The 114,387-nt window shown below is 55.7% G+C and carries 106 protein-coding genes and 1 tRNA gene (2 of these 107 cut by a window edge); 58 read left to right on the top strand and 49 right to left on the bottom strand.

Annotation, left to right across the window (positions count from 1 at the left end; all coding sequences use genetic code 11):
- Nucleotides 1-2,198, bottom strand: the 5' portion of a protein-coding gene (uvrA, locus tag ACR8BN_RS17785) for an excinuclease ABC subunit UvrA (RefSeq protein WP_031591782.1). The gene continues 631 nt to the left of window position 1, outside the view; only the first 2,198 of its 2,829 coding nucleotides appear in the window; its start codon is at nt 2,196-2,198; its stop codon lies beyond the left edge, outside the window.
- 224 nt (nt 2,199-2,422) lie between these two features.
- Here uvrA and ssb1 point away from each other — a divergent pair, with 224 nt between their 5' ends.
- Nucleotides 2,423-2,986, top strand: coding sequence for a single-stranded DNA-binding protein SSB1 (gene ssb1 / locus ACR8BN_RS17780; RefSeq protein ID WP_010252180.1), 564 nt, complete (start codon nt 2,423-2,425; stop codon nt 2,984-2,986).
- Between the two features lie 69 nt (nt 2,987-3,055).
- Here ssb1 and ACR8BN_RS17775 read toward each other — a convergent pair whose 3' ends face one another.
- Nucleotides 3,056-3,577 (bottom strand): isochorismatase family protein, encoded by a 522-nt coding sequence (locus ACR8BN_RS17775; RefSeq protein ID WP_115764054.1) that lies wholly within the window; start codon nt 3,575-3,577, stop codon nt 3,056-3,058.
- A 120-nt stretch (nt 3,578-3,697) separates the two neighbouring features.
- On the opposite strand from ACR8BN_RS17775, the gene ACR8BN_RS17770 reads away from it, so the two are divergent.
- Both ACR8BN_RS17770 and ACR8BN_RS17765 read left to right on the top strand, forming a co-directional pair.
- Nucleotides 3,698-4,525: an AraC family transcriptional regulator gene (locus tag ACR8BN_RS17770; protein WP_031591778.1), complete on the top strand. Its 828-nt coding sequence runs from the start codon at nt 3,698-3,700 to the stop codon at nt 4,523-4,525.
- 77 nt (nt 4,526-4,602) lie between these two features.
- Nucleotides 4,603-5,562 carry a DMT family transporter gene (locus tag ACR8BN_RS17765; RefSeq protein ID WP_434747189.1) on the top strand — a complete coding sequence of 320 codons (960 nt, stop codon included), beginning with the start codon at nt 4,603-4,605 and terminating at the stop codon, nt 5,560-5,562.
- Nucleotides 5,563-6,485: 923 nt separating this feature from the next.
- Here the strand turns inward: ACR8BN_RS17765 and ACR8BN_RS17760 are convergent.
- The gene (locus ACR8BN_RS17760; RefSeq protein ID WP_003855733.1) at nt 6,486-6,881 is read right to left on the bottom strand and encodes a transposase; all 396 of its coding nucleotides are present in this window, start codon (nt 6,879-6,881) and stop codon (nt 6,486-6,488) included.
- Nucleotides 6,882-7,406: 525 nt separating this feature from the next.
- On the opposite strand from ACR8BN_RS17760, the gene ACR8BN_RS17755 reads away from it, so the two are divergent.
- On the top strand, nt 7,407-8,663 hold the full coding sequence (locus ACR8BN_RS17755) for an oligosaccharide flippase family protein (RefSeq protein WP_031591774.1): 1,257 nt from the start codon (nt 7,407-7,409) through the stop codon (nt 8,661-8,663).
- 8 nt (nt 8,664-8,671) lie between these two features.
- Nucleotides 8,672-9,622, top strand: coding sequence for an ATP-grasp fold amidoligase family protein (locus ACR8BN_RS17750; protein WP_031591771.1), 951 nt, complete (start codon nt 8,672-8,674; stop codon nt 9,620-9,622).
- 54 nt (nt 9,623-9,676) lie between these two features.
- On the opposite strand, the gene ACR8BN_RS17745 is transcribed toward ACR8BN_RS17750, so the two are convergent.
- Both ACR8BN_RS17745 and soxS read right to left on the bottom strand, forming a co-directional pair.
- On the bottom strand, nt 9,677-9,958 hold the full coding sequence (locus tag ACR8BN_RS17745) for a YjcB family protein (protein WP_031591768.1): 282 nt from the start codon (nt 9,956-9,958) through the stop codon (nt 9,677-9,679).
- Nucleotides 9,959-10,212: 254 nt separating this feature from the next.
- Complete coding sequence (soxS, locus tag ACR8BN_RS17740) at nt 10,213-10,638, bottom strand: superoxide response transcriptional regulator SoxS (protein ID WP_010252163.1); 426 nt, start codon at nt 10,636-10,638, stop codon at nt 10,213-10,215.
- A gap of 100 nt (nt 10,639-10,738) precedes the next feature.
- Here soxS and soxR point away from each other — a divergent pair, with 100 nt between their 5' ends.
- The 4 genes from soxR to ACR8BN_RS17720 all read left to right on the top strand — a co-directional run bounded on the left by soxR (nt 10,739) and on the right by ACR8BN_RS17720 (nt 15,433).
- Complete coding sequence (soxR, locus tag ACR8BN_RS17735) at nt 10,739-11,224, top strand: redox-sensitive transcriptional activator SoxR (RefSeq protein WP_031591766.1); 486 nt, start codon at nt 10,739-10,741, stop codon at nt 11,222-11,224.
- A gap of 39 nt (nt 11,225-11,263) precedes the next feature.
- Nucleotides 11,264-11,929, top strand: a complete 666-nt coding sequence (locus ACR8BN_RS17730) for a glutathione S-transferase family protein (protein ID WP_031591764.1) — start codon at nt 11,264-11,266, stop codon at nt 11,927-11,929.
- Nucleotides 11,930-12,288: 359 nt separating this feature from the next.
- A complete protein-coding gene (locus tag ACR8BN_RS17725; RefSeq protein WP_010672052.1) occupies nt 12,289-13,638 on the top strand; it encodes an NCS2 family permease in 1,350 nt (449 codons plus the stop codon).
- A gap of 145 nt (nt 13,639-13,783) precedes the next feature.
- Nucleotides 13,784-15,433 (top strand): Na+/H+ antiporter, encoded by a 1,650-nt coding sequence (locus ACR8BN_RS17720; protein WP_031591761.1) that lies wholly within the window; start codon nt 13,784-13,786, stop codon nt 15,431-15,433.
- Nucleotides 15,434-15,477: 44 nt separating this feature from the next.
- Here the strand turns inward: ACR8BN_RS17720 and ACR8BN_RS17715 are convergent, their stop codons facing one another.
- The gene (locus tag ACR8BN_RS17715; protein WP_010252153.1) at nt 15,478-16,380 is read right to left on the bottom strand and encodes a LysR family transcriptional regulator; all 903 of its coding nucleotides are present in this window, start codon (nt 16,378-16,380) and stop codon (nt 15,478-15,480) included.
- Nucleotides 16,381-16,483: 103 nt separating this feature from the next.
- Between ACR8BN_RS17715 and ACR8BN_RS17710 the strand changes: the two genes are divergently transcribed.
- From ACR8BN_RS17710 to ACR8BN_RS17700, 3 genes are all read left to right on the top strand, one after another.
- Complete coding sequence (locus ACR8BN_RS17710) at nt 16,484-16,909, top strand: CidA/LrgA family protein (protein WP_434747188.1); 426 nt, start codon at nt 16,484-16,486, stop codon at nt 16,907-16,909.
- Nucleotides 16,902-17,597 carry an LrgB family protein gene (locus tag ACR8BN_RS17705; protein ID WP_010252149.1) on the top strand — a complete coding sequence of 232 codons (696 nt, stop codon included), beginning with the start codon at nt 16,902-16,904 and terminating at the stop codon, nt 17,595-17,597. The genes ACR8BN_RS17710 and ACR8BN_RS17705 overlap by 8 nt, the downstream gene beginning before the upstream one ends.
- Nucleotides 17,598-17,733: 136 nt before the next feature.
- On the top strand, nt 17,734-18,279 hold the full coding sequence (locus ACR8BN_RS17700; protein ID WP_010252147.1) for a YfaZ family outer membrane protein: 546 nt from the start codon (nt 17,734-17,736) through the stop codon (nt 18,277-18,279).
- An 82-nt stretch (nt 18,280-18,361) separates the two neighbouring features.
- Here the strand turns inward: ACR8BN_RS17700 and ACR8BN_RS17695 are convergent, their stop codons facing one another.
- The 3 genes from ACR8BN_RS17695 to acs all read right to left on the bottom strand — a co-directional run bounded on the left by ACR8BN_RS17695 (nt 18,362) and on the right by acs (nt 22,439).
- Complete coding sequence (locus ACR8BN_RS17695) at nt 18,362-20,017, bottom strand: cation acetate symporter (RefSeq protein WP_022625224.1); 1,656 nt, start codon at nt 20,015-20,017, stop codon at nt 18,362-18,364.
- Nucleotides 20,014-20,343 carry a DUF485 domain-containing protein gene (locus tag ACR8BN_RS17690; RefSeq protein WP_031591760.1) on the bottom strand — a complete coding sequence of 110 codons (330 nt, stop codon included), beginning with the start codon at nt 20,341-20,343 and terminating at the stop codon, nt 20,014-20,016. The genes ACR8BN_RS17695 and ACR8BN_RS17690 overlap by 4 nt, the downstream gene beginning before the upstream one ends.
- Nucleotides 20,344-20,483: 140 nt before the next feature.
- Nucleotides 20,484-22,439, bottom strand: coding sequence for an acetate--CoA ligase (gene acs, locus ACR8BN_RS17685; RefSeq protein WP_434747187.1), 1,956 nt, complete (start codon nt 22,437-22,439; stop codon nt 20,484-20,486).
- 584 nt (nt 22,440-23,023) lie between these two features.
- Here acs and gltP point away from each other — a divergent pair.
- From gltP to ACR8BN_RS17655, 6 genes are all read left to right on the top strand, one after another.
- Nucleotides 23,024-24,325, top strand: a complete 1,302-nt coding sequence (gene gltP, locus ACR8BN_RS17680) for a glutamate/aspartate:proton symporter GltP (protein WP_010252141.1) — start codon at nt 23,024-23,026, stop codon at nt 24,323-24,325.
- Between the two features lie 217 nt (nt 24,326-24,542).
- Nucleotides 24,543-24,818, top strand: coding sequence for a type II toxin-antitoxin system RelE family toxin (locus tag ACR8BN_RS17675; protein ID WP_434747186.1), 276 nt, complete (start codon nt 24,543-24,545; stop codon nt 24,816-24,818).
- Between the two features lie 119 nt (nt 24,819-24,937).
- Nucleotides 24,938-25,312: a helix-turn-helix domain-containing protein gene (locus tag ACR8BN_RS17670; RefSeq protein ID WP_033780420.1), complete on the top strand. Its 375-nt coding sequence runs from the start codon at nt 24,938-24,940 to the stop codon at nt 25,310-25,312.
- 404 nt (nt 25,313-25,716) lie between these two features.
- Nucleotides 25,717-26,628: an N-acetylmuramic acid 6-phosphate etherase gene (gene murQ, locus ACR8BN_RS17665; RefSeq protein WP_031591757.1), complete on the top strand. Its 912-nt coding sequence runs from the start codon at nt 25,717-25,719 to the stop codon at nt 26,626-26,628.
- Nucleotides 26,628-28,082: a PTS N-acetylmuramic acid transporter subunit IIBC gene (murP, locus tag ACR8BN_RS17660; RefSeq protein ID WP_193585615.1), complete on the top strand. Its 1,455-nt coding sequence runs from the start codon at nt 26,628-26,630 to the stop codon at nt 28,080-28,082. The genes murQ and murP overlap by 1 nt, the downstream gene beginning before the upstream one ends.
- A 228-nt stretch (nt 28,083-28,310) precedes the next feature.
- Nucleotides 28,311-29,855 carry a methyl-accepting chemotaxis protein gene (locus ACR8BN_RS17655; RefSeq protein ID WP_193585616.1) on the top strand — a complete coding sequence of 515 codons (1,545 nt, stop codon included), beginning with the start codon at nt 28,311-28,313 and terminating at the stop codon, nt 29,853-29,855.
- 22 nt (nt 29,856-29,877) lie between these two features.
- Here the strand turns inward: ACR8BN_RS17655 and ACR8BN_RS17650 are convergent, their stop codons facing one another.
- Complete coding sequence (locus tag ACR8BN_RS17650; protein ID WP_064704971.1) at nt 29,878-30,843, bottom strand: AraC family transcriptional regulator; 966 nt, start codon at nt 30,841-30,843, stop codon at nt 29,878-29,880.
- Nucleotides 30,844-30,947: 104 nt separating this feature from the next.
- Between ACR8BN_RS17650 and ACR8BN_RS17645 the strand changes: the two genes are divergently transcribed.
- The 3 genes from ACR8BN_RS17645 to ACR8BN_RS17635 all read left to right on the top strand — a co-directional run bounded on the left by ACR8BN_RS17645 (nt 30,948) and on the right by ACR8BN_RS17635 (nt 33,812).
- Entirely contained in the window at nt 30,948-32,135 is a 1,188-nt protein-coding gene (locus ACR8BN_RS17645; protein WP_010252123.1) for an MFS transporter, read from the top strand.
- Between the two features lie 212 nt (nt 32,136-32,347).
- Entirely contained in the window at nt 32,348-32,557 is a 210-nt protein-coding gene (locus ACR8BN_RS17640; RefSeq protein ID WP_009092571.1) for a DUF1471 domain-containing protein, read from the top strand.
- 202 nt (nt 32,558-32,759) lie between these two features.
- Nucleotides 32,760-33,812: a YncE family protein gene (locus tag ACR8BN_RS17635; protein WP_434747185.1), complete on the top strand. Its 1,053-nt coding sequence runs from the start codon at nt 32,760-32,762 to the stop codon at nt 33,810-33,812.
- A gap of 122 nt (nt 33,813-33,934) precedes the next feature.
- Here ACR8BN_RS17635 and ACR8BN_RS17630 read toward each other — a convergent pair whose 3' ends face one another.
- From ACR8BN_RS17630 to sbmA, 3 genes are all read right to left on the bottom strand, one after another.
- The gene (locus tag ACR8BN_RS17630) at nt 33,935-34,234 is read right to left on the bottom strand and encodes a helix-turn-helix domain-containing protein (protein WP_010252120.1); all 300 of its coding nucleotides are present in this window, start codon (nt 34,232-34,234) and stop codon (nt 33,935-33,937) included.
- Nucleotides 34,234-34,587 (bottom strand): type II toxin-antitoxin system RelE/ParE family toxin, encoded by a 354-nt coding sequence (locus ACR8BN_RS17625; protein WP_143991134.1) that lies wholly within the window; start codon nt 34,585-34,587, stop codon nt 34,234-34,236. The genes ACR8BN_RS17630 and ACR8BN_RS17625 overlap by 1 nt, the downstream gene beginning before the upstream one ends.
- Before the next feature lie 234 nt (nt 34,588-34,821).
- Nucleotides 34,822-36,063, bottom strand: coding sequence for a peptide antibiotic transporter SbmA (sbmA, locus tag ACR8BN_RS17620; protein ID WP_010672044.1), 1,242 nt, complete (start codon nt 36,061-36,063; stop codon nt 34,822-34,824).
- A gap of 276 nt (nt 36,064-36,339) precedes the next feature.
- Between sbmA and ACR8BN_RS17615 the strand changes: the two genes are divergently transcribed.
- The 3 genes from ACR8BN_RS17615 to ACR8BN_RS17605 are packed head-to-tail and all read left to right on the top strand — an operon-like array spanning nt 36,340 to nt 40,182.
- Nucleotides 36,340-37,074 carry a gluconate 2-dehydrogenase subunit 3 family protein gene (locus tag ACR8BN_RS17615; protein WP_033787533.1) on the top strand — a complete coding sequence of 245 codons (735 nt, stop codon included), beginning with the start codon at nt 36,340-36,342 and terminating at the stop codon, nt 37,072-37,074.
- Between the two features lie 2 nt (nt 37,075-37,076).
- Nucleotides 37,077-38,861, top strand: a complete 1,785-nt coding sequence (locus tag ACR8BN_RS17610; protein ID WP_434747184.1) for a GMC family oxidoreductase — start codon at nt 37,077-37,079, stop codon at nt 38,859-38,861.
- Between the two features lie 10 nt (nt 38,862-38,871).
- Nucleotides 38,872-40,182, top strand: a complete 1,311-nt coding sequence (locus tag ACR8BN_RS17605; RefSeq protein ID WP_033780611.1) for a c-type cytochrome — start codon at nt 38,872-38,874, stop codon at nt 40,180-40,182.
- Between the two features lie 46 nt (nt 40,183-40,228).
- On the opposite strand, the gene ACR8BN_RS17600 is transcribed toward ACR8BN_RS17605, so the two are convergent.
- The 4 genes from ACR8BN_RS17600 to ACR8BN_RS17585 all read right to left on the bottom strand — a co-directional run bounded on the left by ACR8BN_RS17600 (nt 40,229) and on the right by ACR8BN_RS17585 (nt 46,251).
- Nucleotides 40,229-41,638: an MFS transporter gene (locus tag ACR8BN_RS17600; protein WP_039389392.1), complete on the bottom strand. Its 1,410-nt coding sequence runs from the start codon at nt 41,636-41,638 to the stop codon at nt 40,229-40,231.
- A 182-nt stretch (nt 41,639-41,820) separates the two neighbouring features.
- A complete protein-coding gene (gene abgT, locus ACR8BN_RS17595; RefSeq protein WP_010252101.1) occupies nt 41,821-43,338 on the bottom strand; it encodes a p-aminobenzoyl-glutamate transporter in 1,518 nt (505 codons plus the stop codon).
- A 160-nt stretch (nt 43,339-43,498) separates the two neighbouring features.
- On the bottom strand, nt 43,499-44,941 hold the full coding sequence (locus tag ACR8BN_RS17590; RefSeq protein ID WP_434747183.1) for a M20 family metallopeptidase: 1,443 nt from the start codon (nt 44,939-44,941) through the stop codon (nt 43,499-43,501).
- On the bottom strand, nt 44,938-46,251 hold the full coding sequence (locus tag ACR8BN_RS17585; RefSeq protein ID WP_434747182.1) for an amidohydrolase: 1,314 nt from the start codon (nt 46,249-46,251) through the stop codon (nt 44,938-44,940). The genes ACR8BN_RS17590 and ACR8BN_RS17585 overlap by 4 nt, the downstream gene beginning before the upstream one ends.
- A 114-nt stretch (nt 46,252-46,365) precedes the next feature.
- Here ACR8BN_RS17585 and ACR8BN_RS17580 point away from each other — a divergent pair, with 114 nt between their 5' ends.
- Both ACR8BN_RS17580 and yjdN read left to right on the top strand, forming a co-directional pair.
- Nucleotides 46,366-47,262 (top strand): LysR family transcriptional regulator, encoded by an 897-nt coding sequence (locus ACR8BN_RS17580; protein WP_031594163.1) that lies wholly within the window; start codon nt 46,366-46,368, stop codon nt 47,260-47,262.
- Between the two features lie 75 nt (nt 47,263-47,337).
- Complete coding sequence (gene yjdN, locus ACR8BN_RS17575) at nt 47,338-47,775, top strand: VOC family metalloprotein YjdN (RefSeq protein ID WP_010252091.1); 438 nt, start codon at nt 47,338-47,340, stop codon at nt 47,773-47,775.
- Nucleotides 47,776-47,871: 96 nt separating this feature from the next.
- Here the strand turns inward: yjdN and ACR8BN_RS17570 are convergent, their stop codons facing one another.
- From ACR8BN_RS17570 to ACR8BN_RS17560, 3 genes are all read right to left on the bottom strand, one after another.
- Nucleotides 47,872-48,738: a nucleoside-specific channel-forming protein Tsx gene (locus tag ACR8BN_RS17570; protein WP_434747181.1), complete on the bottom strand. Its 867-nt coding sequence runs from the start codon at nt 48,736-48,738 to the stop codon at nt 47,872-47,874.
- 279 nt (nt 48,739-49,017) lie between these two features.
- Nucleotides 49,018-50,373 carry a sensor histidine kinase gene (locus ACR8BN_RS17565; protein WP_010252088.1) on the bottom strand — a complete coding sequence of 452 codons (1,356 nt, stop codon included), beginning with the start codon at nt 50,371-50,373 and terminating at the stop codon, nt 49,018-49,020.
- The gene (locus ACR8BN_RS17560; RefSeq protein ID WP_010252086.1) at nt 50,370-51,029 is read right to left on the bottom strand and encodes a response regulator; all 660 of its coding nucleotides are present in this window, start codon (nt 51,027-51,029) and stop codon (nt 50,370-50,372) included. Before ACR8BN_RS17560 ends, ACR8BN_RS17565 begins: the two co-directional genes overlap by 4 nt.
- A 967-nt stretch (nt 51,030-51,996) precedes the next feature.
- Between ACR8BN_RS17560 and ACR8BN_RS17555 the strand changes: the two genes are divergently transcribed.
- From ACR8BN_RS17555 to ACR8BN_RS17535, 5 genes are all read left to right on the top strand, one after another.
- On the top strand, nt 51,997-52,338 hold the full coding sequence (locus ACR8BN_RS17555) for a hypothetical protein (RefSeq protein WP_083070356.1): 342 nt from the start codon (nt 51,997-51,999) through the stop codon (nt 52,336-52,338).
- A gap of 36 nt (nt 52,339-52,374) precedes the next feature.
- Nucleotides 52,375-52,593 (top strand): hypothetical protein, encoded by a 219-nt coding sequence (locus ACR8BN_RS17550; protein WP_134161768.1) that lies wholly within the window; start codon nt 52,375-52,377, stop codon nt 52,591-52,593.
- A 428-nt stretch (nt 52,594-53,021) separates the two neighbouring features.
- The gene (locus ACR8BN_RS17545) at nt 53,022-53,390 is read left to right on the top strand and encodes a helix-turn-helix domain-containing protein (protein WP_009092546.1); all 369 of its coding nucleotides are present in this window, start codon (nt 53,022-53,024) and stop codon (nt 53,388-53,390) included.
- Nucleotides 53,391-53,560: 170 nt separating this feature from the next.
- Nucleotides 53,561-54,457: a LysR family transcriptional regulator gene (locus ACR8BN_RS17540; RefSeq protein WP_010252069.1), complete on the top strand. Its 897-nt coding sequence runs from the start codon at nt 53,561-53,563 to the stop codon at nt 54,455-54,457.
- A 110-nt stretch (nt 54,458-54,567) separates the two neighbouring features.
- On the top strand, nt 54,568-55,773 hold the full coding sequence (locus ACR8BN_RS17535) for an MFS transporter (protein WP_434747180.1): 1,206 nt from the start codon (nt 54,568-54,570) through the stop codon (nt 55,771-55,773).
- A gap of 55 nt (nt 55,774-55,828) precedes the next feature.
- On the opposite strand, the gene ACR8BN_RS17530 is transcribed toward ACR8BN_RS17535, so the two are convergent.
- Both ACR8BN_RS17530 and ACR8BN_RS17525 read right to left on the bottom strand, forming a co-directional pair.
- Nucleotides 55,829-58,219: a glucose/quinate/shikimate family membrane-bound PQQ-dependent dehydrogenase gene (locus ACR8BN_RS17530; protein WP_033769465.1), complete on the bottom strand. Its 2,391-nt coding sequence runs from the start codon at nt 58,217-58,219 to the stop codon at nt 55,829-55,831.
- Nucleotides 58,220-58,494: 275 nt separating this feature from the next.
- Complete coding sequence (locus tag ACR8BN_RS17525; protein WP_434747179.1) at nt 58,495-59,094, bottom strand: hypothetical protein; 600 nt, start codon at nt 59,092-59,094, stop codon at nt 58,495-58,497.
- A 400-nt stretch (nt 59,095-59,494) separates the two neighbouring features.
- Here ACR8BN_RS17525 and ACR8BN_RS17520 point away from each other — a divergent pair, with 400 nt between their 5' ends.
- Both ACR8BN_RS17520 and ACR8BN_RS17515 read left to right on the top strand, forming a co-directional pair.
- Nucleotides 59,495-60,736 (top strand): MFS transporter, encoded by a 1,242-nt coding sequence (locus ACR8BN_RS17520; protein WP_010252060.1) that lies wholly within the window; start codon nt 59,495-59,497, stop codon nt 60,734-60,736.
- A 511-nt stretch (nt 60,737-61,247) separates the two neighbouring features.
- Nucleotides 61,248-61,889 (top strand): hypothetical protein, encoded by a 642-nt coding sequence (locus ACR8BN_RS17515; RefSeq protein WP_033769466.1) that lies wholly within the window; start codon nt 61,248-61,250, stop codon nt 61,887-61,889.
- 623 nt (nt 61,890-62,512) lie between these two features.
- Here ACR8BN_RS17515 and ACR8BN_RS17510 read toward each other — a convergent pair.
- Together ACR8BN_RS17510 and ACR8BN_RS17505 are read right to left on the bottom strand one after the other, a co-directional pair.
- Nucleotides 62,513-62,722 carry a hypothetical protein gene (locus ACR8BN_RS17510; protein ID WP_010252057.1) on the bottom strand — a complete coding sequence of 70 codons (210 nt, stop codon included), beginning with the start codon at nt 62,720-62,722 and terminating at the stop codon, nt 62,513-62,515.
- Nucleotides 62,723-62,927: 205 nt separating this feature from the next.
- A complete protein-coding gene (locus ACR8BN_RS17505; RefSeq protein ID WP_010252054.1) occupies nt 62,928-64,085 on the bottom strand; it encodes a Gfo/Idh/MocA family protein in 1,158 nt (385 codons plus the stop codon).
- Between the two features lie 270 nt (nt 64,086-64,355).
- Between ACR8BN_RS17505 and ACR8BN_RS17500 the strand changes: the two genes are divergently transcribed.
- Nucleotides 64,356-65,240 (top strand): BadF/BadG/BcrA/BcrD ATPase family protein, encoded by an 885-nt coding sequence (locus ACR8BN_RS17500; protein WP_083070350.1) that lies wholly within the window; start codon nt 64,356-64,358, stop codon nt 65,238-65,240.
- 40 nt (nt 65,241-65,280) lie between these two features.
- Nucleotides 65,281-66,399, top strand: a complete 1,119-nt coding sequence (locus tag ACR8BN_RS17495; RefSeq protein WP_010252050.1) for an ROK family transcriptional regulator — start codon at nt 65,281-65,283, stop codon at nt 66,397-66,399.
- Nucleotides 66,400-66,456: 57 nt separating this feature from the next.
- Here the strand turns inward: ACR8BN_RS17495 and ACR8BN_RS17490 are convergent, their stop codons facing one another.
- Nucleotides 66,457-67,548 (bottom strand): ABC transporter ATP-binding protein, encoded by a 1,092-nt coding sequence (locus tag ACR8BN_RS17490; protein WP_109652748.1) that lies wholly within the window; start codon nt 67,546-67,548, stop codon nt 66,457-66,459.
- 12 nt (nt 67,549-67,560) lie between these two features.
- Nucleotides 67,561-68,160 (bottom strand): GNAT family N-acetyltransferase, encoded by a 600-nt coding sequence (locus ACR8BN_RS17485; RefSeq protein ID WP_434747178.1) that lies wholly within the window; start codon nt 68,158-68,160, stop codon nt 67,561-67,563.
- Between the two features lie 550 nt (nt 68,161-68,710).
- On the opposite strand from ACR8BN_RS17485, the gene ACR8BN_RS17480 reads away from it, so the two are divergent.
- From ACR8BN_RS17480 to ACR8BN_RS17465, 4 genes are all read left to right on the top strand, one after another.
- The gene (locus ACR8BN_RS17480) at nt 68,711-70,042 is read left to right on the top strand and encodes an extracellular solute-binding protein (RefSeq protein ID WP_434747177.1); all 1,332 of its coding nucleotides are present in this window, start codon (nt 68,711-68,713) and stop codon (nt 70,040-70,042) included.
- Between the two features lie 57 nt (nt 70,043-70,099).
- The gene (locus ACR8BN_RS17475) at nt 70,100-70,972 is read left to right on the top strand and encodes a carbohydrate ABC transporter permease (RefSeq protein ID WP_434747176.1); all 873 of its coding nucleotides are present in this window, start codon (nt 70,100-70,102) and stop codon (nt 70,970-70,972) included.
- Nucleotides 70,972-71,787 carry a carbohydrate ABC transporter permease gene (locus ACR8BN_RS17470; RefSeq protein WP_010252038.1) on the top strand — a complete coding sequence of 272 codons (816 nt, stop codon included), beginning with the start codon at nt 70,972-70,974 and terminating at the stop codon, nt 71,785-71,787. The genes ACR8BN_RS17475 and ACR8BN_RS17470 overlap by 1 nt, the downstream gene beginning before the upstream one ends.
- A gap of 103 nt (nt 71,788-71,890) precedes the next feature.
- Nucleotides 71,891-73,222, top strand: a complete 1,332-nt coding sequence (locus tag ACR8BN_RS17465; RefSeq protein WP_033759728.1) for a glycoside hydrolase family 28 protein — start codon at nt 71,891-71,893, stop codon at nt 73,220-73,222.
- Nucleotide 73,223: 1 nt separating this feature from the next.
- On the opposite strand, the gene ACR8BN_RS17460 is transcribed toward ACR8BN_RS17465, so the two are convergent.
- Complete coding sequence (locus tag ACR8BN_RS17460) at nt 73,224-74,294, bottom strand: tartrate dehydrogenase (RefSeq protein WP_033787519.1); 1,071 nt, start codon at nt 74,292-74,294, stop codon at nt 73,224-73,226.
- Nucleotides 74,295-74,358: 64 nt separating this feature from the next.
- On the opposite strand from ACR8BN_RS17460, the gene ACR8BN_RS17455 reads away from it, so the two are divergent.
- A complete protein-coding gene (locus ACR8BN_RS17455; protein WP_109652742.1) occupies nt 74,359-75,297 on the top strand; it encodes a LysR family transcriptional regulator in 939 nt (312 codons plus the stop codon).
- Between the two features lie 201 nt (nt 75,298-75,498).
- Nucleotides 75,499-76,593, top strand: a complete 1,095-nt coding sequence (locus ACR8BN_RS17450) for a YncE family protein (protein ID WP_039386994.1) — start codon at nt 75,499-75,501, stop codon at nt 76,591-76,593.
- Nucleotides 76,594-76,623: 30 nt separating this feature from the next.
- Here ACR8BN_RS17450 and ACR8BN_RS17445 read toward each other — a convergent pair whose 3' ends face one another.
- The 4 genes from ACR8BN_RS17445 to ACR8BN_RS17430 form a co-directional block, all read right to left on the bottom strand.
- On the bottom strand, nt 76,624-76,917 hold the full coding sequence (locus ACR8BN_RS17445) for a DUF1330 domain-containing protein (protein WP_010252030.1): 294 nt from the start codon (nt 76,915-76,917) through the stop codon (nt 76,624-76,626).
- Between the two features lie 10 nt (nt 76,918-76,927).
- Nucleotides 76,928-77,791, bottom strand: a complete 864-nt coding sequence (gene yghU, locus ACR8BN_RS17440) for a glutathione-dependent disulfide-bond oxidoreductase (RefSeq protein ID WP_031593621.1) — start codon at nt 77,789-77,791, stop codon at nt 76,928-76,930.
- 217 nt (nt 77,792-78,008) lie between these two features.
- The gene (locus tag ACR8BN_RS17435) at nt 78,009-78,887 is read right to left on the bottom strand and encodes a sugar phosphate isomerase/epimerase family protein (protein WP_031593622.1); all 879 of its coding nucleotides are present in this window, start codon (nt 78,885-78,887) and stop codon (nt 78,009-78,011) included.
- An 18-nt stretch (nt 78,888-78,905) separates the two neighbouring features.
- Nucleotides 78,906-79,949, bottom strand: coding sequence for a Gfo/Idh/MocA family protein (locus ACR8BN_RS17430; RefSeq protein WP_434747175.1), 1,044 nt, complete (start codon nt 79,947-79,949; stop codon nt 78,906-78,908).
- A gap of 330 nt (nt 79,950-80,279) precedes the next feature.
- Here ACR8BN_RS17430 and ACR8BN_RS17425 point away from each other — a divergent pair, with 330 nt between their 5' ends.
- The 3 genes from ACR8BN_RS17425 (at nt 80,280) to ACR8BN_RS17415 (ending at nt 83,553) form a co-directional block, all read left to right on the top strand.
- Nucleotides 80,280-81,305 (top strand): LacI family DNA-binding transcriptional regulator, encoded by a 1,026-nt coding sequence (locus tag ACR8BN_RS17425; protein ID WP_039386989.1) that lies wholly within the window; start codon nt 80,280-80,282, stop codon nt 81,303-81,305.
- A 150-nt stretch (nt 81,306-81,455) separates the two neighbouring features.
- A complete protein-coding gene (locus tag ACR8BN_RS17420; RefSeq protein WP_434747174.1) occupies nt 81,456-82,373 on the top strand; it encodes a TIM barrel protein in 918 nt (305 codons plus the stop codon).
- 10 nt (nt 82,374-82,383) lie between these two features.
- A complete protein-coding gene (locus tag ACR8BN_RS17415; protein ID WP_434747173.1) occupies nt 82,384-83,553 on the top strand; it encodes a Gfo/Idh/MocA family protein in 1,170 nt (389 codons plus the stop codon).
- Nucleotides 83,554-83,693: 140 nt separating this feature from the next.
- On the opposite strand, the gene ACR8BN_RS17410 is transcribed toward ACR8BN_RS17415, so the two are convergent.
- From ACR8BN_RS17410 to aspA, 11 genes are all read right to left on the bottom strand, one after another.
- Complete coding sequence (locus ACR8BN_RS17410) at nt 83,694-84,710, bottom strand: fimbrial protein (RefSeq protein WP_434747172.1); 1,017 nt, start codon at nt 84,708-84,710, stop codon at nt 83,694-83,696.
- Nucleotides 84,707-85,225: a fimbrial protein gene (locus tag ACR8BN_RS17405; protein ID WP_083070338.1), complete on the bottom strand. Its 519-nt coding sequence runs from the start codon at nt 85,223-85,225 to the stop codon at nt 84,707-84,709. The genes ACR8BN_RS17410 and ACR8BN_RS17405 overlap by 4 nt, the downstream gene beginning before the upstream one ends.
- On the bottom strand, nt 85,216-87,744 hold the full coding sequence (locus ACR8BN_RS17400; protein WP_434747171.1) for a fimbria/pilus outer membrane usher protein: 2,529 nt from the start codon (nt 87,742-87,744) through the stop codon (nt 85,216-85,218). Before ACR8BN_RS17400 ends, ACR8BN_RS17405 begins: the two co-directional genes overlap by 10 nt.
- Nucleotides 87,745-87,764: 20 nt before the next feature.
- Nucleotides 87,765-88,445, bottom strand: a complete 681-nt coding sequence (locus ACR8BN_RS17395) for a fimbrial biogenesis chaperone (protein ID WP_434747170.1) — start codon at nt 88,443-88,445, stop codon at nt 87,765-87,767.
- A 53-nt stretch (nt 88,446-88,498) separates the two neighbouring features.
- Complete coding sequence (locus tag ACR8BN_RS17390) at nt 88,499-89,083, bottom strand: fimbrial protein (protein ID WP_031593634.1); 585 nt, start codon at nt 89,081-89,083, stop codon at nt 88,499-88,501.
- Nucleotides 89,084-90,035: 952 nt separating this feature from the next.
- Nucleotides 90,036-90,111 (bottom strand) — tRNA-Phe (locus ACR8BN_RS17385).
- A gap of 107 nt (nt 90,112-90,218) precedes the next feature.
- Nucleotides 90,219-90,794 (bottom strand): division control transcriptional repressor DicD, encoded by a 576-nt coding sequence (dicD, locus tag ACR8BN_RS17380; RefSeq protein ID WP_064704942.1) that lies wholly within the window; start codon nt 90,792-90,794, stop codon nt 90,219-90,221.
- 63 nt (nt 90,795-90,857) lie between these two features.
- Entirely contained in the window at nt 90,858-92,558 is a 1,701-nt protein-coding gene (locus ACR8BN_RS17375) for a protein-disulfide reductase DsbD (RefSeq protein WP_434747169.1), read from the bottom strand.
- On the bottom strand, nt 92,534-92,848 hold the full coding sequence (cutA, locus tag ACR8BN_RS17370; RefSeq protein WP_031591988.1) for a divalent cation tolerance protein CutA: 315 nt from the start codon (nt 92,846-92,848) through the stop codon (nt 92,534-92,536). The genes ACR8BN_RS17375 and cutA overlap by 25 nt, the downstream gene beginning before the upstream one ends.
- Before the next feature lie 64 nt (nt 92,849-92,912).
- Complete coding sequence (locus ACR8BN_RS17365) at nt 92,913-94,214, bottom strand: anaerobic C4-dicarboxylate transporter (RefSeq protein WP_031591989.1); 1,302 nt, start codon at nt 94,212-94,214, stop codon at nt 92,913-92,915.
- Nucleotides 94,215-94,324: 110 nt separating this feature from the next.
- Nucleotides 94,325-95,761, bottom strand: coding sequence for an aspartate ammonia-lyase (gene aspA, locus ACR8BN_RS17360; RefSeq protein WP_010251996.1), 1,437 nt, complete (start codon nt 95,759-95,761; stop codon nt 94,325-94,327).
- A 328-nt stretch (nt 95,762-96,089) separates the two neighbouring features.
- On the opposite strand from aspA, the gene ACR8BN_RS17355 reads away from it, so the two are divergent.
- The 5 genes from ACR8BN_RS17355 (at nt 96,090) to ACR8BN_RS17335 (ending at nt 100,028) form a co-directional block, all read left to right on the top strand.
- A complete protein-coding gene (locus ACR8BN_RS17355) occupies nt 96,090-96,551 on the top strand; it encodes an FxsA family protein (protein ID WP_010251992.1) in 462 nt (153 codons plus the stop codon).
- Nucleotides 96,552-97,011: 460 nt separating this feature from the next.
- Complete coding sequence (locus ACR8BN_RS17350) at nt 97,012-97,305, top strand: co-chaperone GroES (protein WP_010251990.1); 294 nt, start codon at nt 97,012-97,014, stop codon at nt 97,303-97,305.
- Nucleotides 97,306-97,354: 49 nt separating this feature from the next.
- Nucleotides 97,355-99,004 carry a chaperonin GroEL gene (gene groL, locus ACR8BN_RS17345; RefSeq protein WP_010251987.1) on the top strand — a complete coding sequence of 550 codons (1,650 nt, stop codon included), beginning with the start codon at nt 97,355-97,357 and terminating at the stop codon, nt 99,002-99,004.
- 217 nt (nt 99,005-99,221) lie between these two features.
- Entirely contained in the window at nt 99,222-99,377 is a 156-nt protein-coding gene (locus ACR8BN_RS17340; protein WP_010251985.1) for a YegP family protein, read from the top strand.
- A 303-nt stretch (nt 99,378-99,680) separates the two neighbouring features.
- Nucleotides 99,681-100,028: a DUF4156 domain-containing protein gene (locus ACR8BN_RS17335; protein WP_010251983.1), complete on the top strand. Its 348-nt coding sequence runs from the start codon at nt 99,681-99,683 to the stop codon at nt 100,026-100,028.
- Between the two features lie 53 nt (nt 100,029-100,081).
- On the opposite strand, the gene epmB is transcribed toward ACR8BN_RS17335, so the two are convergent.
- Nucleotides 100,082-101,110 (bottom strand): EF-P beta-lysylation protein EpmB, encoded by a 1,029-nt coding sequence (gene epmB / locus ACR8BN_RS17330; RefSeq protein WP_064704939.1) that lies wholly within the window; start codon nt 101,108-101,110, stop codon nt 100,082-100,084.
- A 43-nt stretch (nt 101,111-101,153) separates the two neighbouring features.
- On the opposite strand from epmB, the gene efp reads away from it, so the two are divergent.
- The 3 genes from efp (at nt 101,154) to ACR8BN_RS17315 (ending at nt 102,140) form a co-directional block, all read left to right on the top strand.
- Nucleotides 101,154-101,720 (top strand): elongation factor P, encoded by a 567-nt coding sequence (gene efp / locus ACR8BN_RS17325; RefSeq protein ID WP_008925396.1) that lies wholly within the window; start codon nt 101,154-101,156, stop codon nt 101,718-101,720.
- A gap of 51 nt (nt 101,721-101,771) precedes the next feature.
- A complete protein-coding gene (locus tag ACR8BN_RS17320; RefSeq protein WP_003848306.1) occupies nt 101,772-101,903 on the top strand; it encodes an entericidin A/B family lipoprotein in 132 nt (43 codons plus the stop codon).
- Nucleotides 101,904-102,005: 102 nt separating this feature from the next.
- Nucleotides 102,006-102,140, top strand: coding sequence for an entericidin A/B family lipoprotein (locus ACR8BN_RS17315; RefSeq protein WP_003848302.1), 135 nt, complete (start codon nt 102,006-102,008; stop codon nt 102,138-102,140).
- 55 nt (nt 102,141-102,195) lie between these two features.
- Here ACR8BN_RS17315 and ACR8BN_RS17310 read toward each other — a convergent pair whose 3' ends face one another.
- Nucleotides 102,196-102,720 (bottom strand): lipocalin family protein, encoded by a 525-nt coding sequence (locus ACR8BN_RS17310; protein ID WP_143991155.1) that lies wholly within the window; start codon nt 102,718-102,720, stop codon nt 102,196-102,198.
- A gap of 134 nt (nt 102,721-102,854) precedes the next feature.
- On the opposite strand from ACR8BN_RS17310, the gene epmA reads away from it, so the two are divergent.
- Entirely contained in the window at nt 102,855-103,832 is a 978-nt protein-coding gene (gene epmA / locus ACR8BN_RS17305; protein ID WP_003848297.1) for an elongation factor P--(R)-beta-lysine ligase, read from the top strand.
- A 151-nt stretch (nt 103,833-103,983) separates the two neighbouring features.
- Here the strand turns inward: epmA and degS are convergent, their stop codons facing one another.
- The 3 genes from degS to zapG all read right to left on the bottom strand — a co-directional run bounded on the left by degS (nt 103,984) and on the right by zapG (nt 107,020).
- Nucleotides 103,984-105,045, bottom strand: coding sequence for an outer membrane-stress sensor serine endopeptidase DegS (gene degS, locus ACR8BN_RS17300; RefSeq protein ID WP_010251964.1), 1,062 nt, complete (start codon nt 105,043-105,045; stop codon nt 103,984-103,986).
- Nucleotides 105,046-105,134: 89 nt separating this feature from the next.
- Nucleotides 105,135-106,508, bottom strand: a complete 1,374-nt coding sequence (gene degQ / locus ACR8BN_RS17295) for a serine endoprotease DegQ (protein WP_031591997.1) — start codon at nt 106,506-106,508, stop codon at nt 105,135-105,137.
- A gap of 110 nt (nt 106,509-106,618) precedes the next feature.
- The gene (gene zapG, locus ACR8BN_RS17290; RefSeq protein WP_003848291.1) at nt 106,619-107,020 is read right to left on the bottom strand and encodes a Z-ring associated protein ZapG; all 402 of its coding nucleotides are present in this window, start codon (nt 107,018-107,020) and stop codon (nt 106,619-106,621) included.
- Between the two features lie 178 nt (nt 107,021-107,198).
- On the opposite strand from zapG, the gene zapE reads away from it, so the two are divergent.
- The 5 genes from zapE (at nt 107,199) to sspB (ending at nt 110,852) form a co-directional block, all read left to right on the top strand.
- A complete protein-coding gene (zapE, locus tag ACR8BN_RS17285) occupies nt 107,199-108,326 on the top strand; it encodes a cell division protein ZapE (RefSeq protein WP_311967288.1) in 1,128 nt (375 codons plus the stop codon).
- A 227-nt stretch (nt 108,327-108,553) separates the two neighbouring features.
- A complete protein-coding gene (gene rplM / locus ACR8BN_RS17280) occupies nt 108,554-108,982 on the top strand; it encodes a 50S ribosomal protein L13 (RefSeq protein ID WP_008925400.1) in 429 nt (142 codons plus the stop codon).
- A gap of 15 nt (nt 108,983-108,997) precedes the next feature.
- Nucleotides 108,998-109,390 carry a 30S ribosomal protein S9 gene (rpsI, locus tag ACR8BN_RS17275; protein WP_008925401.1) on the top strand — a complete coding sequence of 131 codons (393 nt, stop codon included), beginning with the start codon at nt 108,998-109,000 and terminating at the stop codon, nt 109,388-109,390.
- A gap of 331 nt (nt 109,391-109,721) precedes the next feature.
- Complete coding sequence (gene sspA / locus ACR8BN_RS17270; protein ID WP_009092481.1) at nt 109,722-110,363, top strand: stringent starvation protein SspA; 642 nt, start codon at nt 109,722-109,724, stop codon at nt 110,361-110,363.
- Nucleotides 110,364-110,366: 3 nt separating this feature from the next.
- Nucleotides 110,367-110,852, top strand: a complete 486-nt coding sequence (gene sspB / locus ACR8BN_RS17265) for a ClpXP protease specificity-enhancing factor (protein ID WP_434747168.1) — start codon at nt 110,367-110,369, stop codon at nt 110,850-110,852.
- 111 nt (nt 110,853-110,963) lie between these two features.
- On the opposite strand, the gene ACR8BN_RS17260 is transcribed toward sspB, so the two are convergent.
- Both ACR8BN_RS17260 and ACR8BN_RS17255 read right to left on the bottom strand, forming a co-directional pair.
- Nucleotides 110,964-112,721 (bottom strand): sulfite reductase subunit alpha, encoded by a 1,758-nt coding sequence (locus ACR8BN_RS17260; RefSeq protein ID WP_031592002.1) that lies wholly within the window; start codon nt 112,719-112,721, stop codon nt 110,964-110,966.
- A gap of 185 nt (nt 112,722-112,906) precedes the next feature.
- Nucleotides 112,907-114,387: the end of a glutamate synthase-related protein gene (locus ACR8BN_RS17255; RefSeq protein WP_434747167.1), read on the bottom strand. 4,051 nt of this gene lie beyond the right edge of the window; only the last 1,481 of its 5,532 coding nucleotides appear in the window; the start codon falls outside the window, past its right edge — the gene reads right to left on this strand; its stop codon occupies nt 112,907-112,909.

Below are 114,387 nucleotides of genomic sequence, written 5' to 3'. Positions count from 1 at the left end.
AAGCTGAAGCGGCCCGGATTGTAGCCGCGTGAACGCGCTTCCGGCACGCCCGCAAACAGTTCACGCACCGGGGTGAAGATGCCGGTGTAGGTGGCCGGGTTAGAGCGCGGTGTACGACCAATCGGGCTCTGGTCGATGTCGATTACTTTGTCGAAGTGCTCCAGTCCCGCCACGTCACGGTAAGGTGCCGGTTCGGCGATGGTCGCGCCGTTCAGCGCCCGCTGGGCAATCGGGAAGAGCGTATCGTTGATCAGGGTCGATTTACCCGAGCCGGAAACACCGGTAATACAGGTGAACAGCCCGACCGGCAGCGTCAGCGTGACATCCTTGAGGTTGTTGCCGCGTGCGCCGGTAATCTTCAGGACTTTGGCCGGATCGCCTTTGACGCGCTCCTCTGGCACCACAATGCCACGCTTGCCGCTCAGGAACTGGCCGGTCAGAGAGGCCTCTTCCGCCATAATCTGATCAACGGTGCCTTCAGCCACCACCTGGCCGCCATGCACGCCCGCACCCGGACCGATATCGATCACATGGTCAGCGGCACGAATCGCATCTTCATCATGCTCAACTACGATCACCGTGTTACCGAGGTCGCGCAGATGAATCAGGGTGCCAAGCAGACGCTCGTTGTCGCGCTGGTGCAGGCCGATTGAAGGCTCATCCAGCACATACATCACGCCGACCAGACCGGCACCGATCTGGCTGGCCAGACGGATACGCTGCGCTTCACCACCGGACAGGGTCTCGGCGGAACGCGACATCGAAAGATAGTTCAGGCCGACGTTGACCAGGAAGCTCAGGCGATCGCCAATCTCTTTCAGGATTTTCTCGGCGATCTGCGCACGCTGGCCGCTGAGTTTCATGTTTTCAAAGAAGGACATCGCATGGCCGATGCTCATCTCAGAGATGGTCGGCAGCGTGGTGTTCTCCACGAAGACATGACGCGCTTCACGACGCAGACGGGTCCCTTCACAGCTGGCACAGGCGCGGTTGCTGATAAATTTCGCCAGCTCTTCGCGTACCGCTGAGGACTCGGTCTCTTTGTAGCGGCGCTCCATGTTATTGAGTACGCCTTCAAACGGATGACGGCGCACCGAGGTGTCGCCGCGATCGTTGATGTACTTGAATTCGATGCTCTCTTTGCCTGATCCGTACAGAATCACTTTCTGTACGTTTTCTGGCAGGCTGCCGAACGACGCTTCGATATCAAAATCGAGGTGTTCCGCCAGCGAACGCAGCATCTGGAAATAGTAGAAATTGCGGCGATCCCAGCCACGAATTGCACCGCCCGCCAGCGAGAGTTCAGGATTCTGCACCACGCGGTCAGGGTCAAAATATTGCTGTACGCCAAGGCCGTCACAGGTCGGACAGGCGCCCGCCGGGTTGTTAAACGAGAACAGGCGCGGCTCCAGCTCGCTCATGCTGTAACCACAGATCGGGCAGGCGAAGTTAGCCGAGAAGAGCAGCTCTTCTGCGGCGCTGTCATCCATGTCCGCCACGATGGCCGTCCCGCCGGAGAGCTCCAGCGTGGTCTCAAACGATTCCGCCAGGCGGGTCGCGAGATCTTCACGCACTTTAAAGCGGTCAATCACCACTTCAATGGTGTGCTTCTTCTGCAGCTCGAGTTTTGGCGGGTCGGAGAGGTCACACACTTCGCCATCAATACGCGCACGGATATAGCCCTGGGTCGCCAGATTCTCCAGCGTTTTGGTGTGCTCACCCTTACGATCTTTCACCACCGGCGCCAGCAGCATCAGGCGACGGCCTTCCGGCTGGGAGAGCACCTGATCGACCATCTGGCTGACGGTCTGCGCCGCCAGCGGCACATCATGATCCGGGCAGCGCGGTTCGCCAACGCGGGCAAACAGCAGACGCAGGTAATCATGGATCTCGGTGATGGTTCCCACGGTCGAGCGTGGGTTGTGCGAGGTGGATTTCTGTTCAATGGAAATGGCGGGCGACAAACCTTCGATATGATCGACGTCCGGCTTCTCCATTAACGAAAGAAACTGGCGCGCATACGCAGAGAGCGACTCCACATAGCGGCGCTGACCTTCCGCATACAGCGTATCAAACGCCAGTGAGGATTTACCGGAACCTGACAGGCCGGTTACCACAATGAGTTTGTCGCGTGGGATGGTCAGGTTGATGTTTTTCAAATTATGGGTGCGGGCACCACGAACTTCGATCTTATCCATTCACCTTTCCCGGATTAGCAGCACTCACCGCGCCTTGCCGACACGGCCAGAATAAACGTGTCATTATGGCACAAAAAATAGACTGAATAAATATCCAGTACTCTTAGCCTCCGGAGCGCAGAGGATTAAAACTGGAACCCCGCTCGAAAGTGGGAAACAGACCGCAGGACGTGTTAGAATTGATAGATTAGACTGTATGCATTAACTCATCGGGAGACAGCAACATGGCCAGTCGTGGCGTTAACAAAGTGATTCTTGTCGGGAATCTGGGTCAGGATCCGGAAGTACGTTATATGCCAAATGGTGGCGCTGTTGCCAACATTACGCTGGCTACGTCGGAAAGCTGGCGCGACAAGCAGACCGGTGAAAACAAAGAGATCACTGAGTGGCACCGTGTGGTGCTGTTTGGCAAACTGGCTGAAGTCGCGGGTGAATACCTGAAAAAAGGGTCGCAGGTCTATATCGAAGGCCAGCTGCGCACCCGTAAATGGCAGGATCAGGGTGGCCAGGAGCGTTACACCACAGAAGTCGTGGTTAACGTTGGCGGTACCATGCAGATGCTGGGTGGCCGTCAGCAGGGCGGTAACGCCGGTGCAGGCGCTCCAGCCGGTGGCGGCGCGCAGGGCGGTGGCAACAACAATGGCTGGGGTCAGCCGCAGCAGCCGCAGGGCAACAATAACCAGTTCAGTGGCGGCGCGCAGTCCCGTCCGCAGCCGCAGCCACAGAGCGCGCCGGCCAGCAACAACAACGAACCACCAATGGATTTCGACGACGATATTCCGTTCTGATTCCGTTGGCCAGAGAGTACAAAAAAAGCCCGCTTTGCGGGCTTTTTTATGCGCGGCTTTCGCTGGCGGTTACGACCATTCTGCCAGAATCGCCTCTGTGCTCAGCACACGCGGCACGTTGCCGGGGATCAGCAGTGAGGCCCACACATCATTGTGCTGGTTAATCAGTGCTTCGGCGCTGACCCAGCGGCGATCTGCCGTGGTGTGCGCATCAGCGGCAACGGTAATCGCATAGCCCGAACTGGCACCGACTTTTATCGTGGTATCCAGGCAGTAGTCAGTGGCACAACCGCACACCACAAATTCCTCTACCGCCAGCCTCTTTAACAGCGCGGCCAGGTCGGTGTGCCAGAAGCTGTCGCAGGCAGTTTTAGTCACATAGTGTGCGCCAGCAGGCTGAACAATTTCCGGCAGCAGATCGAAAGCCGCATTACCCTCGCACATCTCGCCTTCGCGGTGCTGGATAAATATTGTGATATCGGCGCGTTCGGTCAGCCGGTTAATCTGTGCAATCCTTCCCGCTGTGTCGAAGCGTGGCGTGCTGAAGACGCCATTCTGCATATCAATGACCACGACTACCCGCTGTGCCATGCTTAATCCCATCCGGTTTGAAAAAAGCAGTGTTACCTGAGGCATTGCGGAAAGCAATCTTTTGCATTTTCCCCCCTGTCACAGGCATGCTAAACCGACTGGTTAAATAAGGAGAGAGAAGTGGAAGGTGTTCCGGCGAGTTTCCCCTGTGAGAAAGACCGCGCCCGGTTTCAGCAACTCGCCGAACTGCCCGGTGTGGAACTCTATCAGGCCCACATCTCCCGCTACGCATTTGAACCCCATACCCATGAAGCCTTTGGTATCGGCACCATTGAAGCGGGCGCGCAACGCTTTCGCTACCGCGGCACCGAATATACTGCGCCGGAGAACTCGCTGGTCATGATGAATCCGGATGAGCTGCATACCGGTGAGTCAGCGTGTGAAGAGGGCTGGCGCTACCAGATGATCTACATTCAGCCGCAGCTGATGGATGAACTGACCGGCGATCGTGGCTGGTGGTTCAACGAGGCGCTGTTGACCGATCCGCGGGTGGCGCGGCCGCTCTCCCACACGCTGGCGACTCTCTGGCAGGCGGAATCACCACTGGCACGTCAGAGCCTGCTCGCTGAACTGCTGTTGCAGATTCGTCCGCTGGCACGCATGTCCTCACAGGGCAGACCGGATGCACGGCATCGTTTTGATCAGGTAAGAGATTTTCTGCGCGCGAACCTCGCAGAACCGGTGCGGCTGGATGAGCTGGCGGCGCTGGCATCGCTTTCGCCGTGGCACTTCTTACGCGCCTTTCGACAGCACTATCACGTTACGCCGCATCAGATGCTGATGGCTTTCCGGCTTTACGACGCCAAGCAAAGGCTGGCACAGGGTGAACCGGCTGCCAGCGTTGCGGCGGCGGTGGGATTAACCGATCAGGCCCATCTGACCCGCGCCTTTGCAAACCGTTATGGCATCACGCCGGGCCGCTATCAAAAGCAGGTGCGCCAGCCCTGATACCACCGCAATCTGCTACAAGCATTCCCCGCCCGAACCCGCCACACTGAACTAAAAAGCTATATAAGGAAGAAATTATGTTTGCTGGTGTCATGTTTGCCGTCACCGCCGGACTGCTGTGGGGGCTGATCTTTGTCGGGCCGCTGCTGGTGCCTGACTATCCTGGCGCGCTGCAATCGGCGGGACGTTATGTGGCGTTTGGGCTGATTGCGCTGCCGCTGGCCTGGCACGGTCGTCATCGCCTGCGCAAGCTGGCCCGGGCTGACTGGCGTGAGGCGGTAAAGCTCTCGCTGGTGGGAAACCTCCTCTACTATGCGTTTCTGGCGAACGCCATTCAGCGCACTGGCGGGCCGGTCTCCACCATGATTATCGGCACGCTGCCGGTGGTGATCGCTGTGACGGCCAATCTCTGTTACGGCCATCTTGAAGGACGCCTGCCGTGGCGGCGGCTGTTTCCGGCACTGGTCATGATGGCGGCCGGATTACTCTGCGTAAATGCGGCGGAGCTACAGAGTCAGGGCCACTCACTTGATCTCAGCCGTTATCTGACCGGTATCGCGCTGGCGCTGCTGGCTGTGGTCTGCTGGACCTGGTATCCGCTGCGCAATGCCCGCTGGCTGCGTACTCATCCCGAACTGCGGCCCTCAACCTGGGCAACAGCGCAGGGAGTCGTGACGCTGCCGATGGCGCTAATCATGTACGCGTTGGTCAGCGCACAGCTCGCCTGGCAACAGCCAGCTTTTTCGCTGCCGTTTGGGCCGCGTCCTGCGGTGTTTATCTACCTGATGCTGGCGATCGGTCTGCTCTGTTCCTGGCTGGGGACCTTATGCTGGAACGCAGCCAGCCAGCGTCTGCCCACCGTACTGATGGGTCCACTGATTGTTTTTGAGATCCTTTTCGGCCTGTTGTGGACTTTTCTCTGGTATCAAAGCTGGCCACCCCTGCTCACCGTGACGGGCATTGTTTGTCTGATGGCGGGTGTCCTGTGGGCAATGCGCATCAAACCGCAGCCTCTCGTCGTCGCGATTAAAGAGTAAACCGCGAAGATCGCCAAAAGACCTCTGCCGCGCGGATAACACGCCGCGCGGCTTTTTAAGATTAAACCCTACCCCGATTTGCTCGCTCTCCGGCAGATTTGTGCCGCGAAATCGATTTCATGCCCCTGCGTAATCGCACCTTAACCCCCGAAAGCCTCTCTGATCCTCCGTTTGTCAGTGAAAAAACGGGACTGATGGTCTCCTGAACATAGCGATGCTCAGCGCTGGCAGAGGGTAACTGTTCAGATATCGGTCATTAATCAGGAAAAATAGCGCAGCATTATGGACGTTATGCTTTTATCAGCGGCTTTTTATTGCGGTATGGTCCTGAGAAAGGGAGGCTGAAAACCACTATTAACTTCACTCATTGATGAATGAGTAAGAAAACTCCGCCGCTGCGTTAATAATTAAAGATTAATCTCTGGCATCAATGATGCGCAATGAAGAGAGCGAAAAGATAGACACATAACGTTAGTGATAAGGAGCAATAAACTATTTATCCTGGATTAATCCTGGAGAAAGTATATGCCATTAACCCATAGCCCGGAATTAAACGCAGCCGCAAAAATTTGAGTCAGGTCCAGCATTAACTCAAATGTATGGCGATTGTTTTTTGCGCGATGTTTAAATTGCCTTAATGATATTGAGACGATTTAGTTCCGACGATTAGCTGGGCTTACGTAAGATAGGGAGGGCCCAATCCCGCGTAAACGAGATTGGGAAGGGAAGAGTAGCCGTAGAATGCGAGACGTTTGCTGTTGTGAATCAATTTTACCGCAAAAAAAGAAGCTTAGCCGTGAAGCCATTCATTAGTTATAAATGGAGCGGAAAAGGGTGCCGCAATTGTCCTGTTAAATGATCTTCATCTCTTCTGGTAAGAACAAATCTCAGCGTTAAGTCTAAAAAGCGCGGTAGCATTGGGTTTAGCGGTTCTCCGTGCCTGACGGATAATGGTATACGCTGCGGCTGATATCTAATAAGCGGCAGCTGCGGCGGGTGCCGATGTCAAAGGTGGCCTGCAGGAAATCCACAGCCTGACGTTTTTCATTAGTGGTAAAGAAGTGCTTCAGAACGCTCTGCAGCATCTCTTTGTCCGAGTTGAGCGTCTGCAGTTCACGCGTGATGTTCTGCAGTTTTTCTTCCAGCTCTTTGATTTTTCTGCCTTCTTCCGAAGACAACCCAGAAAACTTCTTCTTCCAGCTGTAGAACGTGGCTTCAGAGATGCCTAACTCTTCACAAATCTCTCTGACTTTCACGCCCGATTCAGAAGCTTTAATGGCATTTGTGATTTGATCTTCGCTGTATCGTGACTTTCTCATAAATGCTCTTACCTTTCTTATCGATTAATGGATGAGAATGACTTTAATAATTTCTGGCACTGTAAGATTCTATTAAGGCAGTATTAAAGTGCGCGAATTGAATTGCGAAGCCTAAATTAAGATATTTAGAATAAATATCATCATGGGATAAATCTTATTTTATTCTTATCCGGTGGGCGTGCCTTCCTGGAGGGGGCTTTTTGTTATAAATTCATCGCATCCAAAATACGAAAAAATTCTACGTACATTGGATATTTAGCCTGACCGACTTGATTAATATGCCGGGAAGGACTCTTAAAGGTTGTTTTATTTTCAGCCTGAAATCGTTTCCATCTGAAGTGATTCGCGCCATTTATAATAAGAATTATCCTGAATTAACACTCCGGATCATGATTTACATCTCAATTTTCGGACCAGCATGGTCTGAAGTCTTACATTTTCGCCAGGCCCACTGAGCGCTTATTAATTCGTTACAGGGATGTTGTACCGAAGCGGTTGTAGTTGAGTAATACTAAGGAAGAGTCGATGAAATTGAGCGTAATGTCTAATGCCGCCTGGATGATGTCTGAGAAGATCATCTCCGTCTTTGGCGTCATTTTTGTGACGTCTTACGTGGCGAAATCCTTTGGCCCAACGGTGTTTGGCCAGATGGCGTTTTCTACTTCACTATTTGCGATGGTGCAAACCGTTGCAATCTTTGGCACCGAAACCATTCTGTTTAAACGCGTCAGCAAAAATGCGTCAAAAGGCCTGCGCCTGATGACCATCGCCCGTACGATGAGAATGGTGCTGTTGCTGGTCACTTCGGTGCCAGTCTTAATCTGGGTCTGGTACAACATGCAGGAAAATTTCCTGGCGTTTGCACTGGCCTCATTTGTTGCCTCGGTTTTTGTCACCCAGGATACCTTCAGCGTTTATAACAACGCGCGTCTTGCCTCGCGTCTTAACACCATCGCCAACGCCGTGGGCATGCTGCTGAGTTTCGGCATCAGCTTCACCGTCGCCTGGCTGCGTCTTAATCCGCTCTGGCTGACGCTGTCGATTGTCGCAGTGACCCTGGTGCCTTACCTGATTAAGCGTCACAACTTCTATCAGGACCATCAGGATCAGATGCCACCGCGTGAAAAGCGCACGGCCTATCTGCGTTATCTGATGTATGCCGGTCTGCCGCTGGCGATCTCCAGCATCTTTATCTCTGTGCAGGTAAAAGCAGCGCAGATGTTCCTGGCAGGCACGGCACCCGCGCGCGACCTCGGGCTGTTTGCGGCGGCGAATACCATTTCCGCCTCATGGATTTTTATCCCGGTGGCGCTCATCACCTCCTGCTTCACTGAAATCTTCAGGGAGCGGGGCGAGGTCGCCATTAAGCTGGCTGCGCGGCTCAATGGCTATGTTATGGCTGTTTCATTGCTGATGCTGCTGGTCATTTCGCTTTATGGCGAGCGGATCATCATTGCGTTGTACGGCCCGGAATTTACACAGTCAGGAAGTCTCATTACGTTGCTGTCGATAGCGACCAGCTTTTCGGCAATGGGGACCGTAGCGTATCGCTACATGGTCAAAGAGGGAGGATTTAACTACTTGCTGAGGAAAATCATCTGCCTGATGGTCATCAGTTTGCCGCTCTCCTGGTGGTTGATCCAGGGTCACGGCATCATGGGGGCCGCGTGGAGCGTTTTCCTTTCAGAACTTTTGTCCCTGACCGTAATGAATTACTTCTTTAAAAACGGCGTCATTCAAAAGATTCAGGTTTCCTCACTCAACTACAAAACATACAAATGAGGTCAGATATGCTCAAGTTGAAAGAAGAACTCAGAAGAAGTGTGCAGTATTTTATTAAGAAGATGCCCTGGGCTTATCAGGACCGCATCTACTACTTCCATAAGTTCAGAAAGCTGCCCAATCTGCGTCAGCCAAAAGTGTTCAACGAGAAGGTGTTGTACCGTAAGTTTATCTTCGGCGATTACCAGAACTATGGTCGTCTGTCAGATAAGTACTCGGTGCGCGAATTCATTGCTGAAAAAATCGGTAATGAATACCTGATCCCGCTGGTACACGAAACCACTGACCCGACCACGCTCAACAGCTTACCCTGCTGGAAGGGGACGGTGATCAAGCCGAACCACGCCTCCAACATGGTAGAGATTCTGCTGGAGGAGCCGGACGCACTGCGCAAGCAGCAGATCATTCATGACTGCTATCGCTGGCTGAAGACCGACTTCGCCAACGAAGCGCGTGAGATTCACTATCGCTATATCAAGCCACGTATCCTGGTTGAGAAGTACATTGGTGATGGCAAAAGCGCGCCGATTGATTACAAGTTTCATATGTTCAACAAGCGTGATGGCAAGTTCGAATATGTGCTGCAGGTGATCTACAACCGCTGCCAGCCGCTGCTGTCGATGAATTTCTACGTGAATAACCTCAATGAGGCCTATCACAAGATTCGCGATACCGGTCTGGATGTCTCACCGATTATGCCGTCACTGGAACATGCGCTCGAACTGAGCAAGAAGCTGGCCAGTGATTTCGACTACGTGCGTGTGGACTGGTATATCCATGACGAGCGGATCTACTTTGGCGAACTGACCTTCACCCCAGGTGCAGGACTGGTCACCGGATTAGATCGTGGTTTAAATCAGATGATGGGAGATATGTGGATTCAGGACCGCCGCGGAACGCAGAGCCCGGGCGTTACAGTGCAGGATGTTAATATCCCTGCCATGTTGAAGAAAATTTAAGTACACACAGCAATATAAAAAACCCCGCTAAGCGGGGTTTTTTATGCGCAAAAATCAGGGCATCGGCCAGTCAGCAGGCGCCTGGCTCATCACATCGATAAAGGCATGCTTTGAGATTTCCAGAAAGTTATGCACGTTATCCATGCTCAGGGTAATGCCCATCAGACCGGTAACAAACCAGCAGGTCATGCCTAAACCAATCCCGCCACACATAAATGCCATCACGTGACGGCTATCCTGACGAAGTTTGGTTTTCAGGGTGCTGGCAAAAAACATCATGACTGCGCTCAGCAATTCCCAACGCATAACAAGTAAACTGGCGGTTAACGTAGCCATCGGCCGGACCTCAATATCAGTAAGTATTCCTGACAATCTGCGGACATCACCGGCGGCGGAAAAGTGTGTCAGGGGGTGCTTTTTCGCCGTCAACCCAGGTTCAAAGTGTGACTTGGGTCACATTATATCACCCGATTTTAAATTTTGAACAAAATTTGACTCTGGTATGGTAGCGGCGTGAGGGAATAGTGAGAAGTAGAAGAAGAACGGCGGGGAAATCAGTCAGATGCGCCCGGGCGGGCGCATCTGAAGGGTCAACGAACCGGACAGCACTCGCCGGTCGTGCGCTGGGTGAAGCTACTGATACCGTCATTGCAGCCAAAACTCAGCAGGCGAGGGCGCTGAATCGCCTGGCGGCGCATGGTGTGGCGGTAAGCGGTAGGCGTCTGTGAAAACTGACGACGAAACACACGGGAGAAGGTCTGCTGCGAGTCATAGCCATACTGCATCGCAATATCAAACACCGGGCGCTGTGTCTGCGACAGGGCTTCTGCAGCCAGCGTCAGACGGCGCTCGCGAATATAGCCACCCAGCGTCTGTTTCGTTACCGAACGGAACATACGCTGCAGGTGCCATTTCGAATAGCCCGATTTTGCGGCAACCTCATCGATCGACAGGCTCTTATCCAGGTTCTGGTCAATCCAGTGCGTCAGGGAATGAATGATCTCTTCTTGCATCATGGCCTCATCCTTCTGGTGCTTAATAAGCGGTAATAGGAGTTTAGTGGTTTTGATGGAGAGCGAGTATAATTCCTCAAGTTAACTTGAGGTAAAGAGCCTGATGAAAAAAGAACGCAACTATCCCAAACCGGTTTTAACACCGGGTGAAGTGGCGCGCCGCAGCGGTGTGGCGGTCTCGGCGCTGCACTTCTATGAGACCAAAGGGCTGATCTCCAGCACCCGCAACAGCGGCAATCAGCGGCGATACAGCCGTGATGTGCTGCGACGCGTCGCTATTATTAAGATTGCGCAGCGCATCGGCATTCCGCTGGCGACGGTCAGTAACAGTCTTGATCACATTCCGGCGAACACGCGCATGTCAGCACCGGAGTGGGATGCGCTGACCCGGCACTGGCGCGAAGAGCTGGATAAGCGCATTGAAACCCTGACCCGCCTGCGTAATGACCTGGATGGCTGTATCGGCTGCGGCTGTTTGTCGATGCGCGACTGCCCGCTGCGCAATCCCGGCGACCGGCTGGGTCAGCAGGGCTCGGGTGCGGTGCTGCTTGATCCAGAACAGGATGATAAACATCCGGATGTGGAGTGACGTCTATACTAGGGGGAGGTCAAAACACAGGGAATCATGATGATCACCGTTCACCATCTTGAGCAATCGCGCTCGCATCGGGTGCTGTGGCTGCTGGAAGAGCTGGAAGTGCCGTACCAGATTAAACGCTATCAACGCGAACCGACCATGCTGGCCCCGGAGGCGCTGAAAAAAGTGCATCCACTGGGAAAATCACCGGTCATTACCGACGGGAACCAGGTAGTGGCAGAATCAGGTGCCATTCTCGAATACCTTGAAGAGAAATATGATCACGAGTTCCGGCTCAAAGTGAGTGATGAGGCGTCGCGGCTGCAGTGCCGCTACTGGCTGCACTATGCCGAAGGCTCGCTGATGCCGCTGCTGGTGATGAAGCTCATCTTCGGTCAGATGGGTAAAGCACCGGTGCCGTGGCTGCTGCGCCCGGTCGGGGCGGCATTCGGTAAAGGCGTGCAGAAGGCGTTCCTGGATAAACAGCTTAAGCCACACATGCAGATGATCGAACAACATCTGGCTGCAAATCCCTGGTTCGCCGGTCAGCGCTTCAGTATCGCTGATATCCAGATGAGCTTTCCGCTGCTGGCGCTTGCGCGACGTGCCGGACTGGAGCAGATGCCCGCCAGCCAGAAATGGCTGCAGACTGTGCAACAGCGTGCCGCCTGGCAGCGCGCGATCGATCAGGGCGGCGAGCTTTCGCTGCCAGGTTAATTCCCCTCCTCCACTGGCGGGTCGTGTCTCATCACGGCTGCGCCGGTGCGCATCCCCCCTGAAAATCGCGTTAACTTCAGGGCGTCAGCGTTTGACGTCGGCTTGTGCCGCGTGGCTGCTGGCGACTTAAGCCTGATCTTTATGCTGAAGAATCTCCCTCTGACAGTTGAAAATGTGCCGCTAAACGCCGGATAATCGCATGCCTTTTTATCTGGCCGCTTCTGGCGGCCAACTATCTGCGGCAAGGTAAACGTTTGCCTGCCGGGTAAAACCCGACAGTGACGCCGTCTACCCGCTTATTCCAGGGACAGCGATGGTCGCAGAGCGATCCACACAACAAAAATTTTTGAGGCTCAACTATGTCAACTGAATCACGCCCGGCCAGTGGAAAACTGGACGCCTGGTTCTCGATCTCGGCGCGCGGCAGCAGTGTGCGCCAGGAGATTCTGGCCGGACTCACCACCTTCCTGGCGATGGTCTACTCCGTCATCGTGGTGCCAGGAATGCTGGGCAAAGCCGGTTTTCCCCCCACTGCCGTGTTTGTCGCCACCTGTCTGGTTGCCAGCTTTGGTTCCATCATTATGGGCCTGTGGGCCAATCTGCCGATGGCGATTGGCTGTGCAATCTCCTTAACCGCCTTTACCGCTTTCAGCCTTGTGCTGGGCCAGCACATCAGCGTGCCGGTCGCGCTGGGCGCGGTGTTCCTGATGGGCCTGCTGTTTACCCTGATCTCGGTGACCGGCATTCGAGCCTGGATCCTGCGTAACCTGCCGATGGGCGTGGCGCACGGCACCGGCGTCGGAATTGGCCTGTTTTTGCTGCTGATTGCGGCTGACGGTGTAGGCCTGATAGTGAAAAACCCGGCACCGGGCCTGCCGGTGGCGCTGGGGCACTTCACCACCTTTCCGGTAATGATGACGCTGCTGGGACTGGCAGCGATTATTGGACTGGAGAAGCGTCGGATGCCCGGCGGTATTCTCATGACAATTATCGCCATTTCGCTGCTGGGGCTGATCTTCGATCCGGCGGTGAGCTACAAAGGATTATTTGCGCTGCCGAGCCTGCGTGATGCCAGCGGTGAGTCGCTGCTGTTCAGCCTCGACATTATGGGCGCGATGCAGCCGGTCGTGCTGCCAAGCGTGCTGGCACTGGTGATGACGGCGGTCTTTGACGCTACCGGCACCATTCGCGCGGTCGCGGGTCAGGCAAATCTGCTGGATAAACAGGGCCAGATTATCAATGGTGGCCGTGCGCTGACTAGCGACTCCGTCAGCAGCCTGTTCGCGGGACTGGTGGGCGCGTCACCGGCTGCGGTTTATATCGAATCGGCGGCAGGAACGGCGGCGGGCGGCAAAACCGGTCTTACCGCGATTGTGGTTGGCCTGCTGTTCCTTGCCATTCTGTTTATGTCACCGCTGGCGTATCTGGTGCCGGCTTACGCCACCGCCCCCGCGCTGATGTATGTGGGTCTGCTGATGCTGAGCAACGTGGCGAAAGTCGACTTCAATGATTTTGTCGATGCGATGTCGGGCCTGTTAACGGCGGTGATTATCGTGCTCACCTGTAACATCGTCACCGGCATTATGATCGGCTTCGCCAGTCTGGTGGTGGGGCGTCTCTTCGCGGGGGAATGGCGTAAGCTCAACGTCGGCACCGTCATTATTGCTATCGCGCTGGTAGCGTTTTACGCCGGTGGCTGGGCGATCTGACTGTACAACCGGGCGTGCGGCTGCACGTCCGGAATTTTCCACTATTTTCCCGCCCGGCGCACGCGTAGCTGACAATCTTCACCGCAGTTTGTTTTACACTTTAGCGCTTAACCAATGATTGAAAGAAACGACGCCTAAGGAAAGCATGGAAATCTTTTTTACAATTCTCATCATGACGCTGGTCGTGTCGCTCTCTGGCGTCGCGGCCCGCATTCTCCCTTTTCAGATCCCGTTGCCGCTGGTTCAGATCGCTGTTGGTGCGATGCTGGCCTGGCCGACTTTTGGTCTGCATGTCGACTTTGATCCGGAGCTGTTTCTGGTGCTGTTCATTCCGCCGCTGCTGTTCGCGGATGGCTGGAAGACGCCGATCAGTGAGTTCCTGCATCATGGTCGCGAGATAATTGGCTTAGCACTGGCACTGGTCCTGATTACCGTGATCGGCATCGGCTATCTGATCTACTGGCTGGTACCGGGTATCCCGCTGATCCCTGCCTTTGCGCTGGCGGCGGTGCTGTCACCGACCGATGCCGTGGCGCTTTCCGGCATTGTCGGCGAGGGCCGTATTCCCAAGAAGATTATGTCAATCGTGCAGGGCGAAGCCCTGATGAATGACGCATCGGGCCTGGTATCGCTGAAATTTGCCGTGGCAGTCGCTATGGGCACCATGGTGTTTACCTGGGGCGGTGCCAGCGTTGAGTTCCTGAAAGTGGCAGTGGGCGGTCTGATTGCGGGTGTCGCGATCTGCTGGCTCTACGGTAAGTCGTTGCGTTTGCTCAGCCGCTGGAGCGGTGACGATCCGGCTACCCAGACCGTGCTGCTGCTGTTGCTGCCATTTGCCTCTTACCTGATTGCTGAACATCTGGGTGTCTCAGGCATCCTGGCGGCCGTGGCGGCCGGTATGACCATCACCCGTTCCGGTATTATTCGTCAGGCACCGCTGGCGATGCGCCTGCGTGCCAACAGCGTCTGGCAGATGCTGGAATTCGTCTTTAACGGCATGGTCTTCCTGATGCTGGGCCTGCAGTTGCCGGATATTCTGCAGACCTCTGTCGATCAGGCGCAGGCCGATCCGAACGTCGAACTCTGGATGCTGTTTGCCGATATCGGGCTGGTCTATGCCGCGCTGATGATCGTGCGTTTTGGCTGGCTGTGGATTATGCAGCGCTTCAGCAAACGCCTGCTGAAGAAGAAGCCGCTGGAGTTCTCCAACTACTCGTTGCGTGAACTGCTGATCGCCTCCTTTGCGGGTGTGCGCGGCGCGATTACCCTGGCCGGTGTCCTGTCGATTCCGCTGTTCCTGACCAACGGCGAGCCTTTCCCGGCGCGTTATGAACTGGTCTTTATCGCCACCGGCGTGATTCTCTTCTCGCTATTGGTAGGGGTAGTGATTCTGCCGATTCTGCTGCGCGGCATTGATACCATTGATAAAGGCGCACACCGTCGCGAGCTGCAGAATGCGCGAGCGGTAATGGCAGGCGCAGCCATTGAGAGCCTGCACAAGATGGAAGAGCGGCTGGAGAATGAGTCGGAAGAGAACATCGATCCGGAGCTGCTTAAAGAGGTGAGTCTGCGGGTGATTGGCAACTTACGTCGTCGCGCCGAAGGGAAGAATGACCTTGAACACGCGCTGTTTGCTGAGAACCTGGAGCGTCGCTTCCGCCTGACCGGACTGCGTGCCGAACGCGCTGAGCTCTATCATCTGCGCGCCACCCAGCAAATCTCCAATGAGACGATGCAGAAGTTACTGCACGACCTGGATCTGCTGGAAGCGCTGCTGATCGAAAAAGAGGAGTAAGTCCTGACTGGCACGCCTGCGCGTTAATGCGGCGTGCCAGCCTTTCACACCGACAGGCGCGGCGGCTCATCCGGCCAATGCTCGCGACAGCAGGCTATCCATGCCTGCGCACTGCGCGACAGATAACTCCCTTCCCGCCAGATCAATCCCAGACTCCACTTCAGTTCCGATTCCAGCGGCAGCCACAGCAGCGACTGCTTATCCAGCCGCTGACAGATCGGCTCCGGCAGAATCGCCAGCCCCATCTCCGCCTGCACCATCGCCGCCAGAAAATCCCACTGACCGCTGCGAACCGCCACCGTTGGCGTCAGGTTTAGCCGCTGAAACGCCTGCATCAGCTGACGATTCAGCGAGAACTCCTCATTAAAAATCAGCAGTGGATGCTCTGCCAGTTCTGCCAGTCCAATCTGCTGGCGGCTGAGCCACTCCGGGCGACGCGGCAGCAGTACGCAGAGCGGATGATGCATCAGGGGCAGGGTGTTCAGTGGCAGCTCGGCATCGACCGGTAGCGCGGTCAGGGCGATATCCAGACTGCCCGCCAGCACCGCCTGCTGGACGGTCAGACCGCCGAATTCAGAGATTTTCAGCTTCACACCGGGATAGCGGCGGCGAAACGCGGAAATCGAACCGGCGATCTGCATACCGACCATCGGCGGAATACCCAGTCGCAGCTCACCGGTTTTGAGCTGGTTGATGTCACCAATCTCCGCTTCCAGCTGATGAAACTCCTGCAGGATCGCCAGGCCGCGCTGATAGACCGCCTGGCCGCTGTCGGTGAGGTGCAGACGACGACCATCGCGCAGGATCAGCGTGCAGCCCAGCTCCTCCTCCAGCTGGCGCAGCATTTTGCTGATGGTCGGTTGCGTCACAAACAGCTTCTGCGCCGCACGGGTAAAGCTCTGCTGGCGTACCACTTCAGTAAAATAACGCAGGGCGCGGACATCCATAACTATTCCTTTCAGGCATGATTTCGATAATTTTAATTCATTTTTTTCACCTTCTGTTGACGATTTATACTGGTGACATCAATTTAATCGGGGAGACAAGGTGATGGCGTTAGCGCTCACTTTACGCAGCAACCGCGCAGTGCAATGGCTCAGCCTGCCGCTGCAGCTGGGTTTCTATATCGGCCTGTTTATCGCCTGCGACCGGCTGGTGAGCTGGCTGCACCTGCCGCTGCCCGCCAATATTGTCGGGATGCTGCTGCTGCTGGTGTTAATCGTGACGCGGATTGTGCCGCTGAACTGGGTGAAAGCCGGGTCACGCTGGCTGCTGGCCGAGATGCTGCTGTTCTTTATTCCGGCGGTAGTGGCGGTGGTGAACTATGGCGATCTGCTGCGGGTCGATGGCTGGCGCATCTGTGTGGTGATCGGCGTCAGTACGCTGCTGGTGCTGGCTTCCACCGCCTGGGTGGTGGACCGGCTGTATCAGTATGAAGTCGCGCGCGCCGCGCGTAAGCAGGATCCGCATGCGTGATTTTCTGCTCAGCCTGCTGTGTGTAGCCGTTACGCTGCTGGTTTATGCGCTGAATAAACGGCTCTATCGGCGCTGGCGGACGCTGCTGCTGATGCCACTGGTGATGACGCCGCTGGTGCTGGTGGCATTGCTGCTGCTGACGCATATCAGCTGGCAGGATTACATCGCCGAAAACCACTGGCTGCTCTGGCTGCTGGGACCGGCGACGCTGGCGTTTGCCGTGCCGGTCTATGAGAATGTGGAAATTATAAAGCGCCACTGGCTGTCGCTGAGCGCGGGCGTAGTGACCGCGACGCTGGTCGCCGTCTGCAGTTCCGTCTGGCTGGCGCGGCTGTTAACCCTGCCGGAGTCGATTCAGCGCAGCCTGGCCGTGCGCTCTATCACCACGCCGTTTGCGCTGGCTGCGGCGGGTCCGATTGGCGGGCAGCCCGATCTGGTGGCGCTGTTCGTGGTGATCACGGGCGTGTTTGGCATGGCAATCGGCGACGTGCTGTTTCTGCGGCTCGCCATTAAGCAGGGCGTGGCGAAAGGCGCGGGATTCGGTGCGGCGTCCCACGGCGCCGGCACGGCACGCGCCTATCAGATTGGCGAGCAGGAGGGCGTGGTCGCCAGCCTGGTGATGATGCTCTCTGGCGTGGTGACCGTGGTGCTGGCCCCACTGATTGGGCACCTGATGTGGACAATATAGGCTACACTCCGTCGCACAGACGCTGGTCTGCGCTGAGACACGTATTTTTACGTAAAGTTTTCCAGATTTTGTTGTCTCCCCATTTCAGGCTGTTAACCTTGCGGCCGAATTAATTGTCCTTTCACGGAGTGGAATCATGTTTAAGCAACTTGTTGCCGGGAGCGCCCTCGGGCTGGTTTTAATGAGCGGTGCCGCTCAGGCGATTGAAGGCAGTGTTGATGTCAGCGAACACAACACCAACCTGAATGTGGGTCTGGGCACCACAACACCCGGTCTGTTTCTGAAAGGTAACTGGCTGCGTAGCGACCATGACGGCAGCACCTACGGCGCCGGTCTGGGTTACAACGTTGATTTCGGGCCGCTGCGTCTGGCGCCGACCGCAAAAGCGATCTTCACCCATCCTGAAGATGGAAAAGATGGATTTGCGGTGGCGCTGGGTGGTGCAGCACACTACAGCTTCAACAGCATGTGGGGCCTGTATGGCGAATATTATTACGCGCCGGAGTCTTTCACCGATCAGCTCGACAGCTATCAGGAAGCCGGTGGCGGCCTGAGCTTCACGCCGGTTTCACTGCTTAACCTGCGTGTGGGTTATCAGTACATCGAACTGAACAACAAAGATGGACGCAAAGATAACGTGCTGGTCGATGGCCCGTACGTGGGTGCATCGCTGCGCTTCTGATTCTGCTGCGCAAAAGAAGAGGGCGACTACTTCGGTAGCCGCCCTTTTTTATTGCCTGCTCGTTATGAACGAAAAGCCACGATCAGTGCGCTTTGCCCTGTTCGATGCCGGTGCCGGTCTGCGAGCGGATAAACTGTGCACGGAAGCGTGAACGTTCTTCTGCGCCCTGCTGCGAATGGTCGGTAATCGAGAAGAGCCAGATGCCCACGAAGGCCACCGCCATGGAGAACAGCGCCGGATACTCATAGGGGAAAATCGCCTTCGCGTTGCCCAGCACCTGTACCCACACCGTCGGGCCGAGGATCATCAGGATGACGGCGGTCAGCAGACCGAGCCAGCCGCCTACCATCGCGCCGCGCGTCGTGAGTTTTGACCAGTACATCGACAGCAGGATGATCGGGAAGTTACAGCTGGCCGCAATCGAGAAGGCCAGCCCGACCATAAAGGCAATGTTCTGTTTCTCAAACAGAATACCCAGCGCAATCGCCACCACGCCCAGCGCCAGCACGGTAATTTTTGAAACCCGCAGCTCATCTTTCTCGCTCGCCTGACCTTTACGATACACGCTGGCATAGAGGTCGTGAGACACCGCCGACGCACCCGCCAGGGTTAAGCCTGCGACAACGGCCAGAATCGTGGCGAAGGCAACCGCAGAGATAAAGCCCAGGAAGGTGCTGCCGCCTACGGCGTTCGCCAGGTGCACCGCCGCCATATTGGTGCCGCCAATCAGCGCGCCGCTGGCATCTTTAAAGGCCGGGTTAGCGCCCACCAGCAGGATGGCACCGAAGCCGATAATAAAGGTCAGGAAGTAGAAGTAGCCCATAAAACCGGTGGCCCAGAAGACGCTTTTACGTGCCTCTTTAGCATCCGCTACGGTAAAGAAACGCATCAGAATATGCGGCAATCCGGCCGTACCAAACATCAGCCCCAGCCCCAGAGACAGCGCCGAGATAGGATCTTTAACCAGTCCGCCAGGCTGCATAATCGCGATGCCTTTTGGATGGACCGCCATCGCTTCGGTGAACAGCGTATTAAAGCTGAAACCGGTCGCCTTCATTACCATGACTGCCATGAAGGTGGCGCCAAACAGCAGCAGCACGGCTTTAATGATCTGCACCCAGGTGGTGGCCAGCATGCCGCCAAACAGCACATACATCACCATCAGAATGCCGACCAGGACTACCGCAACGTGGTAGTTAAGGCCAAACAGCAGCTGGATCAGTTTACCGGCCCCGACCATCTGCGCGATCAGGTAGAGCGCCACGACCACCAGTGAGCCGCAGGCTGACAGGGTGCGGATCGGCATCTGCTTCAGACGATACGAGGCGACATCGGCAAACGTGTAGCGACCCAGGTTGCGCAGTCGCTCGGCGATTAAAAACAGAATCATCGGCCAGCCGACCAGGAAGCCGAGCGAGTAGATCAGCCCGTCATAACCGGAGGTGTAAACCAGCGCCGAAATGCCCAGGAACGAGGCGGCCGACATGAAGTCACCCGCCATCGCCAGGCCATTCTGGAAGCCGGTGATATTGCCGCCCGCGGTGTAGTAGTCATTACGTGATCGGGTGCGCTTTGAGGCCCAGTAAGTAATTCCCAGCGTGGCCCCGACGAAAATCGTAAACATGATGATCGCCTGGTAGTTGGTCGCCTGACGCTGCACGGCACCGGTTATCGCATCGGCAGCCAGCGCTGAAAACGGCAGCATTAAGGCCAGCAGCCATAAGGTGAGACGAGTCATGATTTCACCTCGCGGAGGATCGCTTTCGTTAAACGGTCAAACTCGCCGTTGGCACGCCAGACATAGACGCCGGTCAGCACAAACGACATCACAATCAGCCCGACCCCAATCGGGATACCGCGCGTGACGTTGGTGCCGGCATGCAGCGGCGTGCCGAGCCAGCCGGGTGCAAATGCGATCAGCAGGATAAAGCCGACATAGAGCACCAGCATGATCAGCGACAGCAGCGTCGCGAACGCCTGGCGCTTACGGACTAATTCATGAAAAAGGGGATTACGCTCAATCTGTTGATTGATGGCATCCTGATTCGAAAGGGCGTCATTCATCACATTTTCTCCAGAGGGCTTGCAGGCGAGAACCTCGCGACAGGGCGCGGATTCAGCTGGTTATAATATTTGTGACTACCGAAACAGACTGCGTAGGGCGGGTGTGGCGGGAAGCGATCTTCCCGCCGGACAGCGTGCGCTTAAGGCATTTTGATCGACTGTTTCTCCTCAAGCAGTTTTTCTACTACGCCAGGATCGGCGAGCGTAGAAGTATCACCAAGATTACTGGTATCCCCGGTGGCAATTTTGCGCAGAATACGCCGCATGATTTTGCCGGAGCGGGTTTTCGGCAGTGAGTCGGTCCAGTGCAGCACATCCGGTGTGGCTATCGGGCCAATCTCTTTACGGACCCACTGGCGCACTTCGGTGTACAACTCCGGCGACGGCTCTTCGCCATGATTCAGCGTGATATAGGCATAAATCGCCTGGCCTTTGATGCTGTGCGGAATCCCCACTACCGCCGCTTCGGCAATTTTAGGGTGCGAGACCAGCGCCGATTCAATTTCGGCGGTGCCGAGTCGGTGACCGGAAACATTGAGCACGTCATCGACGCGTCCGGTGATCCAGTAGTAGCCATCCTCATCACGACGGGCACCATCACCACTGAAGTAGACATTTTTAAAGGTAGAGAAGTAGGTCTGCTCGAAACGGTCGTGATCGCCATAGAGGGTACGCGCCTGACCCGGCCACGACTCGGTGATCACCAGATTGCCTTCACAGGCGCCTTCCTGTGGCTGACCTTCGTTATCCACCAGCGCGGGCTGCACGCCAAAGAACGGTCGGGTGGCGGAACCCGCTTTCAGTTCGGTCGCACCCGGCAGCGGCGTGATCATGAAGCCGCCGGTTTCGGTCTGCCACCAGGTATCAACAATCGGGCAGCGGCTGTTGCCGATTTTCTTGTAGTACCACTTCCAGGCTTCCGGGTTAATTGGCTCACCGACCGATCCCATAATGCGCAGGCTGCTGCGGTCGGTGCCGGCAATCGCCTTATCACCTTCCGCCATCAGCGCACGGATTGCAGTGGGCGCGGTGTAGAGCAGCGTGACTTTATGTTTATCGACCACTTCTGCCATACGGCTCGGCGTTGGCCAGTTCGGCACCCCTTCAAACATCAGTGTGGTAGCGCCACAGGCCAGCGGGCCATAAACCAGATAGCTGTGGCCCGTCACCCAGCCAACATCGGCGGTGCACCAGTAGATATCATCCTGATGGTAATCAAAGACGAACTTAAAGGTTGTGGCGGCATAGACCAGATACCCACCGGTGGAGTGCAACACGCCTTTGGGTTTGCCGGTTGAGCCGGAGGTATAAAGGATAAACAGCGGATCTTCCGCGCCGACTTCTGCGGCAGCGTGGTTGGTGCTCGCGTTCAGCATCAGGTCGTGCCACCACTGATCGCGGCCTTCAACCCAGCCCACATCTTTACCGGTGCGCTGGAACACCACCACGTTTTTCACGCTGGTGACATTAGGATTTTTTAACGCGTCATCGACATTTTTCTTCAGCGGAATGCTGCGACCGGCGCGGATCCCTTCATCGGCCGTGATTACCAGCGAGGCGCTGGAATCGACGATGCGGCCCGCGACCGCCTCCGGTGAGAAACCGCCAAAGATCACCGAGTGAACGGCACCGATACGCGCACAGGCCAGCATCGCTACTGCGGCTTCCGGCACCATCGGCATATAGATCGCCACCACGTCGCCTTTTTTCACTTCCAGCAGTTCCAGTACGTTGGCGAAGCGACAGACTTCGGCATGCAGCTGGCGGAAAGTCAGGGTTTTGCTTTCGCTGGCGTCGTCGCCTTCCCAGATAATCGCCGGGTGATCGCCGCGCGTGGCTAAATGACGGTCAAGGCAGTTTGCCGCCAGGTTGAGCGTGCCATCTTCGTACCAGCGAATGTTAATGTTACCTGGTGCAAACGAGCAGTTTTTCACTTTGCTGTAAGGCTTGATCCAGTCAAGGATTTTGCCCTGTTCGCCCCAGAAACTGTCTGGATCGTCGACAGATTGCTGATACATCGCCTGATACTGTTCTGCAGTAATCAGGGTGTTTGCTGCAATATTCTCTGGAACGGGATGTTTGTGTATTTGGCTCATGGCGGATCTCCTTGAAGATGTTAATGATATGTCAATCAATGGTTAATTAAAGCCCGCGCCAAAGCTTTGTTTCTTTTTTGCGCCACAGATCACGTGATACACATCCCCCCGAGAAGCGTTAAGCCATTCTGATCTATCAGGTTAACGCTCTGGCGGCGCTGGAGAAGTCAGGCATTGCTTTTACGTTTTCATCCTGAATAAAAAGCGAGCAAACGCGCCGGATCAGTTTTTAATCGTTTCTGCATAGCTATGCGTAAATTCATCGAAGTAATACTTTTCATAACAGCAGGTTAGGGTTTTTCAGCTCTGGCAGCACTTTATGCTGCTTAGATGGTGAACTTTTAATCGGATCCGCCAGGGGTTGCATTTACCACAGTGAAAATGGTACTTATCTCGCCCCTGTTCTGCAGGTATCAACTCAGACCGCGTCTGAAAATGGGTATGGGAATCATCAGATTCTCATACGAGGCGCTGTTTCAAGACACCCTCTAATTTACCGGGCTTTTTGCTCACTCCCTGTGTGTATTGTCTTCTGCACCTTCGCAGTAGAGAGAAACGGGTTTTGACTGAGGAAATTACACGTTATGAAAGGTTTTAAAATCAGCCTGGCCTGGCAGATTCTGACAGCCCTGGTGCTTGGCATCGTTGTGGGTGCTGTGTTGCATAATCAGCCAGACAATCGTGAATGGTTAGTCACCAACATTCTCAGCCCGGCAGGCGATATCTTTATTCATCTTATCAAGATGATTGTGGTACCGATTGTGATTTCATCCCTGATTGTCGGCATCGCTGGCGTGGGTGATGCAAAGAAGCTGGGACGCATCGGCGTCAAAACGATTCTCTACTTTGAAGTGATCACCACCATTGCCATTGTGGTCGGTATTACGCTGGCCAACGTATTTCAACCCGGCACCGGCATTGATATGTCAACGCTGGCAACGGTGGACATCTCTAAATATGAAGCGACAACGGCAGAGGTACAGGGCGGTCCGCACAGCCTGGTCACCACCATTCTGTCGCTGATCCCGCAGAATATTTTCGCCTCAATGGCGAAGGGCGACATGCTGCCGATTATCTTTTTCTCGGTGCTGTTTGGTTTAGGCCTGTCGTCACTGCCGTCAGAACAGCGCGATCCGCTGGTGAACCTGTTCCGTGGCATTTCTGAAGCGATGTTTAAAGTGACGCACATGATCATGCGCTATGCCCCGGTGGGTGTGTTTGCGCTGATTGCGGTGACGATTGCTAACTTCGGCTTTGCCTCGCTCTGGCCGCTGGCTAAGCTGGTGCTGCTGGTTTACGCGGCAATTCTGTTCTTCGCCTTTGTGGTGCTGGGCGGGGTGGCGCGCTTCTGTAAGCTGCGGATTACCACGCTGATGCGTATCCTGAAGGATGAGCTGATTCTCTCTTACTCCACTTCCAGTTCGGAAACGGTGCTGCCGCGTATCATGGAGAAGATGGAAGCCTACGGCGCGCCAAAAGCGATCACCAGCTTCGTGGTGCCGACCGGTTATTCGTTTAATCTGGATGGTTCAACGCTTTATCAGAGTATCGCGGCAATCTTTATCGCGCAGCTGTATGGCATTGACCTGTCGCTGACCGACGAGATTGTGCTGGTAATAACGCTGATGGTGACCTCGAAAGGTATCGCTGGCGTGCCAGGCGTCTCCTTCGTGGTGCTGCTGGCCACGCTGGGCAGCGTCGGCATTCCTCTGGAAGGTCTGGCGTTTATCGCCGGTGTTGACCGCATCATGGATATGGCGCGTACCGCGCTGAACGTGGTTGGTAATGCGCTGGCGGTGCTGGTGATTGCCCGCTGGGAAAACCAGTTCGACGTCGAAAAGGCGAAAGAGTATGAGCTGGAGCTGCGGACACAGACCGCAAGCTGAACACGGCATTAACGTAAAAATGGGCTCAACGAAAGTTGGGCCTTTTTTTATGAGATTTTTAATGGCAGATATACAGGTTGACCGAAAATTAAAAGGTTATAATTTTATAACTAAAAGCCACGGTTATACGACAATTATATTGTAATTATGATTGATTATGGTTATATTTCGCTGCGGTGAGTTGACTGTGTTCTTTGACAACATGGAGTGTTGACGGATGCCAGAAATTAACTGGACGAAGAAGGCATTAAAACAGCTTTATGGGCTGCCTCAGAAAGAGGGCAACGCTATTGAAGATGCTGTAGAGGCGCTGGCTAAATGGCCGGATATTCCTCATCTGAAAGTCGAAAAGCTGACTGATGATAAACAGAAGCGAATGAAGCTGGTAGTAGGTCACTACCGCGTACTCTGGAAGGTAGAGAAAGGTCAGCCAGTAGTGATAGATATACTTGAAGTCGTAAGAAGAACATCGACCACGTACAAAAAGCGCTAGCAGTGTGGTGGGAGCAATGTGCGTCATCAATAAGTTCTGTGCAGCCGGGTTTAGCGTTCCGCAGCACAGGCAGACGATCAGACAGTGTTGCCTGCCGTACCACTAAGGAGTGATTACCCATGAATGCTATACAGTTTCTGACGGACGAGCGCGGGAACCGCACTGGTGCTGTCATCCCTATAGAGCTGTTTAATAAGCTCATGGCTGAACGTCATTTAGATGATGTGTTTGAGTCTGTCCCTTATGAAGTGGGTCCAGACGATGATGAAACGATTCCTCACGATGTAATGAAAATCAGCCGACGGCAATCCGTTCCTTTGCATGTTGCCTGGCGTTTGCATCGTCACCTGTCACAGGAAGAGGTGGCGAATAAACTGGGCATCACGCAGGCTGGCGTGTCGAAGTTAGAGTCGAGAAAGAAACCTCAAAAACAAACGCTTGAGAAGCTGGCTGCTTTATATGGCTGCAGAACGTCACAACTCTATATTGATTAAATGGATGCGCTTTTAACCCGTGATTCGTGGTTTTTTATTGTCTTTTGGATGAGTGACATAGGATGCGAGGCGCGGTCTTTGCAGGGAAAACAGTGCTCCGTTCAGTCGGATACCAGCAGTGACTGCGTAAAGTCGTCGTAAACCCATCGCGTGGGCCGAGCGTCATGGATGACGAATGCGTCTTTACGATCAGGTGAACCTTTTCTGACCTGCACCGGTCTCTCAGCGATTCCTCTCACATGCACCGCACCCAGGCCGTAATGCTTATACTCATCACTCAACCAATCTGATCCCCCGCAACATGACTCACCCCACATCCATCGAAAAAAGATCTCACCCAATGAATTAATCATTCGTTATGATAGTTAGTAATTTGAATAATTTATTCCTTTGCGGAGCCCGCCATGAAACTCGACCTCAGCCAGATGATCACCGAAGGCCGCAACCCGGCCAGCCAGAATATTGACGAACTCTCCACCGAAGCGATGCTGCACGTCATCAATGATGAAGATAAAAAGGTGGCGCTGGCGGTAGAGGCCATCGTGCCGCAGATTGCCGCCGCCGTTGACGCCATCTGCGCCGCATTCCAGGCCGGTGGACGACTGATCTATTGCGGCGCAGGCACCTCCGGTCGGCTGGGCATACTGGATGCCAGCGAATGCCCACCTACCTTTGGCACACCCCGCGAGCAGGTGATCGGCCTGATTGCAGGAGGTCATACCGCCATACTCCAGGCGGTAGAAAACGCGGAAGACAACCGGGAGCAGGGCGCGCAGGATCTGAAAGATATCCACTTCAGCCGCCACGATGTGCTGGTTGGCATCGCCGCCAGCGGTCGCACACCCTACGTACTGGGCGCGCTGGCATACGCGAACGAACTTGGCGCAACCACTGTATCGCTCACCTGTAATCCAGGCAGCGCCATGTCGCAGGTTGCCGCGATTGCGCTCACGCCGGTGGTCGGCCCCGAAGTGGTCACCGGGTCTTCCCGTATGAAAGCGGGCACGGCGCAAAAACTGGTACTCAACATGCTCACTACCGGGTCGATGATCCGCAGCGGAAAAGTGTACGGCAACCTGATGGTCGATGTGGAAGCCACCAATCAAAAACTGGTGCAGCGTCAGGTTAACATCGTCATGCAGGCCACTGACTGTGATGACGCGACCGCCAGCGCCGCGCTCACCGCCTGTGGCGGACACTGCAAAACCGCCATCCTGATGGTACTGGCTGACCTGGCTGCCGATGAGGCGAAAGCGCTGCTCAGTCAGCATCAGGGCTTTATCCGTCAGGCTTTACAGGCAGCGGGAGCACGCTAATGGCCAGAATCACCGAGGCACTGTTGCGCGACATCCTGCAGGCGGTCGGTGGCGCGCAAAATATCGCGGCCTGTGGTCACTGCATGACGCGGCTCCGCCTGACGCTCAATCAGCCTGGAGAGAGTGATCTGGCAAGGTTAAAAAGCCTGCCGGGTGTCTTAGGCGTTATCGACAGCGAGGCACAGTTACAGATTGTGCTGGGACCTGGCAAGGCGCAAACCGCCGCCGAAGGGATGCAGAACCTGCTGGCTCAGGGTGATACCGCGCTGGCACCGCAGGGCCAAGCAGCGGAACTAAGCCTGCTTGCGGCGCAGCAGAAGCAGCAGCTAAAGGCGAAACAGACCAGCGGCGTGCATCAGTTCCTGTCGCGCTTCGCCACCATCTTCACTCCGCTGATTCCGGGCTTTATCGGCGCGGGGCTGCTGCTGGGATTTGCCACGCTGATTGAACAGAGTCTCCACCTCAATGCACCCGGTGACCACGCGCCCTGGCTGCTGCATACCGTGGCGTACATGAAAGTCTTCGGTAAAGGGTTGTTCACCTTTCTCAGCATCCTGATTGGCTACAACGCGCAGAAAGCGTTTGGCGGCAGCGGCGTCAATGGCGCAATCCTCGCCTCGCTGTTTGTGCTCGGCTATGTGCCCACGGCCACCACCGGCTACTACAGCGGCATGGAAAACTTCTTTGGCCTGGCGATCGACCCGCGCGGCAACATTATTGGCGTGCTGATGGCGGCGATTATCGGGGCGTGGATTGAAAAACAGCTGCGCAAAATCATTCCCGATAATCTCGATATGATCCTCACCTCGCTGTTTACGCTGGTGATCACCGGCGCCATCACCTATCTGTTGATCATGCCGCTGGGCGGCGAACTGTTTAAAGGGATGTCGTGGCTGTTTATCCATCTCAATAACAATCCCTTTGGCTGTGCGCTGCTGGCCGGGCTGTTCCTGATCGCGGTGATGTTCGGCATCCATCAGGGCTTTATTCCGGTCTACTTTGCGCTGATGGAAACCCAGGGTTTTAACTCGCTCTTCCCGATTCTGGCGATGGCGGGAGCAGGCCAGGTCGGCGCATCACTGGCATTGTGGTGCAAAGCAGAAAAAGGGGCGCTGCTGCGGGCGCAGATCAAAGGCGCTATCGTGCCGGGGCTGCTTGGCGTCGGTGAACCACTGATCTACGGCGTCACACTGCCGCGCCTCAAGCCCTTTATCACCGCCTGTGGCGGCGGTGCGCTGGGCGGGTTCTTTATCGGGCTGGTGGCGTGGCTGGGTTTGCCGGTCGGGATGAACACGGTATTCGGACCCTCCGGCCTGGTCACGCTGCCACTGATGACCTCCAGCCAGGGGATCTTCGCTGGCATGGCGGTCTATCTGGCTGGGCTGATGGTGGCCTGGATCGGCGGATTCCTGCTCACCTGGTGGTTTGGCACCCGTAATGTCGACCTCAGCTGACCCGCTGCCGGAATTCTCCAGTCCGGCTAACGGATGGATAATCAACCAAAAATGTGAAAGCCGCTACAAAGCGGCTTTATTATTGCCATTAATTTAACTTAAACGCTAAAGAGTAGGCAGAAGCATGCCGAAAACATAAAAAAAGGTAATCGTTATCTCTCAGCCCACAGTTTTCATGCCGACACTCAGACCGTCGCGTGCAGGACGTCGGGTCTCCAAGGACTTTTGATGCGTAACAACCAGCCTGTCTCTCAGCGTGAATATCTGTTCGACGATAATGCGACACTGATGTCGACCACCGATCTTAACAGCCACATCACCTACGCTAACGACGCGTTTATCGAGGCGAGCGGCTTCACCGCCGACGAGATCAACGGCCAGCCGCATAACATGGTGCGTCATCCCGATATGCCATCAGAAGCGTTTGCCGACATGTGGGCGACGCTGAAACAGGGTGAGCCCTGGACGGCACTTGTCAAGAATCGCCGTAAAAATGGCGATCACTACTGGGTACGGGCCAACGCCATTCCGGTAGTCCGCGACGGTAAAGTGCAGGGCTACATGTCGGTGCGCACCAAACCCACGGCAGAGGAAGTGCGTCAGACTGAGGTGCTCTATCAGGATTTTCGTGAAGGCCGCGCCAGAGGGCGACGTTTTCACAAAGGCCTGCTGGTTCGCAGCGGCTGGCGTCGTCCCGCCTCAATCCTGAAGACGCTGCCCCTTCGCTGGCGGATCCGCACAACGCTGCTGACGTTACTGCCCCTCTCGGTGGCGGGCGTCTGGGCGCTGGGCATGACGCCCGCGGCACTGGCAGGCTTTACCGCGGGAATGGCTGCGCTGCTTCTGCTCTGCAGCCTGTGGCTGGAGCAGCAGATTTCACGCCCTATTGAGCGGATGTGCAAACAGGCGCTGAGCGTGGCAACCGGTGCCAGCCATAAAGTGGAGCAGATGGACCGCGTTGATGAGGTGGGTATCACGCTGCGCGCCATCGGTCAGCTCGGATTGATGTTCCGCTGGCTGGTGGATGATGTCAGCGGCCAGGCGATCAACGTGCTGAGCGCCAGCGACGCCATCGCCCGCAGCAACAACGAACTCAGCCGCCGTACCGAACAGGCGGCTGCCAACGTGCAGCAGACTGCGGCCACCATGAACGAAATGACCGCTACGGTGAAGAGCAACACTGAAACTGCGCATGAGGCGAATACCCTTTCAGCCGGCACCAGCCACGCTGCCAGTAAAGGCGGCGAGGTGATGACCGAAATGATGGGCATGATGGGCGAAATTGCCGACAGTTCAAAGCGGATTGCCAATATTACCAGCGTTATCGACGGGATTGCCTTCCAGACCAATATACTGGCTCTGAACGCCGCCGTGGAAGCGGCACGGGCCGGAGAGCAGGGCAAAGGCTTTGCGGTAGTGGCGGGAGAAGTGCGTAGCCTGGCGCAGCGCAGCGCCAAAGCCGCGAGCGAAATCAAAATGCTGGTTGAAACCAGCGCCAGCCGGGTCAACTCGGGCAATGAGCACGCCAGCGCGGCAGGCCGCACGATGCAGGATATCGTGTCGCAGGTGCAGAATGTCACCGCACTGATCGCTCAGATCAGCGCCGCCACGGCCGAACAGGCGACTGCGCTCAGCGAAGTCAGTTCAGCGGTGGAAGATCTTGATGATATCACCCACCAGAACGCCGCCCGCGTGACAGAAAGCGCCGAGGCTTCAGGTCGTATGACTCATCAGGCTAACCGTCTGGTCGAAGCGATCAGCGTCTTTCGTTAAGAGAAGAGATTAAGCGGCCCGGTTAAGAGGCCAGCGCCTGCGTGCCGTCGCGTCCGGCACGCAGTGCGCCTGGTGACTGACCGACAATCCGTTTAAAGGCACGACTGAATGCTGCAATCGAGCCGTAGCCGAGATGATAAGCCACGGCTTCCACCGCTTCACCGTTGTTCACAATCCGCTGCACCGCCAGCCGCATCCGCAACTCCGTCAGATAGCGCAGCGGCGTCATGCCGGTGGCATTGAGAAACCGTCCGGCAAACACTGAGCGCGAACAGCCTGCCACGCTGGCCAGCCGCGCCACCGTCCAGTTTTCGCCTGGCTCCCGATGCATCGCAGCAATCGCCTGACTCAGACGTGGATCGCGCATCGCCTGCACCAGCCCACTGCGCTCGCCGCAGCCGTTCTCTACCCAGCCGCGCACAATCAGCGCGGCAACCACGTCTGCCAGACGCGACAGAATTCCGGCGAATCCCGCCTGGCGGGTACGCGACTCCCGCTCCATCGCCGCCAGAATCGGCTGAATCTCCGGGTATTGCGACAGCAGGGTACTTACCAGCATCACATCGGGCATGGTGTTGATCAGCGGCTGCATGCCGCCGAGCTCAAACGCCATGCAGGCGCTGAACAGCAGCACGCTGTGCTCGTCATCACAGGCATCTTCCGGGGCTGCAATGGCGCAGACGCTGTCGCAGAGCGGCTTGCTCGCCATGTTCTTAATACACTGGCAGCTCGCCTCCTCACTGGAGATCAGGCTGTGGGGTTTACCGTGCGGCACCAGCAGCGCATCGCCGCTGTTGAGCTGAAACACCTCGCCGGAGGCGCTGCGCACCATCAGTGAGCCGCGACCGACAAAGTGGAACTGCGCCCGGCCCGGCGCGTGCTCATAACGCAGCCCGAACGGCGCGCTCACTGCGATACGCTGATAGTTCACGCCATAGAGGCGCATCCCCATCAGCAGCTCACTGGTCAGATCTCCATAGTGGCTCATGTGATTCCAGACGAATTATCAAAAATGAAGGTGTAAGCATCATAGATCGTCCTGACACGGCGTTCTATGCTCACACTCAATTTTTTATCTTCCGGAGAAGCAGCATGAGTCTGACAACCGAAGTGGCTGATGAGGTTTCCTCGCCGACCCGTCCCGCGTGGGGCGCGGTATTTGCTATGGCATTTGGGGTGTTCAGCCTCATCACCGCCGAATTTTTACCCGTGAGTCTGTTGACGCCGATGGCCCACAGCCTGGGCGTATCAGAAGGTCAGGCGGGACAGACCGTCACCATCACCGCGCTGGTGGCGCTGTTTACCAGCCTGGTCACCGGCAGCGTCACGCGGCGCATCGACCGCCGCATCGTCATGCTGGTCTTTTCGCTGTTGCTGATCGCTTCGGCACTGATGGTGGCGTTTGCGGCTGACCTGACGGTGATCCTGCTGGCGCGGGTGCTGCTGGGTATGGCCATTGGCGGCTTCTGGACACTCTCAACCGCCATCACCATGCGTCTGGTTCCCACCGATCAGGTGCCGCGTGCGCTCTCTATCGTCTTCAGCGGTATCTCGCTGGCGACGATTATCGCTACGCCACTGGGCAGCTATCTAGGCGGACTGGTGGGCTGGCGCAATATCTTTATGCTGACCGCCGGACTGGGTGCGGTGGCGCTGCTGTGGCAGTTCTTTACCCTGCCCGCCATGCCAGCAGAGAACAAAGCCCGCAACGGCGGGGTGCTGGCACTGCTGCGAATTGGTGTGATGCGCTGGGGAATGCTGGCGGTAATCATGATGTTTACCGGTCACTTCGCCTTCTTTACCTATCTGCGTCCATTTCTGGAAAGTGTTGCGCAGCTCAACCTCAATCAGCTGTCGCTGGTGCTGCTGGCCTTTGGTGTGGCGAACTTCTTTGGCACCTCGCTGGCCGGTTTCCTGGTCACCCGCAGCGTATCACTGACCCTGAGTGGCATGGCGCTGTTGATGAGTGTCACCGCGCTGCTGCTGGTGAGCTTTGGCGATGTCAGCTGGATGGTAGGCGCAGGCGTGGCGATCTGGGGTATGGCGTTTGGTTCGATGCCAACCGGCTGGTCAACCTGGATTTCGCGCGCGGTGCCGGATGATGCGGAGTCGGGCGGGGGGTTACTGGTTGCCACCATCCAGCTGGCGATTACTGTCGGCGCGGCGGCGGGCGGCTGGATGTTTGACCTGCGCGGCGCAGGCGGTGTGTTCGTTGCCAGCGGAGTGCTGATGCTGCTGGCCGCGCTGACCATCTTCACCCGGGTACGACATCACGGTTAAATTCCCAAGGGCAGCAATATATGCTGCCTTTTTTGATGAGGGTAGATTATTAACCTTTTGAGTGATAACTGTGCGAAATGTGCTTTTTATCATCAATTTTACTGAACGAGTTAAGCAAAACCCTCCGCTTTTTACTGATCAACTTTCGGACTAATATATCTATCAACAAGGCAGTACGCCTTACCTGATAAAAATTAACCGAGGAATTGACCATGAAATCTATCAAAACTTTTGCAGCTGTTATCGCGCTTTCTGTTCTGCCATTCGCCAGCTTCGCCCAATCTGTGACCGCCATCGACTCTACGCTGGATGGTGCTGAAGCGAAAATCGCTGCGCAGGCTCAGGAAGCTGGTGCTTCATATAAAATCACTGAAGCTTACACCAACAACGGCGTTCACATGACCGCTGAGCTGCTGAAATAAGTTAAGTTTTACCCTCTTGTGCTGACAGGACGCCTTTGGGCGTCCTGGCGGCGTTTATCCGCTAATAATCCTGTCCCTTTCCCCCCGAAATAATTATTATTCTCAAAAACAATTCTGCATCTGACCGCTGGTCAGCTGTTTCTGGTTGCAATGTCGGGCTTTCTTTTCACTGCGTTTGCAGTGGATTAACTATGGAGAAGTTATGAAAGCGATTACCAATACGTGCCGGACCCTGCGTCCGCTGTTACTGGCTACGGCCCTGTTCTCTGCCTCAGGATGGCTGGCGGTGCAGGCTGAAGACCTCAATCAGGCCGTGGGTAAAGGCGTCTATGAACTGGCAGTCAGCCCGAAAGATAACGCGCTGTTCGTGGCGACAGCGCAGAACAGCAGCGGTAACGGCGGCACCGTTTTCCGTCTCGACCCGGCTACGCTGGCAGTACAGCAGTCGATCAACACGGCGCTGAAATCGTTCGGCGCGGCGATCAACCCGCAAACTAACGTGCTCTATATCGGTAACACGGTTAACGGCTCGGTCACCGCCATTGATGCCAGCAGCGGCAAAGTACTCAACACGCTGGTGCTGGATAGCCGTAAGCGCAGTGAGACAGTGCGCCCATTGCAGCCGCGTCAGGTGGCGGTTGATGCTAAAACTAACCGGGTTTATATCACCGGGCTGGGACCGCAAAGCGTGGTCTGGGTGGTGGATGGCAGCACGCTGAAGCTTGTCAGCACCATTCCGAATACCGGTAAAATGGGCACCGGCCTGGCGGTAGATTCAGACGCGCAAAAGGTCTACGTCACCAACGGTGATGGTGAACTGGTGACGATCAATGCGCGCACCAATGCCATTGAGAAAAAGCAGAAGATTGACGGAGATAAAGAGCACTTCTTCCTGAACATCGCGCTGGATACGCGCGGTCAGCGCGCCTTCCTGACGGATTCAAAGCAGGCGCAGGTGCTGGTGGTTGATCTGCGTAATCAGCAGGTGATTCAGCGGATTGATGTGCCGGAATCGCTGGCGGTGCTGTTTAATGGTGATCGCGATGAGCTTTATGTTACTCATCGTAAAGCGGGTGAAGTCAGCATCATCGACGCCAGCAGCTATAAGGTGAAGCGCACGGTAAAAACCCCGGCGTTGCCTAACAGTCTGGCGCTCTCGGCAGACGGCAAGGTGCTTTATGTCAGCGTGAAGCAGCCTGGCTCGCGCAAGGCGCCGCCAAAAAATCCTGACAGCGTGATGCGTATTGCACTGTAAGGCGTGACGTCCCGGACGCTGCTGTGTTGAAGCTGTTTTACATCCGGTCTTTGTAAACGAGAAAGCCACTCTGACGAGTGGCTTTTTTATTTAAACAAAATCGCTTTCGCCGTTTTGAGGGTTCAGATGCGAAAGGCCACTCTTTTTCCGGTCGGAAGTTCCACATCAAGACTGAGTTTTCCGCCCATTGCTTCGACATAGCGTTTCAGCGTGGCAACCTTAATCTCATTTCCGCGTTGCTCAATCTGAGCAACGGCAGGCTGACGCACGCCCATGGCCTCGGCGAGCGTCTTTTGTGATAACTGAAGCTCTTCGCGAATCATCTGAAGCCCGACTTCCAGAATCATTTCATCAGACATTTTTTTGATTCGCGCCTGACTCTCAGGGGAGAAGTCGGCGATAACATCATCCAGGGTTCTCATTAATTATTTCCCTTCTCCTGTTCAGCCAGCCAGGCTGAAAATTCATCGTCAGCGATGCGTATCATTCGGATATAAAAACGTTTGTCATGACTCTTATCTCCGGCACATAACACAATAGCCTGGCGGACAGGGTCAAATGCATAAAATGCCCGAATTGGCTTTCCTGAAAACTGTACGCGGAGTTCTTTCATATTCCTGTACTGCGAGCCCTTGAGAGTATCAGCATAAGGGCGAGGCAAATCAGGGCCGTATACTTTTAACTTTCCCGGATCCGCTAACATTTTTTCCTGCAGGGCTTCTTCCTGCTCACTTAGCCAGCTTTCAAAGCGCGGGCTCAGGAGTACGGTCCACATGACATACTTCCTTGTATATATTCCGTCATACAGGGTACAAATTATAAGCTACAGCTTATAAATTCAAGCCAGAGAACATGCATGACGGCTGATTTAAGCATTAAAAAAGCCCGCTTTCGCGGGCCAGGAGCAGCACATCTCTGCTGTTACAGGAGTCCTGCAGGTTCTTTGCGGGATGATCCGTGGCTGAGGAGAGTGGGGCGGCAATCGACCCGTGCCACCATCCTTAAGTAGTTACACCTCTTCCGACGCTTCGCGCATCATCTCATCGTGCGGAACATCATCCAGAATCTGTTCAAAGCTGCGCAGACGCTTATAGATCGACATCAGTTCGATCAGCGTCGACCAGGAGGCGATCAGATACTGGAACGAGCCGCGCACCTGATCAAACACGTTGGTGATCTGGTTGAGTAAGCCCAGCGTGATGGTGCCCGCCACAATAGATGGAAACAGCAGAAACAGACCAAACACGTTATCGACCTGCAGATAGAGAATGCGGGTGATGTTGAAGTAGAGATAGTGAAAGTAGAGACGGAAGTAGTTGACCCGCACCCGACTGAACAACTCCTGAACCGTCTGCGGTGTGGCGCGATCGGCATTGTCTTCGCCGTAGACCAGTTCTTTACGGTAGGCGGCTTCAACCCGCTGATTGCGGAACTCCAGCCCCGGCAGCTTGATCCCTACCAGCGCCAGCAAACCGGTACCAAACACTGACCAGAGCACAGCGGCAATCACCAGTGCGTAAGGAATATTACCGAGGATGGGAATATCTTTCACGTGATGGGAGAGCGCGACCAGCACCGGTAAAAACGCCACCAGCGTCATAATCGCCTGAATAAAACTGACACCCCAGTTTTCCAGCGTGGTCGCAAACCGCATGGTGTCTTCCTGCACACGCTGTGCGGCACCTTCGACATGACGCAGACGCTGCCAGTTGTGCATGTAGTAGTTATTCATGGCGCTACGCCAGCGGAAAACCCAGTGGCTGATAAAGAAGGAGTTAAGTACGCCAATCACCACTGCGATTAATGCGATGCCGAGAAAAGAGAAAACCTCATGGTAAAACTCCGCAATCTGCACCGATCCCGCTTTGGTTAACGCTTTCTGAATCAGATCATAAAACGGTCCATACCAGGCGTTAATGGCCACTCCGACCTGCACGCCAAACCAGGTAACAAAGATGATCAGCGCGGAGCCCCAGACTGACCAGCGTTGCCATGGATGCGCATCAATCAACCGCCAGGCCCCGGCAAAAATGGCTACCATGATCCAGTAATAGAGGTAGAACCAGAGCTGACTCACGGCGATAAAACGCGCTGCCGTCGTCGGCAGGGGCTGTTTCATTGCTGTTTCAAAGGTGGGCCAGATGCCGGGCAGATGCGCGGCAAAGCCGAACCAGGCAAAAATCGCTACTAAGCTCCAGACAGCCGCAGAGCTGAAAAACAGCGCTGGCCGCGGAAAAAAAGACTTAAACATAGGCACTCCGCTGTTGTGTGTTGCCTGTTATAACGTTTTTGACGGGTCGCTGTCTGTAGTCTGTTGTTTCTGCTAATGACAGGAAGGGGGCAGATGTTAATGAAATTGTGCGGTTTTGTTTCCTGGAACTAAATCTTTGTGAATGGCAGTGTTACAATAGGTTGTTTGTTACCGGTAACAAACAGGCTCCTGGCCTGTATCTGCTGATAAAAACCATTACAACGCAACCACCTATTTTTTTCATACCGCCGGTCAGCGCGGGAATGAGGCAATGTCATGTCAGAACAAAAAAAGGGTCATTCACGCAGGGATTTTTTGCTGAAGACAATCACCCTGGCGCCTGCAATGGCGGTAGGTTCCACAGCGATGGGTGCACTCTCCCTGCCGCTGGCCACACAGGCGGCTGAAACCCCGGCCACGCCACAGCAGGCGCGCGACTACCAGCCGAACTGGTTCACCGCCGAAGAGTTTGCTTTTATTACCGCCGCCGTGGCACGGCTTATCCCCAGCGATGAACGCGGGCCTGGTGCGCTGGAAGCAGGCGTGCCTGAGTTTATCGATCGTCAGATGAATACGCCGTATGCCACAGGGTCGAACTGGTATATGCAGGGGCCGTTTAACCCCGACCTGCCGAAAGAGCTGGGCTATCAGCTGCCGCTGGTGCCACAGCAGATCTACCGCCTCGGTCTGGCCGATGCCGATAATTACAGCAAAAAGCAGCACGGCAAGGTGTTCGCCCAGCTCAGTGGCGAGCAGCAGGATGCCTTACTGCAGGCGATGGAAAGTGGCAGTGCTGAATTCAGCCAGTTGCCGGCAAAAGTCTTTTTTAGTTTCCTGTTGCAGAATACCCGTGAAGGCTTCTTCAGCGATCCTATACACGGCGGGAATCAGGGCATGGTCGGCTGGAAGCTGATTAACTTCCCTGGCGCACGCGCCGACTTTATGGACTGGGTAGAGCGCGGCGAACGTTATCCGTTCCCGTCAGTGTCGATTCGCGGGGAGAGAAGCTAAGCATGGCAAACGAAATGAAAAAAGTGGATGCGGTGATTGTCGGCTTCGGCTGGGCGGGTGCCATTATGGCAAAAGAGCTGACCGAAGCGGGCCTGAATGTGCTGGCGCTGGAGCGCGGACCGCATCGCGATACCTATCCTGATGGCTCCTATCCGCAGTCCATTGATGAGCTGACCTATAACGTCCGCAAAAAGCTTTTCCAGGATCTCTCCAAAAGCACCGTGACCATTCGTCATGATGCGTCGCAGACCGCAGTGCCCTATCGTCAGCTGGCGGCGTTTCTGCCCGGCACCGGTACCGGTGGCGCGGGTCTTCACTGGTCCGGCGTCCATTTCCGTGTCGATCCGGTTGAGTTGCGGTTGCGCAGCCATTACGAAGAGCGCTACGGCAAGAACTTCATTCCGGAAGGCATGACGATTCAGGATTTTGGCGTCAGCTACGATGAGCTGGAGCCGTTCTTCGACAAAGCGGAAAAGGTTTTTGGCACCTCAGGCAGCGCCTGGAGTATCAAAGGCAAAGTGGTCGGCAAAGATACAGGCGGCAACCCGTTTGCGCCCGATCGCTCAGATAACTTCCCGCTGCCCGCGCAGAAGCGCACCTACTCGGCGCAGCTGTTTGCTCAGGCGGCAGAGTCGGTCGGTTATCACCCTTACGATCTGCCATCCGCCAATACCTCGGGTCCGTATACCAACACCTACGGCGCACAGATGGGGCCGTGCAACTTCTGCGGTTATTGCAGCGGCTACGCCTGCTACATGTATTCCAAGGCGTCGCCTAACGTCAATATCCTGCCTGCGCTGCGTCAGGAGCCGAAGTTTGAGCTGCGCAATAACTCTTATGTGCTGCGGGTCAATCTCAGCGATGACAAAACGCGTGCGACCGGCGTGACCTATGTGGATGGGCAGGGCCGCGAGCAGATTCAGCCCGCTGACCTGGTGATCCTCTCCGCCTTCCAGTTCCACAATGTTCACCTGATGCTACTGTCGGGCATCGGCAAACCCTACAACCCGATTACCAACGAAGGGACCGTGGGCCGCAACTTCGCCTATCAGAACCTCTCTACGCTGAAGGCGCTGTTTGATAAGAACACCACCACTAATCCGTTTATCGGTGCGGGTGGCGCAGGTGTTGCGGTTGATGATTTCAACGCGGATAACTTCGACCATGGGCCGCTGGGCTTTGTTGGTGGTTCGCCATTCTGGGTTAACCAGGCGGGCACCAAACCGATCTCCGGCCTGCCGGTGCCGGCGGGTTCGCCCAACTGGGGCAGCAAATGGAAAGCGGCGGTGGCGGATACCTACACCCATCATCTGTCGATGGATGCGCACGGCGCCCATCAGTCTTATCGCGCCAACTATCTTGATCTCGATCCCAACTACAAAGATGCCTATGGACAGCCGCTGCTGCGCATGACCTTTGACTGGCAGGAGAACGACATCAAAATGGCGCAGTTCATGGTCGGTAAGATGCGCAATATCGCGGAAGCGATGAATCCGAAGATGATCATCGGCGGCGCGAAAAAGCCGGGCACCCATTTCGACTCCACGGTTTATCAGACTACCCATATCAGTGGCGGGGCGATCATGGGCGACGATCCAAAAACCAGTGCGGTTAACCGTTATCTGCAAAGCTGGGACGTGCCGAATGTGTTTGTACCGGGCGCATCAGCTTTCCCGCAGGGACTGGGCTACAACCCGACCGGCATGGTGGCGGCGCTGACCTACTGGTCAGCTAAAGCGATTCGCGAACACTACCTGAAAAACCCAGGCCCACTGGTGCAGGCATAAGGACATGGCGATGAAAAATGGCATTCTGGCTCTGATTCTTGGCTCCCTGACGTTCGCCGCCCTGGCGGAGAGCAGCCAGGACGATCTGGTTAAACGGGGTGAGTATCTGGCGCGAGCCGGTGACTGTGTGGCCTGCCACACCAGCAAAGGCGGCGCGGCTTTTGCCGGTGGTCTGCCGATGGCAACACCGATTGGCACCATCTACTCCACCAACATTACGCCCGATCCCGCGACTGGCATTGGCGAATACAGCTACGACGACTTCCAGAAAGCGGTGCGCCAGGGCGTGGCGAAAAATGGCGACACGCTCTATCCGGCGATGCCATATCCCTCTTACGCCGTGGTCAGCGATGAAGACATGAAGGCGCTTTACGCCTACTTCATGCATGGCGTCGCGCCGGTCGGGCAGCCAAACCGGGAGAGCGACATTCCCTGGCCGCTATCGATGCGCTGGCCGCTGGCGATCTGGCGCGGTATTTTTGCGCCCGACGTGAAAGCGTTCCAGCCTGCAGCCCAGGAAGATCCGGTGCTGGCACGTGGTCGCTATCTGGTTGAAGGACTGGGTCACTGCGGGGCCTGTCACACGCCGCGCAGCATCACGATGCAGGAGAAGGCGCTGACCAACAATGAGGGCAGCGACTATCTGGCGGGCAGCAGCGCACCGATTGATGGCTGGACCGCCAGCAATCTGCGTGGCGACAACCGCGATGGACTGGGTCGCTGGAGCGAAGAGGACCTGCGTCAGTTCCTGCGTTATGGCCGCAACGATCAGACCGCCGCTTTTGGTGGCATGACCGACGTGGTGGAACACAGCCTGCAGCACCTGAGCGAGTCCGATATCACGGCGATTGCGCGCTATCTGAAGTCGCTGGGCGCGAAAGATCCCCATCAGGCAGCCTTCAGCGTCGATGACGCCACCGCCAAAGCGTTGTGGAAAGGTGACGACAGTGCGACGGGTGCAGCCACCTACGTCGACAGCTGTGCGGCGTGCCATAAAACCGATGGCAGCGGCTACAAACGTTTCTATCCGGCGCTGCGCGGTAATCCGGTGGTGCTGGCGGACGATCCGACCTCACTGATCCATATCGTGCTGGTGGGCGGACAGTTGCCTGGCGTTAATGGCGCGCCGTCGACGATTACCATGCCAGCATTTGGCTGGCGTCTTGACGATCAGCAAGTGGCAGACGTGGTGAATTTCGTGCGTAACAGCTGGGGCAACAAGGCGTCGGAGCCGGTCAGCGCGAAACAGGTCGCTGAGCTGCGTAAAGATGAGAAAGATCGGCTGGGCAGTGCAGATATCCGGGTACTGGAAGGCAAATAATCGGCAGTAAAAAAGGCCGTCATCATCAGGATGACGGCCTTTTCTTTTAGATATTCTCCAGATCGATACCGCGCGTTTTCGGCCCGTAAATCCCTACCGACAGCATCACCATCACCATGCTCAGCACGATAAAGGTAATCACGCCTGGCGTACCGGCGTACTGCAGGATCACCCCAATCAAAATACTGCTGAATACCGTAGAGAGGCGGCTGAATGAGTAGCAGAAGCCGACCGCCCGCGCCCGAATATGGGTCGGGAAAATCTCGGTCTGATAGGCGTGGAAGCTGAAGGTCAGCCAGGCGTTGGACCAGGTGATCAGGAAGCCGCAGAGAATCAGCAACACCGGCTGCGTCTGGAAGGCGAACAGCGTACCGAACACCACCGTCATCAACGACGACAGGACGATCTGCCACTTATTTTCCAGCTTATCGGCGTAGCGGCTACAGATCAGCGATCCCAGCGGATAGGCCAGCGTGATGAAGAAGGCATAAAGCAAACTGTGCGTCACCGTGGCACCGTTTCCTGACAGCAGCGCAGGCAGCCAGTTACCAAAGCCGAAAAAGCCGATCGCCTGGAAAAAGTTCATCACCACCAGCATCAGGGTGCGCTTGCGGTAAGCGGGTGACCAGATCTCGCTGAAACGCCCCCGTTTTGGCAGCTGCGCCGCGGCGTCATCTGCTGAAAAAGCGGGTCCGGCCGGGATGCCGCAGCGTTGCTCCATCGTGGACAGCACCTGATGCGCCTCCTGATGACGACCCTGCTGCGCCAGCCAGCGCGCCGACTCCGGCAGGTTTCTGCGCACCAGCCAGATCACCAGCGAGCAGATCGCGCCCGCAATGACCACCCAGCGCCAGCCTTCAAGGCTGAACAGCGTTTGCGGAATCAGCCACCACGACATCAGCGCCACGGCCGGCACCGATAAAAACTGCACGAAAAAGGAGAAGGCAAAGGCGCGGCTGCGCAGATGGGTCGGCACCCATTCCGACAGATAGGTGTCGATGGTCACCAGCTCGACGCCCAGCCCGATCCCTACCAGAAAGCGGAACAGAATAATCATCTCCGCGCTCTGCTGGAACGCCATCAGCAGCGAAAACAGCCCGTACCACAGCAGCGCACACATAAAGGTGAGACGGCGACCAAAGCGGTCAGCGTAGGGCGCCAGCAGGCTGGCACCGAAAAACAGACCGAGAAAAGTGGCCGAGGCGAAGGCCGCCTGATCGGAGAAGCCCAGCACGCCTGCCGCACCCGTGTGAAATACGCCCGCCGACAGCAGGCCGGTACTGATGTAGCCGGTTTCAAACAGGTCATAAAGCTCAAAAAAGCCGCCCAGCGCCAGCAGCGTAATAAAGCGCCACAATCCGGCGGAGGAGGGCAGCGCATCAACACGAGCGGCTAAGCTGTTACGGGCCGCCGATGAAGCGTGCATCGGCGGCAGGCTGGTGGAGGAGGTGGTCATGTCAGCGTGAACCTCAGGCAGTGTGGAGACGACTCGCAGCCGGTCGGAGGCTTATTAAAATAGTTAACCGTTAGCAAGCGAAGAAATAGCAGAATAGTCAATTCATCCGCCGTTGCCGAGAGGGTCGTTGCTGACTATTTAGCAACGTACGTTGCAGGTTTTGCCATCCGTGGCACTGTGCTTTAAGGCAGTTTTGGCCAGACGCCTGGCCCGATCGGCAGACCCAGCAGATACCACACCAGCAGCAGCGCTATCCAGCTGATAAAGAACACCAGCGGATAGGGGAAGATCAGCACGTAATAGGTGCCGAGCTGCGCATCTTTCTGGTAACGCTGCAAAAAGGCGAGAAACAGCGGCAGAAACGGCGACATCGGTGCCAGTGGCAGCACGGCGGAGTCGGCGATGCGGAAAATCATCTGGGCAAAGGCGGGGTGGAAGCCGAGCAGCATAAACATCGGCACAAAGACCGGCGCCAGAATCGACCAGATGGCTGAGCCGCTGGCGATAAACATGCAGAGAAACGCCGACAGGAACATCAGGCCAAGAAAAGCGGGCGCGCCGCTGACGCCTGCGCTCTCCAGCACATCAGTCAGCCCGATCGCCATGAATTTGCCCATGTTGCTCCAGTTGAAGAACGCCACGAACTGCGACAGCGGAAACACCATCACGATAAAACCCGCCATGCCCTTCATCGGATCGACCAGCAGCTGCGGGATATCATCCGGACGGCGGATCTGTCGGGTGACCACGCCATAAGCAATCGCCACCACAAAGAAAAACAGAATGATGATCGGCACGATGCCCTGAATAAATGGCGAGGGAATAATGGCGCCGGTGGCGGGATTGCGCAGCGGTGCATTTTCCGGCACCACCAGCAGCGCCATCAGGGCGATAAACAGCAGCGCGGCGATCCCGGCAGCCCGCAGACCGCGGTTCTCAAGCGGCGTCAGCGCCGCCAGCTTCTCGCCGTTGCCCTGCCACTTTGGCAGTCGCGGCTCGACAAATTTATCGGTCAGCAGCGCGCCCACAATTGTCAGCACAATCACCGACGTGGCCATAAAGAACCAGTTATCGATGACGCTGACATGCACCGTATCGCTGACCGCTTTAGCCGCTTCAGTGCTGATGCCCGAGAGCAGCACATCGGTGGTGACAATCAGCAGGTTGGCGGTAAAGCCGGAGGCCACACCGGCAATGGCGGCCAGCAGGCCCGCCACCGGATGACGACCCACCGCCAGAAAGATCAGTGCGCCCAGCGGCGGCATCACTACCAGCGCGGCATCCGAGGAGATATGGCTGAAAAAGGCGATAAACAGCACCATGTAGCTGGCATAACGGCGGCTGACGCGTGACGCCATCTTCACCATCAGAGACTGCAATAAGCCGACCTTTTCCGCCAGTCCGGCACCAATCACCAGCGCAAGAATCGATCCCAGCGGGGTAAAGCTGCTGAAGTTTTTGATGATATTTGGCAGGATCCACTGAATGCCTGCGACGCTCAGCAGGTTATTCACCCGCACGATTTCGCCGTTGCTGGGGTTCTTCACCGCCAGATCCAGCGCGCTGATAATGGCGGTCGCCACCATCAGCACCACGATCAGATAGACAAACAGTAAAAACGGGTTGGGGACTTTATTCCCCACGCGCTCGATCCAGCTGAAGAGCCGGCCAGGACTGCGGTTCTCGGATGTTGCTTCCATGGTATTGGTTCTCGTCTTGTGTCCCTTTTATCGGCGGTAGCTAGGCCTGACGCCGGTCGCGTTGTGCGACAGGCGGTGAGTTCAGTTCCGGTACCGCTGAGTCAGGGAAGTGTTTGCAATATTTTTTATAGTGGTCCGTGTCAGAGACACGGCCGTTGGCTCATTCGGCCAGTTTTGTTGGTGTGATCCCCGCCGGGATCGGGCAGTGATAGGGCTGCGCAGCGCGTACCCGGTCAAACTCGGTCCGGCAGCCAGCCAGCGCCTGCCGATCCGTTAACAGCGTTAGCACCGTGGCCGCCATCACTTTGCCCGCCAGAAACATCCCCTTATGCCCGATACTGGTGCGTCCCTGCGCCACCAGTTGCCAGGTGTGCAGCGGCGTGCCGAACGTAAAGCAGGGCGCAAAACACTGTGCAGTCGGCGTCACCCAGCTGACATCGCCGACGTCGGTGGAGCCATAAAGCAGCTCACGCGTGACCGCATAGGGCGCGACCTCATCCATAAACAGCTTGTCGCCCAGTTGTTCAGCCCAGGCGTGACCGGCTTCACCACCGGTTCGGGCGGCATTGAGCCGGGCATTGCGCAGATCGTCATCAGTGAGCGTGGCGCGCAGTTCAGCCGCAAACGCGCGCTCTTCGTCGCTGTAGTCGGGCAAACCAAACTGATGCAAATAACGCTCCATGACCGCTTCCAGCGCGCGATTCGGCACGTAATCTGAGCAGGCTTTGTCAAAACGTACGGTCAGCGTGGTGTCGGTCATCAGTGCTGCGCCCCTGGCGATATTGATCACCCGTTCATAAATCGCCTGCGCCTGTGGCAGTTCCGGGGCGCGGATCAGGTAGAGCACCTCTGCATCGGCCTGCACCACGTTTGGCGAAACACCGCCGCTGTTGGTGATGGCGTAGTGCAGACGCGCCTCCTGGACGATATGCTCGCGCAGAAAGTTGGCCCCGGTATTCATCAGCGTGACGGCATCCAGGGCGCTTCGGCCCAGATGGGGAGAATTGGCCGCGTGCGCCGCAACCCCTTTGAAGCTGAACGCCGCCTGAATATTGGCGAGGGTGCGCAGATTGAACATGCCGCTGAACCCCTCCGGATGCCAGGTCACGGCGGCATCAACGTCGTCAAACAGCCCTTCGCGTACCATAAAAGTCTTGCCCGAACCGCCTTCTTCGCCAGGGCAGCCATAAAAGCGAACCGTGCCGCCCGTGTGATACTGTTCCATCCAGGCTTTCACTGCGCAGGCCGCCGCAACGCCCGCCGTGCCGAGCAGGTTGTGGCCGCAGCCGTGTCCGTTGCCGTTGGCTTCCAGCGGTTGCGGCCGGGCGCAGCCCGCCTGCTGACTCAGACCCGCCAGCGCATCGAACTCGCCAAGGATGGCAATCACCGGCTTGCCGCTGCCCGCACTGGCGATAAACGCCGTATCGATGCCACCCACGCCGCGTTCCACTCTGAATCCCTCTTCTGCCAGCGCATCAGAAAGCAGGGCTGACGAGCGGGTTTCGGCAAAGCGGGTCTCCGGCGTGTCCCAGATGGCATCGCTGAGCATGCTGAAACGAAGCTGATGGCGATCGATATAGTCGGTAATAAAGTCTTCCATCATCGTGAGCCCCCATACTGCGCCTGATTCAGCGCCAGCGTCGCCAGCAGCGTGATGGCGTCCGGCATCACCCGCTCATCGAAGTCGAATTTCGCATTGTGGTGACCCGCCGCCAGCTCACAGCCAAAAATGACGTAAGAGGCCTGACCGCCGCGCTGCTTTACCCGTTCCATCATGTAGGTCGCATCTTCCGAACCTGCCGCCTGCGCTTTACGATCGACCACGGAGTCGAAGATACCGAGCGCGTCCGCCTGCTGATGGATGAAATCAACCCATGGCTGCGTCGGGGTGCAGCTGCGCGCGGCCCCCATCAGCAAGACCTGCTGCTCAACGCCATACATCGCCGCCGCACCGGCAATCACCCGCAGCGCCTGCTGATAAATATCGTCATTAACCTGATTGGTCACGCCACGGGTTTCGACTTTCAGCAGGGCGCAGTCGGCTACCACGTTGCGGCCGGTTCCCGCCTGCAGCACGCCCACGTTGACCCGTGCCACGCCGCCGCTGTGCTGGGTTAAACCATGCAGCGCCAGCGTTGCCTGTGCGGCGGCCAGCAGAGCATTGCGCCCCTCTTCCGGGCGACCGCCCGCATGGGCACCGACGCCGGTAAAGTGAACATCCAGCTTGGTAGTGGCGAGGAAGCTGTCGCTGCCGCACACCACTTCGCCTGCCGGCACGCCGGTGCCGATATGAATCGCGGTGAAGCGCTCAACGTCATCGACTACGCCCGCCGCCACCATCGCTTTTGCGCCGCGCACACCCTCTTCGGCGGGCTGGAAGATCAGTTTAATCGTACCGCTGAGCTGTTCTTTCATCGCCATCAGCACCGAGGCGAGACCCAGCCCGATGGTGGTGTGGCCGTCATGTCCGCAGGCGTGCATCATGCCTGCGTTGCAGGAGGCGAACCCTTCACGCTGCGGCAGATGATCGTCAGCCTGGCTCTCGTTGAGATCCAGGGCATCCATATCGACGCGGAAGCCCATCACCGGGCCTGGACGGTCGGTCTCGAGCGTTGCCACGATGCCGCAGAATCCCCCAGAGAAGTGGCTGATCCACTGCGGCAGCGCGCCCTGTTGCAGCGCGCGTGCTTCCTGCTGCTTCAGCACCGCCTCGTCGGGCAAGCCCATCCGCGCGTCGGCGTCGATGACCTCACGGCCCAGCTTCAGTTGATAACCGAGCTTATGCAGCTCTTCAGCGACTAAGGTGGCGGTGCGGAACTCCAGCCAGCCCGATTCGGCATAGTGATGGAAGTCGCGACGCCACTGTTGCAGCTGTGGCAGCCGGGCGCTGACGTGGTCTGAAAGGGGGTTCATCGGCTTTCTCCTCGTTGTTGGTTTTTTATGCACTGTTCCGAATCTACACAATGGTATTGACCGGCATAAGATGCGAATATCTTGTGACTGATAAACAACGGTTATCGCAAAATTATGTCTGCCAATCTCAAGCTCCATCAGCTGCGCGCCTTCGTTGACGTGGCGCGGCAGGGCAGTATCCGGGCGGCAAGCCGTCTTTCCGGGCTGTCACAACCGGCGTTAACCAAAGCGATTCAGGAACTGGAGCGCGAGCTGGGGGCAAAGCTGTTTATCCGCCGTCAGCAGGGCGTAGTGTTAACCGATATCGGTGATAACTTTTTTCGGCATGCCAGCCTGGTGCTGGCAGAGCTGCGGGTCGCCGAAGAGGATATTCAGCAGCGGCTGGGACTGGGTGGTGGTCAGGTGAATATCGGCGTCGGTGGCAGCGTGGCGCGCACCATTATGCCGCAGGTGATTAACCAGTTTCATCGCGAATACCCGCTGGTGAAGGTGCGCATCGTCGAAGGCCAGCTGGTGTCGATGGTGCATGAACTGCGCCAGGGGGCGCTCGATTTCACCATTAATACCTACGATCAGAGCCATCTCGATCAGGAGCTGATGTATGAGCGGATGATGGAGCGCGAGTACAAGGTGGTGGTGCGCAAAGGCCATCCGCTGGAAAAGGCGCGTTCTCTGGCGGAGTTACAGCAGGCGGACTGGACGATGCCAACGCCCAAAGGCAGTTACTACCGCTTGTTGCACGATCTGTTTGGCGAGCGCGGCATGGCCCCGAAAATCGTGGTGACCTGTGAAACCTTTATGGCCTGCACCAGCCTGGTGGCGCAAAGCGATTTCATCAGTATTCTGTCGGTCGACGTCATTGACGACCCGATTCTGGGTCGGTCGCTGGTGGCGCTGATGCTCGACGAACCCCTGCCGAAAGCGATTTTCTATCTGATCCAGCGCAAAGACACGACGCTGACCCCAATGAGCAGTTATATGGCACAACTCTTTCGCCGTTATTGCCAGTAAAATCAGTGAGTAAAGTCGATCGTCTACACTGTTAAGGTACTGAAAAAAATCCACCCGACAAATATAGAGGTTACGATGCAAGTCAGTCCTTATCTGTTTCTCTATGGCCGTTGCGAAGAGGCTATCGACTTTTACCTGCAGGCGACCGGGGGAGAGTTGCTCTCTAAAATGAAATTCGGTGATATGCCGGATCAGGGTGAGCAGGTCGGCGATCAGTCTGCCGCGCCGCAGCCGCCAGAAAAAATCATGCATGCCCAGCTGCGTATTGGTGATGGTGAGCTGATGCTGAGCGATGGCAACACCGATCAGCCGCCAGCGTCTGAGCATGCCGGTTACGCGGTCAGTCTCTCAACTACCGATGTTGAAAAGGGTAAAGCCTGGTTTGAGAAACTGTCGGCAGGCGGCAAGGTGACAACTGAGTGGCAGGAGACGTTCTGGTCGAACGGATTCGCGATGTTCATCGATAAGTTCAACATTCCGTGGCGCATCAATGTCGAGAAGCCGCAGGAATAATCGGGCCAGCCGGCGTCGCAATTTGCGGCGCCGTATTAATTAATGGCAACTGCCCGGATTAATGCGCGGCGGCGCTATTCAGGCCGCCGCATGTAATCAGAAGTTATAACCCGCCACCAGGTAGTAACCCCAGCCAGTCGATTTCACTTCAAACGGCCCATTGCCGAAATTCTGTTCCTGTCCATCCGCCCACTGTCCGCCGTTGTGGAAGTAACGCGCCACCGCAGAGAAGTGCCAGTGATCGTAACCCAGTGACAGAATATGGCTGGAGGCGATGGAGTTGCTGGTGCGTGCTGAACCGCCTTTATCGCGGAGATCGGAACCCCAGTCGAAGTTGGTGAAGCCCACATAGCCCAGATTACCGCCCCACAGCGTGGTGATTGGCACGAAGTATTTCACCTTGAAGCGATAGCCATCCCAGCTGTTTTCATTCGCCGCACCGTAGTTTTCCCACTGATATTTGGCGTAGACGTTCAGCGACAGGCCGACATCGCTGTGCGTATCGATATCGGTGCCCAGACCCATATACCAGGTGTTCTGGCGGCTATCGCTGTTGCGGCCCATGTCGTAGATGTAGTTGTTAGCGAAATACCACTCTTTGAACGGACCAAAGGCCAGGCTGGTGCCGGTCAGTTTGTCGATAGAGAAGCGCGGCTCAATCTCCATAAACATCGGTGAACCGTGATCAAAAATGCCGTTGGCGTTGCTGTTGCCTGCGCCGAAGAAGTTGGTCAGGTCGAGGTAGCCATAAAAATCGAACCAGTCCTTCTTCGCAAACGCTTCATATTCCAGATAAACGTCGTTGTTAAACTGCGGTCCGAAACGGGTGTGGTAGCTGCCTACCACGTTAACGCTCTGATGCCACCAGTCGGAGACATACTGCGGATCGCTTGCAGCGGCCTGCGCAGCACCACTCAATGAACATGCCAGCACGGCACCTGCTATCAACGTTTTAAATTTCATTATTATCAGCCACATGCTTTTGACCGCCGCACAGCAGACGCAGTCAGAGAGAAATCGGTCCCTTGATGGGAATGAGGGTTTCACAGCAAATAACAGCCAGTTCTTCAGCCCGCGTAGCGTGCCTGTAACAGATCGATAGAAAATAGATTTTGCTCACGTTTGTCAAAAAGTGTTGCATTACAATTCAGCTAAAATGTGATGCACTTCACAATAATGACCAGAATCGAACGGAACCAGGCAACCGTTTACGTTGTCTGGTTCGTGATCAAACGGGCGGGATCAGGGAAGGGTGACGCGAACCTGCAAACCACAAATGGCACCCTGTGGCGTAAGGCAATTGGAAAGGGCGACGTGAATCTGATGCTTCTGTGCGACGTTGCGCACAATGGATAATCCCAGCCCGCTGCCCTGGGCTTTAACGTCAGGCGAACGGGTAAAACGGTCAAAGGCGCGTTCGATAAAGGATTCCGGCATGCCTGGCCCGTTATCGACAATATCGACCACTGTTTTACCTGCGACCCGATGCAGCAGCACATCGACCAGGCTGCCCTCCGGCGTGTGCAACATGGCGTTACCAATCAGATTGTCGAACAGGCTGCGCAGCTCGGAACGGCTGGCCTGCAGACGATACTGCGTGGAGCCATTAAAGCCGATATCGATGCCGCGTTTATCTGCCACTACCATCAGCTGCTCAATGCTCTCTTTCAGCAGATCGTCCAGTTCGATATGCTCGACGCTGGCGACCACGCTCTGGTCATCCTGACGCGAGACATTGAGTAACTGCGTGACCAGATGACGGGTGCGTGTGACGCCCGCTTCCAGCTGGCTGAACTGCCGGCTCGCTTCGCCCGGCTGGATATGCTGACGCAGATTTTCCAGCTGCAAGGTCACCGCTGTTACCGGCGTGCGTAGCTCATGCGCCGCATCTTCCAGGAACTGACGCTGCGACGACCAGGCCTCACGCAGCTTACTCAGCAGCGAGTTGTAGGCGGCCACCAGCGGCAGGATCTCATCCGGCAAGCCTTCGGGTGAGACATTGTGCGGATGATGCGTCTCCTGCGCGGCAATCTGACGCGAAGCGACCTGCAGATCCCGGGTGATCTTGCGCACCACCAGCCAGATCACCAGCAGTGACAGCGGCATCATCAGGATCAATGGAATGATCGCTGACAGCGCCCGCTTGACCATCAATGCCTTCATGTAGCTGAGGTTGTGCATCACCTGGATGGTTTTGATCTCGCTGCCAGGTAAGCCGGGCCGGGTATAGATGCGCCATTCGCAGTCGTCGCACTGACCCACATGCACGTCGCGATAGCCCCGTTGATTTTGCAGCGGAGCCTGCAGCTCCGGCCATGAGCTGGCCCGTAACTGACCCCGATCGTCCCACAGTTGCACCACAAAGGCGCTCTTCGCCTTGTCAGGCGCAATAAGCATCGGCATCAGGGCGGGCATCTGTTTATTAGTGGACCAGGCATCAGCGATTTTTGCCAGCTGATCGTCCTTCATGGTGCCAACCATATCGCCATAGCAGCTGAAGAAATACCAGGTGACGCCACCGATCATCAGCAGATGAATAATCAGCAGCGTAGAGAGTAATTTGTTGCGTAGTGAACGCATAAAGGTGAAGGGTTTCATATTGCCGGTACCCGCCAGCCCAGCCCGCGCACGTTGCGGATCACGTCGTTATCCAGCTTGCGGCGCATCCCGTGGATCAGGACATCCACCGCGTTGCTGCTGACTTCATCGCCCCAGCCATAGATGCGATTTTCCAGCTGCTCGCGCGACAGAATAGCGCCTGGCCGCTCCAGCAGGGCGTAGAGCAGGGCATATTCGCGCGCCGTAAGCTGCTCGCGCTGTCCTTTGTAGAGCACTTCGCGGGTCATCATATCCAGTTGCACATCGCCGCTGCCCAGCACCGAGTCTGCTGCGCCGTGGCTGCGTCGGGTAATCGCGCGCATCCGGGCCATGACTTCCTGTAAATCGAACGGTTTAAGCAGGTAGTCGTCAGCGCCGCTGTCGAGTCCCTGAATCCGCTGCGCCACCGTGTCGCGTGCGGTAAGAATCAGTACCGGCGTGGCGTCGCCGCGCCCGCGCGCCCGGCGCAGTACCTGCAGGCCATCATCGCGCGGTAAGCCGAGATCGAGCAGCACGCAGCTGTAGCCGCCTTCGCTCCAGGCATTCTGGGCATAGATGCCATCACGCACCCAGTCCACCGACCAGCCCGCGCCCTCCAGTGCCTGCTGCAGGTTCGCGCCGATCATTTCATCATCTTCAACCAGTAACACGCGCATGGCTGATCTCCTTCATAAAGATAGGGAGAGAGTTTACTCACCAATTGTTAGGCCAGAATTATCCGCCGTCATACTTCGCACTGTGGCGGCGTTGGCTGCTTTTGCTCACCCCAGTCACTGACTGATGTCAGCTCCTGGGGATTCACGCAGTTGCCGCCTTGCCACAGCACGAATTATTTTGGCGGACTTCTGCCGTCATACTTCGCACTGTGGCGGCGTTGGCTGCTTTTGCTCACCCCAGTCACTGACTGATGTCAGCTCCTGGGGATTCACGCAGTTGCCGCCTTGCCACAGCACGAATTATTTTGGCGGACTTCTGCCGTCATACTTCGCACTGTGGCGGCGTTGGCTGCTTTTGCTCACCCCAGTCACTGACTTATGTCAGCTCCTGGGGACTCGCGCATTTGCCGCCTTGCCACAGCACGGATTATTTTGGCGGACCGCCGTCATACTTCGCACTGTGGCGGCGTTGGCTGTATCTATAGTGCTCCATCAGAACTCTATCCACATTTTTCATATTAAACGAGAGTAAAACTTCTGGCCTCAGTGTGAAAATTTTGACGCTTTCATGATTAAGTAAACACCATCCTGAACAGACGTGAAGGATGCCATTTCACCCTTATATTAATAATCCACGTTAAAAATGATTGTTATTCGATACAGGTTTCAGATTCGCTAATTCAACCATTTGTAGATGAATGTTAAAACTATGCAATGAAAATTAACTCCAGGAATGAATTGCGTTTGATGTCACAAAATTACGTAAATATTAAGATTATTTCAATGTGAGCAGACAAAAAATAGCGCATAACAGCCTGTTGTTTCCGTTAATCTATTTGATATGAATTGTTTTTTTCTAAATCACAACAGGGATAATAACTATTTGCTCATGGAAAACTCAATTGATATAAACGTGCTGGCAATAGAGATTGCTATCAATAGATAAAGAACATAAGGAGTTTGTGAAATGAAGATCTTAGAAAATAATCAATTGATTTTAGTTACTGGTGCAAGCGGTGCATATGACCCTGCTTATGCCGGAGCGTCTTCTCATGCCAGCCAGCATGGTAATAAGTCGGGTGGTTCCAGTAATCTATTTGGGCCGAGTAATGGCGTAGTACAGGTCGTGGCTGCTCATCCTGAAATTGCGGGCTGCCTCAATGGTATTCTCGGAGGGATGATTGGTGGTTCAGCAGGCGGTCCGGGCTCAGCTGTGGCAAGTGCCATTGGTGGTGGTATTGGTTCATGTTTTAATAATTCTGGAAACAGCAATGCTGGGAATAATTTTGGTGGTCAATGTACCTGGTGAAGTTAGTTTCCATGACTAATGACAGCTGAGGATCTTATGCAAAAAATAGTCTGCTATCTATCTATATTAATCAGCATATTAGTAGGCGCGATGTTTTTGAGTGGCGCAGGCGTCTCCTATGTAGGCTGGTATGCTATGCCAGAAAATGCATCAAAAATGGTGGTTACAATCGCTACATTGGCTACGTTTGTTAAAGCTGCTATTTCTTTGTGTTCACGGTTTTTCAGTACTTCTGGCAGCGGTAAAAAAAGTTAAGCGTGGATATTAAATCTGCAGGGGCTCCGGCCCCTATGTTTATTTAATAAATCGGTAAGACAGGGGGCTAATACATGTCACCTTGAACTATAAATGGTACAACAGCGATGCTTTGACAGGATTTGTTCAGAAATGGAGGATTTGTGTGTGGGGCAGAGATTTATTGATAACGTAAACGATGCAGCCAGGAACTAATCACCACATCACTTCCCACACAAAAAAAGCTCCCGGCTGACTAAGTTTTTTAAAAATCTCACGTCTTTTCAACAGCAATCTCACTATAGAATTTCCCCCCAAAGCCCCGCTGGCCGCGCGATTCCGCCTCCATTTCCGCCGTTGCTAATTCTGCGCTAATTTTCTGCTAATTAAGGGATAAATTTTAGCGGGTAGAGTGGCTCCACTGCACATCAGCATCAACAGGAGGAACCATGAATCAGCGCGAGTTTATTCGGAGTTTGCTGGACTGGATTGAGAACAACTTAGGACACGATCTGCATCTGGATGAGGTGGCGCGCCGCTCGGGCTATTCGCGCTGGCATCTGCAACGGCTGTTTCGCCAGCATACCGGCTTTTCACTGGCAGAATATATCCGTCAGCGCCGCTTAACCGAGTCTGCGCTCACGTTGCTGAGCAGCAACGAAGCGATACTGCAGGTGGCGATGAACTATGGCTTTGATACCCAGCAGGCCTATACCCGCACGTTTAAAAACTACTTTATGGTGACGCCTGGCCAGTTGCGCCGTCAGCGTCGCGTCGAGCCGGATCGGCTGCTATTCCCTCTGGCGATGGCCAGCTGATGCCTGATAAGACCTTCCCGTCACAGCCTGCGGACGGGAAGGTCGGCCCGCGCTTTGCGTCTCTCGCCACCTGCTCTTCGCCTCGCTTTTTTTTGCCCATCAGCCACAGTGACCCCGTCCGGACGTGTTAGTTTGTTGCCAGCATCCCTTTACTGTCGGAGTCGGGAAACATGGAAAACGGCGCGAATTTAACCGCCATGTTGGTATTTGCACGGGTTGTGGAATTACAGAGTTTCAGTGAGGCGGCACGCGCACTCGGCTTGTCAAAATCCCATGTCAGCCGGGAGATCGCCCGTCTGGAGCTGCGGCTCGGTATCCGGCTGCTGCAACGCACCACCCGGCGGCTGGCGCTGACCGAGCTGGGCCAGGCGTACTATCCCTACTGTGTGCGGATGCTGGCCGAAGTGCAGCGCGCCGAAGCCTTTGTGCAGCAGGTGCATCAGCAGCCCGCCGGCCATGTCAGGCTGCAGGCACCCGTTACGTTCGGCTGCCAGTGCGTAGTCCCTGTCCTTAACCGCTTTCTGCGTCGGCATCTGCATATCAATGTCGATCTTGATCTGACCGATCGCAGTCACGATCGGCTGGATGATCAGGCGGATCTGGCGATTGTGATCCGATCCCGATCGCCACAGCAGGGCAATTTTCGGGTACTGAGCGAAATCGAGTGGGGGCTCTATGCCGCGCCCGCCTACCTGGCGCAGCGACCCGCTATCACACATCCTGAGATGCTGCCACGCCACGACCTGCTGCTGTTTCATGGTCCGGCGCACACCGCCGCACTGCCGTTCCGCCGTGATAAACAGCGGCTGGCACTGGATGTACGCAGCCGTTTTCGCGCCAATAACAGTATGGCGCTGCTCAATGCGGCACTGGCGGGGAGCGGCATCGCCTATCTGCCCTCCTACATGGCCCAGGAGGCGATGGCGCGCGGGGATATTCAGCAACTGCTGCCGGAGTGGCAGATGGATCGTCTGCAAAGCTATCTGCTGCTGCACGATACGCCTGAACCGGCGTCGCCCGTGACGCTGCTGTGTGATGCCCTGGTTGCGGCGCTGAATACAGGCTGATTGTTGCCTGCTGACAACAATCAGCGCCACAGAGTAACTATCCCGCCGCGACTGTTGTTACTCCGCTACGCCGGTTAGCCTGTATCCCTGACTACTCACCGGATATCATCATGCAACAGTCATCCGAAACTGCAGAGTTTCAGCACTGGCGACGTAACTTAGGGGTCTGCGTCGTTGGCTCTTTTACCACTATCGTGGCGATGACGCTGCTGCTGCCGTTCCTGCCGCTCTATGTGCAGCAACTCGGCGTTGAGCAGCCCGCCGCTATCGCCCGCTGGTCCGGCCTTGCCTACGGCGCGACCTTTTTCAGCGCCGCTCTGACTGCGCCGTTGTGGGGCAGGCTGGCTGACCGCTATGGTCGTAAGCTGATGCTGATTCGGGCCAGTCTCGGGATGGCGATTGCGATGTCGCTGATTGGCATGGCGACCGCGCCGTGGCAACTGGTGGCGCTGCGCCTGCTGGCGGGGCTGCTGGGCGGCTACGCATCGGGATCGACCATTCTGGTGGCGGCACAAACGCCGAAAGCACAGACCGGCTGGGCACTGGGCGTATTGTCCTCCGGTATTATGGCGGGCAATGTAGTCGGGCCGCTGCTGGGGGGCGTCTTACCGCCGCTTATCGGCATTCGTCAGACTTTCTGGCTGACCGGTGCCGTGATTTTTCTCGCCTTCCTCGCCACCACCTTTTTATTCAAAGAGCAGCCACGTGCTCCCGCGACATCGCGCACCAACCAGCAACCGCATCCTGAAGCCGGGCCGGTTAATCACAGCCTGATACGGCTGATGTGGCTCTCTGGCATGTTGCTTATCTTCGCCAGCATGTCGATTGAGCCGATTATTACGCTTTACGTGGGCGAGTTTGTGCAGGGCGACCATCAGATCACCCTGATAGCCGGACTGGTGATGTCCGCTGCGGCGCTGGGTACGGTCCTGGCGGCACCACGACTGGGTCGGCTGGCCGATCGGGTAGGGCACTGGCGGGTGCTGACCGGTGGTTTAGTCGTTAGCGGCCTGCTGCTGATACCCCAGGCATTTATCACGGCGGCCTGGCAACTGGTGCTGCTGCGTTTTCTGATGGGGATGGCGCTGGGCGGGTTGATGCCGTGCATCACGGCGATTATTCGTCATAACGTGCCGGGTTCACAGGTTGGGCGGATGCTGGGATATTCGACATCGGCACAATATATCGGCCAGGTCAGCGGCCCGCTGTTCGGTGGGCTGGTGGGCGGTGCATTCGGGATGCGGCCGGTGTTTCTGGCAACCTGCGTGGTGATGCTGTTTTGCGCCTGGCTCAACTGGCGTGGGATGAAAAAGTAGCGCGATCAAAAAAGGCGGACCGGAGTCCGCCTTAGTTTATTCACCGCTGCGTGAATTACTTCTGGTCTGGCAGCGCGTAGGCAATCACATAATCGCCCAGCTTGGTACCAAACGAGCCGTGACCCCCTGCCGCGATGACAACGTACTGCTTGCCATCCACTTCATAGGTCATTGGTGTCGCCTGGCCGCCTGCTGGCAGACGTGCCTGCCATAACAGTTCGCCGGTATCAGTGCTGAAAGCACGCAGGTAGTTATCTGCGGTCGCACCAATGAAGAACACCTTACCTGCGGTGGTGATAGGACCACCCAGCATCGGCATACCCATTTTGAACGGCAGCGGAACCGGTGCGCTATCGCGAACGGTACCGATACGCTGTTTCCACACCACGTTGTTGGTCTTCAGATCCACCGCGGAGATGTAACCCCAGGCAGGCTGTTTGCATGGCAGACCAAACGGTGACAGGAACGGGTTCAGCTCGACGCCATACGGCACGCCATACTGAGGCTGAATACCGGTTTCAGTACCTGAACCACCTTCAGCGCCTTTCGGCGGCTCAATCGGGTTGCCTGGGCCACGTGGAATCAGCTTAGAGACAAACGGCAGCGCCATTGGATTAGCAATCGCGATCTGACGATGAGGATCGACTGCGATGCCGCCCCATTCGAACATACCGAGGTTACCCGGGAACACCAGCGTACCCTGCTCAGATGGCGGGGTGAACGGACCTTCATAGCGCAGGCGCTTGAAGATCACGCGGCACACCAACTGGTCAAACATCGTTGCGCCCCACATATCTTTGTCCGTGAGATTCTGTTTCGGACGGAAGGTCAGCTCAGAGTAGGGCTGAGTGGCGGCAACGTGATCGCCTTTAGCAGCACCCTGTGGCACTGGCGTTTCTGGCGCAGGCACGACTGGCTTGCCGGTACGGCGATCCAGTACAAAGATGTTGCCGGTTTTCGCTGGCGCGTAGACAACCGGTACGGTGTTGCCATCTTTGTCGGTGATGTCAGCCAGCGTAGGCTGCGACGGCAGATCCATATCCCACAGATCGTGATGCACAGTCTGATAAGACCAGACCAGCTTACCGGTGGTGGCGTTCAGGGCCAGCACGCTGCTTGCATAACGCTCCTGCTCTGGTGTGCGGTTACCGCCCCAGATATCCGGTGTGCTCACGCCCATCGGCAGGTAAACGGTATCCAGTTTCGGATCGTAAACTGCCGGTGCCCATGAATTCGGAGAGTTCATGGTGAAGGTGTGTTCATCAGCCGGTATGGCATTAGGATCTTTTGCGCCTGGATCAAACACCCACAGCAGTTTGCCGGTATTCACATCAAAGCCACGAATCACGCCTGACGGCTCGCGGGTTGAGTAGTTATCGGTAACCGCACCCGCCATCACGATGGTGGTGTTAGTAATCACCGGCGGTGAGGTCGGCTCATACTGACCCGCAGTGGTGACAGGCTGTTTGTGTTGCAGATCCAGCTCGCCGTTAACGCCAAATGCCGGGCAGCGTTCGCCGGTCTCTGCGTCCAGTGCAAACAGACGACCATCGTTGACCGGCAGATAGATACGACGTGAACACAGCGCAGGCTGAGTGTTCGCTGCATCGGCGGCTGCCGGCACTTCGTGGTAAGAAACACCGCGACAGGTCACGTGCTGGAAGGTCGGGTTGACCTTCATGCCCGGATCAAATTTCCACTTCTGCTTACCGGTGGCCGCATCCAGTGCAAACAGGATCTGGTGTGGCGAACAGAGATAAAGCGTGTCGCGGATTTTAATCGGCGTGACTTCGTCGGTAATTTCACCCGGATCGTTAGGGGTTTTCATGTCGCCAGTCTGGAACTGCCAGGCAACCTGCAACTCTTTCACGTTCTGGTGATTAATCTGCTTCAGCGGAGAGAAACGGGTTCCCTGCTGATCGCGCGCATAAGCGGGCCAGTCAGCGTCCGGGATGTTGCTCAGCGGCGCAGCCTGCGGGGCGTTGTCAGCGGTTTCTGGTACTGACCCGTTGATGACCTGCGGATCGTTGAATACCGCATAGGCCAGCACAATGGCACTGGCAATCAGCGCCACAGCCATGGTACCCAGCGCGGCTTTGCTGCCCGCATTGAAGCTGCGATAAACAAACGGCAGGATCAGCCAGACACCGAAGATCACCAGCACATCGGTGCGTGGTGCCAGTGCCCAGAAGTCGGTGCCCACTTCCCATACACCCCAGATCAGGGTGCCGATCAGCAGCAGCGCATAGAGAACCAGCGCAGTGCTTTTACGACGGGAAAGCAGATAAGCGGTGATAAGCATCACCACACCGCCAAAAACGTAATACCAGGAACCACCAATGGCGGCTAACCAGCCACCGCCAATCAGCATAAACGCGCCCGTCAGCACTGCGAACAGCACCGTCAGGAAACGAATTACGCCAAAAGATGAGGAGTTTTTCCCCATAATATCGACCTCGTTTCGTTGCCATAAAACACACGAAAACAACCAGATAGGCTGTTTCCAGTTATCAAGTACAAATGATTAGGGTGTTCTGAAGTATCTCTTCCGTTAAGACAGACGATCCCTTTGTGTTAAATGTTATAGCAAAATCAGATCGAGGTTTGATTTTTTTGGCTTAAACCGCTTAACAACTGGAATAAAACGACATTTTATGGGGGATTAAAGGACGTTAAGCGCACCGCCGTGTGCCCTTAACGCCGGAAGGCAGGATTTGTGAATCAGCAGCTAATAAGATCGCCGTCCGAGCGTTGCTGTTGCCAGCCGCTGATATTTATCTCAGCAAACTGCTCAGCGGTTAAGGGCGGCGTATAACTTCGTACGATTACCTCTGCCCCTTTTTCACGAAACGTCGCCATAAAAAAGGGAAAGGTAAACTTCTCATAATTATCATTAAAGAAAGATTCGGTTAAAACAATTCCTGAAAAAGGAAATGATTCCAGTAGTCGCCAGTCTGCACCCGGTGGCGCAAAATCATAAAGCCAGAAATCAAATTTCTTTGTTAATTCAATCAGTGACGTACTATGTGCTGCCAGACTGGAATAATTAATTCCAATCCGGACACGCGCATTTTGTAAATGCGTATAGGCATCCGGAACCGCGATCATTCCCCGTAATCGAATATCTTCCACCGGCACAACCATTAATGCTGCTTCAGTAGCAATTTGATTGTGTAATGAAATAATGTTGTTTGTATTAAGTATATTGCCGCTATCCTGGTTTTGCTGAAGATAAGGCACGCTATAGCAAATGCCAGTGACATTACGCTTAACGTGATGGATTGGTTCAGTAACATAGGGGTTATATAAACTGTTTTTCATTATCTCTATGAAATTCAATAGAAAGGATTTGTTGTTAATTAAGCATATAAAAAGTCGCATTTTTCTAAACGCGTGAATAAATATAGATCACATGCTTAATCCAAATCATCCTTTTGTTGCCTGAGAAAGTAAATAAACCTGTTAGCAAAGAAACGATAATTCCTTTGGCGTCTGATGATGTGCTGGAATATATTCAATAGTCGGGACCAATAGGCTGGTAATAATCATGAGGGGTCTGACACGCCTCGGCCGGACAGGGACGCTGCTTATCGCACAGGGAGGCAGAGCTGGAGCCGCAGGCCTTCTGCTCGCATCCGGTCTGCTATCGTGAAGCCGACAATCACCACACCAATAACACCGCGCAACGACGCGGGTTTCCTCACCTGATTTGGGATAAGACATGGGATTTATGGCATCGGCAGCGGAAGAGTCGCTGTGGCGACATCGGACATTTGTCGCCTTCTGGGTGGCGCGTACCTGCTCATCATTTGGTTTTCAGATGTTCTCGGTCGCAATCAGCTGGCAGATCTATGCGCTGACCAACAGCGCGATGGCGTTAGGGATGATTGGCTTAATGCAGTTTCTGCCGTCGGTGTTGCTGGCGCTGCCAGCGGGCCATCTGGCGGATCAATATGACCGGCGGCGGATCGTGCTGTTGGGTCAGCTGGTGGAATTTGCCGCACTGCTGGCATTAGTGGTGCTTACCTTATTCCATACTCCCGATAAGACCGCGTTGTGGGGGCTGGTGTTTATGATTGCAGTGGCGAAAGCGCTGGAGTGGCCTGCGATGTCTTCGATGCTGCCGTCGCTGGTGCCACCTTCGATTCTGGCGCGTGCGATGGCGATGAACTCCGTGGGCGGTCAGGCAGCGGTTATCGTCGGGCCGACGATTGGCGGGCTGCTTTATGTCGCCGGGCCGCATGTGGTGTATGGCGTTTCCGGGCTATTTTATCTGGTTTCGCTGACGCTGGTGAGTCTGCTGCGTTATGAACGCCCGGTGCAGGCTCGTCTGCCGATGAATATGAAGAATCTGTTTGCCGGGATTCACTTTATCCGTGAGCGCAAAGATGTACTTGGGGTAATTTCGCTCGATCTGTTTGCGGTGCTTTTGGGCGGTGCAACGGCGCTGCTGCCGATTTTTGCCAAAGATATTCTGCATACCGGGCCGTGGGGGTTGGGGATGTTGCGCGGCGCGCCGTCGGTAGGAGCATTGCTGGTGGGCATCTGGCTGAGCCGTCACAAGCTGGAGAAGCATGTCGGGATGATTATGTTTGGCTCGGTGGCGGGCTTTGGCGTGGCCACGCTGGTGTTCGCACTATCCACGCAGTTATGGCTGTCGCTGGTGGCGCTCTGTGCGCTGGGTGGCTTTGATATGGTGAGTATGGTGATCCGGGGTGCGCTGGTGCAGCTGGATACGCCGGATACCATGCGCGGGCGGGTGAATGCGGTTAACGCGATTTTCATTAATACGTCGAATCAGCTGGGCGAGTTTGAGTCGGGGTTGCTGGCGGCCTGGATGGGTGCGGCACCGGCGGCGGCGATTGGCGGCATCGGTACGCTGGTGGTGGTGGCGCTGTGGATGAAGTTGTTTCCGCATCTGCGGCGTCGTCAGAAGCTGGAGAATGAGGTGGATCCGGTTTGATAACTGGCGTTGGGGTTAGGTGAGGGGGTTGTGCGGTGGTGAACCACGGCGCAGGCGCAGGGAACAAACACCTTTCGCAAAGACGCAAAAGCGCCATCCATTCGCTCATTCGCTTTGAGTTTGTTCGTTGCCTAAGGCTGCGGAGAGATAGATTGAGGCTGGCTGGATTATTGCGGTTGTAGAATTGTGTGCAGGCATATGCTCCCATCGCTTTAAGTTTGTTTGTGACCAAAGCCTGTCTGCGGCCCTTGAGAGTCCTTTAATGCTTTTCTGATACGAACGGCTCGTTTCCGGCACCTTTAACTGTTCCGCCATTTAGTGATGCTGCGCAGCGGCAATGATTAAAAAATGCCCTTTTCTAATCCCAGTTCTTGATCCTGGCATAGGAGTGAATGACAAATCAGTGCCAATTAAAACTATATTAATGGCACTTAAGAGATCAGTTTTCGTTTACGGAAGGCAGCGTGGGCTGATATTTTTCAGGCTGGTATCTAAAACGGTAGAAGAATGAATGGACGCAAAGACGCTCGCCGTATCAGTTGCTCATGGTATTGCTTCACTTCCGATGGATTTTTATTTGGGTATTGAAAGAACCTTTCAGGATCTCAACCTGGCAGATGGCGGCAGAAACATTCAGCGCCGTAACTTCGGTGAGGATGAGAGGATGTATCGGGCTTTGAACAAGCTCTTCCGTAACAGAGCCATTCTGGGGCAGATTGCAGAGATGATAATCAAAGACTCTCTTTCCTACCTTCCGGATCCAGCCCTTAAAAAAATCACAGATAAACTCATCGGAGCAGCGTCTTCACTGGGTTCAAGACAGTCCATGCAGCTGGCCATTACAGGTTATCTTGGTTCAAAAGTTGTTGGAGGAATGATGGCCAGCGTGATAACGAAGTTATCACTGCGATTATGGACAGGCACCCTTGCGGGCGGCATAGTTCTGCAGGGGGTGCTTTCGCGTGCTTCTGCAGCTTCACGGCGTTTGAGGCATCAAAATCCTGAATTATGGTCAAGGCTTTATATACTTGATTTTGAAATGCTTTACTTCCTCTTTGAAGAACCTTTAGCCAATTACATCGAGCTCGGTGAGACTCTACGTAAAAATCCTTCGAAAACGGAGCAATTTCTGGGTGCAATCGAAAATCTTTAGACTAATCAGAAAAGTCATTTCTGAGTTATCAGGGGCGGTTGTTGTCAGCGCTGTAGTGATAGGAATTTTCATCGCAATATTTGCGAATGAAGGAATTATGCGCGTTATCGCCCCCTTACTCGTCTTTATCGCTGGCCTGGTTCTTTACTGGTTAGCCTGGAAGATTTCATCCAAAGAAGATTGAAATCAGGTCACTAATAAACGCATTACCATCAGGGATGAAAGACTGTCGCGTATCAGCACAAGATCACCCGGTGCAGGCTCAGCGCGGGCGATTACGTACCTCATCCCTGAGGTGCGCCCGAAGCCGGGCCAACGCTTTGCGTTGTTCAAAAACGCTCCCGGCGTTTTTGTCCGTGGCCCGCGATGCTTTGCTACAGGCATATGTTCCCATCGCTTTAAGTGTTTAAGTTGCCTCTGACTGAGACGCAAACCGGACGAACGCAAAGCTCCGGAACGCCTTTCAAAACGTTCCTGATTTACACGAAAACGCGTTCCTTGCTATAACTTATCTCTCATCGGCAGGCCTGTGGCCTCCTCAGTCAGCTTAAGCGCTTATAGAGGGTACCGTCATGAATCAGACTCACTCCATTCCGGAAATTTATAATCCTGATGTGCCGTATTCAGTAAAGTGCGAGATCGTGGCGCAGCTGTGCCGGGCGCTGGCTTCCCATAAAAACATCCCGGTTAGCGCCCTGAGAAAATATCTTCTGGAAAAAACTCACGTTGATTTCGAAAATCTGGAGGATAACCCGGTAGGAATGCTGCTGCTGTATGAGTACCTTCACTGCCAGCGCCCCTCGGTCTGCGCCCGGAATGAAAAAAACCTTCATTAAGAGCTGCCTTCAGCTTAATCAAATACGCCTTCGGAGAAGAGGGCTGGAGAAGGGGCGGTTGAGTTGTCGCTGGCGACGGTTGCCCGAGCCAGCTCAACCTCAATATTGTCACTGGCCCGAAGGCCAGTACAGGAAGTTACCAGTCATACTGCCATTAAAATCCTGGGGTCAGAGGGGGAGGCCGACCCGCAGGCTGGGGACATCAGGCCCCGGTTTTTCCCAGGTTGGCGTCAAATGTTAGCCAGCTTTCACGCATGTCCACTACGCTACGGGTTTTACGGGCCTCATCGATTTTTATTGCCGTGAGGCCCGCTTCCAGCGCGTCCACTACTGAAACTTTCAGCGGTGTTCCCTGTTTAATATGTTTAACGATCTCTTCAGCCATCAGCGCATCTGCGCCGTAATGGCCATCATACGCATTGCCGCTGTAGGCGGTATCGACCTCTTTCTCGCCGCTGCGCGCGTTGTGTACGCGGAAGTAGTTTCGTACGAAGTCGCCTTCCGCCATGCCGTCGGTGCCCATGACACAGAAACGGCGGAACTCATCCGGCACATTCAGATTGGCGTGGAAGGCCAGCGTCGCGCCGCCTTCGTACTCAATCAGGGCTGTCTGGTAGTCGACAATATCGGCATCGCTGTCGAACACCGCATCGGTGCTCGACCAGCCGCTGGGCTTCACGTGATAAAGTTCTGAGTCAGCGGTGATAGCTCCCTGCGGCGCATGAGCGGGGGTAAAGGATTTACGGCCACCAAAGCTGGCGACGCGGATCGGGCGCTCCTGCAACAGGCCCTGATAGAGATCAATGTCGTGACAGCATTTTTCCAGAATGTACGGACCGGCATATTTCTCCAGACGGCGCCAGTCGCGCTGAAAGAATGCGCCGTGATAAGGCTTGATATGTTCTGTCGCCTCAATCGAGGTGATCTCACCCAACTGACCGGCATCGCGTGCCGCCAGCAGATCGTGATAGAGCGGGGAATAGCGCAGCACCAGGCCGACCAGAATGCGCGCCTCGCCATACTGACGCACCAGCTTCGCCATCTCCATGGTCTGCTCTTCATTGATCACCACCGGCTTTTCGGTAAACACCGTGTAACCCGCCGCCAGGGCCTGACCCACATGCTCCAGATGCAGAAAGTTGGGAGAGCCAACCAGCACGACATCCATTCCGCCATGTTCCAGCAGAGCATCGATTGACGCAAAGGCCTGGCCGGGCGCGATACCAAAGCTGTGCAGATTAGGCAGTCCGGCGGGTGCCGGATCGTAATAACCCACTACCGAGAAGGCGTCGTCGGCTTTGCTGAACTCTTTGATCACGTGGGACAGTCGAAAGCCGAGACCGATAATGCCTACTTTCATGTTAAACCCCTGCTCCTGAAATCGCATGATGCATAGCCCGCCTGTGATCGGGCGCGCCTGTTGATAATCTGACCACCAACTTATTACGACAGAAAAACTAATGTCAATAACGCACTACGCGTTTTGCGAGGGGTTTTTTGTTATCATCATGTAAACTAAGAATAAAATTCAGATATGATTTTGCTATATTTATTTGTTATTGCGATTTAAGTTTTTTTATCCTATCGTTCGCTCATTATGGCTATAACCCTTAATCAGGGAAGGAAGCGCGTGCAACCACACTATCTTCTGGGCATTGATGGCGGCGGTACACAGTGTCGCGCGCGGTTAACCGACCTGCAGGGTCGCATGCTGGCGGAAGCCACCGGCGGGCCTGCCAACGTCTGGTCAGACTATGACGCGGCGCTGACCTGCGTCGGGCAGCTGATCGACCGGGTAGTGTCACAGGCGGGATTAGCCCCGGAGGCGCTGACGCAAACCGCGCTGGTCGCCGGATTAGCCGGTGCGAATGTCACCTCGGTACAGGCGCGGCTCGCCAGTTGGCAGCCTGCCTGCGCGGCGTTACAGGTGGTCAGCGATGTGGAGATCGCCTGTGCGGGCGCCCATGGCGGCGCACCTGGCGCCGTCTTTATCATCGGCACCGGCAGTCAGGGAGCCGCTTGGGATGGCGAACAGTTTACGCTGCTTGGCGGCTGGGGCTTTGCCTTGTCTGACCAGGGATCGGGCGCTGAGCTGGGCCGTCGTGCGCTGCGGCTGGCACTGCTGGCCCATGAAGCAATTATTACCCAGAGCGCACTTACCCGGCAGCTGATGGCGCAGTTCGATCACAGCCCGGAAACCATGCTGCTCTGGACGCGCTCAGCGACGCCTGCAGACTGGGCCCGCGTGGTGCCACAGATTTTTGCGGCCGCCGACGCGGGCGATGGTCATGCACAGGATCTGCTGCATCAGACCGCAGCCGATATCGGCCTGATGGTCCGTCGTCTGACTGCCCTGAGTAGCGGACCCGTGGCGCTGATGGGGGGACTGGCCACGCCGATTCAGCGCTGGCTGGATGACGATATTCAGGCCCGGCTGGTGACGCCGCAGGGCGATGCCCTGAGCGGAGCGCTGATACTGGCGCAGCAGCTGACGCCTGCCCGATTACCGATCTGAAGCTGGCTGAGCATCCTCAGCCGGATAACCCGAGGAATTTATGACCGCTCCCAACGTAACCGCGCGCATTCTGCGGTTGATTGTTGAAAATGCGCCGATCAGCCAGTCAGACCTGAAAGTTCGTAGCGGACTGAGCATGTCGACCGTGTCGCAGGCGACTAATCGCCTGCTGGCGCAGGAGATCGTGCAGGAGCTGGGGCTGCGTCGCGTGTCGATGGGGCGGCCAAAAACGCTGCTTGGGCTCAATCCCGATCGCGCCAGCGTGATTGGCATTCAGCTCAATGCGGAACGCAACCTGATCGTCATGACCGATCTCAGCGGCAATCTGCTGGGCGAACAGCAGATGCCGAAAGGCACGCTGACGCCGCGCCAGCTCGGCGATGCGCTGGCGAAATTCCTGCGCGGCGTTGAGGAGAAGCGGGTGGGCGCCATTGGCCTGGCCCTGTCGGGACTGGTCGATGCCGAAAACGGCTACTGTATCCGATCCAAAGTGCTCGACTGGGACAACGTCCCGATTGCGCGCCTGCTGGAAGAGCGTTTCTCGCTGCCGGTGTTTATCGAGAATGACGCCAACGCCATGGCAATGGCGGCGCTGGTGTTTGGTCAGCTCGGCAACGCGCAGTCGGCGGTGATCGCCACCTACGGCAAAGGGATCGGGGCAGGCATCATCCTGAATCGTCAGCTCTACCGCGGTCGTCACGGCAAGGCGGGGGAGATTGGCAACGGGCTGGTGGGCGACGGCTCACTGCGTCTGCTGGAAGATGTCGCCTCATCGCGCGCCATTCTGCAACGGCTTGCTGAGCAGGAACCGGTGGAAGGCCTCACATTACAGGCGCTGGATCAGCGGCCAACGCCTGAGGTACTGGCGGTGCTGGAAGAGGCAGGGCGCGAGCTGGGAATTTCACTGGCGAACCTGTCGGTGGCTTACGATCCGGATGTGGTTTATCTGGCGATGGAGCCGCACATGGCGTCACGCATTCTGCTCGATCACATCACCCAGAGCTTCCAGGCCTACCGGCTTAAACTGACGCCGCACATGACGCCGCTGCAGTTCCTGACTGAATCGAACCGCATGTGGGCGCTGGGCGCGGCGGGTTTTGCCGTCAACCGGCTGCTTGATCTGCTGGCGGCGCAGGCCGATGAAGAGCCGGTCACCTGAGTTATCCCTCGAATAAAAACGGGCGCCGCGGCGCCCGTTTTTGTTTCCGCGCTTCCCTTAGCGCAGGCGCATTCCCTGCTCGTCAAACAGCAGGCAGTGCGCGGCAGAGAAGCCCAGTTCAACCTGAGTTCCCAGATCGCGCGTGGTTGCTTCGCGCTCTTCCACCACCAGCATCTCTTCACGCCCGATATCCAGGTAGAGATAGTTGGTGTGGCCCAGCATTTCGCCATAGGCCAGCTCGCCATGAAAGCGCAGTGCGTCCGGCGTCTGCGCGGCAGGCTGGAAATGCTCGGGACGAATTCCCAGCGTCACGGTTTGCCCCTCGCGGCAGTCGGCGGCGATTTTCAGCACCAGCCCCTCAATCTTCAGTTCCGGCACCCGCAGCTGCACTTCACCCTCGCCCGTGGCGCTGATTTCCGCCTGCAGGAAGTTCATTTTTGGCGAGCCGATAAAACCGGCGACAAACAGGTTATCCGGGTCGTGATAGAGCGTCAGCGGTGCGCCGACCTGCTCAATGCGGCCCTGACGCAGCACGACGATGCGGTCAGCCAGCGTCATCGCCTCCAGCTGATCGTGGGTGACATAAATCATGGTGTTGCCGAGCGAGGCGTGCAGCCGCGCAATCTCAATCCGCATCTGCAAACGCAGCTCGGCATCGAGGTTAGAGAGCGGCTCATCGAACAGGAAGATACGCGGATGACGGATAATTGCCCGGCCAATCGCCACGCGCTGCCGCTGTCCGCCAGAGAGCGCGCGCGGCAGGCGGTCGAGCAGTTCGGTGAGATGCAGGCGGGCGGCCGTCCGGGCAATCGCCTCGTTGATCTCCGCTTTGGACTTTTTCATTACCTCAAGTGGATAGGCCAGGTTGCCGCGCACCGTCATGTTGGGGTAGAGCGCATAAGACTGAAACACCATAGCAATGCCGCGCTCGGTGGCGGGCTGCTGCGTCATGTCCTGCTCCTCAATCAGCAACTGCCCGCTGCTGATCTCCTCCAGCCCGGCGATCATCCGCAGCAGCGTCGATTTGCCGCAGCCGGATGGCCCGACAAACACCACAAATTCGCCGCTGTTGATCGTCAGATCGATGCCATGAATGACATTAACGTGTTCATAAGACTTCTTCACATTCTGCAAGCGCAGGCTGGTCATCGGCTACCTCACTCAGAGTAACTGGCCCATGTAGATGGCATTGCTGCGCAGGATTGGGGTGAACCCCATGCGCTGATAAAAGACGCAGACCTGCTCATTCTGCAGGCTGACGCCAAGATGGACACCGCTGACACCGGCAGTGCGCAGTGCCGCCAGTTCATGCTCAATCATCCGGCGACCCCAGCCGCCTTTCTGTGCCGCCGGCAGCAGGTTGATATGCAGATGAGCGGGCCACTGCGTCACCAGCGTGTCAGCGGCCTGGTCGGGATGGCGTATTGAGTCGAGCACTTTGCTGTCGAGCGGCGCGCTGGCGCTGCGATCACGATATTTCTCCTGCAGCTGCGGCCACCATTCGGCCTGTAGCTGCGCTTCAAACGCGCGGGTATCGGGCGCGGCCACCACGTAACCCTGCACCTCACCGTCCCGCTCCAGCACAAAAGCAAAGTCAGGCGCGAAACGCGCATAAGGCACAGCAAAACGCTGGCCGGGATAGTCAGGATCGGAATAGAGCGCGCGGGCATCGCCACCTGCATCGGCTGTTTCCAGGCAGATGCGGTAGAGCGCCGGATAGTCCGCCGGGGTGGCCGGACGAATGACACCTTGATTCGCCATGGTGAATTCTCGTGAGTGAGTGAATCGGTCAGGGATTGAACAGATCCGCAGATGAAAGTTACGTTAATGAAAGTGGACTTAGTTTTCAAGATAGAATAATTACCTTATCTCACTAACACGGGCGCTTCGGCAATGTTTACCGGCATCGGGATGCACAACTGTGATCGCCAACACGCCCGGATTGTGGCGGCTGGCAGCAGATTCACGGCCAGTGAAAGGGGGAAAGTGTGAGCGTGATAGGATTTTCGTATGTTTTATCAGGAGGTTATTTTGCAATGTTTGCACTGGTATCTCCTGCTACAGAAAAAGTGGCTGGCGACGCACCGCCACGGTTAATTGCGTAAATGCCAGCGCAGTGTGCTGAATTTCACGCCATGCCGCTGTTTATTTGCGCGTGCTCACAGCGTTGCAATTCCCCGCGCAGGCTGTTTGACTTTATTTTTTTATTAAAGTAAGTATGAGTGAGTGCGTTTGTGTGCGGCTGCAGCCTGCAGGATGTCAGGCGGTGAGATGAAAGGATGCCGATCCTGGTCTGAAGAAGGTGAGCATAATGTCTGTTTCCTCCGTTCGTTCGTTCCGAATTCGCAATGTGGGTCGGCTGCTGGCAGCGGGCCTGCTGGCGGGCAGCGTCTCGCATGCCGCCCACGCCGCCGTTACCCTGAATGAGTGGGATATCTACAACTACCCGGAGCAGACTGCCGCGGTGGATGAAGGGATTAAAGAGTTTTCCCAGCAGAATCCCGGCATTGTGATTAACCGCTCGGTTCACTCCTTTGAAGATACCCGTATTCCTCTGAAGCTGGCGCTGACTGCCGGTGATGGCCCGCAGATCGCTCAGGTCAACCAGGGCGGCGGCGATATGGGCTCGCTGGTTAAAGATAAGCTGCTGCTGCCGCTCGACAGCTACGCCGCCAGCAACGGCTGGACTACACGCTTCCCTGACTCGATTCTGAAACGTAACCGCTGGTCAGACAGCGGCGAGTTCGGCAGCGGCAAACTCTACGGCGTCGCCAGCCTGGGCGAGATGGTTGGACTCTATTACAACAAAGCGCTGCTGGATAAAGCGGGCATTGCCGTGCCGAAAACGCTGGCTGAACTGGAAAGCGCGATGGCGAAACTGAAGCAGCAGGGCACCGCGCCGATGATGCTCGGCCTGCTGGATGGCAACATGGGCCAGCAGCTGCTCAGCACCCTGTGGCAGGCGCAGATTGAGAGCCACGACCGCAAGACGCTGGATAATCTGATTTACGATGTGGGCGGCACCTTCAAAGACAGCAAGCTGGTCAATGCCGCCTCTATGATGAAGAGCTGGACCGACAAAGGGTACTTCTTCCCTGGCTTCCAGGGCATCGGTCACGACGATGCGGCGACGCTGTTCCAGAACGGCCAGGCCGCGTTCCTGGTCAGCGGCACCTGGTATCTCGGCCAGTTTAAAGACAACAAAGATATTCACTTTGCCGCGATGCCTGCCGGTGAAGGCGTGAAGCAGCCGCTGATGGTGGGCGGTACCGATCTGGCGTTCTCCATCACCAGCACTGCCAAAGGCAAAGACCAGCAGGAAGGTGCGGCGAAGTTCATCAACTATATGGTCTCTGATGCCATGGCGAACCGCTGGCTGAAGGTGGGCTTCCTGCCTGCCAGCACCAACAAAGCGGCGAAAATGCCGGCGGACAATGCGCTGCTGGCCGAGGCGTATCAGGTCTGGCTGACGCTCAATGATTATGACGGTTTAGGTCACTATGTGGACTGGGCGACACCCACCATGAACGCCGAGCTGAATCAGAACGTCCAGCTGCTGCTGGCGGGCCGTCAGACACCCGATCAGATGGTAGTTAATTTTGACAACAACTATCAGCGTTACCTGAAAACGCTGAAGCATTAAGCCGGAGGCCCGGCGAACAGCCGGGTCTGAGCCCCGTTCTGAACCACGAGTAGAGTTATGTTGAATTTAAGTGGCTGGCGTAATTTTCTCTATGTTCTGCCTGCGGTGCTGGTCTATGCGGTGTTTCTGCTGTTCCCGCTACTGGCCTCGCTGGGCATCAGTTTTACCGAATGGGACGGCACCTCGCTGCCGGTGTTTAGCGGCGTCAGCAACTATCTGCGGATGTTCAGCGATCCGGTGTTCTGGATTGCGCTAGGCAATAATGCCATTCTGATGCTGTTCTATACCCTGTTGCCGATTGGCGTCGGCCTGCTGCTCTGCAGCTTTCTGTATGACACGCGCAACAACAGCGAACGCAGCGTGCTGCGCATTCTCTTTTTCCTGCCCTACATCATGCCGATGGCAGTGCTCGGCGTGGTGTGGCGCTGGCTCTATAACCCGGCGTTTGGCCCGATCGACCAGATATTACGCGCAATCGGATTGCCCCGGCTGGCGCTCTCCTGGCTGGGTGATTTTACCTGGGCGCTGCCCGCCGTGGGTCTGGTCGCCACCTGGTACTTCTTCGGTTTCTGTCTGGTGCTGTTTATGGCGGGCCTGCAGCGCATGGATCCGTCACTGCTGGAAGCGGCCGATCTCGATGGCTCGTCGCGTCGCCAGAAGTTTATGCGCATTACGCTGCCAGGCCTGCGACCCGAGCTGCGGATTGCCCTGCTGCTGACGGTGATCGCCAGCCTGAAAGCCTTTGACCTGGTCTATGTGATGACGCAGGGCGGCCCGGGCACCTCCACCATGGTCACCAACATCTTTATGTACAAGCAGGGCTTTGATCTGCACTACTTTGGCTACGCCTCGTCGGTAGCGGTGTTCAGCATGGTCATTGTTTTAGGGATTAACTATCTGATCCATCTGGCCTTAAAGGAGCGTTACTGATGCGAAGCACGCCGGTGATTTCACGCGCGCTGATCTGGATCGTGGCGCTGATGACGATTCTGCCGTTCCTGATGGCGCTGATGACGTCGTTCAAAACCCAGATGGAGCTGTTTCAGGGGGTCTTCACGCTGCCCGCCTCGCTGAATTTCAAAAACTACCTGACCGCGTGGCAACAGGGACACTTCAACGTCTACTTCCTCAACTCGGTGCTGGTGGTGATTCCGGTGGTGCTGTTCAGCGTGCTGCTGGGCATTCTGGCCGGGTTCGGTTTCGCGTGGCTGAAAATCCCTGGTAAAAAAGTCATCGGAGCGATGCTGGCGCTGGGGATGGTGTTGCCCAGTGAAGCCTTTATCATTCCGCTCTATCACGAGCTGCGCTGGATGGGGCTGACCAACACCTATCTGGCGCTGATCCTGCCGCAAATCGCCCTGTCGCTGCCCTTTACCACGCTGATGATCGCCAGCGCTTTTCAGCAGGTGCCGAAAGAACTGGTGGAAGCGGCGGTAATGGATGGGGCATCGCGGGTCAAAATTCTGTGGGGCATTCTGGTGCCCGCTATCTGGCCGACCCTCTCAACGCTGGGGCTGCTGCTGTTTATCTGGACCTGGAATGAGTTCCTGATCCCGCTGATTCTGGTCAACAAGGATGAGTTACGCACACTGCCAATTGGCATGATGTTTTTCCAGAACAAAAACACCATCGACATTCCGGTGCTGATGGCGGGCGCGATGATTGTGATTATGCCGCTGATCGTGGTGTTCCTGATTTTCCAGCGCAAGTTCATCAGCGGCGTCACCGAAGGGGCCGTGAAGTAATCTGTGATAGCCCGCACGAAACGGCGCACTGGCGGCCAGACAAAGGTTTGCCGCGCCGTATCGTGCTGCAATTCCTCCTCCTCAATCCTGCGGGAGACGCATGATGCACCTTTCCCTTGCTGATTTTCACCCTGTCGCCGATGGCGAAACCCCGGACACGGCCGTGCTGCAACGCGCTATGGATCAGATTGCGGCGGCGGGCGGTGGCCGTCTGACTCTGCCTGCCGGGCGTTATCGCAGCGGCTGCCTGAATCTGCCCTCTGATTTTGAACTCCATCTTGAAGCAGGCGCGGTGCTGATCGCCAGTCAGCGGCTGGCTGATTACCAGGCGGTACAGGCGCTGAGCTGTGCTGAGAAGTCCCACAATGTACTGCTCTATGCGCTGGGCCAGCGCAATATCACCATCAGCGGCACCGGCCGTATCGACGGTGACGGTGAAGCCTGGTTTGCCGCTGAGCGTGACGAGCAGGGCTATCGCCTGCCGCGTGCGGACCGGCCGCGGATCATTGTGTTTGAAGATTGTGAGCAGGTAACGCTGACCGCTTTTACCATCGTGCAGGCGCCGATGTGGACGGTGCATCTGGTGAGCTGTCGCCATGTGCATATCGACCACCTCACCATCGACAATGCCATGACCATGCCGAATACCGATGCGCTCGATATCGACAGTTGCGAAGCGGTGTTTGTCAGCAATAGCTATCTCAGTGCCGCCGATGATGCCATCTGCATCAAAACCACCCACAAACCGGCCGCGCTGCGGCGTCCGGCGCGGCAGATTATGATCACCAATTGCCTGCTGCGTAGCTACAGCTGCGCCTTTAAAATCGGTACTGAAACCTGGGATGATGTGGAAGATGTCACGGTGACCGGCTGCACCATTTTTGATTCCAACCGTGGCATCGGCATTCTGTCGCGTGACGGCGGCGCGATGCGGCGTCTGCTGTTCAGTAATCTGACTTTTGCCTGTCACCATGCGCCGCCCTGCCACTGGGGAAAAGCCGATCCGCTGCATATTTCGGTGCGCAGGCGCGATCCTGCCATTACGCCCGGCATCGTAGAGCAGGTGCAGTTCAGTAACGTTACGGGCGTGGCGGAAGGGGCGATTAACCTGCATGCGGCAGAACCGGGCTGGATACGCGATGTGGTCATCAGCCAGCTGCAGATGCGGCAGACCGTGGCACCGGTTGCACAGGGACACTATGACGTACGGCCGCCCTGTAACCCGGACTCACCGACCGGCATGGGGCTGGATAACGCCTACAAACTTGACCCGAAAACCGGCGAAGCTTTTGGCGTAGAGCGCTATCCCGGCGGGCTGCCGGGCCTGTTCGCACGCGGGGTGGAGAACCTGCAACTGCACAGCCTGGCGATAGTACGACCGGAACCGTTACCGCCAGGCTGGCACCCTGAGTGCGTGGTGCAGTTGCCGGACTAAATCACAGCGCGGCGGCGATGGCCATACCGAGTTGTTCGGTGCTGGCGCTGCCGCCGAGATCGCGCGTCAGGTGCTCACCCGCTGCCAGCGTGCGTTCAATCGCGTCTAACACCGCATCACCTGCCGCTTTGTAGCCGAGGTGCTCCAGCATCATCGCGCCACACCAGATCTGTCCGATGGGATTGGCGACGCCTTTACCGGCGATATCGGGCGCAGAACCGTGAACCGGCTCAAACAGGCTGGGGAACAGGCCTTCCGGGTTGATATTGGCCGAAGGGGCGATGCCGATAGTGCCGGTACAGGCCGGGCCGAGATCGGAGAGGATATCGCCAAACAGATTGCTGGCGACCACCACATCAAACCAGTCCGGATGCAACACGAAGTTAGCAGTGAGAATATCGATGTGATACTTATCGACGCGAACATCGGGGAACTGACCGGCCATGGCTTCAACGCGGCTATCCCAGTAGGGCATGGTGATGGCAATACCGTTCGATTTGGTGGCGGAGGTCAGGTGTTTCTTCGGCCGACTCTGCGCCAGCTGATAGGCAAACTTCAGGATGCGATCGACGCCAGTGCGCGTCATCACCGTCTCCTGAATCACCACTTCACGTTCGGTGCCGGGGAACATGGTGCCGCCGACGCTGGAGTATTCACCCTCGGTGTTTTCGCGTACCACATAAAAGTCGATATCGCCGGGCTGACGATTCGCCAGCGGCGCTTTAACACCTGGCATCAGTCGCACCGGACGCAGATTCACATATTGATCGAACTCCCGGCGGAACTGCAGCAGCGAGCCCCACAGTGAAACGTGGTCGGGCACCACATCGGGCCAGCCGACTGCGCCAAAATAGATCGCATCAAAGGCTTTCAGTTGTGGAAACCAGTCGTCAGGCAACATTTTGCCATGCTGCTGCCAGTAGTCGGCACTGGCGTAATCGAACCACTCCCAGCGCAGCGGAATGTTAAATTTCTCTGCGGCCGCATTCATTACACGGACGCCTTCCGGCATCACTTCTTTGCCGATGCCGTCGCCAGGGATCACGGCAACAGAGTGAATTTTGTCAGTCACAGGGTACCTTTCCGGTTGATGTTCGAATTGTGTACGCAGTATAACTGTCGATTCCGGGGAAATAATGAGCCTGAAAGGCAATCCAGTGTTGAATAAAAGTAGAGAATCCCGCACCTCCACCGATGATTTAGCCTTCTTTGTTCGCCTGGCTGCGCTGGATAGCCTGACTGCGGCAGCGCGCGAACTGGGACTGTCACTGGCGGCGGTCAGCAAACGTCTGAGCCAGCTGGAGCAGCGGCTTGGTGTGCAACTCCTGCGCCGCACCACGCGACGACTGGAGCTGACGCCGGAAGGCCGCCGCTATCTGGCGGGCGCGCGTCCGTTGCTGGATCAGCTGGCGGCGCTGGAAGAGGCGGTCAGCGGCGAGACCGCCCAGCTGCGCGGTACACTTAACATCAACGCCTCATTTGGTTTTGGCCGTCGGCATATTGCGTCCTGCGTTTCGGCTTTTGCCGCGCTGCACCCGGAACTCTCGCTGTCGCTGCAGCTCAGCAGCCAGCCACTTAATTTTCTTGATGCCCACATGGATATTGATATCCGCGTCGGGGAACCGCCCGACTCACGGCTGGTGGCGCGCAAACTGCGTACCAATCCGCGCATTCTCTGCTGCTCACCCGCCTATGCCGCCCGGCACGGTCTGCCGGAGACAGTGCGCGATCTGGCACAACACAACTGCATTTTACTGCGCCAGCACGACAGCGATTTTACCCTGTGGCGGCTGACCAGCGGCGAACAGAGCATCAATCAGAAAGTGCGCGGCAGTCTGATCACCAACGATGGCGAAGTGGCGATGCGGCTGGCGATGGATGGGCATGGCATCTTGCTGCGTTCCTGGTGGGACGCGCAGCACAGTCTGGCGACGGGCGAACTGCTGCCGGTGTTACCCGACTGGCAGGCACCGGATGGCGATATTTTTGCGGTCTGGCAGGCGCAGCGCCAGCTTCCGGCGCGTATTACCGCATTTGTGGCGTTTCTGCAGAGCAATCTGCAATCAGTTGATTAGTCAGGAGTTTAAAGGCTGTTTCTGGCGCGGTCAGGCGCCTGCGGACAATAAATATACCGCATTAAGCTGATTCGGTTGGGTCAGCGTGCCGCTGCGTTTACAGCGTTTTAGCGGCTGCGTATGATTCTTATTCTTTTTATTTCCTGTCTGTCCTCTGCGTTGTGGCCAGCCGGGAGCAGCAGGCAGATAGGGGAGTTAAGTATGAAAGCGTTGTTCAGTCCGCGTACAGCGGCACTTACACTGGCGATGGTGACCACCTTCAGCCTGACGGCGTGTCAGATGCCGGCGAAAAAAGTGGATGCCAGTGCGCCGGTGGTGATGCAGCCCTCCAGCCCCGATAACCTGATTCAGCGCGAGCTGGGTGAAGGTTTGTATGAAATGGCCTATCTGCCAGCAAAAAACGCTCTCTATGTCGCCAGTGCGCAGGGATTCAAAGATATCAGCGGCGGCATGATCTACCGTCTTGATGCTTCCACGCTGCAGAGTACCGGCGCGGGGCACTTCGACCTGAAAAACTTTGGTCTGATCAGCGCGCCTGATGGCAGCGCACTCTACGCCACCAACACGCTGGATGGCGGTATCTCTAAGATCGATCCTGATAACGGTAAGGTGCTGAAGCGCCTGATGTTTGACGAGAAAAACGAGAAAGGCTTGCCCTATGGCACGCGTGAAATCTTTCTGCATGACGGGCTGCTCTATGTCGGCGGCGTGGGCGATCCTGGCGTGATCTGGGTGGTTGATGCCAAAACCCTGACGCTGAAAACCCGGATAAAAAATGCCGGGAAGTGGGTCACAGGCATCATCTTCTCGCCGGTCAGCGACCGGATTTATGCGGCGAACGGCAGCGGGGAAATCCTGGTGATCAATCCGCGCAGTGCCAGAATCGAGCAGCGCCTGACGGCGGGTGACGGGCAGGAGTATCTGTTCCTGAATATGGCCGAGGATCCGGCAACCGGTCGCCTGTTTGTGACGGATAATTCAAAAGCGAAAAATACGCTGGTGTTTGATGAGCGCAGCGGCAAGGTCATTAAGCGTCTGAATCTGGGTGATTCACTGGGGATTAAGTTTAATGGCAAGCGCAATGAGATTTATATCAGCCAGCGCGAATCGAAGAAGGTACTGCAGCTGGATGGCACCACCTATGAGGTGAAAAACAGCTGGTCATTTGATAGCCATCCCAACAGTCTGCTGGTCTCACCGGACGGGCAGACCCTGTTCGTCACCCTGAAGCAGGGCTTCAATGACGATCGCAGCAGTCAGGGACTGGATGGCGTGGCGCGTATCACGCTGCAATAAAAAAAGGCGGCATCGCTGCCGCCTGAATCCTTACTTAGCCACACCTTCTACCAGCACCACGCGGTAGTTAGCGCCTTTCAGACGGTGCGCTTTGGCAGCCTGATACTCCGGGCTGTCATACCAGGCATGCGCGGCTTCGCGGCTCGCGAATTCCAGAATCACCACGCCTTCCGCTTCCTGTCCTTCCAGCGTTTCCAGTTCGCCATAAAAGGCGAGAGGATTGATCTGATGATCGCCGCGAGCCTCGCCCGCTTTCTCGGCATAGATCGCCATTTCGTCCTGGTTCAGGGTGTTATCACGAATAAATACAACATATGCACTCACAGGTCTCTCCTTAAGCTTTTTTATCCTGGGTTTCGGTATCGAAATCAGCGGCATCATGACGCTCATGCAGCTGATCGGCCGGGTCGCCCATGACACGGTTGACCTTGCGGCCACGAATCACAGCAGGTCGCAGCGCGATCTCTTTCGCCCAGCGCACCACATTTTTATAGGACTGCACATCCAGGAATTCGGCACCGCCATACTGGTCATTCAGCACCATGTTGCCGTACCACGGCCAGGTGGCGATATCAGCGATGGTGTAGTCATCACCGGCCAGATAGCGGTTATCTGCCAGCTGACGATCCAGCACGTCGAGCTGACGCTTCGCTTCCAGCGTGAAGCGGTTAATGGCGTACTCAATTTTTTCTGGCGCGTAGTGATAGAAATGACCGAAACCACCGCCGAGGTAAGGCGCTGAGCCCTGCAGCCAGAAGAGCCAGTTCAGGGTTTCGGTGCGGCCAGCGATATCTTTTGGCAGGAAGTAGCCATACTTTTCCGCCAGATAGAGCAGGATATTGCCCGATTCAAATACCCGAATCGGCGGCGTTGCTGAGTGGTCGCTCAGCGCCGGGATTTTCGAGTTCGGGTTTATGTCGACAAAACCGCTGGAGAACTGATCGCCTTCGCCGATACGGATCAGCCAGGCATCATATTCCGCATCGTTGACGTTAAGCGCCAGCAGTTCTTCCAGCAGGATGGTCACTTTCTGGCCGTTAGGCGTGCCAAGCGAATAGAGCTGTAAAGGATGCTTGCCGACCGGCAACGCTTTTTCATGGGTGGGACCAGCGAACGGACGATTAGTTTTAGCGCCGTTACCTTTGGCTTCAGGGTCCCAGGTCCAGACTTTTGCGGGCTGATATGCATTTTCCGACATAATGAAAGTTCGCCTTATGGTGTGGTATTGGTCTGGAGTGTAGCAGGTGCTGCAAAGGGGGTTTAACTCTGCTGGCTGCGCAAGGGCGTGCTGCAGGGGCTGATGTCAGGCGGGCAGCAGCACAGAGGAAAAGTGAATGAAAGTGTGTCAGGCGGGTGGTTCGTTGTCCTGAGCGGAGGTGGCCGTGCAGTCAGCAGCGACAGCACGGCAGACAGGGTTACAGCAGTTCACGCTCAATCAGTTCGCGGGTTTCTACCGCCTGAACCTTCATTTTTTCCGGGTAGCCAAACAGAGACGCCGCGATGATCGGTTCACCGCCGACTTTATAACTGCGGGTGGCAAAGCCGGTGTCGCGCAGCGTTTTGAACAGGGTGTCGAAGTCCACTTCGCCTTCGCCCACGCCGACATGCTGGTGAATGGTGGCATCCACCCCTGGCGGGTTAACGATGTAGCGACAGTGCTTAGTATGGTTCATGGTATCGGCGATCAGCATGTGCGACAGATCGTCACCGGCATACTCCAGCATCGGCTTCACATCGCCTTTGCCTTTGTCATAAAAGAAAGTGTGTGGCGCGCTGTAGATATACTTCACGTTATCGCTGCGGAACGACTTCACGATATCCACGGTTTCGTTGTTTTCTTCGCAGAAATCCCATGGATGCGCCTGGATTTCGACGCGGATGCCTTCACGTTCGATGATCGGCAGCAGCTCTTCCATGGAACGATAGAACATCTCTTCACAGATTTCCGGCTCATTAGGCGTGCCGGAGAGTTCGGTGTTAATCACCTGCACACCCATCTCAACTGCGATCTCAATCATCCGCTTCCAGTTCTTCACCGCTGCCTGACGACGCAGCTCATCCGGGCCGGACCAGCGATAGACCACGATAAACGAGGAGATCTCCAGCCCGGTGGCGCTTAACGCATTCTTATACTCGGTGATGATTTCACGGCTGGCTTTAGGATGCTTATAAAACGGGTTGATCTGCGGATGCGGCGACTGTTCGATATATTTGTATCCCCAGTCGGCCACCTGATGAACCATACGGGTGATGCCTAAATCTTTAATCACATCCACATCAAAAGCGATTTTCATCTTTCTGCTCCGGGCACATTAAGGTTGCTGTTCTTCATTGAAGGTCACGCCAATCTGCTGCCTGACGTTGTCCATCGCGGCCAGGGTGGTAATCGCCTGGTCAAGCGAATGGATGGGCGAATCGATCCGGTTCTGGCCGATACACCAGGCGAAGTGGTTAATTTCATGACAGAGCTGTTCATAGCGACTGGCAGGCTCCTGCCACTGCAGGCGATGACGCCGATCGCTGGAGGTCAGGGTGAAGTTACCGGGCGCATAGAACTGGCCTGAAAGTTCCAGCGTGGCCTCGCGTCCGGCGATCACCGCGCCGCCTGGCGTGTTGCTGAACAGGGTGGTATTCAGCACCGACTGCATGCCGTGCTGATGGGTAAACAGCATCGACGTCTGACCGTTTACACACCCATCCGGGACGGGCTGGCCCCGGGCGACGATCGTGTCAGGCGCACCGCCGCCAACAAACACGCTAAGCGCCACCAGATAGCTGCCCAGATCCAGCATCGGGCCGCCCGCCAGATCGGCGTTGAAGATGCGGTGGTCCGGGGTGAAAAACTCGCCATGATCGGCAATCAGGGTGTGAACATCGCCGAGCACGCCATCCTCCAGCAGCTGAAGGATAACGTCATATTTCGGTGTGAAGTTGCACCACATCGCCTCCATACAGAGCAGGTTCGCGGCAGCGGCGGCCTGTTTAAGCTGAGTCGCCTGCTGAGCATTCAGCGCCAGCGGCTTTTCAATCAGCAGATGCTTTCCGGCGGCAATGGCGCGCAGACCATCGGGAAAATGGTGGTTGTGGGGCGTAGCGATATAAACCGCATCAACATCCTCCCGCGCCAGCAGCACGTCGATACTGCCCGAGGCATGGCTGATTGACCATTTGTCGGCAAAGGCCTTCGCTTTTGCCGGGTCACGCGCAGCCACCGCGGTGATCTGCTGGTGGGTGTGCTTTCGCAGTGCATTGGCAAAATGGTCGGCGATCCAGCCCGGCCCGATAATGCCCCAGCGCAACTGTGGTATCTGGCTGGCAACGGGCAGGCGTGGAAGCGGAAGCGTTGAAGGGAACATAACTTTTCCTTTTGTACGTGCAGGCAGGTGCTGCTCAGGACTCCACTATAGAAAGCCCGCCGTCGACGCTCTAACCTTTTAATGATGTGATCCCATCAACCCGATCGGCGCAGGATTTTTATCCGTTTTAGCAAATGGGCGTTTTAAAGAGAATACAGAAAGAAATGAATGTTTCATTTTGCGAGGACGATCAAGATTGGCGCTGACTTTCTATCAAATAAATGAGAGGAAATGGCCAGGGCGCGATAGAGTGTTAATGTCTCAGATAACAGAATATCAAGGCGTAGCCGTCAGTCAGCGCTACAGAGAGCAGAAACAGGGAGAAGGATAATGTCAAAAGTGACGATGACCGCCATTGCGCAGGCGGCGGGCGTGGGCGTGGCCACCGTGGATCGGGTGCTGAATGGCCGCGCGCCGGTGCGCAGCGTGACCGAGCAGAAAGTGCTGGCTGCGGCCCGCGAGCTGGGCTATCACCTCACGCAGGCACACATCCGGACAACATCACCCCTTGCCGCAGCAACAGTTCGCGTGAGTTTTATCCTGCTGCCTGCCCGCTATTCGTTTTATCAGCAACTGGGCGAGATGCTGAAACAGCAGCTTAAAGCGCAGCAGCCACAGGGCAGCGAACCTGAGTTTTGCTGGCATGATATTCACGAAGTGGAGGCGGTGGCGCACTCGCTGCGTCTGCTGGCACAGCGCAGTGATGTGATTGCGCTGGTGGCGCTGGATCATCCGCTGATTCGTCACGCGATTCAGGATGTGTCACGACTGGGCGTACGGGTTTACGCGCTGTTTTCTGATTTTTCGCCCTGCGAGCATGCGGGGTTTGTCGGCATTGATAATCAGAAAGCGGGGCGCACAGCGGCGTGGATGGCACAGCATCTGCTGCGTCAGCCGGGATGCGTCGGGGTGCTGCTGGGCGATCATCGCTTTACCTGCCAGGAGAGCAGCGAGATCAGTTTCCGCTCTTACCTGCGCGAGTCAGGTATCACCCAGCGGGTACTGGAACCGTTAAAGACTTATGAGTCGGGTGACGGCGGCTATCAGGCAACCCGTCAGTTGCTGGAGACCCATGATGATCTGGTGATGATTTATGCGCCCTGCGGCGGCATAGAGGGCGTGGTGCAGGCGCTGCGTGACAGCGGACGCAGGCAGATCGATCTGCTGTGCCACGGTCCATTGCCCGGCGATGAGCTGGCGCTGATTGATGGCACCATCACGCTGATGCTGCGTCATCGTCTTGATGTCATGGCTGCGGCGGTGATAGCCACCTGTCTCAACAGTCGGATGGAGCAGCGCGACCATTTTGCACAGGTGACCGTACCCTTTGAAATCGTGACGCGTGAAAACCTGTAAAAAGAAAAGGTTAGCGCCTATTTGATAAAAATCTATCATTTTGTGGGATATTTAAACGCGATCTCTATCAAAAAATGAAACTTTCATTGTTGTCTGAGATGAAATTTTCATTTGATACTGCCAGCAGTTTTCACTGCACAGGCAGATATCATGACCTTTCACATTGCTAATGCGCCCTGTAGCTGGGGCGTGGACGATCCCGCTAATCCCTGGCTGCCGCCGTGGCAGAAAGTCCTGACCGAGGCCGCTCAGGCTGGCTATCCCAGTATCGAACTTGGCCCCTGGGGCTATCTGCCATCCGATGCAGCCGAACTGACCCGGCAGCTTAATGCGCATCAGCTTTCGCTGGTGGCGGGTACGATTTTTGATGATTTGGTCAGTGAAGCGCATTTCCCTGAACTGATCACGCTGACCCACAACCTGTGTCGTACGCTGGCCAGTGTGCCAACCGCCGCCAGAACGCCCGGTGCCAGCGCGCCTTATCTGGTGATCATCGACTTCGGGAATCTGGAGCGGGCGAAATATGCTGGTCAGTCAGAAAAAGCGCCACGGCTCTCCGCTGACGACTGGCAGCGCATGATACGACACATCACCATTCTGAGTGAAATTGCCTGGCAGGAGTATGGCGTGCGGCCGGTGATCCATCCGCATGCGGGCGGCTGCATTGAATTTGCCGATGAGCTTGCGCGGCTGGTCAGTGATATTCCGCATCAGGTCGCTGGTTTATGCCTGGATACCGGCCATCTCTATTATGCCGGAATGGATCCGGTCGCTTCGCTGCAACAGTACTGGACCCGCATCGATTATCTCCACTTCAAAGACGTTAACCAGCGGGTCTGGCGTGACGCACTCTCTCGCGGACTCGACTTTTTCACTGCCTGCGCGCAGGGGGTGATGTGTCCGCTGGGGCAGGGCGCAATCGACTATCCGGCGGTGCGCACGCTGCTGACTGAGCGTAACTATCAGGGCTGGATCACCATCGAACAGGAGCGTGATCCGCGCCATGCCGACACCAGTCTGCGGGATGTTAAAGCCAGCCTGGACTATCTCCGATCAACAGGATTCTGAGGACAACAGCATGATTAACGGTAAAAAAGCGGCTAATCGCTCACTGCGCTGGGGCATGATCGGCGGCGGCGGCACCAGCCAGATTGGGTATATCCATCGCTCTGCGGCACAGCGAGACGGAAACTTTGTGCTGCTGGCGGGGGCGTTTGATATTGATGCCGCACGCGGGCGTGAGTTTGGTCAGGCGCTGGGTGTGGCACCGGACCGCTGTTATCCCGATTATGCCAGCCTGTTCGCCGGGGAAGCCGCGCGTGAAGATGGCATTGAGGCGGTGTCTGTCGCCACGCCTAATAATACTCATTTCGCCATTTGCCGGGCGGCGCTTAATGCCGGGCTGCATGTGGTGTGCGAGAAGCCCCTCTGTTTTACGGTCGAAGAGGCGGATGAGCTGGAGCAGCTGAGCCGGGAGAAGCAGAAGGTTGTTGGTGTCACCTACGGTTATGCCGGGCATCAGCTGGTTCATCAGGCCAGGGAGATGATCGCCGAAGGGGCTCTGGGTGAGATCCGCATCGTTAACATGCAGTTTGCTCACGGCTTCCATAATGAGGCGGTGGAGTTGCAGAGTGAAAGCACACGCTGGCGGGTCGATCCGCGCTTTGTCGGCCCGAGTTATGTGTTAGGCGACCTGGCGACGCATCCGCTGTTTATCGCAGAAACGATGTTGCCACAGCTGAAAGTGACGCGTCTGCTCTGTTCGCGTCAGAGCTTTGTCGCGTCGCGTGCGCCGCTGGAGGACAACGCCTTTGTGATGATGGAGTATGACAACGGCGCGGTCGGCACGTTATGGGCGTCGGCGGTGAATGCCGGATCGATGCACGGGCAGAAGATTCGGGTCGTCGGATCGAAAGCCAGCCTGGAGTGGTGGGATGAGCAGCCGAACCAGTTGCGCTATGAGGTGCAGGGCGAGCCGGTGCGCATTCTGGAGCGCGGCATGGGTTATCTAAGCCCGCGCGCACTGGAAGAGGACCGCATTGGCGGAGGGCATACAGAGGGTTTATTTGAAGCCTGGTCCAATCTTTATCGTCGCTTCGCGCTGGCGATGGATGCCACCGATCGCCGCGACACCGACTTTCTGCAGGATTTCTGGTATCCCGACGTGCATGCCGGATTAATGGGCGTGCGCTGGGTCGCGAAGTGCGTGAAATCGGCGGATGCCGGTGCGGTGTGGGTGGCGTGCTGAAGCGAGTCTTTAGCGGGGAAGAGCGGGACGCGCCTGCTGCTCAGTGAGAACGGCTATCACCGATGACCAGGTCATAAACGGGCTGGCTCTGGCTCAGAGAGCCAGCCTTGCCTGGTCGGTCTGCTCAGAAGGTGGATCTATTACTGATAGGAAAACGTAATACTCGCCAGTGCATTAGCCGTTCCGGGTACCAGATCGCCCGTACGGATATACTGCGCCTGGAAGGGCAGTGACAATACCTGTTTTGCCGATGAGGTTGTCTGGATAAAGAACTGATTGAGCGTGCCATCAGCCGTACTGTCCGGGCCCATGCTCAGGGGACCGATACCGTTATAGAAAAACTGTACGCCCACGCCCGACGCGGTAGAGTCGCCCGTCAGCGTCACAACCGATGAACTGTTTGACGGGGTTGTCTGGTCGGTCATGACCGCATTCACCGCGATGTTCTGATCACAGGTGAGTGTGACGTTGAACGTCCCCGAAGGTGAGGTGCTGCCCACGGTTGAAAGTGTGCGGATATCCAGCGTGCCCAGATCGACGTTCGCACTTTTGGTGTTGACCGTACAGCCGCTGGCGGCCACCGTGATGGTGGTGGGGTTGATAATGACCTGCGCTGTTTTCGTTTCATTATTGTAGGCCGTCAGAATGGCAGCCTGGATAGTGGGCGTTGTATACAGGCCCGATTTCAACGCGGTTCCCGTTTTAATAAAGGTCACTTTCGCTGACCAGCCCAGATTTGTGGCACGGCCACTCGTGCCTGGAGCCGGATAGCTCTGCGTGATGCCCGTTTGTAACGGCATATACTCCGATCCGTTAAAATCTTTTAGCCCGATGATGTAGCCAATACCCGGTATACCCGTTTCGAAAATTGTGTAATTTACACCATCAACGGTGACCGCCATGCCGCTGGATATAGCCGATGGAGAGGGCTCAAGCGTACCCTTTTCACAGACCCATACCCATCCGCACCAGAACACTTCCTGTACGTCCACTGTCGCACTCCAGGTTGAACCAATAATGTCACCGGGCATCACGGAGTCTGCTGGTCCGGAATATTCCATTGGCTGGGGTGAGAGCGTAATGTCTGATTTCCAGTCCATAGCCAGCGCGCTGGCCGAGGCAAGAAAACAGGCAAGCAACAGTAAATTACGCATCATTGATACTCCGTAGTCCAGGTGGCGATGGCTGAAACGTTGCCAGCATTAACCTCGGCAGTTGTGGCGATTAATCGGGCATAAAAATTCATCTGCACGCTGTCACTCCCCTTCACACCATAGGCGGTTGTCTGGGTATCGAGTGGGACAAGCGCGCCATCTTTGTCGAGGATTTGCACTGCCACGCCTGTCGCTCCGCCCTCTGCCACTTTAATCAGTTGCGGATCAATATCATCCGGCGTGCCGCTAAAGCGGATCTTTACGCCAGAAAAGGTGGGGCCACACGCTTCCAGCGTGAGCGTGAACGGAGATTTAATATTGCTTACCGCACCCGCTTTACTTAATTGTCTGGTACCGATGTCGCCAAGGGGGACATTTTTCTCCAGCGAGTCGGCGGCAACGACGCACGTATTGGCGATCAGATTACCCTTTACCGAAACCAGCACATCGTAACCCCGCACCGGCCATGTGCAGGCGAACAGAAGTACGATGCATACCAGGCGGGTTGTTACTGACATGCTCCCTCCAGAGAATAGAGGCCCGTGCGGGCGTTAAAATCCTGCTTATTGAGCTGATAGCGAACAGAGCAACGGGCCGCGTTATCTTTTCCCCAGACCGCGTTAAGCGTACCTTTCAACGGCAGACCCGATAAATAGATGCTGCCACCATCACCCACAATGCTGCTGACTTCGCTGTCTGCTAACGCGACGACGGTACCAAAAGGTAATTCCTTGCCGTTCTGGCGTAAGACAAACATCGCTTTTGCACCCTGTTGCGTAGTGATAGTGGCTCGCACCAGCGCGCCGTCGGTTGGTGTTTTGCTGATGATGGCATTATCGAGTTCCACATCACTGCCTGCGGTCGTGGCGTCGAGGCCGACCCGATTAACGCGGTAGGGCGTGGCGTAGGGGATGACGGCATAACCCCGGCTGTCGGTTTTAATACTGCGGTGATTAAGAACCGCAACCTCGCTGGCTCCGGGTGCTTTGATCAGAATATTGGTATTGCCCAGCGGCTGGCTCAGTGTCAAACCATCTTCGTGTAAAACGGCACCACCGCTGATGCCATAGCTGAGATTCCGGGCATCACGCCCGTAGCTGTAACCCAGGTTGTACTGGCCCCGATGGTCTTTATATTGCAGTGCAGCATCGCCGCCATACTGTTTCTGTGCGTTGTAGCGCTGATTTACGCTGTAATAAAGTTCATCTTTTCCAGGCACATAACCACTAACGCCACCGCTGTAGGTTGTTCCTGCTGATTTCCCCTGAGTGGTGGAAAAACGTGCGCGTGTCGAATTTTTGGGATCGCCAAAGGGTATCGAGAGCGACAAGGCCAGAATGTTATCTTTACTGTCATCATACAGACTGGTGCTGCGCTGGAAGCTCACGCCCAGCGAGGCAGATCGGAATGTCGTATTCCATGCAAACTGAATCCCCTGTGTCGTTTTCGACGTATGCCAGTAGGTTTGCTGATCCCAGGAGAGCGATAAAGAGCCATATTCGTCCATCGGCTGCGAGAGCTGTAGCTGGTTTCTGGCCTTGCGTGACATCCGAAGGTCGTAGAGATTTTCATAGCGGGTGGTGACAGTGCCGTCCGCTTCCACGACCTGTTCTGGTCTGCCGCCGCTCATTCTTTTATAAGCCGTATCGCTGAGGTTATAGAACCCTTGTGTGGAGTAGCGCAGCGAATAGAAATTTACGCGTGTCCCGATGTCGTTGAGCAGTTTGCTGTAGCGCAGGCGTACGGAGTCGCCCGTATAGCGCTTATCATCTGCAAGCTGGCTCCGGGCATGGGTAACATCCAGTGAATAGGCTCCCAGGCGGCCCAGGTTCTGACCGATGCCCGCTGCAACCCCGCGATAACGCTCGGAAAGCTGAGCGCCACCATAAAAGGTCAGTCCATATCGCCAGCCATAAAAGAGTTCACCCTGGGCAAATGTCGGCGCAGCCTGATTATTGACCGGCTGGAATTTTCCCGCACTGAGGGCATATTTAACCTGGCCGCTGCGGACCAGATTAGGCACGCTGGCGAAAGGCACATTGAACTGAGTTTCGTAGCCATCGCTCTCCCTGATAGTGACAGAGAGATCACCCCCCGAAGACGTGGGATAGAGATCGCTGAGCACAAATGGCCCGGGCGATACGCTGGTTTGATAAATAACATTGCCGTTCTGTCGTACGGTGACGATAGCATTGCTGCGCGCAATCCCCCGAACTTCGGGCGCGTAACCACTCAGGCTTGCAGGCAGCATGTTGTCATCCGTTTTAAGCGCCAGCCCGCGGACACCGACGGAGTCAAACACCTGAGATGAGGTGTAAGTTTCTCCGGCATAAAGCTGTGCGCCCAGCGCCGGAACATCGCGCTGCAACCAGGTCTGTACATGGTTCAGCTCATTCGTGTCTTTGGTCCAGGTGGTATAGTCGCGCAGCCGCCATGCGCCAATGTTTATGCCGCTGTTCAGACTGGCAAACAGCTGTTGATCGCGGGTTTTGTTTTCACCTTTATAGGTATTATTCGAGCCGTTAATGACATAGTTCAGCCACCCGGCATGGATGCCACGTTCCCAGTTTTCCGGACTGACGTAGCCGCGTGGCAGATTACGCATCCTGCTCTGCGGTACAGTGATGTTGAGCGTGAGAGTTTGCGGCTCATAGTCCGCGCTGCTGCCGGGAAACAGCGTGCTAAGGAAATAGCACTGTTTTGCCAGCGGCAGGCTGACACCCTCTGCCTGTGCCATGTCGACGCCAAGCGCATCAAGCTGGCTGGCCGTCAGACAGGCTGCAGTGACCTCCTGCCCGCTGGATTTATCCACCGCAAAGATGACGTTGCCCGTGAAGGCATAATTCTTGTTGATATAGACGTTGATATTATATTCGCCTGGCGGTAAGGCACTGCCTGTATTAACCCAGGATAAATCAGCCACTGACGCGCTCTCGCCATTAAGGAAGGCGGGGTTAAAGTGTAAATCGCTCTCCGCGGCTGCGGTATACCGCATGGCATGGAAAGCCACCACCGCACAAACGATTTTCATTTTCACGCGAGCATTCCTCAATGAGTTTATTTACGGTTCAACGGGACGCGGGTTACAGGTGTCCATGCACCGTAGTCATTGATGGTCTGAAAAGTCAGCGATGTAGCCCGGCTGAACTTCTCCTCCAGCGTGGTACTTGATTCAGGTGGCAACATCACAGGCTTAACCGCCTTACCATCAACGTTGAGATTGATCGTTGTGATGAACCAGGGCGTTGGGTTGCGCAGCACAACTTTGCCCGCGCTGTATTCACCGGTGATTTTTTTCCATGCTTCGTTAGCATTACCCGGAAGTGAAGCGGGACGGTAAAATACCTTAATACGATTCGCAGAGGCGAACTGCAGAGAGTTACCTGCACTATTTTTTGTTTGCTGAGGAATAGCCTTAACCGTTATCCAGTACAGGGATTCACGATCCTGTGGCAAAGATCGACCATTAAAGATAATCTTTACCACGCTTTCGGTTGCTGGTTTTAAAACATAAAGCGGCGGCGTAATAACGAAATCCTGCGTGCGCTCCCCGCTGGCAGTTTCCATCCAGGATTGAATTAAAAACGAGGCCTGTACGTGCGTATTTCTGACCTGCAATGTTGATTGTTTTGCATCAGCGGAGTAGACCATACGTGTCGCCCCTAACCCCACTCCACCAGCGTGTACCGCCGATGAAAACAATGTGGCAGCCAGACAAACCCAGCTTAAAGAACGCATTATTTTTCTCCTGAACGTCTATTCATGCCCGGTCGTTAAACCGGGCATGATGATTACGAGTAGGTTACGGTGTAAGTGGCAACTGCACTGGCATCGCCCGCAGTCGCACCACCGGTTGGCGAATAATATTTAGCGCTGAAGTTCAGAGAGTTAGCACCTTTACGCAGTGGAATCGCTGTGGCTGCCTCGCCCAGTTTCACGATGTTGCCCTGCTCGTCATAAAGACGAATGGCCACATTCTGCGCTGATGCAGCGCCGCCGTTTACACCTGCTGCCAGGCTGTTGGCATCATTACTGTCTGGCGTACCGGAGAAGGTCACTGCGACAGTGGTGGCCGCAATAGGTGTCTCTTCTGTCGATGCTGAGGTATCCGCAATTGCGCAATCCTCAAGGGCGATAGAAAACGTTTTAGCCACGCTTGCTTCACTGCCTGCAGCGGCCAGCGTAGCCGTACGCACTTCACCCATATCAACATCAATGTTTGCGCTGTTGGCGCTGATGGCGCAGGCTGATGTCACAACGCTTCCGTTAAAATTGACAGAACCACCGCTGGTTGTTGCCGCCATAGCTGAGCCCACCGGGAACAGCGCTGAAACACCAAATACCAGAAGGGCTTTTTTATTAAATTCCAGTTTCATGTGATCACCTTTATTATTGAGTTTGCTTTGTTGTGTTTTGTAAATAACGACTGACAATAAATATAAGAAATATTTTTATTGTAAAATTACGAAAATATCGCAGTTGAGGTTTTATATATAATTTATTTTTTTCTTTATTATTTTTATGGTGTTGTGCTGTATGCGGGGTGATGCCCTCCTCTTAATAATAAGATGGGGGCATTATAATTTTTTTAAGAAAAAATAACCTGTGATTTTTTATTATACAGGCGAAGTATTGAGGAATAAGTATTGTATATTGGATATCCATGTTAATAAGTTATTTTATTTTTACTAAAAATAATGAAATTTATAAATGCAATAATATTTATCAGGGTGGAGAATGATTTCATTCTCATTTGAGGCGTATATTATGTGTGCGTCTATCGCAATGAAAGAGATGTAAGTTATCTCTGCTGCCCACAACATATGCTTTGATAAAGATCAGAAAAGATCGTTTGCAATGATTTTAAAAAAACCATTCCGGACTATCGGATAAAATGGGGCTGGCCCGAACAAAGAGTAATCAGCAGGCTCAATGTCTATGACAGATAGCGTGATCGCCTGATCCAGGCCAGGATGGCCGCTGACAGAGCTGATAAGTTCAGAGAAGCGAGCAGAGGGGGAAGAATTGAGGGGCAGTTCAGAGATTGTCGCTGTCATGCCTGACGCTGGACAACGGCAGAATGGCGTACCTGTGCGGAAGAGGGCGCGAAACAGGGTAGAGGTGACATAAACATGACGCAAAAAAAACGGATTTCCGTGGAGGTCCGTTCATTTTAAATAGGGTGCCCGAACCCGAAAATGCCGGGAGCATTTTTGCATCGCGCGGCCCGGAGGGTGAGGCACAGGATGTGGCGAGTATATCGAACCTTCGATAACCGGTTCGCGCCACAAAAGCAAAAAACCCGCCAGAGGCGGGTTCTTTAAATTTTGGTGCCCGAACCCGGAATCGAACCAGGGACACGGGGATTTTCAATCCCCTGCTCTACCGACTGAGCTATTCGGGCAACGGGGCGCATTAAACCGTAAAGGCCGCGGGTCGTCAACGGCTTTCACTAAAAAACCCCGGAAAACGTGACTGATTGCCTGATTTTCAGTCAAAGCGGGTAAAACCTCAGGCCAGTGCGCCATTTTTACGGCACAGCGCGATGCTGTAAACATCCTCCGCCAGCCGCTGTGCGGTAGCGACATCCTGCACATTGCGCTTCACCAGCAGCTTGCTGAGGCAGCCTTCAAGAATCAGCTCCATCTGATCGGCCACCATGCTGGGGTTATCCAGCGCCTGCTCCACCAGAATGTCGTGGGTGAACTGCCATGAGCCGCGTTTCTGCTGTTCGGCCAGTTGATGGATGGGCTGATCGGGCTGCGGGTAGAAGCTACAGGCGGCGATAAACAGGCAGCCCGGAAAGCGTCCTTTGCTGACCTGCTCACTCAGGACCTCATAGCGTGCCATCAGCTTCTGGTCGGGCGACAGCGATTCATCCAGCAGGATCTGGCGCCGCCAGGTTTCAATCTGCTGCCCGTGATAGCGCAGCGCATCGTAGAGCAGGGCGTCACGATCGGGCCAGAACTGCTGAAGCTGGTCACGGGTTAATTCGGAACCCGCCAGGGTTTCCAATGAGAGGGTGGCGGCGAGGCCGTTCTGTTCAAGCACATTCAATGCATGCTCGAGTATCTGTTCACGCTGCAAGTGACTCTCCTCTGGTATGCAGGCCCGGTAATGCACCGGGCAATGCCCTGACTCCAGTGTTGTTTACGGGGTAAGTTTCTGCAAATGCGCCCGGAAGTCGGCGGCATTGAGAAACCCGGTGATGCGCGATCCGGCGATTTCGCGGCCCTGCGCATCAAAGAACAAAATTGTCGGTAAGCCCAGCACCTGAAGATGCTGCAACAGCGCGTTGTCACTGGCGTTGTTGGCGGTGACGTTGGCCTGGAGCAGCTGTACCTGGCTCAGGCTATCGCGCACGGCGCTATCACTAAAGGTATATTTTTCAAACTCTTTACAGGCGACGCACCAGTCAGCGTAGAGATCGACCATGGTGATGCGCCCGCGGGCCTGCTGCAGCGCGCTTTCGAGCTGCTGCGGCGTCTGGATGGTATGGAACGGCAGCGGTGCCACAGCCTGCAGCGCCGCCGGGCCACCAAAGGCCCAGTCCTGCAACGGGCGTGCGCTGATCAGCGCAGCGGCCAGCATGATAATCTGCACGATGCGCCACTTACCGCTGCTGGCGCGCAGGCTGACGCTGAACGCCCAGCCAAAGAACGCGACGCCGAGCAGGCTCCAGAGTCGCAATCCCCACGCATCGCCCAGCACCCGCTCCAGCAGGAAGACCGGCAGCGCCAGGATGACAAAGCCAAAGCCCTCTTTAACGGTTTGCATCCACGGGCCGCTTTTCGGCAGCAGCCGGTTACCAAACAGGGTCACGGCGATCAGCGGTAATCCCATTCCGACCGCATAAAGCCACAGCGTCCCGGCACCGGCCCACAGATTTCCGCTCTGCGCGATGTAAAGCAGAATGGCGCTGAGCGGCGCCGTGGTGCAGGGCGAGCAGATCAAACCCGCCAGCGCGCCCATCAGGAAGACGCCGGGCAGCGAGCCACCCTGCTGACGATTACTCCACAGGGTCAGGCGGGTTTGCAGGCTGGCGGGCAGTTGCAGCGTAAACAGGCCGAACATCGACAGCGCCAGCACGATAAACAGCAGTGAGAGCGTGAACAGCACATAAGGATGCTGCAACGCGGCCTGGAAGCGCAGACCCGCTGCCGCGACGACCAATCCCAGCAGTGTGTAGGTCAGCGCCATCCCCTGCACATAGACCATCGCCAGCGCGAACAGCCGGCCCAGCGAATAGTGGCGCTGTCCGCCAAGGATAATGCCGGAGATCAGCGGATACATCGGCAGTACGCAGGGCGTAAACGCGACACCGATACCAATCAGTAGCGCCCAGAGCGGCGAGAAAGGCAGCGGGCTGGCGGGCGCGGGCTGAGCGCTGACTGGCGGCGGTGCGCTGCTGGCGGTCACCGCATTTACCGGTACGCTGCGCGTCTCTGGCGGATAACAGAATCCGGCGGCGGCACAGCCCTGATAAGTCACACTGAGCGTGGCGCCGCTGGCCGCCTGTTGCAGCGTCACCGGCAGCGTCAGATCCTGCGGATAGATTTCACTTTTGCCGAAGAATTCATCTTCATGCGGCTGACCTGCCGGCAGCGTTAACGGCGCGATGGCCGCGTTCTGCGGTGTGATGTGGATCTGCTGGCGATAAAGGTAATAACCCGATTTCACTTTCCAGTGCAGGTTGAGCTGCGAGCCCTTCTGCTCGAAGTCAAAAGTAAAGGCTTGATCGACCGGCACAAAGCGACTGGTCGCCGGATTTGAAAAGAGTGAAGCGTGCGCCTGCAGGCAGATAAACAGCGTCAGCAGAAGCGTAATTAAGCGAGAGATGCGTGCAGCCATGACAAGTATTCACTGTCTCCATATTGAACCGGCAGCGCCAGCAGTTCGGGCACATCGTAAGGGTGAGCTTCTTTGAGCAGATCACACAGCGCCTGCTGATGATCGCGGTCGCATTTCAGCAGCATCTGGACTTCGCTACTCTGCTCCATTTTTCCCTGCCAGAGATACCAGGAGGTGGCGCCCGGCAGCAGTGTGACGCAGGCCGCCAGCCTGGCTTCCAGCGCTAAGCCAGCAAGGTGCTCCGCCGTGGCCTGATCGGGCGCGGTGCAGAGGATAACGACAGCATTCATCCTGTGACTCCTGTTTTAAAGAGCGCCGATGATAGCACGCTCCATCCGTAACACGAGGAGTGCGCTAAAGCAGCAATCCACCAAAGACGAAGCCAGAGAGCACCGACAGTGCAATGGCGATCACTCCGGGAATGATAAAGGCGTGGTTAAACACATACTTGCCAATCCGGGTCGAACCCGTGTCATCCATCTCTACGGCGGCCAGCAGGGTCGGGTAGGTCGGTAGCACAAACAGCGCCGAAACCGCCGCGAAGGAAGCGATGGCAGTAAGCGGCGTAACGCCCAGCAGCAGCGCGGCGGGCATCAGCGCTTTGGTGGTCGCAGCCTGCGAGTAGAGCAGCATCGAGGCGAAAAACAGCACCAGCGCCAGCATCCACGGATAGGTTTTCAGCGTGTCGCCCGCCAGCATCTGAATCTCCGCCAGATGTGCCTTCACAAAGGTATCGCCCAGCCAGGCGACGCCCATCACGCAGATACAGGCGCTCATGCCGGACTTAAAGGTGCTGGCGCTGAGAATTTCGCTGGTGTCGAGTTTGCAGGTCAGGCTGATCAGCGTGGCGATGGTCAGCATAAACACCACAATTGCTTCATTGCGTGGCAGTGGCGGATTGACGATCAGCCCGACGCTGGCGCTGGTCGCGGTGGCATAAAGCACCACGGCCACAATGCCCGTCAGAAACAGCAGCACCGATTTTTTCGCGCCCGGTTTTGCCTGATAGAGGCTGGCGCCACGCAGCGTGACTTCGCCTTTGGCGAGACGCGCCTGATAAACCTCATCATCCTTTAGCTCACGGCCTAAGAAGTTAGTCACCAGAGCCGCCAGGAAGAGGCCCACCATGGTTGAGGGGATGGCAATCGCCAGCAGCGTGATATAGCTGACGCCGCGCGGCTCAAGCAGGGTGGCGAAGAAGACCACCGCGGCTGAAATGGGTGACGCGGTAATCGCGATCTGCGAAGCCACTACCGCAATCGACAGCGGCCGGGAAGGGCGAACGCCTTGCTCTTTCGCCACTTCGGCAATCACCGGTAATGTTGAGAACGCGGTATGTCCGGTACCGGCCAGTAGCGTCATCAGGTAGGTCACCAGCGGTGCCAGCAGCGTAACGTGGCGTGGATGACGGCGCAGCAGGCGTTCCGCCAGGCTCACCAGATAATCCATCCCGCCCGCCACCTGCATGGCGGCTATGGCGGCGATCACCGCCATGATGATTTCAATCACATCGAACGGAATAGCGCCGGGTGTCATGCCAAATCCCAGCGTCAGGATCAGCACGCCCATTCCGCCTGCGAACCCGATACCAATGCCGCCAAGACGTGCGCCCAACCAGATCGCCATCAAGACGATAAGCAGCTCAACCACAAACATGAATGACTCCTGAAAGATAAACCGGTAATAGCCGGGTGTGCTGTTTAACAAAAAAAAGGCACACCGTGTTGATCGCGGTGTGCCTTTTGTTAACCAGCGTCGGTTAAACCTTACTGTTCGTTTTCATCAGTATAACGTTTGGCTTTATAAACCGGGTACATCAGGTTCTGCACCGAGAAGATATCGTCCAGCTCACTTTCCGTCAGCAGGCCGCGCTCCAGCACGACCTCACGTACGCTTTTACCGGTTTCCGCACAGATTTTGCCGACGATGTCGCCGTTATGGTGGCCGATGTAAGGGTTGAGGTAAGTCACGATACCAATCGAGTTGAAGACATAGGCTTCGCACACCGCGCGGTTGGCGGTAATGCCGTTGATGCACTTCTCCAGCAGGTTGTAGCAGGCGTTAGTCAGAATGCTGATCGACTCAAACAGCGCCTGGCCAATCACCGGCTCCATCACGTTGAGCTGCAACTGGCCCGCTTCAGAGGCCATCGTCACGGTGATGTCGTTGCCAATCACTTTGAAGCAGACCTGGTTTACCACCTCCGGTACAACCGGATTGACCTTGGCGGGCATGATAGAGGAACCCGCCTGCAGCTCTGGCAGGTTGATTTCATTGAGGCCAGCACGCGGGCCAGAGGAGAGCAGGCGCAGGTCGTTACAGATTTTAGAGAGCTTCACCGCCAGACGTTTCAGCGATGAATGGACCATCACATAGGCGCCACAGTCAGAGGTCGCTTCAATCAGATCTTCCGCCGGCACCACCGGCAGGTTGCTGACTTCCGCCAGACGCTGTACCGCCAGGTGCTGATAACCTTCCGGCGTATTGAGGCGGGTGCCGATGGCGGTCGCGCCCAGGTTCACTTCCAGCAGCAGTTCCGCGGTGCGCAGAATGCTTTTGGTCTCTTCATTCAGCAGTACGCTGAAGGCGTGAAATTCCTGCCCGAGAGTCATCGGCACGGCATCCTGCAACTGGGTGCGGCCCATTTTCAGGATGGTCTGGAATTCATCGGCTTTGTGCTGGAAGCCTTCGGCCAGCTGGCTGATGCCATCAAGCAGTTTCAGTAGCGAGCTGTAGACCGCGATGCGGAAACCGGTTGGGTAAGCGTCGTTGGTGGACTGGCATTTGTTCACATGATCGTTGGGGTTGAGGTACTGATATTCCCCTTTCTGGTGGCCCATCAGCTCCAGACCGATGTTCGCCAGCACTTCATTGGTGTTCATGTTAACCGAGGTTCCGGCACCGCCCTGATAAACATCCACGGGGAACTGGTCCATACAGCGGCCATTGTTGAGCACTTCGTCGCAGGCCTTAATGATGGTATCGGCAATGTTGCGCGGAATGGTCTGCAGCTCTTTGTTGGCCATCGCCGCCGCTTTTTTTACCATCACCATGCCGCGGACAAATTCAGGTATGTCGCTGATTTTGCTGTTGCTGATATAAAAATTCTCAATCGCACGCAGAGTATGAACGCCATAATAGGCATCCGCCGGAACTTCGCGCATACCTAACAGGTCTTCTTCGATACGAATGTTGTTCGCCATGATAACCTTCTTGTTGTTGCCGCTAACCATCACAAAGGATGTGTTTATTTTGTCGTGGTGTACCCGTGCCGACATATTATCCGTCTTCATAGGGGCGTGTGCGATCATATTCTGATGCATATGAAAAGCACGCATGCAGATCACTTAATGCTGCAGCCTGGTTAACGATATGTGAAGTTGGTTACAAAATTAACCCCGCAGGATAAATTTGACAGGATCGGTTGAAAATGGCGGCGCGGGTGCCCATCTCTTTTCTTATCATCCTCAGGATGAACGCTTTCTGCTGACCGGCACGCTGCCGTTCAGCCCCTACTTACAGGAGAGTACGGTGCGCTGGATACCGTTATTAGTCTTTTTCGTTCTGGCCTGGATTGAAATTTCCCTCTTCATTCAGGTTGCACACGTCATGGGCGTGCTGCTTACCATGCTGCTGGTGGTCTTCACCTCGTGTATCGGCGTCTCGCTGGTCAAAAATCAGGGCATGAAAAACTTTATGCTGATGCAGGAGAAGCTGGCACGTAATGAAAGCCCGGCCAACGAGATGATCAAAAGCGTGTCGCTGATCATCGCCGGTTTCCTGCTGCTGCTGCCTGGTTTCTTTACCGACCTGCTGGGCCTGCTGCTGCTGCTGCCACCGGTGCAGAAGCATCTGACGCTGAAGCTGATGCCTCATCTGCGCGTCTGGCGGGGACCGGGAGCCGGACCAGACAGCGGCTACACCATGGATGGCGAGTTCGAGCGTAAAGACAGCGATCGCCTTGAGCATCATGACGATCACAAGGATCGTTAACCGCAACTGTCACCTCTGAAAGCGCAACCTTCGGGTTGCGTGAGATTGTTGAAAAAACTGACCCGGTCAACTGTGAGACCGGAGCCGCTCAGGGAACAGGGTCAGATCGGAAAGTCGCAAAATCGTCATCCATGACTGCTCGGCCCGCGCCATCCGTGGCGCGGGACGCTTTCCTCTTCTGACCCAGTTTCCTGCGCCCTGAGCTTAGTCGTTGCTGCCAGGGTCACCCTGTTATGAGTTTGTCAGCACACTGGCGCAACCTTCGGGTTGCGTTTTTTATTTGCCCCATTATCTGTTCAAAAAGCCATCACTTATCACTCGCGGGTAAAAAATTTGTTGTCCGCCCCCTTGAAAGTGGGTGGCAGCGGCCCTATCTCTCTGGTCACGAGGCCGGAAGCCATGCAGCCCGGTGTTCAACCCCAAAACTGAATGATTGGACTTCTCAAAGGAGAGCTATCAAATGAAAATTCGTCCATTGCACGATCGCGTTATCGTCAAGCGTAAAGAAGTTGAAGCTAAATCAGCTGGCGGCATCGTGCTGACCGGTTCCGCAGCCGGTAAATCCACCCGTGGTGAAGTACTGGCTGTCGGCAATGGCCGCATCCTTGAGAGTGGCGACATTAAGCCGCTGGACGTGAAGGTTGGCGACATCGTGATCTTCAGCGAAGGTTACGGCGCGAAAACCGAGAAAATCGACAACGAAGAGGTGCTTATCATCTCTGAGAGCGACATTCTGGCCGTTGTTGAAGCGTAATTTTTACGCGTAATTCACTGAACGAAACGAATTTAAGGGATATTTAAAGATGGCAGCTAAAGACGTAAAATTCGGTAATGACGCACGCGTAAAAATGCTGCGTGGCGTGAACGTACTGGCAGACGCAGTAAAAGTTACCCTGGGTCCTAAAGGCCGTAACGTAGTTCTGGATAAATCTTTTGGTGCACCGACCATCACTAAAGATGGTGTTTCTGTCGCACGTGAAATCGAGCTGGAAGACAAGTTCGAGAACATGGGCGCGCAGATGGTGAAAGAAGTTGCCTCTAAAGCGAACGACGCTGCGGGTGACGGTACCACCACTGCAACCGTACTGGCACAGTCTATCATCACCGAAGGCCTGAAAGCGGTCGCAGCGGGTATGAACCCGATGGACCTGAAGCGCGGTATTGACCAGGCTGTTATCGCTGCGGTTGAGAAACTGAAAGCGCTGTCTGTTCCTTGCTCAGACTCTAAAGCGATTGCGCAGGTAGGTACTATCTCTGCTAACTCCGATGAAACAGTGGGTCAGCTGATTGCTCAGGCGATGGAGAAAGTGGGTAAAGAAGGCGTGATCACCGTTGAAGAAGGCACCGGCCTGCAGGATGAGCTGGATGTGGTTGAAGGTATGCAGTTTGATCGCGGCTACCTGTCACCTTACTTCATCAACAAGCCAGAAACCGGTGCGATTGAACTGGAATCTCCGTTCATCCTGCTGGCTGACAAGAAAATCTCTAACATCCGTGAAATGCTGCCAGTGCTGGAAGCCGTTGCGAAAGCCGGTAAACCGCTGCTGATCATCGCGGAAGATGTTGAAGGCGAAGCGCTGGCAACACTGGTGGTTAACACCATGCGCGGCATCGTGAAAGTGGCTGCGGTTAAAGCACCAGGCTTCGGCGACCGTCGTAAAGCTATGCTGCAGGATATCGCTATCCTGACCGGTGGTACCGTAATCTCTGAAGAGATCGGTATGGAGCTGGAGAAAGCGGCTCTGGAAGATCTGGGCCAGGCAAAACGCGTTGTGATCAACAAAGATACCACCACCATCATCGACGGTGTGGGTGAAGAGGCGACAATTCAGGGCCGTGTAACCCAGATTCGTCAGCAGATCGAAGAAGCAACCTCTGACTACGACAAAGAAAAACTGCAGGAGCGCGTAGCGAAACTGGCAGGCGGCGTAGCCGTTCTGAAAGTAGGCGCAGCAACTGAAGTTGAAATGAAAGAGAAGAAAGCCCGCGTTGAAGATGCGCTGCACGCAACCCGTGCTGCTGTAGAAGAAGGTGTGGTTGCTGGTGGTGGTGTGGCGCTGGTTCGCGTGGCAGCACAGCTGGTTGATCTGCGTGGTCAGAACGAAGATCAGAACGTCGGTATCAAAGTTGCGCTGCGCGCGATGGAATCTCCACTGCGTCAGATCGTTTCTAACGCCGGTGAAGAGCCATCTGTTGTCGCTAACAACGTGAAAGCGGGCGACGGTAACTACGGTTACAACGCGCAGACTGAAGAGTACGGCAACATGATCGACTTCGGTATCCTGGACCCAACCAAAGTGACCCGTTCTGCTCTGCAGTACGCGGCCTCTGTTGCGGGTCTGATGATCACAACCGAATGTATGGTCACTGACCTGCCAAAAGGCGACGCACCTGATTTAGGCGGCGGCGCTGGCGGTATGGGTGGCATGGGCGGTATGGGCGGCATGATGTAATTGCCGTTGACTGCTTAAGTCATCAAAGAACCCCCGATCGGAAACGGTCGGGGGTTTTTCTTTTTCAGCGTCTGAATGCTGGCAGCAGCAGGAAAAACCCATTAACTTTTTTTATGTTCTGCATCATGGTTTAGTCAGGGCGGGATGCTCTAACGTGGATCCCGGCGCGAAATAGCGCGCTCTGAAAGGGATAAACAGCAGATTAAGGAAAATAAAAATGCACGATAAATGGGAATTTTATAAGGACGAAGCACACAAGTGGCGCTGGAGAAGAACGGCGCCCAACGGCAATATTACCGGCGCCGCCAGTCAGGGCTACGTTAACAAAGCCGATTGCATCGAAAATGCACGACGTAATGGCTACACCGGTTAAGGGCATCACGCTCTGACATCACCCCCGATCGGAAACGGTCGGGGGTTTTTCTTTTGGGTGGGAAAATAGTATAAGTAAGGCGCAATCGTTCGTCTTTCCTCTTGATATGTCACGCTGTCTGCGGCTGCGCCGACTGATCGACTGGCTTCATTTTATTCACCAGCATCGGCACGCTTGCCAGCCTGCAAGCGGCGTGAAATATTGAGACGATATAACGGGATAAGGGCAATGAATGTGCAGAAAGAAAAATCCTTTTTCTGCTACGCTGCCACCCGACTCTGATGATAATAAATGGGGATTACAATGCGGATTAACCTCTTGCTCGGACTGACGGCTGGCGCGTTATTGCTGGCGGGCTGCAGCAGCTCTACGCAACTCTCTTCAGCAGGACAGCGCGTAACGTTTACCGATCAGCAGCCTGGCAATACCTGTCAGCTTCTGGGCAATATTACCGGCTCACAGAGCAACTGGCTGAGCGGTGCGGGCGGCGAAACCAGTGCACTGCGTGGCGCAGCAAACGACCTGCGCAATCGCGCAGCGGAGATGGGCGGTAACGTGATTTATGGAGCAACCAGTCCGACGCAGAACCTGTTGTCCGCGTTCGCGCCACTCGACAGCAAAATGACCGGCCAGGTCTACAAGTGCCCATAATGTGAGTCAGGCAGTCTGCCATATTGAACCGGCCAGCCTTTTGCTGGCCGTTTTTATTCCTGACGTAACTGTAAATCTAACGGTGTTTTACTTGGCTCTCCGCCAATTTCACGCGCCAGCTTTGGCACCAGATAGCCGGAGACCTGTGACAGAAGTGCACGCACCAGCTGGCGGGCCTCGTCATCTGACACAAAGAAATGCGCCGCACCCTGTACCTTATCCAGCACGTGCAGATAGTAGGGCAGGATGCCGGCATCAAATAGTGCATTGCTCAGGGTGGCCAGCGTCTGTGCATTATCGTTGACGCCACGCAACAGCACGCTCTGATTCAGCAGAGTCACTCCAGCACGCTTCAGGCTAATCATCGCCTCACGCAGCTCATCATCAATCTCCTGCGCATGGTTGATGTGCGTCACCATCACCACCTGCAGACGCGTCTCGCTTAACATCTGACAGAGCTGATCGGTAATGCGCGCCGGTATCACCACCGGTAAGCGGCTGTGGATGCGCAGACGTTTCAGATGGGGGATCTGTTCCAGCGCGGCGATAAGCCAGGCGAGCTCATGATCTTTCGCCATAAGCGGGTCACCGCCGGAGAAAATGATCTCATCCAGCTCGGGATGATCGGCGATATAGTCCAGTGCAGCCTGCCAGCTACGCTTGTTGCCGGGATTATCCTGATAGGGGAAATGACGACGGAAGCAGTAGCGACAGTTGACGGCGCAGCCGCCTTTTACCAACAATAAAGCCCGGTTTCGGTATTTATGCAGCAATCCAGGTACAACGTTGCTTTGTTCATCGAGCGGATCGGTGCTATAACCTGGCGCATCAGTGAATTCCTGGCGGCGGGTCAGTACCTGAAGCAGCAGCGGGTCGTGCGCATCGCCTTTTTTCATCCGGCGGATGAACGCATGCGGTACACGTAAGGCGAAAAGACGCCGCGCATCCGCACCTTCAGCCAGCTCAGTGTGCTGATCAAGGGCTAAAATCCGCAGTAATTCATCAGGTTCGGTGACAACATCCGCAAGTTGCTGCAACCAATCTTCTCTGGAAGGTGTTTTTAGGGTTACAATGTGTGCCATTTTTTTGGCTTAGTACCAGTGTCAATTTTCGTAGAGGGCCTTCATGGCGACTTATTCTAGCAACGATTTCCGTCCCGGTCTTAAAATCATGTTCGAAGGCGAGCCGTATGCCATCGAATCCAGTGAGTTCGTTAAACCGGGTAAAGGTCAGGCATTCGCGCGCGTTAAAATGCGTCGCCTGCTGACGGGTTCTCGCGTTGAGAAAACTTTTAAATCTACCGACTCCGCCGAAGGCGCTGACGTAGTAGATACCAACCTGAACTACCTGTACAACGACGGTGAGTTCTACCACTTCATGCATCCGGAAAGCTTTGAGCAGTTCCAGGTTGAAGAGAAGACGGTAAACGATGCAGCGAAATGGCTGCAGGATAACGCTGAATGTATCGTTACGCTGTGGAACGGTCGTCCGATCGCCGTTCAGCCGCCGAACTTTATCGAAGCTGAAGTTATCGAAACCGATCCAGGCCTGAAAGGTGATACCGCAGGGACTGGCGGCAAGCCAGCTAAGCTCTCTACCGGTGCCGTGGTGAAAGTGCCACTGTTCGTGCAAGAGGGCGAAGTGGTGAAAGTTGACACCCGCTCTGGCGAATACGTGTCACGCGTGAAATAAGATTCGCAGGCGCATCTTCTGGTGCGCCTTTTTCTTGTCTGAGAGAAAAAAATGATCAAGCTGGCAAAATTAATCGCGTTCGCGTTGCTGGTCTCCTCTGCGTTAAGCGCCTGTAACACATTCCACGGTTTTGGCGAAGATGTCTCTCACTTAGGTGGTGCCATTTCGCGAGCAGCAAAATGACCTTAACTGATTGTCCTTTTTAAAGTCTCGCCAGCAGCAACTGCCGGAAATCCGGCTATGCTTAAAGCGCTGTACTTTACATCCATCAAAAAGGACATTGTTATGTTAAAGAAAAGTATTGCTGCGATCTTCTCTGTACTGGTGCTCTCTTCCCTGCTCACAGCTTGTAATACAACGCGTGGCGTAGGTGAAGATGTCGAAGCGGGCGGCCAGGCGATTCAGAACAGCACGAAGTAACCTGTTATTCCAACCGGTACGAAATGCTTTTCGTACCGGCTTGTCAGATTCTGCACTATTTCTGTTTTACCCAGATTAACTCTTCAACCGGGAAACCATCCCGACGCGCCTGATCAACCAGCTTCTCTTTTACGCCCGGCTCCAGCTGGGGTGTGCGTGACAGTATCCAGAGATAGTGGCGATTCGGTCCACATACCAGTGCATAGCGGTAGTCCGGATCGAGAGCAATCACGTTATAGCCGCCATAGAAGGGGCCGAAGAAAGAGACTTTCAGAGAAGCCTGCGTGGGTTCCCCGGTGAAGTAGGCTTTGCCGACGCTCTCCTGCCAGCGCTGCTTTTTGACGTTATAGCCACGGTTGATTACCTTCAGGCCGCCATCTTCACGCGGGCTGTAGTTTGCCGTTACCTGTTCAAGTCCGCGCTCAAAAGGGTGGTTAAGGCGGGCAATCTCATACCACTGACCGAGATAGCGCTGGCTGTCAAAGTTATCTACGACCGTGACGTTCTTTGGCGGCGTAGTGCTGCAGGCGACAGAGAGAAAAGCACTCAGGCTGGCAACAACTGTTTTCCATGGAGACATAGTGGGATTCCTTTGTGATTTAACCGCTTAAGTATAGAAGCCGAAACGCTGTTTTTGGCAGTACGGGCACGAGATTGTTTGCCGCAGGCATTGCAGGTAGACTTCCCCCCTAATTTGTATCAGGAGTCATCACCATGAGCGAAACGGCAAGCTGGCAACCAAGCGCATCCATCGCCAATTTGTTAAAACGCGCCGCTATTTTAGCAGAAGTGCGTCGTTTCTTTGCCGATCGCGGCGTGCTGGAAGTGGATACGCCGGCGATGAGCCAGGCAACCATTACCGATATCCATCTGGTGCCATTCCAGACGCGTTTTGTCGGGCCTGGCGCGGCACAGGGGCGCGATCTCTGGCTGATGACCAGCCCGGAATATCATATGAAACGCCTGCTGGCGGCGGGCAGTGGCCCGATCTATCAGATGGCGCGCAGCTTCCGCAATGAAGAGGCGGGACGTCACCACAACCCGGAATTCACCATGCTGGAGTGGTACCGGCCGCATTACGACATGTACCGTCTGATGAACGAAGTCGACGATCTGATGCAGCAGGTGCTGGAGTGTGACAGCGCTGAGTCGCTCTCCTATCAGCAGGCGTTTATCCGCCATCTTGAGCTGGATCCGCTGTCAGCGGATAAAGCGCAGTTGCGTGAAGCGGCAGAGAAGCTGGGTGAAGGTGAGCTGGCGCGTGCAGAAGAAGATCGCGATACCTTACTGATGCTGCTGTTTATGCTGGGTGTGGAACCGAAGATTGGTCAGGATAAACCCTGCTTCGTTTATCATTTCCCGGCCAGCCAGGCAGCCCTGGCGGAGATCAGTACCGAAGATCACCGTGTGGCCGAACGCTTTGAGGTCTATTACAAAGGCATTGAGCTGGCGAACGGTTTCCGTGAACTGACCGACAGCCGTGAGCAGCGTCAGCGTTTTGAGCAGGATAACCGTCGCCGTGCGGCGCGCGGCCTGCCTGTGCATCCTATTGATACGTATCTGCTGGATGCGCTGGCGCATGGCATGCCAGCCTGTTCCGGGGTCGCACTGGGTATTGATCGCCTCATCATGCTGGCGTTGAAAGCGGAGTCATTGAGCGATGTCATCGCGTTTCCGGTGGATCGCTGCTAATCGGTTAATCACAAACGATGGCGGATTAGAGGGGAAGGGTTGGCCCGGATGAAGAGCAAAGCGTCCGAGCCAGGATGGCGAGGCCGACCGCCATGGATGGCGGCCTTCTTTGCGATCAGCCGGGCCATCCCTGACCTGGCACAGGTTTCAGCTAACTGCTGCTGTCAGGAAACTCCTGAATGGTGACCGGCAGCGTCAGTTTCTGATCGTTTCGCAGTACCTGCACATCAATCACTGAACCCGGGCGAATTTCTGCCACCTGATCCATGGTCTCCTGCGCGGAGATGGCCGGCTTGCCATTAACGCTGAGCAGCACATCGTTGGCCTGAATCCCGGCTTTATCCGCTGGCCCATCTGGCGTGACCACGCTGACAATAATGCCCTGAACCCTATCCAGATTGCTGCCCTGTCCATGCAGCGGCGGCAGCTCACGCCCGGTAATGCCGATATAGCCGCGGATCACCCGACCATCACGAATCAGCTTATCCATGATTTTCGAGGCTAAAACGGTTGGAATGGCGAAACCAATCCCTTCCGGGGTTTCACCATCGCTACTTTTATCGAAGGTCAGGGTGTTAATGCCCATCAGCTCGCCAAGCGAGTTAATCAGCGCGCCGCCGGAGTTACCCTGATTAATTGACGCATCGGTCTGCAGGAAGTTCTGTCGGCCTGATGAACTTAAGCCAACCCGGCCCGTGGCGCTGATAATGCCCTGCGTGACCGTCTGACCGAGGTTATAGGGGTTGCCGATCGCCATCACCACATCCCCGATATGCGCCTGGCGATTTGGATTGATGGGGATAACGGGCAGGCCGGAGGCCGTAATCTTCAGTACCGCCAGATCGGTCATGCCATCGGAACCCACCAGCGTCGCTTCAAAGAAGCGGCCATCCTGAAGCGCCACGATAATTTGATCGGCATTATTGATCACATGCTTATTGGTAAGGATGTAGCCTTTTGCATTCATGATGACCCCTGAACCCAGGGTCGTGATGCCACGGTTGTTGTTGCCGTGGGCGCTACGGTTGTAAACGTTCACAACGGCAGGCACGGCGCGGCGCACCCCTTGATTGAAGCTAAAGGGCGTTTCGTCTGTAATATTTTCGTGGTTATAGAGGGCGTCGCTGCCCATACGCAGTGCAGGCAGTGCTGCGAGCAAAATACCCGCCACAATCAGGCCCAGCACCACGGCACGCAAAAGTTTAAGAAACATGGTGTTAAATTACGCCAGGGGAGATCGCAGGGGAGAATAGCATGAGAGCGGCGGACACACACGCGCTTGTGTCCGCCGTAATGCGAGGTTTATCTCAACAACAGATAGATACTTTCATCGCCGCGCACCACATTCAGTGCCAGTACCGGCGGTTTCCCTTCCAGTATTTTACGCATTTCAGCAATGGTCTGAACCCGGTTGCGGTTAACGCCGATAATCACATCATCTTTCTGCAGACCAACCTGTTCAGCCGGTGTGCCTTTTTCGATGGTATCGACCTTCACGCCTTTATCACCGGTTTTAGTCTGTCCATCACTCAGGGTTGCGCCCTGAAGCGCGGGTGACATCAGCTGTGCGCTGGCGGTGGTCTGTGCGCTCTGCTCCAGCGTAACGGTAACCGTTAACGGCTTACCTTCACGCAGCAGGCCAAGCTTAACCTGTTCACCTGGCGGCGTGGTTCCCACTTTGACGCGCAGCTCAGCGAAGCTGGTAATCGGCTTATCGTTGATCGACGTAATGATATCGCCTGACTTCACGCCCGCTTTCTGCGCAGCAGATTGCGGCAGGACTTCAGAGACAAAGGCGCCGCGCTGCGCATCGACATTGAACGCTTTAGCCATATCGGCTGTCATTTCAGTGCCTTTGATGCCGAGCTGACCGCGCTTCACTTCACCAAATTTAATCAGCTGCTGCGCGAGGTTCATCGCCATATCACTCGGGATAGCAAAGCCGATACCGATGTTACCGCCGCTGGAGGCGAGAATCGCGGTGTTGATACCGATGAGTTCGCCGTTAAGGTTGACCAGCGCACCGCCTGAGTTGCCACGGTTGATCGCGGCATCGGTCTGAATAAAGTTTTCCAGCCCTTCCAGGTTCAGGCCGCTGCGGCCCAGTGCGGAGATAATACCGGAGGTGGCCGTCTGTCCCAGACCGAACGGGTTACCGATAGCTACCGCGAAATCACCCACTTTCAGCTGGTCAGAGTCCGCGACTTTCACCTGCGTAAGGTTTTTTGCGCCCTGAATCTGAATCAGCGCGATATCGGTCTGCTCATCATGGCCAATCAGCTTGGCTTCATATTCACTGCCGTCGCCAAGCTGTACGTTGATTTTATCCGCACCGTTGACCACGTGATTGTTGGTGAGCACGTAGCCTTTCGCGGCATCGATGATCACGCCAGACCCTAAACCTTCAAACGGCTGTGGCTGACTATTTCCGCCAGGCATCTGACCAAAAAAACGCTTCAGCGGTTCAGGAATATCCTGAGCCTGTGCACCCGAATCAGTGCCTTCCACATGCACACTGACCACGGCAGGTAACACTTTCTCCAGCATCGGTGCCAGACTCGGCAGCGGCTGGCCCGCAATTTGTGCTGGCAGCGTTGCCATCGCGTCTGGCGCGGCGGCAAGGCTCATCCCAATACTCAGGGCTAATGCGCTAAACAGGCGTGCTTGTTTTTTCATTGCTACAACGCTCTCGCTGCAAAAGGTGGGAGGAATTAATAAGTGTGACAGTCGTTTGCGGTCAGGGTTCGCAAAAACAGCGGGCGCAGACAGGCTGCGCCCCAAAAAGATTAGTCGCGGGCAGGGCGCTCGCCACGCAGTAAACCGGATGCGCCTTCAGAATAGTCGCGCGGCATCTGCACCGGCACCTGATCGTTGTCCGCTTCGGCTTCAGTCAGCTGATAGGCAAACGGATTTTTCTGGCCAGGCAGATTCGGCAGCAGGTCATTTGAGCCTTTTGCCATGTGCTGATAGAGCTGACGATAATCACGCGCCATGTTGTCCAGCAGCTCCGCGCTCTGCGCGAAGTGGTTGGTCAGCTCTTCGCGATAATCCGCCAGCTCCGCTTTCGATTTTTCCAGCTCGTACTGCATGCTGCGCTGCTCACGCAGCTTTTTGTTGCCAAAACGCATGGCGACTGCGCCGACAATAATACCTACCACTAAACCAATTAGCCCGTATTCCCAGGTCATAATGACTCCCGTGTTATTTCCATTGTTCCGTAGGGCATTGCACCATTTCAATAATAGTCACTATACCCGTTAATCTAATGGATGTGGAACTCTGGAGCAGCATGGCTTAGTGTAGAACGGCCTTTTTTTCAGCAACCGTGGTATGAATCAGACACCATTCAGGGACTTTGAAACAACAATGCAAACCTCAACTCCGCTTGCACGCTATGAACAGGCGCTGTCGCAGGGCGAATTCAGGCCCGATGACGTACAACGTGAAGCGATTACCCGTTTAGACACGCTGCAGCAGGCGCTGGTTGCCCGGCAACAATCCGCCGCGCCTGCCACATCCGGCCTGCTGGGTCGCCTGTCAAAATTGATCGGTAAAGAGAAAATCGAGACGCCACAACCGGTACGTGGACTCTATATGTGGGGCGGTGTCGGTCGCGGTAAAACCTGGGTCATGGATCTCTTTTTTCAGTCTATTCCTGGCGATCGCAAACTGCGTCTGCACTTCCACCGCTTTATGCTGCGGGTGCATGAAGAGCTGACGCAGCTTCAGGGGCAGAGCGATCCGTTACTGATTATTGCGGACAAATTCAAAGCGGAAACGGACATCCTCTGTTTTGATGAATTTTTTGTCTCCGATATCACCGATGCGATGCTGCTGGGCACGCTGATGGAAGCGCTGTTTGAACGCGGCATTGCGCTGGTGGCCACCTCGAACATTCCGCCTGATGATCTCTATCGCAATGGTCTGCAGCGCGCGCGCTTCCTGCCTGCCATCGAGCAGATCAAACGTCATTGTGATGTGATGAATGTGGATGCCGGTATCGACTACCGGTTACGCACGCTGACCTCCGCGCACCTGTGGAACTCTCCGCTGAACAAAGAGACGCACGCTGAAATGGCGCGGATGTTTAAAGCGCTGTCGGGCAGCCAGCCTGAAGATGCGCCGGTACTGGAAATTAATCACCGCCAGATGCCGACGCTGGGCGTCAGCGAGGGCGTGCTGGCGATTAATTTCACCACCCTGTGTGGCGAAGGGCGCAGCCAGCATGACTATATTGCGCTGTCGCGCCGTTTTCACAGTGTGCTGCTGTATGACGTGCCGGTGATGATCTACAAAACCGAAGATCAGGCACGGCGTTTCCTGGCACTGGTCGATGAGTTCTATGAACGGCATGTGAAGCTGGTGGTCGCGGCAGAAACGTCACTGACCGAGATTTATCAGGGTACGCGGCTGAAGTTTGAATACCAGCGCTGTTTATCGCGACTTCAGGAGATGCAGAGCGAAGAGTATCTGCGTTTACCGCACCTGCCGTGAGAATAATCGGGATAAATACCGAAATAGGGTTCGATTTTTGTAACCGACTTCTCTATAATCTTGCGACCCCACGTTACAGCAAAGGATTTTTTTCCCAAATCCTCTGTGTTCCAGTAACTCTATCCGAAGGGGTGGCTTGCTGGTCAAAATGGTCGTGTGAGCCTCATTCGTTTACTTAAGCGTTTGGGATTTCACCAACGTGTAACTTAATTTGGGTAAGCTTTTCGATGAAAACTTTTACAGCTAAACCAGAAACCGTCCAACGTGACTGGTTTGTAGTTGACGCAACGGGCAAAACTTTGGGTCGCCTGGCGACTGAACTGGCGCGCCGTCTGCGTGGTAAGCATAAAGCGGAATACACTCCGCACGTTGATACGGGTGATTACATCATCGTTCTGAACGCAGAAAAAGTTGCTGTAACCGGCAACAAGCGTACTGACAAGATCTACTATCACCACACTGGCCACATCGGTGGTATCAAACAGGCGACCTTTGAAGAGATGATTGCTCGCCGTCCTGAGCGTGTGATTGAGATCGCGGTTAAAGGCATGCTGCCGAAGGGCCCGCTGGGTCGTGCTATGTACCGTAAACTGAAAGTTTACGCAGGCAACGAGCACACCCATGCGGCACAGCAACCGCAAGTTCTTGACATTTAATCGGGATTAAAGGCAATGGCTGAAACTCAAAACTACGGCACTGGTCGCCGCAAAAGCTCTACCGCTCGCGTATTCATTAAGCCGGGTAGCGGTAACATCGTAATTAACCAACGTTCTCTGGAACAGTACTTCGGTCGCGAAACTGCCCGCATGGTAGTTCGTCAGCCGCTTGAGCTGCTGGACCTGGTTGGTAAATTCGATCTCTATGTCACTGTTAAAGGTGGCGGTATTTCTGGTCAGGCTGGTGCGATCCGTCACGGTATCACCCGCGCTCTGATGGAATACGACGAATCACTGCGTGGCGAGCTGCGTAAAGCTGGCTTCGTAACGCGTGATGCGCGTCAGGTTGAACGTAAGAAAGTCGGCCTGCGTAAAGCACGTCGTCGTCCTCAGTTCTCCAAGCGTTAATTGTTTGCAGCTCCGGCTGCGGCAATTGGCTCAAAAAACCCGCTTCGGCGGGTTTTTTATTTTCTGTCTTCCCATTAACGCCCCGCGAAAACCGTAACGCCGCGCTCAATTTACCTGCAAAAATTCATTCCACGCCCACAAGCAGCCTAAAATCTGGTAAACTGTGTGTCACTTTGCGCCCGCAGGCCGGTGCGTTATGCGCCTCCCCACTGTCGGGGCGTCAGTATCTACGGCGCGGCTAACCAGGTTGCGTGCGAGTTCGATAAGCAAGTGAGTCGCCGTGTGGTTGGCTATTCGCAGTATCTTTTTGTGAACAAACTTGGAGGTTTTCATGGCTGTCGCTGCCAACAAACGTTCGGTAATGACGCTGTTTTCTGGTCCTACTGACATTTTCAGCCATCAGGTACGTATCGTCCTGGCGGAGAAGGGTGTCAGCGTAGAGATCGAGCAGGTCGAAATGGATAACCTGCCGCAGGATCTGATTGACCTCAATCCGTATCGCACGGTACCGACGCTGGTAGATCGTGAGCTGACGCTGTATGAATCACGCATCATCATGGAATATTTAGATGAGCGCTTCCCGCATCCGCCACTGATGCCGGTTTATCCGGTTGCCCGTGGTGATAGCCGCCTGATGATGCACCGCATCGAGCAGGACTGGTATAGCCTGATGAGGAAAGTAGAGAACAGCAGCGGTCAGGAAGCGGAAGCGGCACGCAAGCAACTGCGTGAAGAGCTGCTGGCTATCGCGCCACTGTTTGGCCGTACGCCTTATTTCATGAGCGAAGAGTTCAGCCTGGTTGATTGCTATCTGGCTCCGCTGTTATGGCGTCTGCCGTCAATGGGTATCGATTTGATCGGCTCAGGTTCCAAAGAGCTGAAAGGTTACATGAATCGCGTATTTGAGCGTGACTCCTTCCTCGCTTCATTAACTGAAGCTGAACGTGAAATGCGGCTGCAAGCCCGGGCTTAACGTATGGAAATGTCGCAACTTACTGCACGTCGTCCCTATCTGCTGCGCGCCTTTTATGACTGGTTGCTCGACAACCAGCTGACGCCGCATCTGGTGGTCGACATTAATCTGCCGGGTGTGCTGGTGCCGCTGGAGTATGCGCGCGATGGTCAGATTGTCCTGAACATTGCGCCACGTGCTGTCGGTAACCTCGATCTGGCAAACGATCAGGTGTCGTTCAACGCCCGCTTTGGTGGCGTTCCTCGCCAGGTTAACGTGCCGATGGCGGCGATTCTGGCAATCTATGCGCGTGAAAACGGTGCCGGGACGATGTTTGAACCGGAACCGGCTTACGAGCTGGGCACGCATGAGGCGTCAGAGGGTCAGGAAGAGACCATGATGTCGGTGATTGATGGTGATCGTCCTGACGATGCCAGCGATGACGAGACACCGCCTGATGACGATCCACCGCCACGTGGTGGACGACCTTCACTGCGCGTAGTGAAATAGCAGTGACATAACAGTGAATACCCGTCCATCCGACGGGTATTTTTTTGCCTGTCAGCCATAAAAAAATCCGGCTGCCTGCGCAAGCCGGATTTTTTCAGCAGACCATCGCGATCAATAGACGTCGCGCAGGTAGCGCTTCTCTTTCTTCAGCTGATCGACATAGTCAGCAGCACGCTCGGTGGAGAGGCCACCAAACTGGCGAACCACTTCATACAGCGCATTATCCACATCCTTCGCCATACGCGATGCATCGCCACAGACATAGAAGTAAGCCCCTTCCTGCAGCCAGGCATACAGCTCAGCGCCCTGTTCAAGCATCCGGCTCTGTACGTAGATCTTCTTCTCCTGATCGCGTGAGAAGGCCAGATCCAGACGCGTCAGCAAGCCATTATCACGCCAGGCAAGTAATTCATCCTGATAGATAAAGTCATGTTCCTGATGCTGATCGCCGAAGAACAGCCAGTTTTTCCCCTGCGCGCCGGTTGCCTGGCGCTCCTGCAGGAAGGCACGGAATGGCGCGATGCCGGTACCCGGTCCCACCATGATCAGCGGTGCGCTGTTGTTGGCAGGCACGCGGAACGATTTATTGGGTGAGATAAAGATGGCGGGCTTCTCACCGCGACGCACACGCTCAGCCAGATAGGTTGAGCAGACGCCACCGCGATTACGGCCACCACTGTGATAGCGCACCGAGGCAACGGTCAGATGCACCTGGTCAGGATGGGCTTTAGAACTGGATGAAATAGAGTAAGCGCGATGCTGCAGCGGACGCAGCAGCGCGACAAACTCGGGTACCGCCAGCGTGCGCGTCAGCTCAAGCTGCAGCAGGTCAAGGGTATCTTTGCCCCACAGCCATACGCCCAGCGCATCTTTATCATCATGCTGTAACACATGACGCAGCTCCTGGTTGGTGGTGTTCTGCCCGACCCATTCGATTAACTTGCGTGACGGCTCTGAGATCTCAAACTGATAGGTCAGCAGGTCGCCAAGGCTGCGATCAAAGCCGGGCACCGGCGTCTCGTAGTCCGCGTTAAGCTGGGTCAGCAGCAGGCTGACCAGCGACGGCTCGTTGACCGGAATCACGCCCAGCGCATCGCCCGCTTCATACTTCAGGCCGCTGTCAGACAGGTCGAACTCGAAATGACGAATATCTTTGGCTGACTGCTCGCCTGACAAACGCTTGTTGGTGATCAGCGCGGCGGCGTATGGATTGGATTTGTTGCTGCCTGGAATGACTGGCGCTTCAGGCGCGCTTTCCAGCACGGTGCCGCTGCTGCCCGCGCTGGCGGCAAACTGTGGCATTGAGCTGTTCAGCCACTCGCTGGAAGGCTCCTCAAAATCGATATCACAATCGATACGATCAACCACGCGTTTCGCGCCCAGCTGCTCAAGGCGCATATCAATGAACTTGCCCGCCTGACAGAAGCCATCGTAGCCGGTATCGCCAATCGCCAGCACGGCGAAATGCATCTGCTCCAGACGCGGTGCGGTACTGGCAGAGATCGCATCCCAGAACAGCTGCGCGTTGTCCGGCATTTCACCTTCGCCATAGGTCGAGGTGACGATCAGCACATGGCGCATGGTGGCAAACACGTCGAGATCGACATCGCCCAGCGCCTGAACCACCGGCACCAGCCCTTTAGCGCGCGCAGACTTCGCTGCGGTCTGCGCCAGGGCTTCAGCATTGCCGGTCTGTGAGCCATAAAGAATGTGCAGTTGCGTCGTCGCGGCTGCGCCTGTGCCCGCGGCGGGTTGCTGCTTGTCTTCTAATACCAGCAAACGGGAGTGCAGACCCGCAAGAAAGCCAGCCAGCCAGTACTTCTGATCGCCATTAAAAGGTGCATCTTCTGGAATATAAGGAATTTTCATGGGTACTTTTACTCAATCCCGTTCTCGCCCGTCATCAGTGGCATTGTCCGGTGTGAAAGCGGTTCCGCTTTCCCGCGCCGCAGCGTGTGCGACAGGGGAGAGCGGTGCTGCATCTGTCCGGTACAACGATTAATCCGGGCAATGATCAATTAATAATATTCAGTTCAGCCTGATCAGTATCACTGTCAGGAGAGTTTACCCACCGCAGCGGCGATTTCCGGCAATGCCGCACGTGCAAACAGCTCTTCAAAGTAAGGCAGGTGGCCCAGCACTTCCCGGTTACAGGCATCCTGATACATGATCCAGCCGTAGGTTGCCAGACTGTCCATGGAGCGGATGTTACGTTGCGTCAGCGCCGCTTTGTAATCTGACATGCGTTTGGTACCAATCAGACTCGCCAGTTCATCATCGCTATAGCTCTCGATGGCGGAACGGGCATGACGCTGCAGCTTGCTTATCAGCGAAAAGTCTTCCGTCATCAACAGATTACGGACCGCTTTTTCAACTGCCGCATCTTCAACCGGGGTGCCTTTCGGTAATTTGCCCAGCGCCAGCTGCTGGGCAAAGCTCAGCACGGTGTAGTTGTTGAGCAGGACAAACATTTCCAGCGTATCGGTCGCGCCATAAGCCGGTACGGCACCGTTGGCGATGGTTTTACCCTGACGCCATGCGGCTTTAAACTTCGCCACCTGATGGCCTGCCAGCGCCGTCGACAGCTCTTCGAGCAGATCTTTGCGGCTCTTGGCTTTCAGAATCTCGCCGCCATCCTGATAGAGCAGCAGCGAACGCGGCATCACGTAAACAAAGTGGTGACACTCTGTTTCCCAGTTCTCCAGCAGCCAGGCGGCACGCGGTGATTTGGTCGCCTCCAGATGCCAGTTCAGCATGGTCAGTACCGCCTGCTTGTGCACCTGGGCCATCTCATCCTGATCGGCAATCGAGCCGAACTGCACCGAATCACCGGCAGCATGGCTGGCCAGCGATCCATAGGGGTCGTACTGGTAGGCGAAGCCGCCGCTCATGCCGTTGCCAAATCCTTTACCAAAGGTGCCCAGGTTGAGGATGGCGCCGTTGGTCATATATTCGCAGCAGAAGTCACCGACGCCTTCAACCACGGCGGTGGCACCGGAGTTACGCACCGCGAAACGGTCACCGGCCTGGCCCTGCACGAACAGACGTCCGCCGGTCGCGCCAAACAGTGCAAAGTTACCAATCAGCACGTTGCCATCGGCATCCTGCGCGCCGCCACCAGGCGACATCACGATCAGTTCGCCGCCACACTGTCCTTTGCCGACACCGTCGTTACAGGTGCCGTAGTGAGTCAGCTGCATGCCATCGTTGCAGAAGGCGCCAAACGACTGACCGGCAGAACCGGTGGTGGAAATTTTTACGCTCTCAGGGGCCAGATAGCGACGACCGCGATCGTCGGTCATTACGGCAGGCATCGCCTGCAGCTGCTCAGAACTCAGCTGATGGTTCAGCATCCGCTCAATATCGATGGCCAGCTGGCCACCAACACTTTTGTTTCGGTTATTCAGCACGATGTTGTTGCCCAGAGTGACGTCAGGATTTCCCTGATCCACCAGTGACAGCTTCAGTTGCTCAATCCAGACATCATCCAGCTCAAAATCTTTTTCCAGATAAACCGGCTTGTCGATTTTCAGCT

The sequence above is a fragment of the Pantoea sp. Lu_F5_004 genome, assembly GCF_051136245.1.
In the GTDB taxonomy this organism is placed as follows: domain Bacteria; phylum Pseudomonadota; class Gammaproteobacteria; order Enterobacterales; family Enterobacteriaceae; genus Pantoea; species Pantoea agglomerans.
The sequence above is the reverse complement of the archived record's forward strand: the minus strand, read 5'-3'. Positions and strand labels throughout refer to the sequence as shown.

Coding starts and splice junctions, on each gene's coding strand:
- ssb1 (WP_010252180.1), top strand. CDS start 2,423: ATGGCCAGTCGTGGCGTTAACAAAGTGATTCTTGTCGGGAATCTGGGT.
- ACR8BN_RS17775 (WP_115764054.1), bottom strand. CDS start 3,577: ATGGCACAGCGGGTAGTCGTGGTCATTGATATGCAGAATGGCGTCTTC.
- ACR8BN_RS17765 (WP_434747189.1), top strand. CDS start 4,603: ATGTTTGCTGGTGTCATGTTTGCCGTCACCGCCGGACTGCTGTGGGGG.
- ACR8BN_RS17760 (WP_003855733.1), bottom strand. CDS start 6,881: ATGAGAAAGTCACGATACAGCGAAGATCAAATCACAAATGCCATTAAA.
- ACR8BN_RS17755 (WP_031591774.1), top strand. CDS start 7,407: ATGAAATTGAGCGTAATGTCTAATGCCGCCTGGATGATGTCTGAGAAG.
- ACR8BN_RS17750 (WP_031591771.1), top strand. CDS start 8,672: ATGCTCAAGTTGAAAGAAGAACTCAGAAGAAGTGTGCAGTATTTTATT.
- ACR8BN_RS17745 (WP_031591768.1), bottom strand. CDS start 9,958: ATGGCTACGTTAACCGCCAGTTTACTTGTTATGCGTTGGGAATTGCTG.
- soxS (WP_010252163.1), bottom strand. CDS start 10,638: ATGATGCAAGAAGAGATCATTCATTCCCTGACGCACTGGATTGACCAG.
- soxR (WP_031591766.1), top strand. CDS start 10,739: ATGAAAAAAGAACGCAACTATCCCAAACCGGTTTTAACACCGGGTGAA.
- ACR8BN_RS17730 (WP_031591764.1), top strand. CDS start 11,264: ATGATCACCGTTCACCATCTTGAGCAATCGCGCTCGCATCGGGTGCTG.
- ACR8BN_RS17725 (WP_010672052.1), top strand. CDS start 12,289: ATGTCAACTGAATCACGCCCGGCCAGTGGAAAACTGGACGCCTGGTTC.
- ACR8BN_RS17720 (WP_031591761.1), top strand. CDS start 13,784: ATGGAAATCTTTTTTACAATTCTCATCATGACGCTGGTCGTGTCGCTC.
- ACR8BN_RS17715 (WP_010252153.1), bottom strand. CDS start 16,380: ATGGATGTCCGCGCCCTGCGTTATTTTACTGAAGTGGTACGCCAGCAG.
- ACR8BN_RS17710 (WP_434747188.1), top strand. CDS start 16,484: ATGGCGTTAGCGCTCACTTTACGCAGCAACCGCGCAGTGCAATGGCTC.
- ACR8BN_RS17705 (WP_010252149.1), top strand. CDS start 16,902: ATGCGTGATTTTCTGCTCAGCCTGCTGTGTGTAGCCGTTACGCTGCTG.
- ACR8BN_RS17700 (WP_010252147.1), top strand. CDS start 17,734: ATGTTTAAGCAACTTGTTGCCGGGAGCGCCCTCGGGCTGGTTTTAATG.
- ACR8BN_RS17695 (WP_022625224.1), bottom strand. CDS start 20,017: ATGACTCGTCTCACCTTATGGCTGCTGGCCTTAATGCTGCCGTTTTCA.
- ACR8BN_RS17690 (WP_031591760.1), bottom strand. CDS start 20,343: ATGAATGACGCCCTTTCGAATCAGGATGCCATCAATCAACAGATTGAG.
- acs (WP_434747187.1), bottom strand. CDS start 22,439: ATGAGCCAAATACACAAACATCCCGTTCCAGAGAATATTGCAGCAAAC.
- gltP (WP_010252141.1), top strand. CDS start 23,024: ATGAAAGGTTTTAAAATCAGCCTGGCCTGGCAGATTCTGACAGCCCTG.
- ACR8BN_RS17675 (WP_434747186.1), top strand. CDS start 24,543: ATGCCAGAAATTAACTGGACGAAGAAGGCATTAAAACAGCTTTATGGG.
- ACR8BN_RS17670 (WP_033780420.1), top strand. CDS start 24,938: ATGAATGCTATACAGTTTCTGACGGACGAGCGCGGGAACCGCACTGGT.
- murQ (WP_031591757.1), top strand. CDS start 25,717: ATGAAACTCGACCTCAGCCAGATGATCACCGAAGGCCGCAACCCGGCC.
- murP (WP_193585615.1), top strand. CDS start 26,628: ATGGCCAGAATCACCGAGGCACTGTTGCGCGACATCCTGCAGGCGGTC.
- ACR8BN_RS17655 (WP_193585616.1), top strand. CDS start 28,311: ATGCGTAACAACCAGCCTGTCTCTCAGCGTGAATATCTGTTCGACGAT.
- ACR8BN_RS17650 (WP_064704971.1), bottom strand. CDS start 30,843: ATGAGCCACTATGGAGATCTGACCAGTGAGCTGCTGATGGGGATGCGC.
- ACR8BN_RS17645 (WP_010252123.1), top strand. CDS start 30,948: ATGAGTCTGACAACCGAAGTGGCTGATGAGGTTTCCTCGCCGACCCGT.
- ACR8BN_RS17640 (WP_009092571.1), top strand. CDS start 32,348: ATGAAATCTATCAAAACTTTTGCAGCTGTTATCGCGCTTTCTGTTCTG.
- ACR8BN_RS17635 (WP_434747185.1), top strand. CDS start 32,760: ATGAAAGCGATTACCAATACGTGCCGGACCCTGCGTCCGCTGTTACTG.
- ACR8BN_RS17630 (WP_010252120.1), bottom strand. CDS start 34,234: ATGAGAACCCTGGATGATGTTATCGCCGACTTCTCCCCTGAGAGTCAG.
- ACR8BN_RS17625 (WP_143991134.1), bottom strand. CDS start 34,587: ATGTGGACCGTACTCCTGAGCCCGCGCTTTGAAAGCTGGCTAAGTGAG.
- sbmA (WP_010672044.1), bottom strand. CDS start 36,063: ATGTTTAAGTCTTTTTTTCCGCGGCCAGCGCTGTTTTTCAGCTCTGCG.
- ACR8BN_RS17615 (WP_033787533.1), top strand. CDS start 36,340: ATGTCAGAACAAAAAAAGGGTCATTCACGCAGGGATTTTTTGCTGAAG.
- ACR8BN_RS17610 (WP_434747184.1), top strand. CDS start 37,077: ATGGCAAACGAAATGAAAAAAGTGGATGCGGTGATTGTCGGCTTCGGC.
- ACR8BN_RS17605 (WP_033780611.1), top strand. CDS start 38,872: ATGAAAAATGGCATTCTGGCTCTGATTCTTGGCTCCCTGACGTTCGCC.
- ACR8BN_RS17600 (WP_039389392.1), bottom strand. CDS start 41,638: ATGACCACCTCCTCCACCAGCCTGCCGCCGATGCACGCTTCATCGGCG.
- abgT (WP_010252101.1), bottom strand. CDS start 43,338: ATGGAAGCAACATCCGAGAACCGCAGTCCTGGCCGGCTCTTCAGCTGG.
- ACR8BN_RS17590 (WP_434747183.1), bottom strand. CDS start 44,941: ATGATGGAAGACTTTATTACCGACTATATCGATCGCCATCAGCTTCGT.
- ACR8BN_RS17585 (WP_434747182.1), bottom strand. CDS start 46,251: ATGAACCCCCTTTCAGACCACGTCAGCGCCCGGCTGCCACAGCTGCAA.
- ACR8BN_RS17580 (WP_031594163.1), top strand. CDS start 46,366: ATGTCTGCCAATCTCAAGCTCCATCAGCTGCGCGCCTTCGTTGACGTG.
- yjdN (WP_010252091.1), top strand. CDS start 47,338: ATGCAAGTCAGTCCTTATCTGTTTCTCTATGGCCGTTGCGAAGAGGCT.
- ACR8BN_RS17570 (WP_434747181.1), bottom strand. CDS start 48,738: ATGAAATTTAAAACGTTGATAGCAGGTGCCGTGCTGGCATGTTCATTG.
- ACR8BN_RS17565 (WP_010252088.1), bottom strand. CDS start 50,373: ATGAAACCCTTCACCTTTATGCGTTCACTACGCAACAAATTACTCTCT.
- ACR8BN_RS17560 (WP_010252086.1), bottom strand. CDS start 51,029: ATGCGCGTGTTACTGGTTGAAGATGATGAAATGATCGGCGCGAACCTG.
- ACR8BN_RS17555 (WP_083070356.1), top strand. CDS start 51,997: ATGAAGATCTTAGAAAATAATCAATTGATTTTAGTTACTGGTGCAAGC.
- ACR8BN_RS17550 (WP_134161768.1), top strand. CDS start 52,375: ATGCAAAAAATAGTCTGCTATCTATCTATATTAATCAGCATATTAGTA.
- ACR8BN_RS17545 (WP_009092546.1), top strand. CDS start 53,022: ATGAATCAGCGCGAGTTTATTCGGAGTTTGCTGGACTGGATTGAGAAC.
- ACR8BN_RS17540 (WP_010252069.1), top strand. CDS start 53,561: ATGGAAAACGGCGCGAATTTAACCGCCATGTTGGTATTTGCACGGGTT.
- ACR8BN_RS17535 (WP_434747180.1), top strand. CDS start 54,568: ATGCAACAGTCATCCGAAACTGCAGAGTTTCAGCACTGGCGACGTAAC.
- ACR8BN_RS17530 (WP_033769465.1), bottom strand. CDS start 58,219: ATGGGGAAAAACTCCTCATCTTTTGGCGTAATTCGTTTCCTGACGGTG.
- ACR8BN_RS17525 (WP_434747179.1), bottom strand. CDS start 59,094: ATGAAAAACAGTTTATATAACCCCTATGTTACTGAACCAATCCATCAC.
- ACR8BN_RS17520 (WP_010252060.1), top strand. CDS start 59,495: ATGGGATTTATGGCATCGGCAGCGGAAGAGTCGCTGTGGCGACATCGG.
- ACR8BN_RS17515 (WP_033769466.1), top strand. CDS start 61,248: ATGGACGCAAAGACGCTCGCCGTATCAGTTGCTCATGGTATTGCTTCA.
- ACR8BN_RS17510 (WP_010252057.1), bottom strand. CDS start 62,722: ATGAAGGTTTTTTTCATTCCGGGCGCAGACCGAGGGGCGCTGGCAGTG.
- ACR8BN_RS17505 (WP_010252054.1), bottom strand. CDS start 64,085: ATGAAAGTAGGCATTATCGGTCTCGGCTTTCGACTGTCCCACGTGATC.
- ACR8BN_RS17495 (WP_010252050.1), top strand. CDS start 65,281: ATGACCGCTCCCAACGTAACCGCGCGCATTCTGCGGTTGATTGTTGAA.
- ACR8BN_RS17490 (WP_109652748.1), bottom strand. CDS start 67,548: ATGACCAGCCTGCGCTTGCAGAATGTGAAGAAGTCTTATGAACACGTT.
- ACR8BN_RS17485 (WP_434747178.1), bottom strand. CDS start 68,160: ATGGCGAATCAAGGTGTCATTCGTCCGGCCACCCCGGCGGACTATCCG.
- ACR8BN_RS17480 (WP_434747177.1), top strand. CDS start 68,711: ATGTCTGTTTCCTCCGTTCGTTCGTTCCGAATTCGCAATGTGGGTCGG.
- ACR8BN_RS17475 (WP_434747176.1), top strand. CDS start 70,100: ATGTTGAATTTAAGTGGCTGGCGTAATTTTCTCTATGTTCTGCCTGCG.
- ACR8BN_RS17470 (WP_010252038.1), top strand. CDS start 70,972: ATGCGAAGCACGCCGGTGATTTCACGCGCGCTGATCTGGATCGTGGCG.
- ACR8BN_RS17465 (WP_033759728.1), top strand. CDS start 71,891: ATGCACCTTTCCCTTGCTGATTTTCACCCTGTCGCCGATGGCGAAACC.
- ACR8BN_RS17455 (WP_109652742.1), top strand. CDS start 74,359: ATGAGCCTGAAAGGCAATCCAGTGTTGAATAAAAGTAGAGAATCCCGC.
- ACR8BN_RS17450 (WP_039386994.1), top strand. CDS start 75,499: ATGAAAGCGTTGTTCAGTCCGCGTACAGCGGCACTTACACTGGCGATG.
- yghU (WP_031593621.1), bottom strand. CDS start 77,791: ATGTCGGAAAATGCATATCAGCCCGCAAAAGTCTGGACCTGGGACCCT.
- ACR8BN_RS17435 (WP_031593622.1), bottom strand. CDS start 78,887: ATGAAAATCGCTTTTGATGTGGATGTGATTAAAGATTTAGGCATCACC.
- ACR8BN_RS17430 (WP_434747175.1), bottom strand. CDS start 79,949: ATGTTCCCTTCAACGCTTCCGCTTCCACGCCTGCCCGTTGCCAGCCAG.
- ACR8BN_RS17425 (WP_039386989.1), top strand. CDS start 80,280: ATGTCAAAAGTGACGATGACCGCCATTGCGCAGGCGGCGGGCGTGGGC.
- ACR8BN_RS17420 (WP_434747174.1), top strand. CDS start 81,456: ATGACCTTTCACATTGCTAATGCGCCCTGTAGCTGGGGCGTGGACGAT.
- ACR8BN_RS17415 (WP_434747173.1), top strand. CDS start 82,384: ATGATTAACGGTAAAAAAGCGGCTAATCGCTCACTGCGCTGGGGCATG.
- ACR8BN_RS17410 (WP_434747172.1), bottom strand. CDS start 84,710: ATGATGCGTAATTTACTGTTGCTTGCCTGTTTTCTTGCCTCGGCCAGC.
- ACR8BN_RS17405 (WP_083070338.1), bottom strand. CDS start 85,225: ATGTCAGTAACAACCCGCCTGGTATGCATCGTACTTCTGTTCGCCTGC.
- ACR8BN_RS17395 (WP_434747170.1), bottom strand. CDS start 88,445: ATGCGTTCTTTAAGCTGGGTTTGTCTGGCTGCCACATTGTTTTCATCG.
- ACR8BN_RS17390 (WP_031593634.1), bottom strand. CDS start 89,083: ATGAAACTGGAATTTAATAAAAAAGCCCTTCTGGTATTTGGTGTTTCA.
- ACR8BN_RS17375 (WP_434747169.1), bottom strand. CDS start 92,558: ATGGCTGCACGCATCTCTCGCTTAATTACGCTTCTGCTGACGCTGTTT.
- cutA (WP_031591988.1), bottom strand. CDS start 92,848: ATGAATGCTGTCGTTATCCTCTGCACCGCGCCCGATCAGGCCACGGCG.
- ACR8BN_RS17365 (WP_031591989.1), bottom strand. CDS start 94,214: ATGTTTGTGGTTGAGCTGCTTATCGTCTTGATGGCGATCTGGTTGGGC.
- aspA (WP_010251996.1), bottom strand. CDS start 95,761: ATGGCGAACAACATTCGTATCGAAGAAGACCTGTTAGGTATGCGCGAA.
- ACR8BN_RS17350 (WP_010251990.1), top strand. CDS start 97,012: ATGAAAATTCGTCCATTGCACGATCGCGTTATCGTCAAGCGTAAAGAA.
- groL (WP_010251987.1), top strand. CDS start 97,355: ATGGCAGCTAAAGACGTAAAATTCGGTAATGACGCACGCGTAAAAATG.
- ACR8BN_RS17340 (WP_010251985.1), top strand. CDS start 99,222: ATGCACGATAAATGGGAATTTTATAAGGACGAAGCACACAAGTGGCGC.
- ACR8BN_RS17335 (WP_010251983.1), top strand. CDS start 99,681: ATGCGGATTAACCTCTTGCTCGGACTGACGGCTGGCGCGTTATTGCTG.
- epmB (WP_064704939.1), bottom strand. CDS start 101,110: ATGGCACACATTGTAACCCTAAAAACACCTTCCAGAGAAGATTGGTTG.
- efp (WP_008925396.1), top strand. CDS start 101,154: ATGGCGACTTATTCTAGCAACGATTTCCGTCCCGGTCTTAAAATCATG.
- ACR8BN_RS17320 (WP_003848306.1), top strand. CDS start 101,772: ATGATCAAGCTGGCAAAATTAATCGCGTTCGCGTTGCTGGTCTCCTCT.
- ACR8BN_RS17315 (WP_003848302.1), top strand. CDS start 102,006: ATGTTAAAGAAAAGTATTGCTGCGATCTTCTCTGTACTGGTGCTCTCT.
- ACR8BN_RS17310 (WP_143991155.1), bottom strand. CDS start 102,720: ATGTCTCCATGGAAAACAGTTGTTGCCAGCCTGAGTGCTTTTCTCTCT.
- epmA (WP_003848297.1), top strand. CDS start 102,855: ATGAGCGAAACGGCAAGCTGGCAACCAAGCGCATCCATCGCCAATTTG.
- degS (WP_010251964.1), bottom strand. CDS start 105,045: ATGTTTCTTAAACTTTTGCGTGCCGTGGTGCTGGGCCTGATTGTGGCG.
- degQ (WP_031591997.1), bottom strand. CDS start 106,508: ATGAAAAAACAAGCACGCCTGTTTAGCGCATTAGCCCTGAGTATTGGG.
- zapG (WP_003848291.1), bottom strand. CDS start 107,020: ATGACCTGGGAATACGGGCTAATTGGTTTAGTGGTAGGTATTATTGTC.
- zapE (WP_311967288.1), top strand. CDS start 107,199: ATGCAAACCTCAACTCCGCTTGCACGCTATGAACAGGCGCTGTCGCAG.
- rplM (WP_008925400.1), top strand. CDS start 108,554: ATGAAAACTTTTACAGCTAAACCAGAAACCGTCCAACGTGACTGGTTT.
- rpsI (WP_008925401.1), top strand. CDS start 108,998: ATGGCTGAAACTCAAAACTACGGCACTGGTCGCCGCAAAAGCTCTACC.
- sspA (WP_009092481.1), top strand. CDS start 109,722: ATGGCTGTCGCTGCCAACAAACGTTCGGTAATGACGCTGTTTTCTGGT.
- sspB (WP_434747168.1), top strand. CDS start 110,367: ATGGAAATGTCGCAACTTACTGCACGTCGTCCCTATCTGCTGCGCGCC.
- ACR8BN_RS17260 (WP_031592002.1), bottom strand. CDS start 112,721: ATGAAAATTCCTTATATTCCAGAAGATGCACCTTTTAATGGCGATCAG.